96 protein-coding genes and 2 pseudogenes are annotated in these 111485 nt (G+C 67.1%); 39 read left to right on the top strand and 59 right to left on the bottom strand.

The genetic code is table 11. The features are described from left to right. The first annotated feature begins 363 nt into the window (after nucleotides 1–363). Entirely contained in the window at nucleotides 364–1434 is a 1071-nt protein-coding gene (locus tag NA10_RS13045) for a metallophosphoesterase (RefSeq protein WP_245677174.1), read from the top strand. A gap of 10 nt (nucleotides 1435–1444) precedes the next feature. Here the strand turns inward: NA10_RS13045 and NA10_RS13040 are convergent, their stop codons facing one another. The 4 genes from NA10_RS13040 to NA10_RS13025 all read right to left on the bottom strand — a co-directional run bounded on the left by NA10_RS13040 (nucleotide 1445) and on the right by NA10_RS13025 (nucleotide 5100). Then, nucleotides 1445–2452: a zinc-binding dehydrogenase gene (locus NA10_RS13040; RefSeq protein WP_067567755.1), complete on the bottom strand. Its 1008-nt coding sequence runs from the start codon at nucleotides 2450–2452 to the stop codon at nucleotides 1445–1447. 278 nt (nucleotides 2453–2730) lie between these two features. Beyond that, nucleotides 2731–3627, bottom strand: a complete 897-nt coding sequence (locus NA10_RS13035; RefSeq protein WP_067567753.1) for an alpha/beta fold hydrolase — start codon at nucleotides 3625–3627, stop codon at nucleotides 2731–2733. Between the two features lie 53 nt (nucleotides 3628–3680). Beyond that, on the bottom strand, nucleotides 3681–4253 hold the full coding sequence (locus tag NA10_RS13030; protein WP_067567798.1) for a TetR/AcrR family transcriptional regulator: 573 nt from the start codon (nucleotides 4251–4253) through the stop codon (nucleotides 3681–3683). Next, entirely contained in the window at nucleotides 4246–5100 is an 855-nt protein-coding gene (locus NA10_RS13025; protein WP_067567751.1) for an alpha/beta fold hydrolase, read from the bottom strand. Before NA10_RS13025 ends, NA10_RS13030 begins: the two co-directional genes overlap by 8 nt. Nucleotides 5101–5211: 111 nt before the next feature. Between NA10_RS13025 and NA10_RS13020 the strand changes: the two genes are divergently transcribed. After that, on the top strand, nucleotides 5212–5676 hold the full coding sequence (locus NA10_RS13020; RefSeq protein WP_218021509.1) for a MarR family winged helix-turn-helix transcriptional regulator: 465 nt from the start codon (nucleotides 5212–5214) through the stop codon (nucleotides 5674–5676). A 19-nt stretch (nucleotides 5677–5695) separates the two neighbouring features. Here NA10_RS13020 and NA10_RS13015 read toward each other — a convergent pair whose 3' ends face one another. Beyond that, entirely contained in the window at nucleotides 5696–6205 is a 510-nt protein-coding gene (locus NA10_RS13015; RefSeq protein WP_157556457.1) for a winged helix DNA-binding protein, read from the bottom strand. A gap of 103 nt (nucleotides 6206–6308) precedes the next feature. Here NA10_RS13015 and NA10_RS13010 point away from each other — a divergent pair, with 103 nt between their 5' ends. Beyond that, nucleotides 6309–6950, top strand: coding sequence for a DUF4097 family beta strand repeat-containing protein (locus NA10_RS13010; RefSeq protein ID WP_067567745.1), 642 nt, complete (start codon nucleotides 6309–6311; stop codon nucleotides 6948–6950). Between the two features lie 50 nt (nucleotides 6951–7000). Continuing rightward, nucleotides 7001–8086 (top strand): serine hydrolase domain-containing protein, encoded by a 1086-nt coding sequence (locus NA10_RS13005; RefSeq protein ID WP_067567796.1) that lies wholly within the window; start codon nucleotides 7001–7003, stop codon nucleotides 8084–8086. Here the strand turns inward: NA10_RS13005 and NA10_RS13000 are convergent. Continuing rightward, complete coding sequence (locus NA10_RS13000; RefSeq protein WP_245677173.1) at nucleotides 8070–11195, bottom strand: ATP-binding protein; 3126 nt, start codon at nucleotides 11193–11195, stop codon at nucleotides 8070–8072. The two genes, NA10_RS13005 and NA10_RS13000, sit on opposite strands and share 17 nt — an antisense overlap. 141 nt (nucleotides 11196–11336) lie before the next feature. On the opposite strand from NA10_RS13000, the gene NA10_RS35530 reads away from it, so the two are divergent. The 3 genes from NA10_RS35530 (at nucleotide 11337) to NA10_RS12990 (ending at nucleotide 14805) form a co-directional block, all read left to right on the top strand. After that, the gene (locus NA10_RS35530) at nucleotides 11337–11495 is read left to right on the top strand and encodes a hypothetical protein (protein WP_169812569.1); all 159 of its coding nucleotides are present in this window, start codon (nucleotides 11337–11339) and stop codon (nucleotides 11493–11495) included. Between the two features lie 124 nt (nucleotides 11496–11619). Further along, complete coding sequence (gene lon, locus NA10_RS12995) at nucleotides 11620–13965, top strand: endopeptidase La (RefSeq protein ID WP_245677177.1); 2346 nt, start codon at nucleotides 11620–11622, stop codon at nucleotides 13963–13965. Nucleotides 13966–14103: 138 nt separating this feature from the next. Then, entirely contained in the window at nucleotides 14104–14805 is a 702-nt protein-coding gene (locus NA10_RS12990) for an endonuclease/exonuclease/phosphatase family protein (protein WP_067567741.1), read from the top strand. Here the strand turns inward: NA10_RS12990 and NA10_RS12985 are convergent. Then, nucleotides 14802–15794, bottom strand: coding sequence for an acrylyl-CoA reductase family protein (locus NA10_RS12985; RefSeq protein WP_067567739.1), 993 nt, complete (start codon nucleotides 15792–15794; stop codon nucleotides 14802–14804). The two genes, NA10_RS12990 and NA10_RS12985, sit on opposite strands and share 4 nt — an antisense overlap. A gap of 142 nt (nucleotides 15795–15936) precedes the next feature. On the opposite strand from NA10_RS12985, the gene NA10_RS12980 reads away from it, so the two are divergent. Further along, the gene (locus NA10_RS12980) at nucleotides 15937–16755 is read left to right on the top strand and encodes an alpha/beta fold hydrolase (RefSeq protein WP_067567737.1); all 819 of its coding nucleotides are present in this window, start codon (nucleotides 15937–15939) and stop codon (nucleotides 16753–16755) included. A gap of 36 nt (nucleotides 16756–16791) precedes the next feature. On the opposite strand, the gene NA10_RS12975 is transcribed toward NA10_RS12980, so the two are convergent. The 5 genes from NA10_RS12975 to NA10_RS12955 form a co-directional block, all read right to left on the bottom strand. Beyond that, nucleotides 16792–17574, bottom strand: coding sequence for an enoyl-CoA hydratase/isomerase family protein (locus tag NA10_RS12975; RefSeq protein WP_067567735.1), 783 nt, complete (start codon nucleotides 17572–17574; stop codon nucleotides 16792–16794). Nucleotides 17575–17615: 41 nt separating this feature from the next. Continuing rightward, nucleotides 17616–18677 carry a DNA polymerase IV gene (locus tag NA10_RS12970; protein ID WP_067567733.1) on the bottom strand — a complete coding sequence of 354 codons (1062 nt, stop codon included), beginning with the start codon at nucleotides 18675–18677 and terminating at the stop codon, nucleotides 17616–17618. 31 nt (nucleotides 18678–18708) lie between these two features. Continuing rightward, on the bottom strand, nucleotides 18709–19197 hold the full coding sequence (locus tag NA10_RS12965; protein ID WP_157556455.1) for a hypothetical protein: 489 nt from the start codon (nucleotides 19195–19197) through the stop codon (nucleotides 18709–18711). Nucleotides 19198–19389: 192 nt separating this feature from the next. Continuing rightward, nucleotides 19390–20364: a methyltransferase gene (locus tag NA10_RS12960; protein ID WP_084514585.1), complete on the bottom strand. Its 975-nt coding sequence runs from the start codon at nucleotides 20362–20364 to the stop codon at nucleotides 19390–19392. A 73-nt stretch (nucleotides 20365–20437) separates the two neighbouring features. Continuing rightward, nucleotides 20438–22318 carry an ABC transporter ATP-binding protein gene (locus NA10_RS12955; RefSeq protein ID WP_067567729.1) on the bottom strand — a complete coding sequence of 627 codons (1881 nt, stop codon included), beginning with the start codon at nucleotides 22316–22318 and terminating at the stop codon, nucleotides 20438–20440. Nucleotides 22319–22548: 230 nt separating this feature from the next. Between NA10_RS12955 and NA10_RS12950 the strand changes: the two genes are divergently transcribed. Continuing rightward, entirely contained in the window at nucleotides 22549–25350 is a 2802-nt protein-coding gene (locus NA10_RS12950) for an FAD-binding and (Fe-S)-binding domain-containing protein (protein ID WP_067567789.1), read from the top strand. A gap of 233 nt (nucleotides 25351–25583) precedes the next feature. Next, nucleotides 25584–26516 (top strand): DNA-3-methyladenine glycosylase family protein, encoded by a 933-nt coding sequence (locus tag NA10_RS12945; RefSeq protein ID WP_067567787.1) that lies wholly within the window; start codon nucleotides 25584–25586, stop codon nucleotides 26514–26516. 1 nt (nucleotide 26517) lies between these two features. Here the strand turns inward: NA10_RS12945 and NA10_RS12940 are convergent, their stop codons facing one another. The 3 genes from NA10_RS12940 to NA10_RS12930 are packed head-to-tail and all read right to left on the bottom strand — an operon-like array spanning nucleotide 26518 to nucleotide 29484. After that, nucleotides 26518–27792 carry an extracellular solute-binding protein gene (locus NA10_RS12940; RefSeq protein ID WP_084514584.1) on the bottom strand — a complete coding sequence of 425 codons (1275 nt, stop codon included), beginning with the start codon at nucleotides 27790–27792 and terminating at the stop codon, nucleotides 26518–26520. Between the two features lie 2 nt (nucleotides 27793–27794). Then, nucleotides 27795–28628 carry a carbohydrate ABC transporter permease gene (locus NA10_RS12935; protein WP_067567726.1) on the bottom strand — a complete coding sequence of 278 codons (834 nt, stop codon included), beginning with the start codon at nucleotides 28626–28628 and terminating at the stop codon, nucleotides 27795–27797. Then, nucleotides 28618–29484: a carbohydrate ABC transporter permease gene (locus NA10_RS12930; protein WP_067567785.1), complete on the bottom strand. Its 867-nt coding sequence runs from the start codon at nucleotides 29482–29484 to the stop codon at nucleotides 28618–28620. Before NA10_RS12930 ends, NA10_RS12935 begins: the two co-directional genes overlap by 11 nt. Before the next feature lie 112 nt (nucleotides 29485–29596). On the opposite strand from NA10_RS12930, the gene NA10_RS12925 reads away from it, so the two are divergent. Genes NA10_RS12925 through NA10_RS12910 form a run of 4 tightly spaced genes read left to right on the top strand, consistent with a single transcriptional unit; the run spans nucleotide 29597 to nucleotide 34463 of the window. Then, complete coding sequence (locus NA10_RS12925) at nucleotides 29597–31471, top strand: SCO2524 family protein (protein WP_067567724.1); 1875 nt, start codon at nucleotides 29597–29599, stop codon at nucleotides 31469–31471. A 1-nt stretch (nucleotide 31472) separates the two neighbouring features. Next, entirely contained in the window at nucleotides 31473–32396 is a 924-nt protein-coding gene (locus tag NA10_RS12920) for an SCO2523 family variant P-loop protein (RefSeq protein WP_067567722.1), read from the top strand. Next, on the top strand, nucleotides 32393–33460 hold the full coding sequence (locus NA10_RS12915) for an SCO2522 family protein (RefSeq protein ID WP_067567720.1): 1068 nt from the start codon (nucleotides 32393–32395) through the stop codon (nucleotides 33458–33460). The genes NA10_RS12920 and NA10_RS12915 overlap by 4 nt, the downstream gene beginning before the upstream one ends. A gap of 1 nt (nucleotide 33461) precedes the next feature. After that, nucleotides 33462–34463: an SCO2521 family protein gene (locus NA10_RS12910; protein WP_245677172.1), complete on the top strand. Its 1002-nt coding sequence runs from the start codon at nucleotides 33462–33464 to the stop codon at nucleotides 34461–34463. 10 nt (nucleotides 34464–34473) lie between these two features. On the opposite strand, the gene NA10_RS12905 is transcribed toward NA10_RS12910, so the two are convergent. The 3 genes from NA10_RS12905 to NA10_RS12895 form a co-directional block, all read right to left on the bottom strand. Further along, nucleotides 34474–35334: a hypothetical protein gene (locus NA10_RS12905; protein WP_067567717.1), complete on the bottom strand. Its 861-nt coding sequence runs from the start codon at nucleotides 35332–35334 to the stop codon at nucleotides 34474–34476. 2 nt (nucleotides 35335–35336) lie between these two features. Further along, nucleotides 35337–35804 (bottom strand): GNAT family N-acetyltransferase, encoded by a 468-nt coding sequence (locus tag NA10_RS12900; protein WP_067567715.1) that lies wholly within the window; start codon nucleotides 35802–35804, stop codon nucleotides 35337–35339. A 287-nt stretch (nucleotides 35805–36091) separates the two neighbouring features. Next, nucleotides 36092–36295: a hypothetical protein gene (locus NA10_RS12895; protein WP_067567713.1), complete on the bottom strand. Its 204-nt coding sequence runs from the start codon at nucleotides 36293–36295 to the stop codon at nucleotides 36092–36094. A gap of 397 nt (nucleotides 36296–36692) precedes the next feature. Between NA10_RS12895 and NA10_RS12890 the strand changes: the two genes are divergently transcribed. The 3 genes from NA10_RS12890 to NA10_RS12880 all read left to right on the top strand — a co-directional run bounded on the left by NA10_RS12890 (nucleotide 36693) and on the right by NA10_RS12880 (nucleotide 38099). Beyond that, entirely contained in the window at nucleotides 36693–37577 is an 885-nt protein-coding gene (locus tag NA10_RS12890) for a helix-turn-helix domain-containing protein (protein WP_067567711.1), read from the top strand. Between the two features lie 2 nt (nucleotides 37578–37579). Further along, on the top strand, nucleotides 37580–37777 hold the full coding sequence (locus NA10_RS12885) for a DUF397 domain-containing protein (protein ID WP_067567709.1): 198 nt from the start codon (nucleotides 37580–37582) through the stop codon (nucleotides 37775–37777). A gap of 184 nt (nucleotides 37778–37961) precedes the next feature. Continuing rightward, the gene (locus NA10_RS12880; protein ID WP_245677171.1) at nucleotides 37962–38099 is read left to right on the top strand and encodes a hypothetical protein; all 138 of its coding nucleotides are present in this window, start codon (nucleotides 37962–37964) and stop codon (nucleotides 38097–38099) included. A 33-nt stretch (nucleotides 38100–38132) separates the two neighbouring features. On the opposite strand, the gene NA10_RS12875 is transcribed toward NA10_RS12880, so the two are convergent. From NA10_RS12875 to sdhC, 3 genes are read right to left on the bottom strand one after another with little or no spacing between them, the layout of a single operon-like run. Next, nucleotides 38133–38879 (bottom strand): succinate dehydrogenase/fumarate reductase iron-sulfur subunit, encoded by a 747-nt coding sequence (locus tag NA10_RS12875; RefSeq protein ID WP_067567704.1) that lies wholly within the window; start codon nucleotides 38877–38879, stop codon nucleotides 38133–38135. 2 nt (nucleotides 38880–38881) lie between these two features. Next, the gene (locus tag NA10_RS12870; protein ID WP_067567702.1) at nucleotides 38882–40810 is read right to left on the bottom strand and encodes a fumarate reductase/succinate dehydrogenase flavoprotein subunit; all 1929 of its coding nucleotides are present in this window, start codon (nucleotides 40808–40810) and stop codon (nucleotides 38882–38884) included. Between the two features lie 45 nt (nucleotides 40811–40855). Beyond that, the gene (gene sdhC, locus NA10_RS12865) at nucleotides 40856–41689 is read right to left on the bottom strand and encodes a succinate dehydrogenase subunit SdhC (protein WP_067567701.1); all 834 of its coding nucleotides are present in this window, start codon (nucleotides 41687–41689) and stop codon (nucleotides 40856–40858) included. 359 nt (nucleotides 41690–42048) lie between these two features. Here sdhC and NA10_RS12860 point away from each other — a divergent pair, with 359 nt between their 5' ends. Continuing rightward, complete coding sequence (locus NA10_RS12860) at nucleotides 42049–43449, top strand: thiolase family protein (RefSeq protein WP_084514582.1); 1401 nt, start codon at nucleotides 42049–42051, stop codon at nucleotides 43447–43449. Nucleotides 43450–44159: 710 nt separating this feature from the next. Then, nucleotides 44160–45173, top strand: coding sequence for an alpha/beta hydrolase (locus NA10_RS12855; protein ID WP_067567697.1), 1014 nt, complete (start codon nucleotides 44160–44162; stop codon nucleotides 45171–45173). On the opposite strand, the gene NA10_RS12850 is transcribed toward NA10_RS12855, so the two are convergent. The 5 genes from NA10_RS12850 to NA10_RS12830 form a co-directional block, all read right to left on the bottom strand. Further along, nucleotides 45162–46592 (bottom strand): wax ester/triacylglycerol synthase family O-acyltransferase, encoded by a 1431-nt coding sequence (locus NA10_RS12850; RefSeq protein WP_245677170.1) that lies wholly within the window; start codon nucleotides 46590–46592, stop codon nucleotides 45162–45164. The two genes, NA10_RS12855 and NA10_RS12850, sit on opposite strands and share 12 nt — an antisense overlap. A gap of 72 nt (nucleotides 46593–46664) precedes the next feature. Continuing rightward, nucleotides 46665–46952, bottom strand: coding sequence for an Rv0250c family protein (locus NA10_RS12845; protein WP_067567693.1), 288 nt, complete (start codon nucleotides 46950–46952; stop codon nucleotides 46665–46667). A 136-nt stretch (nucleotides 46953–47088) separates the two neighbouring features. Then, a complete protein-coding gene (locus NA10_RS12840) occupies nucleotides 47089–48081 on the bottom strand; it encodes an alpha/beta fold hydrolase (protein WP_084514581.1) in 993 nt (330 codons plus the stop codon). Between the two features lie 261 nt (nucleotides 48082–48342). Beyond that, the gene (locus NA10_RS12835; RefSeq protein ID WP_067567781.1) at nucleotides 48343–50298 is read right to left on the bottom strand and encodes an acyl-CoA dehydrogenase family protein; all 1956 of its coding nucleotides are present in this window, start codon (nucleotides 50296–50298) and stop codon (nucleotides 48343–48345) included. Nucleotides 50299–50449: 151 nt separating this feature from the next. After that, nucleotides 50450–51634, bottom strand: a complete 1185-nt coding sequence (locus tag NA10_RS12830; protein ID WP_067567691.1) for a DUF8462 domain-containing protein — start codon at nucleotides 51632–51634, stop codon at nucleotides 50450–50452. A 210-nt stretch (nucleotides 51635–51844) separates the two neighbouring features. Between NA10_RS12830 and NA10_RS12825 the strand changes: the two genes are divergently transcribed. The 3 genes from NA10_RS12825 to NA10_RS12815 all read left to right on the top strand — a co-directional run bounded on the left by NA10_RS12825 (nucleotide 51845) and on the right by NA10_RS12815 (nucleotide 53705). Continuing rightward, a complete protein-coding gene (locus NA10_RS12825; RefSeq protein WP_067567689.1) occupies nucleotides 51845–52096 on the top strand; it encodes a hypothetical protein in 252 nt (83 codons plus the stop codon). A gap of 610 nt (nucleotides 52097–52706) precedes the next feature. After that, nucleotides 52707–53291 (top strand): C40 family peptidase, encoded by a 585-nt coding sequence (locus NA10_RS12820; RefSeq protein WP_067567779.1) that lies wholly within the window; start codon nucleotides 52707–52709, stop codon nucleotides 53289–53291. 21 nt (nucleotides 53292–53312) lie between these two features. Continuing rightward, nucleotides 53313–53705: an RNA-binding S4 domain-containing protein gene (locus NA10_RS12815; RefSeq protein WP_067567687.1), complete on the top strand. Its 393-nt coding sequence runs from the start codon at nucleotides 53313–53315 to the stop codon at nucleotides 53703–53705. Here NA10_RS12815 and NA10_RS12810 read toward each other — a convergent pair. From NA10_RS12810 to NA10_RS12795, 5 genes are all read right to left on the bottom strand, one after another. Continuing rightward, nucleotides 53702–54823 (bottom strand): cation:proton antiporter, encoded by a 1122-nt coding sequence (locus tag NA10_RS12810; RefSeq protein WP_067567685.1) that lies wholly within the window; start codon nucleotides 54821–54823, stop codon nucleotides 53702–53704. The genes NA10_RS12815 and NA10_RS12810 overlap by 4 nt on opposite strands. Continuing rightward, on the bottom strand, nucleotides 54820–55209 hold the full coding sequence (locus NA10_RS12805) for a hypothetical protein (protein ID WP_067567683.1): 390 nt from the start codon (nucleotides 55207–55209) through the stop codon (nucleotides 54820–54822). Before NA10_RS12805 ends, NA10_RS12810 begins: the two co-directional genes overlap by 4 nt. A gap of 7 nt (nucleotides 55210–55216) precedes the next feature. After that, complete coding sequence (locus tag NA10_RS12800) at nucleotides 55217–58381, bottom strand: acyltransferase domain-containing protein (RefSeq protein WP_169812570.1); 3165 nt, start codon at nucleotides 58379–58381, stop codon at nucleotides 55217–55219. 228 nt (nucleotides 58382–58609) lie between these two features. Then, nucleotides 58610–58783 carry a type II toxin-antitoxin system VapB family antitoxin gene (locus NA10_RS36670; RefSeq protein ID WP_157556453.1) on the bottom strand — a complete coding sequence of 58 codons (174 nt, stop codon included), beginning with the start codon at nucleotides 58781–58783 and terminating at the stop codon, nucleotides 58610–58612. A 211-nt stretch (nucleotides 58784–58994) separates the two neighbouring features. Further along, on the bottom strand, nucleotides 58995–59978 hold the full coding sequence (locus NA10_RS12795) for an NAD(P)H-dependent flavin oxidoreductase (RefSeq protein ID WP_067567679.1): 984 nt from the start codon (nucleotides 59976–59978) through the stop codon (nucleotides 58995–58997). 283 nt (nucleotides 59979–60261) lie between these two features. Here NA10_RS12795 and fadD5 point away from each other — a divergent pair, with 283 nt between their 5' ends. Continuing rightward, nucleotides 60262–61821 carry a fatty-acid--CoA ligase FadD5 gene (fadD5, locus tag NA10_RS12790; RefSeq protein WP_067567677.1) on the top strand — a complete coding sequence of 520 codons (1560 nt, stop codon included), beginning with the start codon at nucleotides 60262–60264 and terminating at the stop codon, nucleotides 61819–61821. A 71-nt stretch (nucleotides 61822–61892) separates the two neighbouring features. On the opposite strand, the gene NA10_RS12785 is transcribed toward fadD5, so the two are convergent. Next, nucleotides 61893–64262, bottom strand: a complete 2370-nt coding sequence (locus NA10_RS12785; RefSeq protein ID WP_067567675.1) for a lysylphosphatidylglycerol synthase transmembrane domain-containing protein — start codon at nucleotides 64260–64262, stop codon at nucleotides 61893–61895. Between the two features lie 198 nt (nucleotides 64263–64460). Between NA10_RS12785 and NA10_RS12780 the strand changes: the two genes are divergently transcribed. Beyond that, nucleotides 64461–65087 carry a GDSL-type esterase/lipase family protein gene (locus NA10_RS12780; protein ID WP_067567673.1) on the top strand — a complete coding sequence of 209 codons (627 nt, stop codon included), beginning with the start codon at nucleotides 64461–64463 and terminating at the stop codon, nucleotides 65085–65087. Here NA10_RS12780 and NA10_RS12775 read toward each other — a convergent pair. Then, entirely contained in the window at nucleotides 65064–66524 is a 1461-nt protein-coding gene (locus NA10_RS12775; RefSeq protein WP_067567671.1) for a threonine/serine exporter family protein, read from the bottom strand. The genes NA10_RS12780 and NA10_RS12775 overlap by 24 nt on opposite strands. A gap of 201 nt (nucleotides 66525–66725) precedes the next feature. Here NA10_RS12775 and NA10_RS12770 point away from each other — a divergent pair, with 201 nt between their 5' ends. After that, nucleotides 66726–67646 (top strand): LysR family transcriptional regulator, encoded by a 921-nt coding sequence (locus tag NA10_RS12770; RefSeq protein ID WP_067567669.1) that lies wholly within the window; start codon nucleotides 66726–66728, stop codon nucleotides 67644–67646. 72 nt (nucleotides 67647–67718) lie between these two features. Beyond that, nucleotides 67719–68636 (top strand): LysR family transcriptional regulator, encoded by a 918-nt coding sequence (locus tag NA10_RS12765; protein WP_067567667.1) that lies wholly within the window; start codon nucleotides 67719–67721, stop codon nucleotides 68634–68636. On the opposite strand, the gene NA10_RS12760 is transcribed toward NA10_RS12765, so the two are convergent. From NA10_RS12760 to NA10_RS12750, 3 genes and pseudogenes are all read right to left on the bottom strand, one after another. Then, the gene (locus NA10_RS12760) at nucleotides 68617–70191 is read right to left on the bottom strand and encodes a phytoene desaturase family protein (protein WP_067567665.1); all 1575 of its coding nucleotides are present in this window, start codon (nucleotides 70189–70191) and stop codon (nucleotides 68617–68619) included. The two genes, NA10_RS12765 and NA10_RS12760, sit on opposite strands and share 20 nt — an antisense overlap. A gap of 131 nt (nucleotides 70192–70322) precedes the next feature. Further along, nucleotides 70323–71857: pseudogene (locus tag NA10_RS12755) on the bottom strand (FAD-binding protein). A 208-nt stretch (nucleotides 71858–72065) separates the two neighbouring features. Beyond that, a complete protein-coding gene (locus NA10_RS12750) occupies nucleotides 72066–73754 on the bottom strand; it encodes a cutinase family protein (protein ID WP_373862367.1) in 1689 nt (562 codons plus the stop codon). 367 nt (nucleotides 73755–74121) lie between these two features. On the opposite strand from NA10_RS12750, the gene NA10_RS12745 reads away from it, so the two are divergent. The 3 genes and pseudogenes from NA10_RS12745 to NA10_RS39495 all read left to right on the top strand — a co-directional run. After that, entirely contained in the window at nucleotides 74122–76020 is a 1899-nt protein-coding gene (locus NA10_RS12745) for a DUF6301 family protein (RefSeq protein ID WP_067567663.1), read from the top strand. Between the two features lie 25 nt (nucleotides 76021–76045). Next, nucleotides 76046–76684, top strand: a complete 639-nt coding sequence (locus tag NA10_RS12740) for a class I SAM-dependent DNA methyltransferase (RefSeq protein WP_067567661.1) — start codon at nucleotides 76046–76048, stop codon at nucleotides 76682–76684. 131 nt (nucleotides 76685–76815) lie between these two features. Continuing rightward, nucleotides 76816–76926, top strand: a pseudogene (locus NA10_RS39495) (zinc-binding dehydrogenase); the annotation flags it as partial. 14 nt (nucleotides 76927–76940) lie between these two features. On the opposite strand, the gene dnaB reads toward NA10_RS39495, so the two are convergent. From dnaB to rpsF, 5 genes are all read right to left on the bottom strand, one after another. Continuing rightward, nucleotides 76941–79469, bottom strand: coding sequence for a replicative DNA helicase (dnaB, locus tag NA10_RS12735; protein WP_067567659.1), 2529 nt, complete (start codon nucleotides 79467–79469; stop codon nucleotides 76941–76943). A 465-nt stretch (nucleotides 79470–79934) separates the two neighbouring features. Beyond that, entirely contained in the window at nucleotides 79935–80390 is a 456-nt protein-coding gene (gene rplI / locus NA10_RS12730; RefSeq protein WP_067567657.1) for a 50S ribosomal protein L9, read from the bottom strand. A 17-nt stretch (nucleotides 80391–80407) separates the two neighbouring features. Further along, nucleotides 80408–80659, bottom strand: a complete 252-nt coding sequence (rpsR, locus tag NA10_RS12725) for a 30S ribosomal protein S18 (RefSeq protein WP_067567655.1) — start codon at nucleotides 80657–80659, stop codon at nucleotides 80408–80410. Nucleotides 80660–80714: 55 nt separating this feature from the next. After that, complete coding sequence (locus tag NA10_RS12720; protein ID WP_067567653.1) at nucleotides 80715–81278, bottom strand: single-stranded DNA-binding protein; 564 nt, start codon at nucleotides 81276–81278, stop codon at nucleotides 80715–80717. Nucleotides 81279–81381: 103 nt separating this feature from the next. Further along, a complete protein-coding gene (gene rpsF / locus NA10_RS12715; protein WP_067567775.1) occupies nucleotides 81382–81672 on the bottom strand; it encodes a 30S ribosomal protein S6 in 291 nt (96 codons plus the stop codon). A gap of 254 nt (nucleotides 81673–81926) precedes the next feature. Here rpsF and NA10_RS12710 point away from each other — a divergent pair, with 254 nt between their 5' ends. After that, the gene (locus NA10_RS12710) at nucleotides 81927–83246 is read left to right on the top strand and encodes a glycosyltransferase family protein (protein WP_067567773.1); all 1320 of its coding nucleotides are present in this window, start codon (nucleotides 81927–81929) and stop codon (nucleotides 83244–83246) included. On the opposite strand, the gene NA10_RS12705 is transcribed toward NA10_RS12710, so the two are convergent. Next, the gene (locus NA10_RS12705; RefSeq protein WP_067567651.1) at nucleotides 83243–83800 is read right to left on the bottom strand and encodes a CGNR zinc finger domain-containing protein; all 558 of its coding nucleotides are present in this window, start codon (nucleotides 83798–83800) and stop codon (nucleotides 83243–83245) included. The two genes, NA10_RS12710 and NA10_RS12705, sit on opposite strands and share 4 nt — an antisense overlap. Nucleotides 83801–83886: 86 nt before the next feature. Between NA10_RS12705 and NA10_RS12700 the strand changes: the two genes are divergently transcribed. Beyond that, complete coding sequence (locus tag NA10_RS12700) at nucleotides 83887–84801, top strand: DMT family transporter (protein ID WP_245677168.1); 915 nt, start codon at nucleotides 83887–83889, stop codon at nucleotides 84799–84801. A gap of 17 nt (nucleotides 84802–84818) precedes the next feature. Further along, on the top strand, nucleotides 84819–85781 hold the full coding sequence (locus tag NA10_RS12695) for a DUF389 domain-containing protein (protein WP_067567648.1): 963 nt from the start codon (nucleotides 84819–84821) through the stop codon (nucleotides 85779–85781). A gap of 60 nt (nucleotides 85782–85841) precedes the next feature. Here NA10_RS12695 and NA10_RS12690 read toward each other — a convergent pair whose 3' ends face one another. Both NA10_RS12690 and NA10_RS12685 read right to left on the bottom strand, forming a co-directional pair. Beyond that, nucleotides 85842–86951, bottom strand: coding sequence for a DUF475 domain-containing protein (locus tag NA10_RS12690; protein ID WP_218021507.1), 1110 nt, complete (start codon nucleotides 86949–86951; stop codon nucleotides 85842–85844). Nucleotides 86952–87055: 104 nt separating this feature from the next. Then, complete coding sequence (locus NA10_RS12685; RefSeq protein WP_067567644.1) at nucleotides 87056–87631, bottom strand: TerD family protein; 576 nt, start codon at nucleotides 87629–87631, stop codon at nucleotides 87056–87058. Nucleotides 87632–87893: 262 nt separating this feature from the next. On the opposite strand from NA10_RS12685, the gene NA10_RS12680 reads away from it, so the two are divergent. From NA10_RS12680 to NA10_RS12665, 4 genes are all read left to right on the top strand, one after another. Further along, nucleotides 87894–89039 carry a hypothetical protein gene (locus NA10_RS12680; protein WP_245677167.1) on the top strand — a complete coding sequence of 382 codons (1146 nt, stop codon included), beginning with the start codon at nucleotides 87894–87896 and terminating at the stop codon, nucleotides 89037–89039. A gap of 94 nt (nucleotides 89040–89133) precedes the next feature. Further along, on the top strand, nucleotides 89134–90291 hold the full coding sequence (locus NA10_RS12675; RefSeq protein WP_067567768.1) for an HpcH/HpaI aldolase/citrate lyase family protein: 1158 nt from the start codon (nucleotides 89134–89136) through the stop codon (nucleotides 90289–90291). Continuing rightward, complete coding sequence (locus tag NA10_RS12670) at nucleotides 90288–92966, top strand: phosphoribosyltransferase (RefSeq protein WP_373862365.1); 2679 nt, start codon at nucleotides 90288–90290, stop codon at nucleotides 92964–92966. Before NA10_RS12675 ends, NA10_RS12670 begins: the two co-directional genes overlap by 4 nt. A 56-nt stretch (nucleotides 92967–93022) precedes the next feature. Beyond that, nucleotides 93023–93799: an HAD family hydrolase gene (locus tag NA10_RS12665; protein ID WP_067567764.1), complete on the top strand. Its 777-nt coding sequence runs from the start codon at nucleotides 93023–93025 to the stop codon at nucleotides 93797–93799. Between the two features lie 26 nt (nucleotides 93800–93825). Here the strand turns inward: NA10_RS12665 and NA10_RS12660 are convergent, their stop codons facing one another. Genes NA10_RS12660 through NA10_RS12640 form a run of 5 tightly spaced genes read right to left on the bottom strand, consistent with a single transcriptional unit; the run spans nucleotide 93826 to nucleotide 96506 of the window. Then, nucleotides 93826–94176, bottom strand: coding sequence for a YbaB/EbfC family nucleoid-associated protein (locus NA10_RS12660; RefSeq protein WP_084514575.1), 351 nt, complete (start codon nucleotides 94174–94176; stop codon nucleotides 93826–93828). 34 nt (nucleotides 94177–94210) lie between these two features. Further along, complete coding sequence (locus NA10_RS12655; RefSeq protein WP_067567637.1) at nucleotides 94211–94420, bottom strand: hypothetical protein; 210 nt, start codon at nucleotides 94418–94420, stop codon at nucleotides 94211–94213. A 7-nt stretch (nucleotides 94421–94427) separates the two neighbouring features. After that, on the bottom strand, nucleotides 94428–95891 hold the full coding sequence (locus NA10_RS12650) for an ADP-ribosyltransferase (protein ID WP_067567634.1): 1464 nt from the start codon (nucleotides 95889–95891) through the stop codon (nucleotides 94428–94430). Between the two features lie 4 nt (nucleotides 95892–95895). Then, nucleotides 95896–96195 (bottom strand): WXG100 family type VII secretion target, encoded by a 300-nt coding sequence (locus NA10_RS12645; RefSeq protein ID WP_067567630.1) that lies wholly within the window; start codon nucleotides 96193–96195, stop codon nucleotides 95896–95898. Continuing rightward, the gene (locus NA10_RS12640; RefSeq protein ID WP_067567627.1) at nucleotides 96192–96506 is read right to left on the bottom strand and encodes a WXG100 family type VII secretion target; all 315 of its coding nucleotides are present in this window, start codon (nucleotides 96504–96506) and stop codon (nucleotides 96192–96194) included. The genes NA10_RS12645 and NA10_RS12640 overlap by 4 nt, the downstream gene beginning before the upstream one ends. Nucleotides 96507–96829: 323 nt before the next feature. On the opposite strand from NA10_RS12640, the gene NA10_RS12635 reads away from it, so the two are divergent. Together NA10_RS12635 and NA10_RS12630 are read left to right on the top strand one after the other, a co-directional pair. Continuing rightward, nucleotides 96830–98674: a ThiF family adenylyltransferase gene (locus NA10_RS12635; RefSeq protein ID WP_067567624.1), complete on the top strand. Its 1845-nt coding sequence runs from the start codon at nucleotides 96830–96832 to the stop codon at nucleotides 98672–98674. Further along, nucleotides 98671–99702, top strand: coding sequence for a 3-oxoacyl-ACP synthase III family protein (locus NA10_RS12630; RefSeq protein WP_084514574.1), 1032 nt, complete (start codon nucleotides 98671–98673; stop codon nucleotides 99700–99702). The genes NA10_RS12635 and NA10_RS12630 overlap by 4 nt, the downstream gene beginning before the upstream one ends. A gap of 10 nt (nucleotides 99703–99712) precedes the next feature. Here NA10_RS12630 and NA10_RS12625 read toward each other — a convergent pair whose 3' ends face one another. The 8 genes from NA10_RS12625 to NA10_RS12590 all read right to left on the bottom strand — a co-directional run bounded on the left by NA10_RS12625 (nucleotide 99713) and on the right by NA10_RS12590 (nucleotide 105845). After that, nucleotides 99713–100465 (bottom strand): isocitrate lyase/PEP mutase family protein, encoded by a 753-nt coding sequence (locus tag NA10_RS12625; RefSeq protein ID WP_067567620.1) that lies wholly within the window; start codon nucleotides 100463–100465, stop codon nucleotides 99713–99715. 86 nt (nucleotides 100466–100551) lie between these two features. Next, on the bottom strand, nucleotides 100552–101271 hold the full coding sequence (gene dhaM, locus NA10_RS12620) for a dihydroxyacetone kinase phosphoryl donor subunit DhaM (protein ID WP_067567616.1): 720 nt from the start codon (nucleotides 101269–101271) through the stop codon (nucleotides 100552–100554). Then, nucleotides 101268–101882 carry a dihydroxyacetone kinase subunit DhaL gene (gene dhaL, locus NA10_RS12615; RefSeq protein ID WP_067567760.1) on the bottom strand — a complete coding sequence of 205 codons (615 nt, stop codon included), beginning with the start codon at nucleotides 101880–101882 and terminating at the stop codon, nucleotides 101268–101270. Before dhaL ends, dhaM begins: the two co-directional genes overlap by 4 nt. Continuing rightward, nucleotides 101882–102883, bottom strand: a complete 1002-nt coding sequence (gene dhaK, locus NA10_RS12610) for a dihydroxyacetone kinase subunit DhaK (RefSeq protein WP_067567613.1) — start codon at nucleotides 102881–102883, stop codon at nucleotides 101882–101884. The genes dhaL and dhaK overlap by 1 nt, the downstream gene beginning before the upstream one ends. 40 nt (nucleotides 102884–102923) lie before the next feature. Then, on the bottom strand, nucleotides 102924–103658 hold the full coding sequence (locus tag NA10_RS12605) for a hypothetical protein (RefSeq protein WP_067567610.1): 735 nt from the start codon (nucleotides 103656–103658) through the stop codon (nucleotides 102924–102926). Between the two features lie 80 nt (nucleotides 103659–103738). Then, a complete protein-coding gene (locus NA10_RS12600; protein ID WP_067567606.1) occupies nucleotides 103739–104500 on the bottom strand; it encodes an AIM24 family protein in 762 nt (253 codons plus the stop codon). A 7-nt stretch (nucleotides 104501–104507) separates the two neighbouring features. Beyond that, a complete protein-coding gene (locus NA10_RS12595) occupies nucleotides 104508–105212 on the bottom strand; it encodes an AIM24 family protein (RefSeq protein ID WP_067567602.1) in 705 nt (234 codons plus the stop codon). Between the two features lie 9 nt (nucleotides 105213–105221). Further along, on the bottom strand, nucleotides 105222–105845 hold the full coding sequence (locus NA10_RS12590; protein WP_067567598.1) for an AIM24 family protein: 624 nt from the start codon (nucleotides 105843–105845) through the stop codon (nucleotides 105222–105224). Nucleotides 105846–105957: 112 nt separating this feature from the next. On the opposite strand from NA10_RS12590, the gene NA10_RS12585 reads away from it, so the two are divergent. Beyond that, complete coding sequence (locus NA10_RS12585; RefSeq protein ID WP_067567595.1) at nucleotides 105958–107193, top strand: TerD family protein; 1236 nt, start codon at nucleotides 105958–105960, stop codon at nucleotides 107191–107193. 10 nt (nucleotides 107194–107203) lie between these two features. On the opposite strand, the gene NA10_RS12580 is transcribed toward NA10_RS12585, so the two are convergent. Together NA10_RS12580 and NA10_RS12575 are read right to left on the bottom strand one after the other, a co-directional pair. After that, on the bottom strand, nucleotides 107204–108778 hold the full coding sequence (locus NA10_RS12580) for a glycosyltransferase family 87 protein (RefSeq protein WP_067567758.1): 1575 nt from the start codon (nucleotides 108776–108778) through the stop codon (nucleotides 107204–107206). A gap of 93 nt (nucleotides 108779–108871) precedes the next feature. After that, the gene (locus NA10_RS12575; protein WP_245677175.1) at nucleotides 108872–111058 is read right to left on the bottom strand and encodes a transglycosylase domain-containing protein; all 2187 of its coding nucleotides are present in this window, start codon (nucleotides 111056–111058) and stop codon (nucleotides 108872–108874) included. Nucleotides 111059–111485: the final 427 nt, after the last annotated feature.

Raw genomic sequence — 111485 nt, 5'->3', positions numbered from 1 at the left:
ATGCGGATTCCGCGAAAGTACAGCGGCCAGAACAACATCAGTACGCCGGTCCAGTTGGTCAGCCAACCGGCGATGGCGCTGAAGATCGGGAAACTGATCAGATCGACGACGAGTTTGGGCTGGCCGGTCAGCTGCTCCCAGTCGATGAAAGCACCCGAGGCCAATGTCGTCATTGCCGCGTCCCCCTGTTGGCCGAGCCGATGGTGAGAAAATGGACACACAACACTCTCACCGGTGAAGGGTGCTGTCAAAAGGTCGATGGCCTCGGAGAACGTGTCATATTGAGCGTGGTTTCCGAAGACCGGGAATACTGGTCAGTCGACCAGAATAACGGGTGGGATGACAGCGCACAGGGAGCGATCGATGAATGTGGACCGCCGTGGCTTTCTGACCGGCGCGGCCTCCGCCGCCGCACTGGCCACCGCCGAGAGCCTGGCGAGCGCCGGAACCGCGCGAGCCCAGCCCGCGCCCGCCACCACCGTCGCGAAACTGCCTTTCCCCGAGGGGGATTCGCTGCGCATCCTGGTCACCGGCGACGCCGGGACCGGGGCTCGGCCGCAGTGGGCCGTCGCCGACGCCGCCCGTGCCCTGCACGCGCGAGAGCCGTTCTCCTGCGCCCTCGGTCTCGGCGACAATGTGTACGAACAGGGTCCGTGGGCCGATGACGACGCCCAGTTCAATGCCAAATTCGAAGACCCCAATCGCGGCCTCGACTTCCCCTGGATCATGGTGCAGGGCAATCACGACAACAGTTCGGTCCTGCCCGGAGACGGCGGCTGGCTGCTGCGCGGAGACCACGAGGTCGCCTTTCACGCGCGGTCCGAACGCTGGTGGATGCCGGCGCGCTACTACTCGGTGCCGATCGGCTCGCTGGTGGAATTCTTCGTGCTGGATCTGAATCCCATCGCGGCGTATCTGCCGCCGCTGTTCGAACCGTACTGGGCGGCCGACGGTCAATTCATGACCGAACAGGCGGCCTGGCTCGACGGCGCGCTCGCGGCGTCGACCGCGAAATGGAAGATCGTCTGTACGCATCATCCGTATCTCAGCAATGGCAGTCACGGAAACGCCGGTGCATACGAGGGTTTGAACATCGCCCCCATCAACGGCATTCATGTGAAGGAGTTCTTCGAGGCGCATGTGCTGGGCCGTGCCCAATTCCTGCTCTCCGGACATGATCATTGCCTGCAGGTGTTGGAACCGACCCCGGCGTGCAAGGGCACCCGGCAGCTCGTATCGGGTGCGGCGGCCAAGACGAACTCGGGCGCGCATGCCACCGATGCCCGCGGGATCACCCCGGCACTGTTCGAGAACTTCACCGATCTCGGCTTCATGGTGCTGGAGCTGACCGCGTCCTCGGCGGATCTGACCGTTCACACCGTCGATCCCTCGAACGGTCAGTCCACCAACGCTTTCCAGCGCCGTTTGGCCTAGGGCCGCAGCGCTAGGGCTTCAATACGATCCGAATCGGGTTGCCTTCCTTGGCATCGAGGGCGTGCACGGCCTTGGCGGCATCGGCCAGCGGCACCACCGCGCTGACCGAGCGGGAGAAGTCGACCCGCCGCAACCCCTGCAACTTCACCAATTGGGTGACATGGTCGGGCTCGGAGCCGTAATGCCCGCGCAGCTGCTGCTGGAAGAAGCTGAAAGCCGTTCCGCCGGTGATGGTTATGGGCCTGTTGGTCAGCCCGACCAGCACCAGGCGGCCCTTCGGAGCCAGGCAGACCGCGGCCTGTTCGCGCACCGCCGCAACGCCCGCGAAATCGAAGGCGGCCGCCAGACCTGTCCCGGTGGCCTGGAAGATCTTCTGCCGCAGATCCGGATCGGCCGGATCGAAGGCGAGGTCCGCGCCGAATTCCAGGGCGCGTTCGCGCGCGGCGGGCAGCGGATCCACCGCGATGATCGGGGCCGCGCCGACCAGGCGCAGCAATTGCACACCGTGTGCGCCGAGTCCGCCCACACCCCAGACACCCACGGCCTCACCGGCTTTCACCTCACCGGTGACGGTGACCGCGGCCCACGGCGTGGAGACCGCGTCCGGAATGAAACACGCCTGCTCGAACGGCAGCTCATCCGGAATAGGCACCAGGGTGTCGACGCGGGCGAGCGTGTACTCCGCCCAGCCGCCGTCGTAGTCCACCCCGCGTGTGAAGGTGGCCGCCCCGCGAAGTTCCCCGGCCTGTAACAACACCCGATCCCCGACCGCGGCGGCGGTGACCCCGGGGCCGAGCCGATGCACGGTTCCGGCGACCTCGTGCCCGAGCGTGACCACATCGCCCTTCAGGAACAGCGGTGTCAGCGTCCCGTCGATGAGATGCACATCCGACAGGCACACGCCCGCCGCCTCCACCTTCACCAGCACATGATCCGGTCCTGGCTCGGGCACCGGGACGTCGTCGAGTGCCAGCCTGCGATTCGGTCCCAGATGTAGTCGTGCGGCCAGCATATTCATCGACTCCTATGGCGTTGGTCCGGCATCGTCTCCGCCCGCCATGCTAGGTCGCCCCCGGCACCCCCATGCCCGATTTACCCGGCACCAGCGAACCCCTTCGCCGACCGGCAGCTTCGCCTCCCTCATTCGGGCGTATGCCCATGTCGTTCGGGCGTGCGCCGACTGGCGTTCGGGTGTGGGGCCTTTCGTCGTTCGGGCGTGTGCCGACTGGCGTTCGGGTGTGGGGCCTTTCGTCGTTCGGGCGTGCGCCGACTGGCGTTCGGGTGTGGGGCCTCTCGTCATTCGGGCGTGCGACGACTCGTCATCCCGGCGTGCTCTTCGGCCGGGATCTCGCCGGGGCGGTGACCCTCCGTCGCATCGGTCGTCGCCAGGAACTCGGTGATGATGGCGGTGACTTCCGGCGCGCGCTCCAGCATGGGCACGTGCCCGCACCGGTCGAGCCATTCGGCGCGGTCCGGCCGTAGCCGCGTGTTCAGCGTGCGACCGGCCGCGGCGGACAGTACGCGATTCTCGGTGCCCCAGATGGTGCAGACCGGCGGCAGCTGTTCGCGATCCGGCCACTCGTCCAGGGCGGCGAAGCTGGACAGGTCGCGGACCAGGCCGACCAGGGCGCGCGCCGGAAACCCCGCCGAAAGCGGCTGTACATAGGGACATTCGCGGTAGGCGCGACCACTGGCGAACCAGGATCGAATTGTCCCGCGCGCGAACCACTTCGGCGTATGCCAGTCGAACAGTGCGCGGGCCGCGGGATCCGGCAGACCGCGGGTGATGCGGGCGGGCACGCGCAGATCACCGCGCATGGCCGTGGATTCGGTGAGCGGGTTGATCGCCACCACCGCGCGAACGAGTTCGGGATACCGGCGCGCGAGGGTGAGGCTGATGGCCGAGCCGAGGCAATTACCGACCAGGGCGACCCCGGTCAAGTCCCGGTCGCGCAGGAATCGCCGCACCAATTCGGCGTATCGGTCCAGGGTGTAACCACTTTCGGGCTGATCGGCCGACCCGTAGCCCGGCAGGTCGAGCGCGTACACCCGGTATTTCCTTGCGAGCGCGGTGATCTGGGGAGTCCAGATCACATGGGAGGAGCCCGCGTTGTGCAGCATCACCACCGGCGGGCCGCCCTCACCCCGCCGCAGATAGCCGAGTCGGGTGCCGTCGTAGGCGAAGTTTTCCATGGCGCTCCAGGTGGCTTCATTGCCGGTGGTTCTTCCATGGTCCCCCGAATGCTTCAGGCGCGTGCTATTTCGGTGAGTCCGCGGTCGAGGAAGCGGATCATCCAGTCGAAGCTGGTCTCGGCGTCATCGCTCCATTGGAATCCGTCGGAGGCCTGCAGGGTGGCGAAGCCGTGCAAGGTGCAGCGCAGCGTGCGAATGGCGTGCACCATCTCCGATTCGGGGATGTGGTAGCCGCGCAGCACCGCCTGGATGGAGTCCATCACGCGCGAACCCGATTGCAGCAGTGGGTCTTCCGGACCGTAAAAGCCCGCTCCGACGGTGGCGGCGTAGCGGCCGGGATGGGTGATCACGTACTGCCGGAAGGCATTCGCGAAGGCGGCCAGGGCGGCGCTGCCCGAGCGTCCGTGCATGGCATCGCGTACGGCCAGGTCCAGTTCGGTCATGGCGAGGGTGGCGATACCGCGCTGCAGATCGGCGAGGCTGTCGATGTGTTTGTATAGCGAAGGCGTTCGCACGCCGAGCTTTTCGGCGAGTGCGCTCAGCGCCAGGTTCTGGTAGCCGACCTCGTCGGCGAGCTGTGCGCCCGCCGCGACGACCTCGGTTTTGCTGAGGCCGGCTCTAGGCATGCGCATGCTCCTTCAGGAACGGGAGGATGAGCTCGGCGGTTCGCTCCGGCGACTGCGCGTGCGGGTAGTGTCCCGCGCCCTCGACCAGGCCCAGGCTGCCCAGCCCGGCGGGCAGCGCGGCAATGACGGCCCTGCCCTCGGCCTCCGGATTCGGGAAGTCGGGATCGGCGGTGCCCATGATGATGAGCGCGGGCTGAGTCACCCTGGGCAACTGGGCCTGTGCGTCGGCGGGGGTCGACTTCCCGGTCTTCATGAATTCGGCCAGGCGGCCGGGTTCGCTCAGCTTGGCGATGTTGTCGGCCAGGTAGGCGTCGTAGTCGGCGGGCTTGGTGGGGTAGGCGATATTCAGGTACTTCTGCCACTGGCCCAGGCTCTTGAACAGCATGGTGCCCATCAGCGCGAACATGCCCCGGCGGTAGCGGGAGACGGTGAAAAGCGCACCGATGGAAGGGGTTTGGGTGAGGGTGAAGGGATTGAGCTCCACGATGGCCCGCACCAGTTCGGGCGATTGGGCCGCGGTGATGGTGGCCGCTCCGCCGGAGATGGAGTGCCCCACGATGATCGCCGGTCCGGCATTCAGCTTCGCGATCACGCCGAGCAGATCGTTGGCGACATCGGTGCGGCTGATGGCCTCCTTCCCGGTCTCGGAGGCCCAGTTCATGCTGGAGTCGCCGTGGCCGCGCAGATCGGTGCTGACCACCCGGTATCCGGCGGCCGCCAGCAGCGGGGCCAGGAAGCGGTAGGACTGGCGGCGGTCGCCGATCCCGTGCGAGAGCAGCACCAGCGGCCCTTCGCCGATCGAGTCGTAGGCGATCCGGCCACCGTCGAGGTCGATGTATTCGGTCATGTCGTGCACTCCCTCAATGAAAGCTAATCGCGATAGCCATAAAGCTAATAGCTTTAGCCAACGCCGTCAACCCCTCGATTTCGCAAGACAGTTGCCATGTAAACTATGCAGGTGACGGATACCGAGAGCGATGTCAACGCGAATGTCGGCTTCCTGGTCTGGCGGCTCTCCACCCGCTGGCGGGCAGTGCTGGATCGCGCGCTCGCCGCGCACGGGCTCACTCAGGCGCAGTATTCGGTGCTGGCCCCGCTCTACGGTCTGACCCGGGACGGCGCGCGCCCGAGCCAGCGCAAACTGGCCGATCTCACCGGACTCGATGCCGTCTACATCTCCAAGCTGGTGCGCGCACTCGAGAAGCAGGGCTTGGTGGTTCGCGCCGCCAGCACCGCCGATCCACGCGCGGTGGAACTCTCGCTCACCCCCTCCGGTATCGAAACCGCCCGGCGCGCAATAGCACTCGTGCGCGATACCCGCGACCGGCTCACCGCTCCCCTGGGCGGAAACGACAGCGAGCGCACCGCGGAGCTGGCAGCCGTGCTGCGCGTACTCCTCGACGCGCCCGATATCGCTGAATAGTTCTGTCGCTACGGCCTTTTCACAGGGTCTGACCGGTACGGAGCTTGTTCGCGCGGTCGATGATCGAGGTCAGCACCCGGTGCGCGATGGCCAATTCCTCCGGCGTGGATCCGCCGAAGATGGGCCGGGTCAGCGGCGTGGTCGTCTCCATCAGCACCTTCAACTCGGCGGATCCGGCGGCGGTCAGCGCCAGCGGGCCCGGTCCGTCGACCTCGGCCCCGGTGATGAATCCCTTGTCCGCCATCGTGGCGAGCAGGGCGGCGGCGCCCGCCGCGTCCACCCCGAGCTGGCGCTGTCCGGCCAGATAGCGATGGAAGTCGGCCGGTGCGGCGATCGGTCCGCGCACGGTGAGCGCCCGCAGGGCGGCGTATTCATTGGCGGTGGTGGTGAACCCCTGTGCGGTGAGGGTGGCCTCGAGCAGGGCGGTGGTCGCCCCTTCCGCCTCGGCGATATCGCGGCCGGTGAGTGTCGGTTCGGTGGACATGGCGAACTCCTGATCTGCGACGACGGTGCGTCCGACTACTTGCATTACATGGAAACTATATCTATGGAAACTATATTCCCGGCGGTATCAGCGGGCATGTCAGGTCGGCGTCAGCCCGGTATCAGCGGGGGCGGTGAAAGTACTCCTCATGAACAACGCATTCCAGACCCCCGCCCCCATCGCCATCAGCGTCGACGTGCTCAGCGCCGAGGTCACCGTCATCGCCTCGGACCGCGCCGACACCGTGGTCACAGTCGCGCCCGCCGACGCCGCCAAGAAGGGCGATGTGCGCGCCGCCGAGCGGACCACGGTCGACTTCGCCGCCGGGGTGCTGACCGTGCGGACGCCGAAGAACTGGCGCACCTACACCCCGTTCGGCGGTAACCCGTCCATTCGGGTGACCATCGAGGCCCCGGCCGCTTCCCAGCTGAAGGCCACCTCCGGGGTGGGCCGACTGCGCACCTTCGGCGCGCTGGGGCAGAGCGATCTGGAGATCGCGCTCGGCGACATCCTGGTCGACCTCGCCGCCGATTCGGTGACCGCCAAGACCGCCAAGGGCGATATCCGCATTGCCGACGCGGTGCGCGGGGTGCTGAACCTGGAGACCTCGGTCGGCGAGCTGGAGGTCGGCATCCACCCCGGCAGCGCCGCGCACCTGGAGACCAGCGCCCAGCGGGGCAGCGTGCGCAACCAGCTGGCTCCGGTCGCCCTCGGGTCGGGCGATGCCGACACGGTACAGGTCTTCATTCGAAACTCGCTCGGCGACATCATCATTCGGCAAGCCGCCTGATCCAGCCGACCCGATTGTCCGTCACACCCGATTGCAAGGAGCAGAACATCATGTCCACCACCCCCGCCGATCAGGACCGCCCGGAGCTACGCAAGATCATCCAGGAGGTCATCGATGCCGGTTTCACCGGTTTCACCCTCCGGGTGAACGACGAGCGCGGCGAATGGGTCGGCAGCGCCGGGCTGGCCGAACTGGGTGAGACCGCGCCGCCGCCGATCGACGGCCACATTCGAATCGGCAGCAATGCCAAGACCTTCACCGCCACGCTGCTGTTGCTGCTGGTGGCCGCGGGCAAGGTGACACTCGACGCCCCCGTCGTCGACCACCTGCCCGAATTCGAACTGGACCCGCGGATCACCGTGCGAATGCTGTTGCAGCACACCAGCGGAATCTTCAACTTCACCGGTGAGTACCTCGAGGACGGGACGGTCGTGCCCGGAATCGCCTGGAGCGGCAAGGAATGGGTGGAGAACCGATTCAAGACCTACCTGCCGCAGGAACTGGTCCGGCTGGCCCTGTCCAAGCCCCCGCGCTTCGAGCCGGGGACGGACTGGAGCTACTCCAACACCAACTTCGTATTGGTCCGGCTGTTGATCGAGAAGGTCGGCGGCAGTGCGTATCCCGAGCAGATGCGGCGGCTCATCCTGGACCCGCTCGGCCTGTCCGGCACCGTGGCCCCGACCACCCAGACCGAACTGCCCGCACCGCACGCCCACGCCTACTACCGGTACGACGACGGCGGGGTGGAGCGGACCGTCGATGTCACCGAACAGAATCCGTCCTGGATCTCCAGCGGTGGTGACATGATCTCGACCACCGGGGATCTGCACACCTTCATCTCCGCGCTGACCAGCGGCAAACTGCTGCCGCCGGAGCTGCTGGCCGAAATGGTCACCCCGGAGAAGAAGGTCGGCTACGGGCTGGGCGTCTTCGTCACCGAGACCGGTGCGGGCACCGTCATCAGCCACAACGGCGGTATCTCGGGCAATGGCGCGCTGATGTACGGCACGCTGGACGGCACCAAAACCCTCACCGCCGCACTGAATTACGTGGACGATGCCGCGATGTCCTTGGCGCCGGCGTTCCAGCAGGCCACCCAGCACCTGGTCCAGGAGGTCTTCAACGGGCCAGCGTAGCCGCTGCCAGTTCTCGCCAATCCGCTTGTGTCCCTTCCGTAGTCGCCTCAGTGAAGCCCGCTTCACCGAGGCGACTTTGTATTTCCCGCTCGATTCGGATCGCCTCCGGATGCGAGAGGTCGGGCAATCCGCGCACCACGGTGCTCGCCGCGAGCAGGCGCGCGGCCTGTTCGACCTGATTCGAGCGCAGCGCCAGATCCGCTGTCCCGACCAGGATCTGGGCGATGAGCGGCGCGTAACCCGCGGTGCTCGCGGCCTCGAAGGCCGCGGCGTGTTCGGTCCGGGCCGTATCGAGATCCGTCGCGAGATAGCCGAGCAGATCGTGCACGATGGCCTCGATCTGCGCCTGCTCCCCGTCACTGCCCGAAGCCTCGGCCGCGGCCTCGAGCTGGCGGTACGCCTGTTCGGAATCGCCGTCCCAGCGCGCCAGCGCCGCCTTGGCCAGCGCCAGTTCGGTCAGGGCGCTGGGCCAGGCCGCCTGCTCGGCATACCGCTGCGCCTCGGCCATGGCGCTCGCGCTCGCCGCCGAATCCTCCAGCAGCCAATACAATTGGGCCTGCCGCGCGCGCAGCCGGACCAGATCCTCGATCGCGCCGACCTCGGTGACCACCGCGATGGCCTCATCCAAATAGCCGACGGCACGGGCGAATTCGCCGCGCATGGCGATTCGGTCCGCCAGTTCGGTGAGGGCGAACGACACTCCCCAGCGTTCCCCGATCGCCCGGAACTCCGCCAGTGCCGTCTCCAGATGGCGGTCCGCTTCGGCGCCCGGCAGGCCGAGGGTGATGCGCATCTTGCCCTGCTGTAGCCGGGACAGCGCTCGCACCCAGGGATCGTCATCGGTGAGCAGCGGTTCGAACGCGGTCAGCAGGGCGTCCGGCCCCTCCAGCAGGCGTTCGAGTGCGCCGATGAAACGCAGCAGCGGGTAGCGGGCACCGCTGGTTCGGCTGAACTGGGCGGCCTTGTGAATCCAATCCCGGAGTGGCACAGCGTCATTGCGACCGGAGGACAGGAAGTGCACGACCATCGCGTAGACCATGGCGCGGGTCTGGTCGTCCACCTCGGCGACCGTATCGGCGGCCGCCAGCACGAACTCCGTGCCCTCGGCCTTATGTCCGCCGAGCCACCAGTACCAGCCCGCGGACGCGGCCAGCCGCATGGCCCCGGCCGCGTCATCGGCGGTGAGCGCGCCGCGCATGGCGGCGGCGATATTGTCGTGTTCGGCCTCGAGCAGGGCGAGCCACTTCAACTGGTCGGCGCGGCGCAGCTGCGGTTCGGCGGTATCGGCGAGTTCGGTGAAGTACGCCAGATGCGCGCGGCGGGCCGAATCCGCTTCGCCCGCTTCGTCGAGGCGTTCGCGGGCGTACTGCTCGATGGTGGTGAGCATGCGGTAGCGCGGCCCACCGTCACCGGCGGTGAGCAGCAGCGATTTCTCGGTGAGGGCGGTCAGCAGTTCGAGCACCTCCCACCGCTCGACCGTATCGCCCGCGCAAACCTGTTCGGCCGCTTCGAGACTCGCGCCGCCGGCGAAGACCGCGAGGCGGCGCAACACCGTTCGCTCGGCCTCGGTGAGCAATTCCCAACTCCAGTCGACCACCGCGCGCAGGGTGCGATGCTGCGGAATCGCGGTGCGGCTGCCACCGGTCAGCAGGCGGAAGCGATCGTCCAGGCGATCGGCGAGCTGTTCGAGGGACATGGTGCGCAGTCGGGCGGCGGCCAATTCGATCGCGAGCGGGATGCCGTCCAGCGCCCGGCAGACGCGCGCCATGGCCGGCAGCAGGCTCGCATCGGTGGCGAACTCCTTGCGCACCGCACCGGCCCGATCCCGCAGCAGCTGTACCGCCGGCGCGGATTGGATCCGCTCGGGGGCCGCGTCGGCCGCGGGGAGGGCGAGCGGGACGACCTGCCAGAGCGCCTCACCGGTGATGCCGAGCGGTTCCCGGCTGGTGGCCAGGATGCGTACCCGGCGGCATTCGCCGAGCAGCCGGTACGCGAAGGTCGCCGCGGCCCCGATGATGTGTTCGCAGTTGTCCAGGATCAGCAGGGTTTCGCGTTCGCGCAACGCCGCGATGAGCCGGTCCATGGGTTCGGCGTCCGCGGAGCCGCCGTGCAGCGCATCGCGCAGTCCCAGTGCGGCGAGCGCCGATTGGGCGATATCTCCGCCCGCGCCGATCGAGGCCAACTCCACCAGCCAGGCGCCCTCGGGCAGATCGTCCAGCAGGGTGCGCGCGGTCTCCACCGCGAGCCGGGTCTTACCGGAGCCGCCGGGGCCGGTCAGGGTGGTGAGCCGATGTTCGGCGATGAGTTCGCGCACCACCGCGATATCACCGTATTTGCCGACGTAGCTGGTCAATTCGGCGCGCAGGTTGGTCGTGCGGTCCTGCGCCCGCACGCCGAATTCGCCGCGCAGCAGCGCCACGTGCACGGCGGACAGCTCGGGTGCGGGGTCCGCGCCCAGTTCGTCGGCGAGGGCCTTGCGGGCGTGCTGGTACACGGTCAGTGCCTCATTGCTGCGGCCCGCGCCGCCGAGCGCCCGCATCAGGGCCGCGACGAGGCGCTCCCGCAGGGGATTGCGGTTGACCAGTTCGGTCAGTTCGGTGATCACCTCGGTGCCGTGGCCGAGCCGGATCTCGGCCTCGTAGCGATCCTCCAGGGCGGCCAGGCGCAGTCCGTCGAGCCGGGTGATCACGGCGTCGAAGCTCTCGCTGTCCTGAATCCCGATGTCCTGCATGGGCGTACCGCGCCACAGTTCGAGGGCTTCGCGCAGCAGGGCGGCCTGCTGCGCGTCATCACCGCCGCGGGCCCGGTCCAGGAGTTGTTCGAAGCGCACGGCATCGACCGCGCGCGGCTCCACCGCCAGCCGGTAACCGCCGGCCTGGGCCTCCAGCGATCCGTCCGGCAGCAGTCTGCGTAGTCGCGAGACCAGGGCCTGTAGTGAGTTCGCGGCATCGGCGGGAAGTTGTTCGCCCCAGATCCAGTCCACCAGTGTGGTTTTCGGGACCACCCGACCGGGTTCGAGCGCCAAGGCCACCAGCAGCGCCCGCAGCCGGGCGCCGGGTATCTCGATCGATCCGCCGTTCGCTACACGGATTTCGAGTGGTCCAAGCATCCCGATCTGCACCCGGCCCATTGTGCCGTGGGCCCGTGGGCGTGTCAGGTCGGTGTCAGCCGGGGCGGGGACAGCATGGGACCACCGCGAACATGTTGTCGCCGGGCACTTTCGCGCTGCTGGAGCATCCGCCGCTTCCCGATGCTCCAGCTCGCCGTCCCCGCCGATGAGGCGTCGCTGCGGACCGACATGAACATCTACGGCGTGCATGCCCTGCCCGTGACCTGGACCGATACCGCCGAGGAGGCCCGTTCGCCGGGGGCGAACAACAAGATTGGAATTAGTCGGGCGGGTCTGTAGTTGACTGGATAACGCTCAACCTGAGTTGAGTAGGAGACGCTCAATCTTGGAAGAGGTAGTCGACGTGACCAACCCACAGAACCTGCCCGTGCTGTTCCTGACCGATCCGATCGTGCTCCCCGGCATGATCGTGCCGATCGAGCTGGACGAGTCCGCGCAGGCCGCCATCGATGCCGCACGGGCCGGCAAGGTCAACCAGGTGTTGGTCGCGCCCCGACTGGACGAGGGCTACGCCAGCTACGGCGTGGTCGCCACCATCGAACAGGTCGGCCGCATGCGCGGCGGCGCACCGGCCGCGGTGCTCAAGGCCGAGGGCCGCGCCAAGATCGGACACGGGGTGACCGGTCCGGGCGCGGCGCTCTGGGTCGAGGCCGAACCGGTCGAGGTCCCCGAATCCGACGGCCGTACCAAAGAGCTCGCCGCCGAATACAAGAAGCTCGTGGTGGCCGTACTGCAGCGCCGGGAGGCGTGGCAGGTCATCGACGCCGTCAATCAGCTGAACGATCCCTCCGCCATCGCGGACGCCGCCGGTTGGGCTCCCTACCTGAGCCATGACCAGAAGCGCGAACTGCTCGAGACCCTGGACGCCGCGACCCGGCTGACCAAGTTGATCGAGTGGACCAAACAGCACATCGCCGAGACCGAGGTCAGCGAGAAGATCTCCGAGGAGGTCCGCGAGGGCGTCGAGAAGTCGCAGCGCGAATTCCTGCTGCGCCAGCAGCTCAACGCGATTCGCAAGGAGCTGGGCGAGGGTGAGCCCGACGGTGCGGACGACTACCGCACCCGCGTGGAGACCGCCGACCTGCCGGACAATATCCGCGAGGCCGCCCTGCGCGAGGTCGATCGCCTGGAGCGTGCCAGCGATCAGAGCCCCGAATCGGGCTGGATCCGGACCTGGCTCGATACCGTGCTGGAACTGCCGTTCAGCGTGAAAACCGCGGACAGCACCGATGTCTCGGCCGCCCGCGCGGTGCTGGACGCCGATCACCACGGACTGGACGAGGTCAAGGACCGCATGGTCGAGTACCTGGCGGTGCGGGCCCGCCGGGCCGCGCGCGGCCTGGAGGTCGTCGGCGGTCGTGGCTCGGGCGCGGTGCTGGTGCTGGTGGGTCCGCCCGGTGTGGGCAAGACCTCGCTGGGTGAGTCCGTCGCACGGGCCCTGGGCCGCAAGTTCGTTCGCGTCGCCCTGGGCGGCGTGCGCGACGAGGCCGAGATCCGCGGTCACCGGCGCACCTACGTCGGCGCTCTGCCGGGTCGTATCGTGCGCGCCATGAAGGAGGCGGGTTCGATGAATCCCGTTGTCCTGCTGGACGAGATCGACAAGGTCGGCTCCGACTTCCGCGGTGATCCGGCGGCGGCGCTGCTAGAGGTCCTGGACCCCGCGCAGAACCACACCTTCCGCGATCACTACCTGGATCTGGATCTGGACCTGTCCGATGTGCTGTTCATCGCGACCGCGAATGTCATGGACACCATCCCGGGCCCGCTGCTGGACCGGATGGAAGTGATCACCGTGGACGGCTACACCGAGGACGACAAGGTCGCCATCGCACGTGACTTCCTGATCCCGCGTCAGCTCGAGCGCAATGCACTCACCGCCGACGAGGTGCAGGTCAGCGATGAGGCGCTGCGCGAGATCGCCGCCAACTACACCCGCGAGGCCGGTGTCCGCCAGATGGAGCGCCTGATCGCCAAGGCGCTGCGCAAGGCGGCGACCAAACTCTCGGAGTCGGCGGACGCCGGCGATGCCGAAAGCATCGTCACCTCGGGTGAATTCGTGCCCGAGGGCGTCGAGGCGGCCGACAAGCTGGTGATCGGTCTCGGTGATCTCAAGGATTACCTGGGCCGTCCGCGCTTCACCCCCGACGGGGTGGAACGCACCGCGGTCCCCGGTGTGGCAACGGGTTTGGCGGTCACCGGCGCCGGCGGCGATGTCCTCTACATCGAGGCCAATGCCGCCGAGGGCGAGCGTTCGCTCACCCTGACCGGTCAACTGGGTGACGTCATGAAGGAGTCGGCGCAGATCGCCCTCACCTACGTGCGCTCGCACCTGGAGGAGATCGGTATCGAGCCGAAGGTGCTGGATCGCAATATCCACATCCACTTCCCGGCGGGCGCGGTCCCCAAGGACGGTCCGTCGGCGGGCGTCACCATGGTCACCGCGCTGGTGTCCCTGGCCCTGGGCCGTCAGGTCCGGGCGGATGTGGGCATGACCGGCGAGGTCACCCTCAATGGCCGAGTCCTGCCCATCGGCGGCGTGAAGCAGAAGCTGCTCGCCGCACAGCGCGCCGGTTTGAAGACCGTCTTCATCCCGGCCCGCAACGAGCCCGACCTGGACGAGGTCCCCGCCGAAGTCCTTGCCGCCCTGGATGTCCGCCCCGTCGCCGATGTGGCGGAGATCCTCGCCTACGCCATCGAACCGGTCATCGAACCGGCCCTCGGCGGCCGCCCCCTGAGCGCCACCGCCTAGCCCGCGAGCGCTCACCATGAGGAGCCCGTGCGTGTGTCCCCCACGCCCGGGCTCCTCCCCATTTTCACCCCGGACCGTGCGTGTTTCACATGAAACGAAAGCCGCACGGTCCGTTCGTATCTCGTAACCTGGGAATTCGTGATCGCTGTTGCCACCTGGAATGTCCTGCATCGTGTACACGCCGACAACTGGGACCGTGGATTCGGTACCCGCTGGCCCGATGAGGCGGTGCGGATCGCCGGGGTGACGGCGGTGGTGGCCGGGAGGGCGGAGCAGGTCATCGCGCTACAGGAGGTCAGTGGTGATCAGCTGGCGAGCCTGCGGGAGGCGCTGCCGGAGCGGGACTTTCATATCCTGCGGTATCCGCGGGTGCCGCGGCCGCGACGGGTCGAATCGGTGCTGAAGGACCGTGCCGAGTACCTGGTGTTGATCATCGACGGGGCCGGGCGGGACTTCGCGAGCGGTGACTTCACCACCGATCCCGGCAAGGGGTATCTGGCCGTGGAGGTGGCGGGGGTGCTCGTGATCGCCACCCATGTGACCGGTGACGATCGGCGGGGCGGCCAGTTCGCCCGGCTCGGCGAGCTGGCCTACGGACCCGCCGTGCTGCTCGGGGATTTCAACTCCGGGCGAGCGGAGGTCGGCGCGGCCCTGGGACCGCGGTACCGCGTCGCCGAATTGCCGGTGGATGCCATCGCCACCCGCCCGCGCGGTTCGAGCGCGGAGAAATCACAGTTCATCGACCACGTGGTGGTGCGCGGTCTCGCGGTGCGCGACGCCGAGGTGGTGGATGTGGCCGGGGTGTCCGACCACAACCTGGTGCGGGCGACGGTCGGTTAGAACTCCCCCGCCACGCCGAGAACGGTACGACCGGAGTGGGTGCCCTCCAGAATCGAGTGCAGCACGGCTTCCGCTTCGGTGATGGGGGCGTAGTTCTCCAGCAGCGAGAGATGCCGGGGTTTCAGGTCTTTCGCGAGGCGGGCCCACAGCTCGCGCCGGGCCGCGATGGGGAAATGCGCGGAGTCGATGCCGAACAGGGCGATACCGCGCAGGATGAACGGCATCACCGTGGTGGGCAGTTCCGGGCCACCGGTGAGACCGGAGATCGCCGCCGCACCACCGTATTTGATGGTGGACAGGATGTACGCCAGGGATGCGCCGCCGACACTGTCCACCGCCGCCGCCCACTGCGCCTTGCCGAGCGGGCGGACCTTCTCGCCCTCGGCGGGCAGGCGGCCGATGATCGAATTCGCGCCGAGGGTGGTGAGAAGTTCGGTCGCGCCGAGCTTTCCGGTGGAGGCGATCACCTCGAAGCCGAGGCCGGCCAGGATATCCACGGCCACCGTGCCGACGCCGCCGGTCGCGCCGGTGACCAGCACCGGACCGTCCGAGGCGGTCACCCCGTGGTCGAGCAGGGCCTGCACGCTCATGGCGGCGGTGAATCCGGCGGTGCCCAGGGCGGCCGCCTCGCGCGGGGTGAGGCCGTCCAGCTTCACCACCCAGTCGGCGGGCACCCGGGCGTATTCGGCGAAGCCGCCGTTGTGCGCGACGCCGATATCGTAGCCGTGCGCCACGACCAGGTCGCCGGGCGCGAAATCCGCGCTCTCCGAGGCGAATACCTCACCGGTGATATCGATGCCGGGAATGATCGGATAGTCGCGTACCACCCCGCCACCGGGGGTGATGGCGAGCCCGTCCTTGTAGTTGGCGCTCGTGAAGTGCACCTTGATCGTCACCTCGCCCGCGCCGAGGAGGTCCTCATCGACCCTCTCGTGCCGGAGTGCGATCCCGCTGTCCGTCTTGCGTGCCACCATCGCCTGGAACTCCATGCCCTGAGCATAGGACTCCGGTGCTGGTCAGGGCAGTCTTCCGAATGGAATCGATGACTTTACCTCGCGCGTAATCGCTTTCGTTCCCGCACTGCGGGAATCTTGTTCTCACCCTAGCGAAAGACCAAGGAGCGCCGCCGATATGCCCTACTTCCAGACCACCGACGGCACCACTCTCGCCTACGAGGACTACGGAACCGGCGCACCGCTGGTGTTCATCGCGGGCTGGTCGCTGCACGCGGATATGTGGGAGTACCAACTGCATTACTTCGTGGAGCGCGGCTACCGCTGCATTCTGCTGGACCGGCGCGGTCACGGTCGTTCGGACCGCCCGTCCACCGGATACGACGTGAACACCCGCGCCGACGATATCGCCGCCCTGATCGAACACCTGGATCTGAACGACTTCGCCATGGTGGCGCATTCGGCGGGCGGCGGGGAGGTCGTGCGCTATCTGTCTCGGCACGGTCAGGAACGGGTGAACCGGATCGCCCTGCTGGCCCCCGCGATTCCGTTCATGTGCCAGACCGAGGACAACCCCTTCGGCGCGCCGAGGGCGATGTTCGAAGCCTCGGCGGCGCAGCTGAAGTCCGAACGCCCGCAGTGGTTCGCCGAGCGCGCACAGGGCTACTTCGCGACGCATCTGCGCCGCGGCACGTCGCAGGCCGTGATCGATATGGAGATGCGCCGCTGCCTGTCGGCGTCGGCCTACGCGACGATCGCCGTACAGGCCGAGCTGTTCAATTCCGATCACCGCCCGGATGTGGCCGCGGTGACGGTGCCGTTGCTGCTGCTGCACGGGCTGGCCGATCAGTCGATCCCGATCGATATCGCCAGCCGCCAGGCGGTGAAGCTGGCGCCGCACGCGGTATTGAAGGAGTACTGGGATGCCGGGCACGGGCTGTACATCACCCATGCCGCAGAGGTGAACGCGGACATCCTGGAGTTCCTGAAGAGCTGACCGCCGCCCGCGTTCCTCGGCGAATCCTCCTGCCGCTCACCCGAATTCGGGTGCGCGCTTGCCGAGGAACGCGGCAATCCCCTCGGCCCCGTCGGTGGATTCGGCGGCATGGGTGATGAACGAGGCTTCGGTGGCCAACTGCTCCTCGAGGGTGTGCTGGGACGAAACCAGCAGCAGCTTCTTCACATTCGCGTTGGAGCCCTTGGGGCCCCGCGCGAACTGCTGGGCCAGCTGTTCGACGGTATCGGCGAGTTCGGCGTCCGGCACCACCCGGTGCAGCAGACCCCAGTCGAGGGCTTCGGCGGCCTTCAGCACCCGATTGGTGAGCATCAGATCCTGGGTGCGGCGCACACCGATCAGACGCGGCAGGTAGTAGGACGCGCCGCCGTCGGGGCTGAGTCCGACCTTGGTGTACGCCATGGTGAAGGTGGCGGATTCGCCCGCCACCACCAGGTCACCGGCGACCGCCAGGCTCATTCCCGCCCCGGCGGCGGTGCCGTTGACCGCGACAATGAGCAGCGCGTCCATGCGCGCCAGCGTCGACACCGCCTGGTGCAGCGTATCGGCCAGCTTGGCGATGAACGCGCCGGTGTCGGCGCTCTCGGCCATGGCGCGCAGATCACCGCCGGCGGAGAAGAATTTCCCGGCCCCGGTGAGTACGACCACCTTGATCGCCGGGTCCTCGGAGCAGTACGCGGCGGCCGTCGCCAGTTCCTCGGCCAGCGCCTGGTCGATGCCGTTGGCGGCGCCGGGCCGGTTCAGCGTGATGCGGGCGATAGGTCCGTCCGTGACGAAGCTGATGTTCTGGTAGTTGCTCATCGACCCAGCATGACAAACGCGGTGTGCCCGCTCGCGTGCGGTCAGGCTCCGAATTCCACGCGCACGCCGAGCAGGCGAATGGGGCGATCCAGTTCGAAGGCGTGCAGCACCCGCAGCGCGGTCTCGACGACCTCGTCCACATCGGTGGTGGGCCGGGGCAGTTTCCGCTGTTTGGTCCGGGTGAAGAAGGTCTTGGTGCGCACGGTGACCCCGACACGTCCCACGCTGCGCCCGTCCGCGAAGGTCTCCTCGGCGACCTGGGTGGCGAGTCTGGTTACGGCGGCGTCGAACTCCGCGATCTCGGTGAGGTCGGCCGGGAAGGTCTCCGAGCGGGAGTGCCCGACCGGTTCGCGCGGTTCGGCGATATCGGTATCGCCCGCACCGTGCCCGAGCACCCAGAGATACGGTCCGGTATTCGGCCCGAACTCCCGGGCCAGCAGGTCCCGATCCGCGGCGGCGAGATCGGCGACGGTCTCGATTCCCATGGCGCTCATGCGTTTCGCGATGCGCGCCCCGATCCCCCACAGCGCCGTGGTGGGCCGATGCGCCATGAGCTCGGCCCAATTGTCCGCGGTGAGCCGGAAGATTCCGGTCCCGGCATCCGGCCCGAGCTCCGAATCGCCGCTCTTGCCAACGGCTTTGGCGAATCCGGTGGCGAGTTTGGCGCGCAGCTTGTTGTCCCCGATGCCGACCGCGCAGGTCAGCCCCAAATCCTCGATGGCGGAGCGTATCTCGCGCGCCGTCCGCTCCGGATCCTCGGTGTCGACCGCGAGGAACGCCTCATCGAATCCGAGCACCTCCACCCGCCCCGGAAAGGTGCGCAGCAGCGTCATGATCTCCTCGGAGGCCGCGGCGTAGGTGGTCAGATCCTGGGCCAGGAAAACCCCGTCCGGACACAGTTTCCGTGCCGATTTCAGCGGCATGCCCGCCCGCACCCCGTGCGCCCGCGCGGGATAGGAGGCGCAGGAGACCACTTTGCGCGGCTCGGCCGGATCGCCATTGCCGCCCACGATGACCGGTAATCCGCGCAGTTCGGGATGCCGCCGGAATTCCACCGCGGCCTGGAATTGGTCGAGGTCGACGTGCAGCAGCCACCGCGTCACCCCTGTAGTTCTTACCCCATGCGCACCGTTTTCAGCGGGAACGGCGCAGCCAGGCCACCGGGGAGCGGAACGCGTATCGGGCTTTGAGCACCCCGGATTCGATACGGCCCTCGATGCGAATCAGCGGTGCGCCCGGAAAACGCGGCAGCGTGACGCGATTCGAGGCGTGCGCGCCGGCGCCGAATTCGACGGCGTCGAGATCCACCCGCCAACCGCGCGGCACGATCACCACAATGGTGCCCGAGCCCGCGTCGACCCGGATATCGATGGCGCGCCGGGAGCAGTAGGCCCGGGTGAAATCGATGACGACTTTGCCCGTGGTGCATTCGGCCACCAGTTTCTCCGGGACCGTCCACTGTTCGTCGGTGCGTCTGGATTCACTGGTGACGCGCAGCTCCAGCGGCGGCGCCGCGGGGCTGGGCGTTCGCTGCCGCGCGGCATGCTCGCGCGCGGCGGCGAAGCGCTGCAAATCGTCGAAACCAAAGGCGGGCACCCGCCGCTGTTCCGTGGTACGGCTCACCGAAACTCCTCCCCCGGCATGTGAAACAAGCGTCCGACTGCTGTGCCAGGGAATCCGAATTATGCCGTATAGCAGGGCATTCGAGACCGGTCGTACTCTAACGGAACGGTCACAGGAGGATGTCGCGCAGATACCATCGACCCTGCATTCTCAGTTGATCTTGCAAATGTCGTAGCACCGATTCGCTATGGATCAGCGGCGGCCGAGGTGAATGGTGGTGGCGCCCAACAGGAAAATATCCTCGCGCGCGCCGATATAGCTGTCGGCGGTGGGATCCAGCAGCTGGTCCAGGGCGGTGCGATCGTCGTCGGAGACATTGTCGCTCATACGATTTCGCAATCCGTCGAGCCAACTGGCGACGCTTTCGCGCACCTCGGGCGTCGCGGTGGGCTGATCGGTGAGGACGCTGAACGCGGAGACCTCGGCCAGGCCCGCGCGGCCGAGTGCGATATTCCAGCCGTACGGCATGGGCACGCTGCCGGTGATCTCGGCGCGCATCCGGCCGAAGAACTCATCGCGCACCGCGAGCAGCCGATCCTGTAGGCCGGGGGTGCCGACGCCGAGATCCCAAGGCAGACAACGCAGGGGCAATCCACCCTCGGCCAGCGCCAGCCAGCCGCCGGGGCGTACCAGCTTGGCGAGCCGATCGGTACCGGCCTGCTGATCGGGCAGGTGATGCACCATGCGCGAGGCCCACACCAGATCGGCCTGGGCGACGGCGTCGAGCACGCTGTCCGAGGCGGCATCCACCAGGACGGTCTCCACGCTCACCCGATCGTCACCGCCGAGCGCGGCGGCGGTGGTCGCGCGGGCCGCCTCCAGCAGTTCGGTCACCGCATCGGCGATGATCAGCCGACCGCCGCCGCGCGCGGCCAACTCGACCGCGAAGGCCGCGCTCTGCCCGCCGGCTCCGGCGCCGATATCCACCACCACCGGCCGCTCGCCGGTGCCGGTGAGCAGGCCGATCAGCCGCCGGGCGATCTGGGTCTGGGCGTCGGCGGCCAGGGCGTCCTCGCGGCGCAGATGGTCGATCTGGGTGGACCAGTCGATCCCGTCATGGGTGTGATCGTGGGAGTGGCCGTGTCCGTGCCCATTTCCCGGTGTGTGCTCACTCTGGTGTGCGGTGCTGCCGTGGGCGTGTGAGTGCCCGTGCGTATGTGCTCCCATTCCTACGAACCTATCGAGATTCTCCGTATTGCCAACTTTCTTTGCCGGTTCGGCAAAGAGTTCGGCGCGGATCTCAGGCCGCGGCGGGCTCACTGGCATCGGCGAACTGGGTGCGGTAGAGCTCGGTGTAGCGACCGCCCTGCGCCAGCAGTTCGGTATGGCTGCCGCGCTCGACAATGCGCCCGTGTTCGAGCACCAGAATCTGATCGGCATTGCGAATGGTGGAGAGCCGATGCGCGATGACCAGCGCGGTGCGTCCTTCCAGCGCCTCGGCCAGAGCCTCCTGGACCGCCGCCTCGGAGGTGGAATCCAGCGAGGCGGTGGCCTCGTCCAGGATCACCACGCGCGGCTGCTTGAGCAGCAGCCGGGCAATGGTGAGGCGCTGGCGTTCACCACCGGAGAGCCGGTAGCCGCGCTCACCGACCACGGTGTCCAGACCATCGGGTAGCGAGGCGATGAGCTCGCCCAGCCGGGCTCGCTCGAGGGCATTCCACAATTCGTCCTCGGCGGCCTCGGGCCGGGCGAGCAGGAGATTCCCGCGAATGGTGTCGTGGAACAGGTGCCCGTCCTGGGTGACCAGGCCGACGGTGTCCTGAATGGAGCGGCTGGACAATTCGCGCACATCGGCGCCGCCCAGCCGCACCGCTCCGGAGTCCACGTCGTACAGCCGCGAAACCAATTGCGCGATGGTGGATTTGCCCGCCCCGGAGGAGCCGACCAGCGCCACCATCTGTCCCGGTTCGGCGCGCAGGCTCACCTCGTGCAGTACCTCCTCCCCGCCGCGGGTGTCCAGGGTCGCCACATCCTCGAGGGAGGCGAGCGAGACCTTGTCGGCGGACGGGTAGCCGAAGCTGACACCGTCCAATTCGACGGCGATCGGCCCCTCCGGCACCGCGCGGGCATCGGGCGCGTCCTCGATGAGTGGCCGCAGATCCAGGATCTCGAAGACCCGTTCGAAGCTCACCAGGGCGGACATGATGTCGACGCGGGCGCTGGCCAGTGCGGTGAGCGGGGAGTAGAGCCGGGTCAGCAGCAGCGAAAGCGCCACCACCGCACCGGGTTCCAGCTTGCCCTGCAGGGCGAAGTACCCGCCGAGCCCGTACACCAGCGCCAGCGCGAGCGCCGAGACCAGGGTGAGCGCGGTGACGAAGACGGTCTGCAGCATGGCGGTGCGCACCCCGATATCGCGCACCCGCCCGGCCCGCACGCCGAACTCCGCGGACTCCTGATGCGGTCGCCCGAACAGTTTCACCAGCGTCGCGCCCGGTGCGGAGAAGCGCTCGGTCATCTGCGTGCTCATGGAGGCGTTCAGCCCGGCGGCCTCACGCTGGATCTTGGCCAGCTTCTCGCCCATCCGGCGCGCGGGCAGGACGAAGACCGGGAGCAGCACCAGCGCGAGCAGCGTGATCTGCCAGGACAGCCGCAGCATGACGGCGAGGGTGAGGGCCAGGGTCACCACATTGGTGACGACTCCGGACAGTGTCGAACTGAAGGCCCGCTGCGCCCCGATGACGTCATTGTTCAACCGGCTCACCAGTGCGCCGGTCCGGGTGCGCGTGAAGAAGGCGATCGGCATCTTCTGCACGTGGTCGAAGACCGCGGTGCGCAGATCGAAGATCAAACCCTCCCCGATGCGCGCGGACAGCAGCCGGATCACCAGCCCCAGCCCCGCGTCCAGAATGGCCACCACCGCGATGATCGCGGCCAGCACCAGCACCGTGCGCGGCGCGGACCCGCTGACAATGGCGTCCACCACCCGCCCCGCGAGCACCGGCGTGGCCACGGCCAGCAGCGCCGAGGCGATGCTGAACACCAGGAAGGCGACCAGCCGCCGATGATGGGCATGCGCGAAGGCCAGAATCCGCCGTGCCGTGGCCAGCCGCAGCGGACGCTGCTCCGTGGGCGCGTTCATCTGCCGATACAGCTGATTCCACGCCACCGATTCCATACTCATCAAGCACTCCTCACCGCTCGGAGTCCATCGAACCCGAGACCACCGACACTAAGACCTCAACAAAGGTTCAGCTCAACTCATCCCCACCCCGAGTTCGCCACCGGCGAACACGACCAATCCGCGATGCGCAGGCGATTACGCAGGGGCCCTCTCGGCGTTCACCAGCGCGATTACATCCACGTTCGCGCTGTGTCGGGGTGCTGGGCTCTTAGGCTGGCGGGGTGAGCGAGATGGTGGTGCGGGCGTTGCGCGGGCGGATCGACGGGGAGGTCGACGCGTCCGAACGGCGGCGGGCCGAGTACTCCTCCGATGCCTCCAATTATCGGGTGCCGCCGACCGCGGTGGTGTTCCCGCGCACCGACGGTGATGTGCGCGAGGTGCTCGCCTTCGCCCGGGCGGAGGGAATCGGGGTGACCGCCCGGGGCGCGGGTACCTCGGTGGCGGGCAATGCCATCGGGGCGGGCATCGTGCTGGATTTCAGCCGTCATATGAACGCGATCCTCGAGGTGGACGCGCAACAGCGTTGGGCGCGAGTGCAACCGGGGGTGGTGCTGGGGACTTTGCAGGGGACCGCCGCCGCGCACGGACTGCGATTCGGTCCCGACCCTTCGACCCAGAACCGCTGCACCCTCGGCGGGATGATCGGCAACAATGCCTGTGGCCCGCATGCGGTGGCCTGGGGGCGAACGTCGGACACCGTGCGTGAACTGCTGATTCTCGATGGTCATGGGCAGCAGCGGCGGCTGGGGAACGAGCTGTCGGAGGTGCCGGGGTTGAGCGAGTTCACCCGGGCGAATCTGGCTGTGCTGCGGACCGAATTGGGCCGATTCGAGCGACAGGCCTCGGGCTACGCGCTGGAACACCTACTGCCCGAACGGGGTTCGTCGGTGGCCAAGGCGTTCGTCGGTACCGAGGGCACCTGCGGCTTGCTGCTCGAGGCGACCGTCGAGCTGGTGCCGATACCGGCGGCCACCGTGCTGGTGGTGCTGGGATATCCCGATATGCCCACGGCCGCGGACGATGTCGCGGCCGTACTGGCGGTGCGCCCGGTCGCCGTCGAGGGTATGGATGCCCGCCTGGTCGACGTGGTGCGCAGGCATCGCGGCGGCGCGGTGCCCGCGCTACCGCGCGGCGGTGGCTGGCTGTTCGTGGAAATCGAGGGTGAGACGGTCGAGCAGGCGCGGGAGACCGCCGAACTACTGTGCCGGACCGCGCACCCCGTCGATTCGCGACTGGTGCTGGATACTCGGGAAGCCAAGGCGCTGTGGGCCATTCGTGCCGACGGCGCGGGCCTGTCGGGGCGCACGCCGGAGGGCGATCCGGCCTGGCCGGGCTGGGAGGACGCGGCGGTTCCGCCGGAGCGTCTCGGCGACTATCTGCGCGAATTCGAAGCGCTCATGCGCGAACATCGGGTCGACGGCCTGCTCTACGGCCATATCGGTGACGGCTGTATCCATGTCCGTCTGGATCTGCCCATAGCCGATGCACCCCAGCGCTTCCGGGCGTTCCTCGAGGATGCCGCCCGCCAGGTGGTGACCTTCGGCGGATCCCTCTCCGGTGAACACGGCGACGGCCGGGCCCGTTCGGAGCTGTTGCGCCACATGTACTCCCCCGCCGCGCTGAGCGCCTTCGCCGAATTCAAATCCCTGTTCGATCCGGAGGACATCCTGAATCCCGGTGTCCTGGTGCGCCCCAATGCCATTGACGCGGACCTGCGCCTGCTCGGTCTGCGGCCGACGCCGGCCGCGGGTGGTTTCGCCTTCCCCGATGACGGCGATCTCGGCACCGCGGTGCACCGCTGCGTCGGCGTGGGCAAATGCCGTGCCGACACCCGGGCCTCGGGTGGTTTCATGTGCCCCTCCTACCTGGCCACAGCGGATGAGAAGGACAGCACCCGCGCCCGCGCCCGCGTCCTGCAGGAGGTGGTCCGCGGCGCACTCGACTGGCGCTCCGACGCGGTCGCCGAATCCCTGGATCTGTGCCTGTCCTGCAAGGCATGTCACTCCGACTGCCCGGCCGGTGTGGATATGGCAACCTACAAATCCGAAACCCTGTACCGCCGTTACCGCGGCCGCCCCCGGCCCCTCGACCACTACGCCCTCGGTCGCCTCCCGCGCTGGCTGGCCGCCGCTACCCGGTTCCCCCGCACGGCGAACGCACTGGCGAGTCTCGCGCCGTTGCGTCGAATCGCGCTGCGTGCCACGGGAATCGACCCTCGCCGCCCGATCCCGGCGCTGGCGGCGACGAGTTTCCGCCGCACCTGGCGGGCCACCCGGACACGCGGTGCGGGTGTGGGCAGCGCCGCGAAACCGGGGGTACTGCTGTGGATCGACACTTTCACCGATGCTTTCGATCCGGAGATCGCTTGGTCCACAGTGGAATTGCTCGAATCGCTCGGGTATGACGTCACGGTGCCCGAGCGGCGGGTGTGCTGTGGATTGACCTGGATCAGCACGGGCCAGCTGGATGGGGCGCGAAAACGGCTGCGCGCCACGGTGAATGCGCTGGATGCGCACGTGCGCGCGGGTGGAGTGGTGGTGGGCCTGGAACCCTCGTGTTCGGCCGCGCTGCGCGAGGATCTCCCGCGCCTGCTGCCCGACGATCCGCGCGCTCGACCCGTCGCGGAGTCCGTGCGCACCCTCGCGGAGCTCCTGATGGCGCATCCGGACTGGACTCCCCCGGATCGCTCCGGCCGGACGGTGGTGGTCCAGCCGCACTGTCATGAGCATGCCGTATCGGGTTTCGCGGCGGATCGTCTAATTCTGAAGCGCACCGGCGCGACGGTCCACGAGATCGCGGGATGCTGTGGGCTCGCAGGGAACTTCGGGATGCAGCGCGGGCATTACGACGTGTCGGTGGCGGTGGCCGAGAATGGATTGCTGCCCGCGCTGCGCGATGCCCCCGAGGACGCGGTCCTGCTCGCCGACGGCTTCTCCTGTCGAACCCAGGCCGACCAGCTGGCGGGCCGGTCGGCCCTGCACCTCGTCCAATTCCTGGTCGAGCCCCGTACCCCCGGCGGCGGCCACTCCTAGCGTCTGTCACCTGGTCATCCGGCGTGGCTGTGGCCGGAATCCACACGGTCGGCGCGGGCACAACAATCGGCAGGGCCTGCCGGTGGGCTCGGCCAGGGCGTCCTGGAGTACCGGACCGCCGGGGGAGCGGCGAGTGGAGGGTGTCGGCCCCCGCGGTGGTGCGAGGGTGCCGCGGGTCACTGTCGGATGGGGGTTTGCTGCGGTACTCCCCCGGCGTCACGCAGAATGGCGCGGTGACTTCCTCCCCGACCACCGGCGCGCTCTCGCGCACGGTGCGGTCGGAGCGGCCGATCGATCTCGCCGCGACGGTGTCGCCGCTGCGGCACGGTGGCGGCGACCCCTGCCATCGGACCACGCCGGACGGCGCGCACTGGCACGCCTCGCGGATGCGGTCGGGCGTGGTGACCTTCCGGCTGCGGCAGGCCGACCGGTGTGCGGTCGAAGCGCAGGCGTGGGGGCCGGGCGCACCGGAGTTCCTGGAGCAGCTTCCGGCGATGCTGTGCCTGGACGAGGACCTGAGCGACTTCGCCCCGGAGCATCCGAAGGTGGTCGAGGCGCATCGACGCAATCCCGGACTCCGGATGTTGCGCACCGGGTTGGTATTCGAGGCGCTGGTGCCCTGTGTGCTGGAGCAGAAGGTGCACACCGGGACCGCGCACGATTCCTGGCGGAAGCTGGTGTGGCGGTACGGGACTCCCGCGCCCGGCCCCGCGCCGGAGGGTCTGCGGGTGATGCCGGACGCCGAGACGTGGCGGCATATTCCGTCGTGGGTGTATCACCGGGCGAATGTGGGACCGCAGCGGTCGAAAACCATTGTGCTGGCGTCCCGTATCGCGTCGAAGCTGGAGGAGGCTGCGACGTTGTCCCATGCCGAAGCGGCACGGCGGCTGTGTACCGTGCCCGGTATCGGGGTGTGGACGGCGGCGGAGATCGGGCAGCGGGCCTTCGGCGATCCGGATGCGTTGTCGGTGGGTGATTTTCATCTCGCCGCCACGGTCGGGTGGACCCTGCTCGGCCGCCCCATCGACGATGACGAAATGGTCGAATACCTGGAACCCCTTCGCCCGCACCGCTATCGGGCGGTGCGCCTGCTCGGTCTGGCGGGTTTCGCGCACAAGCCGAAGTTCGGACCGCGCACGCCGTACACCGATCACAGCCGTATTTGAGCTATCGCTGGTCCAGTGCCTGGTCACCGGCGTCCTGCGCGCGCTGCAACGCGACGGTCACCGGCACGCGGCCGAGGAACATCTCGGCCAGAATCGGATCCATCGCCTCGAGCGCCGCCGGAAACCCGGGTCCACCGCCGCCGGAGATCTGCCCGTCGCGCAGTACCTCGAAGAACGGCGACACCTCCACACCGTGCCGAGCCCAATAGTCCCGGTACACCCGCTGTTCCGAGACGACGGCGGGAATGGTCGCCCCCTCCATCCCGAGGTAGCGGTTGCCCGCGGCGCTGCCCAGCCAGGCCAGAACCCGTCGGGTCGCCTCCGGATGCGCGGAGGCCGCGTTGCCCGCCACCGCGACCGAATTATTCGCGCTGATCCGGCCTTTCGGACCCTGCGGAATGAGCGCGAGTCCCCATCGAAATCCGGCCTGCTGCGCGATGGACGCCACAGTGAAGCTTCCGGACTGGAACAGTGCCATCTTCCCTTGCAGGAAGGCGTTCTTCGCGAAATCGCCACTGTTGTTGGTATCCGACGCGGCGGGCGACAATCCGTCGGCGATCAACCGCACCAGATACTCGAAGGCCGTATCCCCCTGCGGATTCGCGAACGCGAAGCGCTCATCCCGCTGGAGTACGGCTCCCGCCGATCCCAGATAGGGCAGCTGGATGGACTGAAAATCCTTGGCCGCGTTGTACGGCCACGGTGCGACCGCGCGCAACCTGTTCAAGATCGGCCGGAAGGTGTCGGTGGCGGCGTCCGGACCCCAGCGCGCCCCCGACAATTCGCCGGGGTCGACTCCGGCGCGTTCGAGCAGGTCCCGGTTGTAGAAGATCGCACTGCCGCCGTCCACGAATTGCGGTACGGCCCACAGCGTTCCAGCGCGGGTGAACTGGGCGACCGCGAACGGATCCCATCCCGAAGCGGCCTCCGGCCCCAGCGCCCGCCCGATATCGACCAGTTTCCCGCTATCGGCGTAGTCCTCGTACAGGCTGATCCAGAACAGATCGTCGGCGATCCCGCCCGCCACGTCCAGCCGCAGCTTGCGCGCGTAGGAAGCCCACGGCGCCACGGTGATTCGCACTTCGATATCCGGATTGGCCTGCTCGAACTCGTCGAGCGAGGCCCGATACGCCGAGACGAAGCTCTGATCCCAGATCCGCAAGCGCACCACCGTGCGCCCGCTCCCCGCGCCGTCCCGCCCCAGCCATAACGCCGCACCGATGAGCAGCACGATGGCAAGCGCGATCCCGAGCACCACCCGGGTCGAATCCTTCACCCTCATTTGAGCCCCGTCCACGCGATGGACCGCAGCACCTGCCGCTGGAACACCACGAACAGCACCACCAGCGGCGCAATGGCGAGCGTGGTCGCGGCCATGACGAGCGGCCACTGCGAGTTGTACCGGGTCTGCATATTCGCGGTCGCCACGGTGAGCACCTGCCACTTGGTCCCACTGGCAGCCACCAATGGCCACATGAAGCTGTTCCATTGCGACACCACGGTGATGACGGTGAGCGTGGCCAGGATCGGGCGGCTCATCGGCACCACCACGTGCACCAGGATGTCGAGCGTATTCGCACCGTCCATCCGCGCCGCGTCGACGAGCTCACCCGGTATGGCCCGAAAGTACTGTCGCAGCAGGAATATGGCGTACGGCGAACCGAACAGAAACGGCAGCACCAGCGCCCAGAAGGTATTGAGCCAGCCGAGCTCGGCGAACATCAGATACAGCGGAATGAGGGTGACGGCGCCGGGCACCATCATGGTCCCCAGGTACAGCCAGAACAGCGCCTCGCGACCGGGAAAGCTGGTGCGCGCGAACGCGTATGCCGAGAGTATCGAGATCAGCAGTTGTCCACCGGTCAGGCACACCGTCATCAGCGCGGTGACCGCGACGGCCCGCCCGAGCCCCTGATCGAGCACGATCCGGAAATTGTCGAGCGTCACCGGATGCGGTGGTGTCAGCGCTGATTCGCTCGCGAACTGCCCGGCGGTCTTGACGGCCGTCGAGGCGCTCAGCAGCAGCGGCGCGACGGTGAGCAGCGCCCCGGCGATCAACACCAGGTACGCGCTGACGGAACGCAGTGCGCCCCGGCGTGTTTCAGTACTCATAGCTGGTCCGATCCCGGAAGTACCGATGCTGGGCGAAGGTGATCACGAACATCACCGCGAACACCACCACCGCCATGACCGCCGCCCGCCCGGGCCGCGCGGCGTCGAACGCCTCCGAATACAGCCGCATAGCAACCACATCCGTGTGATGGTCGGGTCCGCCGCGGGTGAGTGCGTACACCGCGTCGAAGGTCTGGAATACCGTCAGCACCCCGGTAGCCAGCACGAAGAACATGGTGGGCCGCAGCAGCGGCAGGATCAGCCAGCGCGTCCGCCGCCATCCGGTGGCTCCGTCCAGTGCTCCGGCATCGAGGATTTCCCCTGGAATGGCACGTATTCCGGCAACGAAGAATAAAGCCACATATCCGACATTCATCCAAATCAGCACCGCCGCAACGCAGGGCAGCGCCAGCACCGGCGAACTCAACCATTCGATACGCCGCCCCAGCAGCGCGCTCAATGCCCCGCCGGTGGGCGCGAATATCCACTGCCACACCACCCCGACCGCCACCGGCGCGCACATCCACGGCAGTGCGTAGACCACCCGCAGTAGCGTCCCGCCGCGGCCCCGTCCCGCCAGCAGTGCCGCCACCCCGAATCCCAGCGCGGTCTGTACCGGCACCACCATGACGGTCAAGGCCAGCGTCACCATCAGCGAATGCCCGAATCGCCGGTCCCCCAGGACCGCCCGCCAATTCGCAAGCCCCGTGAACTCCCTGGGCCCCAGCAGATTCCAGCTGTGCAGGCTCAACCACAGCACCACCGCGATCGGTAACAGCAGAAAACAGCCGACCCCGATCAGACTCGGCAACAGCAGCGCATAACTGGTGGCAATCCGCCGAACCGTCCGGTTCATGATCGCCGACGCTACCGCTTTTTCGGCCGACGTTTCACCCGGTGGCCCGGCCTGGCGCATGATAGTTTTTGCGACCGGCGAGGCGGCCACGATACGGCAGGGGACGGCGTCGATGAGAATTCAGCCACGACAGCAGATTCTCGGTGTGTGGCGGTCGCTGTTGACCGCCTGCTACCGCGACGGCGTCTGGGAGTGGGGCGGCCGGGATGGTTCGAACTCCATCAGCGATGCCGAACAGCTGCTGTGCCTGCTGTATCCGGCAACGGAGATCGACGGCTTCGGCCTGGACAAACCGGACGATATCGCCGATGACGTGCGCGCCGTGCTGTCCCCCATGGGCAATAGCGCGCGCATCGGCACCACCCTGGTGCGAGTGCTCGAGGACTACATCGATCGCTACACCACCGTGGTCGAGGAATCCGGCACGAAGAAGGATCTGCCGGTCTTCGACGCGGGCAGCTATCTGGCCGGGGTCGACGACGCCCCGCCGACCGCGGAGCAGAGCCGCCTCGATGTCGTGGACTCGTACTCCATGTCGCTGACGCTGTGCCTGGCCGCGCTCAAGTTCCTGCGCGGTTTCCAGGGCTTTCTGCTCACCCAAACCCGCAGGGAGGCGCGGGAACTCGCCGCCCGCATCGATGCCCTGGATATGCGCATCAATACCCGGCTGACCGCCGCCATGGTCGGGCTGGTGCGCAGTTTCGTGGTCAATACGGTGACCCCGGAGTCCAGCGAGGGCCAGGCAATGCTCTCCATGCTCAATCAGACCGGCGCTCCGGACCAGACGGTGGTCGACGCGGTCGCGCGCCGCCTGGAGCGGGTGCGCATCCGGCTGCGCAGTGACCTGACGCTGAGCCAGACCCCGGGCGTGGACCTGTACGACGAGGAACTGCTCTTCGAATGCGGCTGGAGTTGGAGTCTGGTGCGCGATGCCGCGCCCATCGATTTCGTGGACCTGCCGATCGCTGCCGAGCCCGGATACGCGGTCGCACGCCCCTACCTGCACTTCACGGTGGTCGCGCTGGACGGTATCAATGACCTCACCTCCGCGCGCACCCGCGAACTCGATCTACTCGACGGTGACCAGCGCCGCCTGGCCGAGGCGCTGCAATTGCGCTGGGATCTGGCGCAGCGCTACTGGTCGGCGGTGGCGCGCTTCGGATCCGGGCGCTGGCCGCTGGAGGACATTCCGTGGCGCACCTCCGACGGCGAGGAGTCGGATTACTTCAGTCTCACCGTCTCCGCCGTGCTTATGCAGGATCTGCTGAATCGGGAGGCCGATGACGACGATCTCACAAGGGCCGCACCAATTTTCGATGAACTCGCACGGCGCGGCCGAATAATCAGCCGCCTCACCGAGAACGATCCGGCGCGCGCCATGCACACCCCCGGCGTGCGGCTGCGGCTGATCGGCAGCGCCGATATCGACGACGGTCCCCTGCTGCTGTGGACCGTATCCGATTACGCCACCGTGCTTTTGAAGCGCATTCTGCAGGCGGCCCGGCTCTCGGCCACCATGGAGACCCGGGACACCCTGCTGGAGCTCGCGCAGGAGACCATGGAGCATCTGGACCGCCGTGCCTTCCGCGAGGGCCGGGTCACCGGTCTCTGGGATGATCCGGCCCGCATCTTCGGCGGACCCGAAATCCACGAGCCCTCCTGGTATCTCACCGAGCGCGTGGTCGAATGCCTGGTCGCGGCCGCCCGCATGTTCGCCGATCCGCCACTGCGTTCGCCCACCCTGGTGGTGCGCGCCATGGAGCTGCTGACCGAGGCCGAACATCTGCTGAACGGACAATTGCTGACCCTGGGCGGACAGGACACCTCCGCCAAGCGCACCGCGCTCGCCCTGGCGCAGCGCCGGGTGGAGCGGGCCCGCCGACTCATCGATGAACAGCCCGGCACCGCATTGAGTCTGGCCTCGCAGGCACTGCTGGAGCTGGATGAACTCGCCTATGCCCGGCACGACGCGACCAGGAGCCGGTGACGTGCTCGTATTCTCCGCATCCGACAAGGGCGGCACCGGCCGCTCGGTGACCAGCTGCAATATGGCGTATCAGCTGAGCATGGACGGATTGAAAGTCGCCTATCTGGATTTCGACTTCGGTTCGCCGACGGTCGGCGCCATCTTCGAGATCAGCCGGATCGATCGCGGTATCGCGGGCGATACCGGACTGCACTCGTATCTGCTGGGCGACAACGGCTCCGCCGCGCGCCTGAGTGTGCGCTCGGAGACCGATCGCCCGGAGCTGCGGCATTCCCGGCATCCGTCCGGTCGCCTGGTGTTGTTCCCGGGTGATGCCGGCGGCGCGGAGTTCGCCTCGGTGGACGCGGCCATGGTGCGGCGCTGCACCCAACTGCTGGCCACCTGCGAACAGGAATTCGATGTCACCCTGGTGGATCTGAGCGCGGGCCGCTCCATCGCGCTGACCCTGGTACTGCATGCCACCGCCATGCCCCAGTTGGATCGATCCACGGTGCGCTGGCTGGTCTTCCATCGCTGGACCCGTCAGCACCTGGTGGCCGCGAACGGGCTGGTGCACGGTCCGCACGGACTGCTCGAGACCGGTGTGGCCTGCGGGCACGCCCGCGAGCGGCTGGTGGATTCGGTGCGCTACGTGCGCACCGCCGTGCCGGAGTTGAACGAGGCCGTCGGGCTGCGCCCCGCCCAGGCCGCCTGGTTGCAGGAGCAGAACGACACCCTGAGCCGCGCCGCGGTCCGTTATCAATTGGGCACCACCCGGATGCTGGGTACCACGCCGGTGGAACCTATGCTGCAATGGCGTGAACAGGTGATCCTGGATGTCGATGTGGCCGACCGGATCGCCAATGAGAGAACCGTCTCCGCCTTCCGTGATCTCGCCGCCCGGCTCAGCAACCAGGCCGTCTGGGAAAGGCTCGAGGGCCAATGAGCTCCATCGACTACAGTGAAGCCGCCGAACGCAATCGCGTTGCCGGACAGCCGCTCTCGCATGTCTCCATCGAGGCCGGGCACTTCTACATGGATGATCTGGTCAATGGCATCGACCGGATCAAGGGGCAGTTCCGCCGGGTGGCGCCGCTGGTGGAGGCGCACCGGCAGGCCGCCCGGGCGGAGTTCGGGCCCGGCGCGCGGGTCAGCACCTGCTTCCTGATCGACGACTATTTCCGGCACGACACCAGTCCGGCGGAGATTCTGCGCAAGCTGCTGGACGCGGCCGACGAATGCGGTGTGCGCATCGACTATCTGGCGCGCGAGGCGGGCTGCGCCGAGGTGCCGGTCTTCATCGACGGCGAGTCGATCGGCGATCCGATTCGCCTGGCCGAGATGATGGCCGCGCGTATCGTGCCCGAGCCCGAGGATCAGCAGTCCACCGGCCGCCGACCGGCGACCGCGGAGTCCGGTTGGCTGTGCAATGGCCGCCGCTCCTCGGAATACGATGCGGCACAGGCCATGCGGGTGGCCCCGTATCGCCCGCCGGTCGAGTTCGCGGCCCGCAATCACTCGATATTCCTGGATGTGCAGCTGTGGAACCGCTGGACCGAATCGGTCGGCGGTGAACAGGTCGAGCGCACCCGCTGGTCCTGTCCGTTCCTCGCCTCGATCTGGCAGTTGTTGCGGCTGGGCATGATTCGGCACGAGGGTGCGGTGGTGGCCGCGCCGGTGCCGGAGGCCGAGGTGCGGCGACCGAACGAGGAGGCGGGGCCGGGCGGGGGAGCACCCGCGCGGGAGTGGCCCGCGGACTGGTGGAAGATGCCCGCGGTGGTGCAGTTGAATCCGGCCGCCACGCCGTTCGCCGCCTATCGCACGCTCTCGGTGCTGCCGCACAGCTATCTCGGCATCGAGCATGCGGTGCGGGTGATCCTGGATCATCTGCAACTCGATTCCGAGGTCTACGACAAACTCGCCGAACGTGGTGCGGCGGAACGAATTCCGGTATCGGTTCCGGCCCGGGTGACGCACCGGGTCAATCACGTCTTCATCGGGGACGCCTGATGTGCGCGCCGGGTACGCCATGAGCGATCCGCTGGTGCTGCTGGGCGAGGTGCGGACCGGTCTGCTGCCCGCCTCGGTCGCCTTGCCGCCGCAGGAAGCGGCCGAACTGCTCGCGCTGCTGCCGGGGCAGCGCGTTTTGATGCGCGAACGCCCACTCGCCCTCGCGATTTCGCCGAGCGCGGCGGTCGGGGTGGACTGTCAGCTGGCGACCGTCTCGCGCTCGGACAGCCGCGCGGTCGGGACCGTCGCCTCGCATGCCACGCTCGTCGGCGGCCGGGTCGCGCAGAGTTCGTCGAGTGTGCGGGTGGTGCGAGCCGCCGAGTCGAATCGGCGGCCGTGGTCGCACTACCTCACCCGGGTCGGCACGGTGGAGCTGATTCACCGGCTCGGCGACGATACCGCCGCCGCGGTCGATCTCACCGAGGGCTTCCTGGAGGGTTCCGGTGCCACGACCCTGGATCTGGGCTCCATCAGCGAACGCCTGCTCAATCAGGTGCGTACCGATGCGCGGCTGGATCGGCGACCGCGCCTGCGCACCACCGCGACTCGGCTGCGCTGGGCCGCGCGGGTGGCGCCACCGCTGGAGGGCGCGGTGCGCGGCCGCACCCTGTTCGCCTTCCGGCTCGAGGACGAATCGACCCGGTCGGTCCGGATCATGGTGCCGACCGTCCGGGACCTGGCCGGGGTGCAACGCTTCTGCGAGGATGTGGCCGTACACGACTGGCTGCTCACCACCCTGGACGCGGCGCTGGGCGATGCCGGTCGCTTCGGTCCGCATCAGGACGCGGTGGAACTGCTCACCCCATTGCTGGAACAGCTTGTGCACCTGTGGATGCCGGGCGCGCACACCCCGGCGCGGCTGCGTGAACTGTGGACGCGGCTGGAGGCCGATCCGGGTTTCACCAGACAGTGGACCGCGCAGATCGGGCAGCTGCGCGATCGGCTGGCGGTGGCCACCCTGGAGGCGCTGCGCGCGGCCAAGATCAGCACCGCCGAATGGTGATCGGCTCCGATCAGAGCCGGAACCAGCGCCGCACCAGCAGTGCGAAGAACACCGACGTGCTGACCGTGCCCAGATAGCATTCCAGCACCAGCAGTGCCCGGCCCCCGGCGCGCATACCGTCCGAATCCCCCGGCCCGAGCGGATTCAGATAGTTCACCAGCACCTTGTAGATGGTCACCGTCAACGGGTCGTCCGATACCAGCGAGATCGCGGCAATGAACACCACCAGTTGCAGGGCGATCCATCCGAGCATGCGGAACGGCCGATATCCGTAGCCGCACACCAGATCCGGGAAGAGCCCGCCGATGCGCCGCCACATCACCGGCTGCGCCAGCCGGCGCGCCCGCGCCAGCGCCAGCCCGCATCGGTCCTCGGCATCGGTGTCCTCGTCCTGATGGAACAGGCTGCCCGCGCGCCGAAAGGCGTGTGCGGCGTGCGCGGGCAGACCGGCGGGCAGCAGCCGCTCTCCGATCCGCTCGTAGTTCTCGCCCAGTTGCCGCTTCTGGGTGCGGCTCAGTCGCAGTGGTCCGCGGTACTCCACCTCGGCCGCGAGCAGAGCGGTGAGCAATGCGGCGACGGGAACGGATGCCACTGTGCCATCGGGTGATTGGTGCAGCGCCGCGGCGTAGAGGTGCCCGAAGACCAGGCTGTCGCCGACCCGGCGGATACCGGGCGGATCGTAGGTCGCGACCACCGCTTCCACATGCCGGGTGAAGAGGTCCAGCAGCGGTTGTTCGGTGACGCGGCGGCGCAGTGAATGCGGCTGCTCGAGAAAGGCGTCCAGATCCTCGGCATAGGCGGCGGCATGTCGCTCGATGCGCGTGCTCATGGCGGCGACGAACGGTGACGAGGGCGAGCTCTTTTCGAGCATGATCAATGGTAAAGCTTGTGCACCAGGACATCTCGGGGCTCATCCGGCCCGAAATACTCCATCTCGTGTTCGGCCCAGACGAATCCGACCTCTTTGTAGAGGTGATAGGCGGTCTGATTGCCCGGGCGCACCGTGACGAAGACCTGATCGATGCGCTGCGCACGGCATTGTTCGAGCGCGGTCTCGAGCAGACTGCGCCCGTAACCGCGGCCCCGGCAGTACCCCGCGACCGCGAATCCCAGGAACCACGCGGTGCCGTCTCGGCCGAGCGCGGTGAGCACATAGCCGCAGACGCGGCCTTCGTGCTCGGCGATCAACCAGTGCGGTCCGTGCAGTTCGAACAGTTGGCGCAGAATGAAATACGGATATGCCAGGTGTGCGAATTCGGCCGCTTCCAGGGCCACGATGGCATCGAGGTCTGCCAGGCGGGCCGCCCGGAAGACCGATGCCTGCTGTCCGAAGGCCGACAAACGCCCTCCCCCTTCACCGCAGCAGTGCGATGAATTCCAGGGTAGGCGCACGGGGTGGAGTTTGGGATGCGGTTCGGCCCGCTCGCCGTCTGCCGGACGGGCGGGCCGAACCGCGCTGACGCAACGCGGCGGGGGTCCGCCGTCGCACCCGGAGGTAGGAAGGTGCGACGGCTATCGAAAGGCGGTGCGGCAGCTGACTTTGCGCCGTGGTTTGAACGCGCGGCGGAAGTCGAGCATCCACCACAGTGCGCGATACACCGCGCGTTCGTACCGGTCGGCGCCGTTGGTCATGGCAGGGCGCGCTCGTCGAGCACGCACCGTCCCTCCTCCACCAGCGTCGCGCGGGCGCGGCGCCGGACCTTGCAGGTCTGCACGGTGCAATCGAGGTGCAATTGCATTGCGGCATGGGCCTGTTCGATGCTCATGACGCCCGGATCCCTGCGACACACCAGCAATCCGGCAATGGGCATATTGAGGGTGGTCAGTTGCATGATCCAACCTCCGGAAGAGATCGGTGGTAGGGGGTGACGACTTCGGCCATGACTCCTCGTTTCGCATGGAATTCCTGAAGTGCCCGGAGCATTCAGGAAACGAAAGGGGACTGGCAACACCGCCCCGGGCACATATCCAGCACACCACGAGCAGACGCCCCGCGGGCGTTTTTCGAAGATGAGAACGCAAAATTGCGCGAATTCCCAGCAGTGAATCCACCTGGGGGAGGAGGATTCCCCATAGTGGACGAAGCCCCCAGCCGATGAATGTGTGTCCGGGCGGGAGCCGGTGTACCGCAAGACTGTCGCACGGCATTATCGGGTCACCGAGCGTGCCGGTGCCCCGCATTGTCGTGCCCTCGCCCGCTCGTGCCCGCGACCGAGAACGGAGCGCGCTGTGTCAGAGAGCCCTGCGTCATCGACCCTGCCCCGCCGCCAGCTCGGCCGCTATCTGCGGGACTGGCGCATACAGGCGGGATTGACCATTGCCGAGGCGGCCAAACTCATGGAGTGGGGCGCGAGCACGCTCCAGCGGCTGGAGAAGGGCAATGCCGACCGTATTCGCACCATCGACATCCACGAGCTGTGCCGCATCTACGGTATCCCGGCCGAAATCGCCGATGGGCTCAAGGGTTTGGCGCAGCAGGCCGCGGTCAAGAGTTGGTGGCACTCCTACGGCGATCTCATTCCGGAGAACTTCGACGTCTACGTCGGGCTCGAGGCATCCGCGCAGCAGTTGTCCTGCTACCAATCGGAATTGGTGCCCGGACTGCTGCAGACCGCCGACTACGCAAGGGCCCTGAACACCCTCGGGTATCCGGAAGACACGGCGGCGGAGGTGAATCGGCGGGTTCAGCTGCGGCTGCAGCGGCAGGCGCTGATCACCCGCCGCATGCATCCGGCGACGGTCGCCATGGTGTTGCACGAATCGGTATTGCGCCGTTCGGTGGGAGGTGCAAAGGTGATGGCGGCGCAGGTGCGGCACCTGGCGGAGTTGAGCACCAGACCCAATGTCGCACTGCGCATTCTGCCCTTTGAAGCCGGTGTCCCGCTGGGACTTTCGACCGGTCCATTCGTGATTCTCGAGTTCGGGACCGATGGCAAGGGGCAACCGGTGGAACCCCCGGTGGTCTATGTGGAGGGGTTCACCGGCGATCTGTATCTCGAAAGACAGGGCGATGTTCGGCGCTATCGCCGGGCGCAGGAATGCCTGGAACGCTGCGCGCTGGAGGTCCAGGACAGCAGAAACCTGCTGCGGCAGGTGGCGAAGGAGTACTCGTGAGGATGGCGGAGCCGGGCGGGTTGGCCGGGGCGCGGTGGTTCAAGAGCAGTCGCAGCGGCGCGGGCAAGGAGTGCGTCGAGGTGGCGTTCCTGGCCGACGGGCGAGTGGGGGTGCGGGACAGCAAGAATCCGGCGGGGCCCGCCCTGGTGTTCGGGGCGCGGGAATGGGATTCGTTCCGGGAATTGATCGTGCGCGATTGATTTGTCACCGCGGCGGTCGGTGAACCTACTGTTCGTCGGCCGCTCCGGCGGAAGATCACGAAACAGCGGCCGTTCGGCATCGAAAACATGTTTCCCAGGCTTAAGCATGGGTAACCGATAATGCGTGGACCGAGGGCTGAAGAATTCACGACCCCGGTACCGCAAATTGGGTCCCGATGACTGGATGGAACGGTTGATCGTAGGGATGCTCTTCGCGGTATCGGCGATGGGCATATACGTACTCACCGGGGCATTGATATCGGCGGTGGCCGTGGGACTGCTGGTCGGCGGCGTGGCGCTGGCGGTCGTCGCCATGCTGTAGGGGCGGCACCCAACCGCCGCCCCCCGCGCCCGCTTACCGCCGGAAGAGCTTGTTACCCAACCAGACCAGCGGGTCGTACTTCTGATCCGCCACCCGCTCCTTGAGCGGGATCAGTGCATTGTCGGTGATCTTGATGTGCTCGGGGCAGACCTCGGTGCAGCATTTGGTGATATTGCAGAAACCGAGCCCCGCCTCATCCTGGGCGAGCTCCCGTCGATCCGCGACATCGAGCGGATGCATTTCGAGTTCCGCGATACGCATGAGATAGCGCGGCCCCGCGAAGGACTCCTTGTTCTCCTCATGATCACGGACAACGTGACAGGTGTTCTGACACAGAAAGCATTCGATGCACTTGCGGAATTCCTGTGAGCGCTCCACATCCTGCTGCTGCATGCGGTACTCACCCGGCTTCAGATCCACCGGCGGGGTGAAGGACGGAATTTCGCGCGCCTTCTGATAATTGAAGGACACATCGGTGACCAGGTCGCGGATCACCGGGAAGGTGCGCAGCGGCGTCACCGTGATGACGTCCTCGGGTCCGAAGGTGTTCATTCGGGTCATGCACAGCAGTCGCGGCCGCCCGTTCACCTCCGCCGAACACGATCCGCACTTGCCCGCCTTGCAGTTCCAGCGCACCGCGAGATCGGGGGTCTGGGTCTGCTGCAACCGGTGGATGACATCGAGCACCACCTCGCCCTCGTTCACCTCGACGGTGAAGTCGGCCAGTTCGCCGCCGTCGATATCGCCGCGCCAGACCTTGAACTTCGCGTCGTAACCCATGGCTATTCCGCCTCTCCGGCGCCGTCCCGCACGGCGGCGAGGTCGGCAGTGCTGTAATACTTTTCGAGTTCGCTGAGGTCGAACAACCGCAGCAGATCGGTGCGCATGGGCACCTGATCCTCCGGTGTGACCAGGACCGAGGGCACCGTGAAACCGATCTCGTCCGCATCGATCCGGCAGACCAGCAGCTTGTTCCGCCACGCCGGATCCATGCCGGGATGGTCGTCGCGGGTGTGCCCGCCGCGAGATTCGGTGCGCAGCAGGGCCGCCTGTGCGACGCATTCGCTGATGAGCAGCATATTCCGCAGATCCAGCGCCAGATGCCAGCCCGGATTGAACTGCCGATGCCCCTCGACGGTGACGCCGTCGTAGCGGTCCCGCAGTTCGGACAATTTCTCGATGGCCTGCTCGAGCTCACCCTCCTTGCGGATGATGCCGACCAGATCGTTCATGGTCTGCTGCAGGTCCAGATGCAGGCTGTACGGGTTCTCGCCCGGCCCGTCGGCGGGCGGATCGAACGGCGCCACAGCGGCTTTCGCGGCGGCGGCGATATCGTTGTCGGAGATCTTGGGCCGTCCGGGCAGCTGCTCCACATAGGTGGCCGCGCCCAAGCCGGCGCGCCGGCCGAACACCAGCAGATCCGAGAGCGAGTTGCCGCCGAGTCGATTGGAGCCGTGCATACCGCCGGAACACTCACCGGCGGCGAACAATCCGGGCACGGTGGCCGCACCGGTATCGGGATCGACCTCGATCCCGCCCATGACGTAGTGGCAGGTCGGCCCGACCTCCATGGGCTCCTTGGTGATATCCACATCCGCCAGTTCCAGGAACTGGTGATGCATGGACGGCAGCCGCTTCTTGATCTCCGCGGCGGGCAGCCGGGACGAAATATCCAGGTACACACCGCCGTGTTCGGTGCCGCGCCCCGACTTCACCTCTTCGTTGATGGCGCGGGCGACCTCATCGCGGGGGAGTAGATCGGGGGTGCGGCGCGCGGAGTCGTTGTCCTTCAACCACTGATCGGCCTCTTCCTCGGATTCGGCGTACTGCCCCTTGAAGACCCCGGGGATGTAGTCGAACATGAAGCGTTTGCCGTCGGAGTTCTTCAGGACGCCGCCGTCACCGCGCACGCCCTCGGTGACGAGAATGCCCTTCACACTGGGCGGCCAGACCATGCCGGTCGGATGGAATTGCAGGAACTCCATATTGATCAGCGTCGCGCCCGCGCGCAGCGCCAGCGCGTGCCCATCGCCGGTGTACTCCCAGGAATTGGAGGTCACCTTGTAGGACTTGCCGATTCCGCCGGTGGCCAGCACCACGGCCGGGGCCTCGAACAGCACGAACCGCCCCGACTCCCGCCAGTAGCCGAACGCGCCGGAGATCTTGTCGCCGTCCTTGAGCAGTTCGGTGATGGTCAGCTCGGCGAACACCTTGATGCGCGCCTCGTAGTCACCGGTGGCCGCGAAATCCTCCTGCTGCAGCGAGACGATCTTCTGCTGCATGGTGCGGATGAGTTCGAGGCCGGTGCGGTCACCGACGTGCGCCAGCCGCGGATAGGTGTGACCGCCGAAGTTGCGCTGGCTGATCCGGCCGTCCTTGGTCCGATCGAACAGCGCCCCATAGGTTTCCAGTTCCCACACCCGGTCGGGGGCCTCCTGCGCGTGCAGTTCGGCCATCCGCCAGTTGTTGAGGAATTTGCCACCCCGCATGGTGTCCTTGAAATGGGTCTGCCAATTGTCCTTCTCGTTGGCATTTCCCATGGCGGCCGCGCAGCCGCCCTCGGCCATGACGGTGTGCGCCTTGCCGAACAGCGACTTGCACACCACCGCCACCGACAGGCCGTGTTCGCGGGCTTCGATGACCGCGCGCAGTCCGGCGCCGCCCGCACCGATCACCACGACGTCGTACTTGTGCCGTTCGACTTCAGGCATGGAACCGAATACTCCTGACAGACTTGGGAATTGGGATCAGCGTGATCAGCCGATGAGGCGCGGATCGCTGATGGTGCCGCTCGCGACCAACATGACGTAGAAGTCGGTGAGGATGAGCGTGCCGAGGGTGGTCCAGGCCAGCAGCATGTGCCGGGTGTTCAGCGCGGAGACCTTGGTCCAGAACCAGTAGCGCACCGGATGCGCGGAGAAGTGCTTGAGCCGCCCGCCCGCGATATGCCGGCAGGAGTGGCAGGACAGCGTGTACGCCCACAGCAGCAGCGCGTTGCCGGTGATGATGATGGTGCCCAGGCCGATACCGAAGCCACCGTCCTTGCCGTGGAACGAGATTGCCGCGTCATAGGTGTTGATCACCGCGATGATGGCGGCCACGAAGAAGAAGTAGCGGTGCGCGTTCTGGATGATCAGCGGCAGTTTGGTCTCGCCGGTGTACTTCTGATGCGGCTCGGCGACCGCGCAGGCCGGCGGGGAGAACCACACCGCGCGGTAATAGGCCTTGCGGTAGTAGTAGCAGGTGAGCCGGAACAGCAACAGGAACGGCAACACCAGAAAGCCCAGTGGGATCCACATGGGCAGGTGGCCGATCGGCGTGCCGAGGTGACTGGAGCCCTCGACGCACGACGCGCTCAGGCACGGTGAGTAGAACGGCGTCAGATAGTGGTAGTCGTTCACCCAATAAGCCGCGCGCGCAAAGGATCTCACGGTGGCGTAGATGACGAAGGTACCCAGGCCCAGCACGGTGACCAGCGGTGGAACCCACCAGCTGTCGGTCCGTAGGGTGCGCGCGGAGATGGCCGCGCGACCCTTGCTGAATACCCCGGTCGTGCTCGATTCAGTACCCTTGACTGGTGCGGCGCTCACTGCTGGATGCCTCGCTGCTCTACCCCGTGGAACGTCATCGTTACCTCCGGCATCGAATGTGATGGTGAGCACCCTACGACAGGGCAGCTATCACCCGCGCTCGGTACCGCGAATTCGTGATCGCGTGATTTGCGCCACAATCACGACTTTTCCCCGCCGGTCGTTTGATTGGTGAACAAATGGCTATCTCGCCAAGAACGTTCGATCGCAGCGTGATTCGGACATTCCCGAACAAGTGGTGCGCGGCCCTCCATCTTCCGTTCGCGCGGCGTCACACAGCAGCAACAACACTGTGGTGACGTTGCCCTGAGCCAGACCCCGATTGGGGAGCCGGTGAAGAGCGTGAAGGGAGCCGGTTGATGAGGAGAGCCGCGATCGTGATGCCGATGCGCACACCCGTCGGCCTGCCGGGCGGAGCCCTGGCGGCAGTTGCGCCGCAACGATTGATCTCCACGGTGCTGAGCGCGGTGGTGGGCCGGTCGGGTATCGACCCGTACCGCATCGAACAACTCGTCAGCGCCGTCCCGGATCAGCGGGCCGTACGGGCTGCCATCCCCATTTCCGGACTGCCGCCCACCCTCGGCGAATTCCCCATCGGCGCGGGACCCGGCGGGGGACTGCGCGCCCTGATCACCGCAGCCATGATGGTACAGACCGGCTCCGCGGATGTGGTGCTCGCGCTCGGCGCCGAATTCGCTTCTGCACCACCACAGTCCGGCCACTCGCGGGATGCGGTGCAGCCGACTCCGGCCCGGGGGAGGGGTCCGCTCGGCGCGGGTCCGCTACCCGCCGGTCCGCGCGGGTCCGCCCCGGCGGGCGGTCCCAACGGCGCACAGCGGGTGCTCCGGCCGAACAGCGATCTGATGGGCGTCGACACCGGCGAGCAGCTCGCGGTCTGGGCCGCGGCCGAATCGCTGCGCGCGCCGGCGGAATCCAAGTACGCCGAGCTGCTCGCCCAGCACTACGGCATTTCCCGGATGGAGGCAGACCACTACGCCGCCGCCAGTCACCGTCGGGCGGCGCGGGCGCGGCGGCAGGGCATCTTCGGCGCCGAGACCGCGCCGGTGGTGGTGAACGCGGTGCCCGAGGACGCGAATTCCGGTGTGGTGCAACTGGTCGACCGCGATGAGGGCCTGCGCGATGACGTCTCGCCGCGCGCCTTCGCGGTGCTGGAACCATTCCTGCCCGGCGGGGTGACCACCGTCGGCAACAGCAGTACCCGGACCCTGGCGGCCGCGGGTTGTCTGGTGGTGGCCGAGGACCGGCTGGTCGATCTGGGTCTGGAGCCGATGGGCTACCTGGTGGGCTGGGCCTCGGGCGCCGGTGAGGTGGAGGGCGCCATTCCCGCCACCGGTGTCGCGGTCGGTAAATCCCTGGCGCGCAGCGGTTTCGGGCTGGACGAGGTGGATCTGCTGGAGATCGACGAATCCAGTGCGGTGGAGGTGCTCGCGCTGACCCGGCTCTGGGAGCGCGAGGGCTGGGAGTTCGACGCCGCCGAGCGGCTCAATGTGCACGGCGCCGCCATCGCCCTGGGCGATCCCGGCGGTGCGGCGGGTCTGCGCATGGTCACCACGCTGCTGCACGAATTGTCCCGTCGCGAAGGCGGTTACGGTGTGGCGGCCATTCCCACCGGTCCGTCCGAGGCGCTCGCCGCGGTCTTCGAATCGGCCTATATCGAACAGGTCGCCCCGACCCCGCGCGGCGCGCGCTTCCACGGCGCACGTCCGCCCCGGCGTTTCGGCCGCCACCGGGCCGGATAGATATAAGACACGCCGTTCGACACGCCGCTGTTTGCTGCTGAACGGAAAGGATCCACGGGCCGCGATAGCACCACGGGTGCGGTAGCGGAAGCCACTGTTTTCGGGGTGTGGTTCATCCCTGTCCTGCTCAGCCAAAGCCGTTGGAATTGCTGAAGCTTTGCTCATTGATAGTGAGCCTGTCGAAGAAATTTGGGCGATATGCCTTGATCATAAAGTGGTCGCTTGCTATGTTGCCTGCGTCACGTTCATTGGTGAATGTGGCCGTTTCTCTTTGCGGGCGGGCGCCGTTCGCACGGGGCAACGATTAACGCGCACAAGGAGATTCACCATGGGTTCGTTGAGTGATCTGCTCGGCTCCATTATTCCGGCTCTCGGTTCCGCGGTCGCGGGCGACGGCCTGTTGGACACCTTCCTCGGCTCGCTGGCCAAGTTCCGCGGCCACTGACAAGCGATATTCGGCAATTCCCGTATTTCGAGCACTACAAGCACGCAAGGAGCAAGACCATGGGATCTCTCTGGGATGTCCTCGGTAAGGGCAGCGGCAGCCTCGGCAGTGTCGGCACCACCATCGTCAACGCACTGATCACGCTCAGTGGCGGCACCCCCGCCGCAGGCAAGTGAAGCGGTAGCAGCACAGTTCGACAGTCGAATACGGGGGCGTGCCGCAGCGGTGCGCCCCCTTGGTGATGTGTAGGGACACAGGCGATTTGATGAGAGCGTTCCGGCTGACCCTGCTGGTGGCCGCGGCCCTGCTGAGCACCCTGAGCCCGGCGGTGACCGCCCCGGCCCAGGCCACCGGGGCCCAGTTGATATCGCAGGCCCCCGGTGCGGGGCGGTTGATCCAGATCAGCGTGTACTCCCCGGCCATGGATCGCGAGATCCCGCTGCAGGTGCTGCGCCCGCGGGACACCTCGGCCCCGGCCCCCACGCTGTATCTGCTCAATGGCGCGGGCGGCGGCGAGGATGCCGCGAGCTGGGTCGCGCAAACCGATCTGGACGACTTCTTCGCGGACAAGCACGTGAATATCGTCGTCCCGATGGAGGGCGCCTTCAGCTACTACACCGACTGGCAGCAGGACGATCCCGGCCTCGGCAAATTCCTCGGCAACAACGGCCGGAACAAATGGGCCACCTTTTTGACCCGGGAACTGCCGCCGGTCATCGATCGCGCCTTCGGCACCGATGGCGTGAACGCGCTCGCGGGCATCTCCATGGCGGGCACCTCCGTGCTCGACCTGGCCATCCAGGCGCCCGAGCTGTACAGCGGCGTCGCCGCCTACAGCGGGTGTGCCATGACGAGTGATCCACTGGGACAGACGTTCATCTCCTTCGTCATCAGCCTCGGCACCGGGCGCGCGCAGAATATGTGGGGACCCCTGGACGGTCCCGGCTGGCGCGAACACGATGTGCTGCTGCACGCCGATCGACTGCCGAATATTCCGATGTACATCTCCAGCGGCACCGGACTGCCCGGTCAGCACGACACCCTCGGTGATCCGACCGTGCGGCAGAACGCCAAGACCCTGGCGAATCAGATGCTGCTCGGCGGCGGTATCGAGGCCGCCACGCACTACTGCACCACCCGGCTCGAGGAGCGCACCCGCGCGCTGGGGCGCACCGACATCACCTACAACCTCGACGAGTCGGGCACCCACTCCTGGGGTTACTGGCAGGACGAACTGCACCGGTCCTGGCCGGTGCTGGGTGGCGCGCTAGGGCTGTGAAAGACCCCGTGCCCGTTGTGATTCCAGGCGGGCCCGCTGGGCTTCCAGGGCCCGCCGCAGCCGCTCGAAAGCGCCCAGCAGCAGTTCGGTGTAGTGCCCGGTATCGGGCAGCATGGTGGTGTCGGCGCTGAAGCTGATGATCAGTTCATCACCCTGCGAGCTGATCAGATGCCGCAGCCCGTCCCCATCCATGATGGGCAGCGCGCCGAACGCGCTGAGCATGGGCGCGCCCAGGAATGCCAGCCGCTCGGCCACCGGCGGCACATTGCTCACGGTGGTATTCGACAGCGGCACCACCGACACCGCGTCGAATTGTCTACGCGCGCGGCCCCATCCGGCCAAGCGCAGCAACCAGGCGGGGGAGGTCTGCACCCGCTCGGCCTGGCGCAGCACTGCCGGATCGGCCCCGCGCCGCTTCTCCCGCCGCGCCGAATCGCGAATTGCGAGCAGCCGCTCCACCGGATCGGCGATATCGGTGTGCAGATCGATGGACATCTGGGTGAGCTGATTCGCCGAATTCCACTGCGCGAGACCGCGCATGGAGCGCGGCACCATGGCCGCGAGCGAACCCTCCGGGGTTTCGCCGTGCTCCTCGAGATAGGTGGCCAGAGCATCGGAGACGATGGTCAGCACCAGATCATTGACCGTAATCCGTTCCACCGAAGCGGCTTTGGCCTTCAGGACATCCGCCATCGGCAGCCGCAGCAGATCGAAGCCGAAGATCGGATCGACGCGCCGATTGAAGCGGGTGGCGGGTCGCAGGGCCGGCGGTTCGGACAGTGCCGGTACCGCGGTGGCCCGGGTGCGCCGCAGACCGATCGCGAAACGTGCTATCCGATAGGGGAATACGACCGCGGCCTTCGCCAATGCCCGGCGCGCGGACCACTCCCGAGCAGCGGCCGGAGCGTGCGGTGCGGGCAGCTCACTCCCGTCGAAAAGCCGCAGTTCCAGTTCGCGGGTCGCCATACCGTCGCCCGCGCTGTGATGGAAGCCGAGCAGTACCAGTGTCACCGCGCCGGGCGCGCCCGGATATCCGAGCACCTGATCGAAGAGGTGAATCCGCCACGGCGGGCGGCGCAGATCCATTCGGGTGGCGGCGATCTCGGCGATCCGCAATCGGACCGCGGCCCAGTCCCGCTGTGGCTCCAGCCGGATATGCCGCTCGATGTCGAACTCCGGATCGGGCACCCAGTACGGCAGATCCAGATCCCAGGGCACCCGGGCCAATCGCCGTTGGAAGAGCCGGAAGTGACCGAGACGCGCTCGTGCCCACGGGATTACCGTCGCGGCATCGGGCGTGACGGCTCCGGGCGCGGTCGCGTCGAAGGCGTACACCGCGACGATATTGCACGGATGACGCTCGAACTCGTCGTAGACGAATACCGCGTCACGCGCCGTCAATTGCTCTGCGGGGCTCACACACACTCCTGCCCAGGGACCTCGATGTCCCGGGCGGGAGCTTAGCTGCCCCGAATCGGTTGCGGAGCGGTTCTACTTGGTGCGGGGGCGGGAGTGGAATCCCAGGCCCTCATCCTGTGCGCCCATCCAGGCCGCCTCGTCATGCTTGGCGTCGGGGACGTAGATGGGTTCCTGCTTCTGCCGCGGCGTCTCCGGCGGCGGGGCCTGCTCGAACTCCTCGGCATCGATGACGAGCCGCTCCAAATCGTTCTCCAACCGGCGTACCGAACCGGTCTCCCCGTAGTGGGAACGCAATGCGCTGACGCACTGCCGGAGCTGGCCGACCGTGTAGCGGAGTTCCGCAATCTCGCTGCGTGTCATCGAAAGCCTCCTCGAGCCGTGTGACAGACCACACAATATGATCTACAACACAGTACGTGAAGATACTCCGTTCGTCTCGTCGCGGAGCAATATTCGCAGGTCGGGGACGTGTCCCCGATTCGCCCGGGAGCCGGAATCACCCCGCGATGGCGAATGCCGGACCGCACTCCGGACCCGGTCCGCAGGACCGCTCACCCTGACTCGCCGCGCCCACCAGGGCCCGATCCACCAGCGCCGCAATGGCTCCCGCGACCTCCTGCGCGCGTTCCATGATCACGCTGTGCCCGGCGCCGTCCAGCCGCACCAGCTCCACATCGTCGAGCTGGGAGGCGAGCACCACCGAATGCGCGAACGGGATCACGATGTCCGCCGAACCCGCCAGCACCAGCGCCGGAATGGCGCCCAGCCGATGCAGGGTGGCGGTCTCGTCGAAGCGCATGAGCGATTCCAGGAAGCTGGCCATGGTCAACAGGGAGGTCTCGTTGAGCATGGCCGTGGCCACCGCCAGCACCCGCGGGCTCACCTTGCGGGTGCCCAGGGTGGCCTCACGCATGATCGGCTCGAAGATATGCCGGGTGAAGTGCTTGGAGGCCTGCATGGCGCGTGGGGCCCGCCGCACCGCCACCCGCAGCGAATGCACGGCGGGCCCGTTCAACAGCCGCCCCAAACCGACCCGGGTGACGCTGTTGGCGGCTCCCGCCAGCAGGCCGACCCCGATGATCCGGGCGCCGATGGTCTCGGGGAACAGGCGGACGTAGGCCAGGATCGTCATGGCCCCCATCGAATGACCCACCAGCACAATCGGACCCGTGGGCGCGACCGCGCGCAGTACCGCGTCCAGATCCAGCGCCAGCTGATCGATGGTGTACGTGGCCGGATCGGCCGCACCCGAATTGCCGTGTCCGCGATGGTCGTAGAACACCAGGTGCGCCTGCTCGCCCCACAGCGGTTGCAGATAGCCGCGCAGCAACTCCCAGGATTCGGTGCGCAGACAGTGGCCGTGGATGAAGACGACGGTCAGGGGTGCGTCGGCGGGGCCGAATTCCCGGATGGCGATGGGCACGTCATCTGCCGCGGTGACGGTGAGGTGGTGTCCGTCGTGGTCTGCTGCGCGTGAGCGAGTGGACATGACGTGCTCCTGGAGAGTTCGCCTTTTGCCCGGTTGTCGATGGATATTGCCGCGCTGTTAGCAGTTCACACCCGGTGTTATGGACAAGTTGTCCAACTGACGCCGGCGATCTATCCGGGACACTCGGCATATCTACTGAAATCTAGACACCACACTAGAAAGCTGTAGATAGGTGTCGCGATGCCTCTCGTGAGCCCCACATAGAAATCTGCCCCTCTCTAGTGAAGAAGCTAGAGAGGGGCAGATTTACCTCACGAGGGGTCAGGTGGTCGCCGTCGCCTTGGTCGAGGGCAGGAACGGCCGCAGTAGGTTCTGCTCCGTCGACGCTCCGAACTGCCATTCGGAGATCCACGGCCCGGTGCCCTCGCTGGGATCCAGCGCACCGCCCTCCAGGAACCGGTAGCGCCCATCCAGGATGCCGCGGGTCAGTTCGGTATCGGCGTCATCGGTGTTGTCCCACAGGGATTCGAACAACTTCTGCACCCGGATGCGAGCCTGCCGGCAGAACACTTCGGCCAACTCCTCGGCGGCCACGCCGTCGGGATCGCCCGCCACGCGCAGGGATTGGGCCTTCACACAGGCCGCGGACATGGCGAACAGCTCCGCGCCGATATCCACGATGCGGCCCAGGAAACCCTGCTTGTACTCCAATTTCGCCTGCCAGCGCGCCATTCCGTACATCAGTGCCCGCGCCTGCTTGCGCGACATCCGCTCCACGTACCGCATATGCCGTGCCAGCGGGCCGAATTCGCCGAAGGTCGCCGGAACCGTGCCGGTGCCCACCGCCAGCTGCGGGAACCACTTGGCGTAGAAGCCGCTCGCGCCGACCGCGGCCTTGGCCTTGGCCTTGAGTTCGGCATTGCGATCGACCAGCGCGCCCGCCGCCGCCATATGCGCATCGGCCATCTCGCGGGCGATCAGCAGGCGCATGATCTCGCTGGAGCCCTCGAAGATGCGATTGATGCGCAGATCTCGCACCAATTGTTCGGCGCCGACGGCGCGTTCGCCGCGCGCCGCCAGCGAGGCGGCGGTCTCATAACCGCGCCCACCGCGAATCTGCACCAGTTCGTCCGCGATGGTGCAGGCCATCTCCGAGGCCCACAGTTTGGCCAGCGCGGCCTCGATCCGAATGTCATTGCGGTTCTCGTCGCACATGGTCGCCGAGAGATCCAGCACCGCCTCCAGCGCGAAAGTCGTTGCGGCGATGAAGGACAGCTTGGCGCCCACCGCCGCGTGCTCACCGACCGGACGGCCCCACTGCACGCGGGTGGCGCTCCACTCGCGGCCGATCTTGAGCGACCATTTAGCCGCCGCCGTGCACATGGCCGGAATCGCCAGTCGGCCCGCGTTCAAGGTGGTGAGCGCGATCTTGAGACCGTCACCCTCGCGGCCCACCAGATTGCGCTTGGGGACGCGCACATTGTGCATCCGGGTGACGCCGTTCTCGATACCGCGCAGGCCCATGAATGAATTACGGCGCTCCACCGTGATCCCCGGACTGTCCGCCTCCACGATGAAGGCCGAGATGCCGCCGCGGTGCCCCTCGCTCTTGGGCACCCGCGCCATCACCACCAGGAGTTCGGCGACCACGCCATTGGTGGTCCAGAGCTTCACGCCATTGATGTCGTACGCCTCGCCGTCCTCGGTGGGTGTGGCGGTGGAGGCCATGCGCGCGGGATCGGAGCCCACATCGGGTTCGGTGAGCAGGAAGGCGCTCACCGCGCCTTTGGCGCAGCGCGGCAGGAACTCTCGCTTCTGCTCCTCGGTGCCCGCCAGTTTGAGCGGCTCCGGCACGCCGATGGATTGATGGGCCGAGAGCAGTACGCCCAGACTCGCGTGCGCGGAGCCGACCAGCATGAGCGCGCGGTTGTAACCGACCTGGGTGAGGCCGACGCCGCCGTACGACTCCGGAATCTTGAGTCCGAAGCAGCCGAGTTCGGCGAGCCCGCGCACGTATTCGTCCGGAATGCGGCCCTGCGCCTCGATGCGCTGGCCGTCGATGGTCTCGCAGAAGGCCGCCAGGCGGGTGAGGTAGAGATCCATCTTGGTCTGATCCTCCGGGCCCGGCTTGGGGAACGGATGGATCAGGTCGAGGCGGAAGCGGCCGAGGAACATCTCCTTCGCGAAAGAGGGTTTGGCCCAGTCGGTTTCGCGGGATTCTTCGACGAGTGCCCGGGCCTGCTCTTCGGTGGCGTCGACTTTCGCTGTGGTCGCCATAGCGTCCTCCTCGGAGGTGATCGGAATCACATTCGAGTGTAGGAGCCTTTGTTACCCACCGGTAGTCGTCAGTTAAGATCAAAAACCCATGTCAGACAATGATCTTGAACTACAGCTACTCGCCAGCAGGCGGAAATCAAGGGGGAGAGCGCTACTGAACCCCGCGCAGATATCGACCGAAATGCGGCACCGTGAAACCGATCGTGCCGCGCTCGGCGGAGTAGATCAGGCCCTTCTTGATGAGGCCGTCGCGGGCGGGGGAGAGAGACGCGGGCTTGCGATCGAGTTCGCGTGCCACCGCCGCCGTGGAGACCGGTCCATCGTCTCCCGCGAGATCGGCCATGGCGCGCATGTATTCGCGTTCGGCCGGGGTTGCCCGCTCATATCGTGAGCCGAAGAACCCCACCGCCAACTCCTCCTCGGCATGGGGTGCGGCCACCGCCACATCGTCCTCGCCGATCGGGCTCTGCGCGGCGGCGTCCCAGGTCGCCTTGCCGTACGCCTGCACGAAATACGGGTAGCCGTCCGCCTTTTCGTAGAGGGCGTCCAGCGCCGCCTCGGTGTACTTCACATCCTCGCGCCCGGCGGGAGCCATCAGCGCCTGGTCGGCGGATTCGCGATCGAGACGATCGATGCGGTGATACGAGAACAGTCGCTCGGAGTACGACTTCGACGCCGAGAGCACCGCGGGCAGATGCGGCAGACCCGCGCCGACGACAATCAAAGGCGCTGCGTCCTGGCTCAATTCGTGGCAGGCCCCGCAGATGGCGGAGATGTCCTGCGGGCCCAGATCCTGCATCTCGTCGATGAACAGCGCGATGCCCACACCGATGTCGCGGGCGAGTTGCGCTGCCTCCAAAAGCAATTCGACCAGATCGATCTCGATATCCCCGGAGTCGGCCCGGCCGGTCACCGCGGGCACATCGATACCCGGGTTCCAGCGTTCGCGCATCCCCTTGTCCGCGGTGGAACGCAGGGCGAAGGCCTTGAGGATTCCCAGGAAATCATCGACCTGCTCCGGGTTGCGATGTGAGACCGCGATCGAGCGCACCGCCATGTGCAGCGCCGAGGAGAGCGGCCGGCGCAACTCCTGATCCGGGCGTGCCTCGAGTTTGCCGGTGCCCCAGCCGCGGTTGCGCGCGGCCGAGCGAAGCTGATTGAGCAGCACCGTTTTTCCGACCCCGCGCAAACCGGTGAGCATCACGCTGCGTTCGGGGCGGGCGCGGGCGATGCGCTCGAGCACGATGTCGAAGGCGTCCAACTGCCGATCGCGGCCCGCGAGTTCGGGTGGGCGCTGTCCGGCACCGGGGGCGTACGGGTTTCTGACCGGGTCCACGCGACGACCGTAGCGCCAAAGTTCGGGATTATCCGGGCATCTAGAGAAGCCCCTAGACAGAGCAATGGGCAGATGCGCACGGGCTTGTCGGCGACCGACACGACCACCTGTCCGTTTCGCCGGGAGTGGGTGTTCGCTTCGTACCCCTTGTCGCGCTTGCGCCCTCGCTACCCTTATGGCTGGTTCGCAGCTGTCCAGGCAGGAGGGTTCATGTCGGAGGAAGCCCCGTCGACCGTCGCCGAGGTGGTCGAGTCCTGGAACGTACCGGCCGAGGCGGTGGTGGCGGCCCGTATTCGCAACAACATCCTGGTGGCCATCGAACGCGGTTACGACGACCCGCAATTGGTCGCCGATCTCGCCGTCGGCCCCCTCGTCATGGCCCTGGGCCAACTCGAGGTCGACCTCGCCGACGCCCGCCGCCGCATAGCCGACCTCGAACGCGCACTCGAAGCGCGCGGTTGAAGCAAGCCTATTCCTCGCGTCGTGGCTCGCTCCCAAGTGTGGGGCCGAAGTCAAGCCCATTCCTCGCGTCGTGGCTCGCTCCCAAGTGTGGGACCGAAGTCAAGCCCATTCCTCGCGTCGTGGCTCGCTCCCAAGCGCGGGACCGAAGTCAAGCCCATTCCTCGCGTCGTGGCTCGCTCCCAAGCGCGGGACCGAAGCCACGCCCATCCCTCGCTTCGTGCCCCGCGCTCCCAAGCGCGGGGCACGAGTTGTTCGCCGAGTGCGAGTTAGCTAAATGGTAACGGGCATTTCGATCGGGTATATCTTCCCGTGATACGGCGCGCCGAACGCGAATTCGTGTATCTGCCGGGGGATTTGCGACTCGTCGCGCAACGCGCCGCGTGTGGGGTGGACAACGCGCGCTGGCAGTCGTAATCTCTTCGTGACTTAGCGGAGTCTGTCGCTTCATCGGAGAGGCGGCCCGCGGCGTTACCGGCTAGTCGGCGACGAACCACAGAAACGTTCGTCAGCGAATCGGGATGTAAGCAAGATCGGAGAGTGCGGCTCGGTGGGTAAGCACAGCATGCAGCGGGAATCTCGGGTACCGAATTCCGTGAAGGGCGCCATCGTCATGGGCGCTATGGCAGCAACGACAACCGGCGCGTTCCCGGCGATTACCGCCCAGGCCGCCAGCGTCGACATTCCGGGTATCGGAAAGTTCGACGTGCCAGACGATTTCGCACCCCAGGTGCAGCAGTTCAACCAGGCCGTCAAGGACTTCCAGACCAACGGCATCCCGCAGGTCGGCGTAAATCCCTCCCCCGGCCCCAATGGTTTCCAGCTTCCGGAGCTGTTCCCGCAGAAGCAGAACGGCCCCGCGCAGATCGCTCTGCAGGCCGCGCAGACCAAGGTCGGCGCGCAGTACTCCTGGGGCGCCACCGGCCCGTTCAGCTTCGACTGCTCCGGTCTGGTGCAGTGGGCCTACAAGCAGGCCGGAGTCGAACTGCCGCGCACCAGCTTCGAGCAGTCGCACGTCGGCGCGCCCGTCGCCTTCGAGGATCTGCAGCCCGGCGATATCGTCGTCACCAATGGCGGCGGACATGTCGGCATGTACGCCGGTGACGGCAAACTGCTGAACGCGGTCCAGTCCGGCACCCCCGTCTCCTACACCAACCTGCGCCCCGACATGGTTGTCACCGCGCGCCGCATCGCATAAGCCGCACGTATCGTGTAGCTCGTGACGTCAGCTCTTCCGAGCGAACCGGCCCAGGCCCGAGTTGATTCTTGGATCTGGGCCGTTCGTTTGTTCAAGACCAGATCCGCGGCGGCCACCGCCTGCCGCGCCGGCCACGTGCGCGTGAACGGTGTCGCGGTGAAGGCCGCGCATACGCTCAAACACGGTGACGAGATCCGGGTCCGGGTGGCCGGTACCGAGCGCATAGTCATCGTCCAGCGGCTGCTCACCAAACGGGTGGGCGCCGCGGTCGCCGTACAGTGCATGATCGACAAGAGCCCGCCGCCGCCCGATCCGGCCGTTGTGGCCACCCTGCCGCGCCGCGATCGCGGCACCGGCCGCCCCACCAAACGCGAACGCCGCGAAACGGATCGACTGCTCGGCCGCGAGAACTAGCGGGCCGCCGCCCGATTCGCGGCCAGCGCCGTCGCCAGCACCGTGACCAGCGCGCCGAGCATGAGCGCGGCCGGTTCCCCCGGTTCCAGCACATGCGATTCGGTGCCGACCGTGACCGCCGCGACCGGCACCCCGATCTGCGCCGACGCCATCACCCCCAACGCCATCGGCTGACCGGTGCTCCGCATGGCCAGATGCGCCAGTACCGCCGCCGCGCCCAGTGCCAGGCCCAGCAGGATGAGCCACGGATGGTCACCGAACTCGCGCAGATTCAGCCGCGCGCCCAACCAGACGAAGAACAGCGGCGTCAGGAATCCGTCACCGATGGCGAAGAGCTGCTTGGCAACCCGGCGCGGCTCCCCGATCGCCGACACCACCAGCCCGAGTGCGAATCCGGCCAGCATGATCGACACATGCGTCTTGGTGGCCAGCGCGCACAGCGCGAACAACAGCACCAGGCTCACCCGCAGCTCCAATGCGAACCCGCGCTGTTCGGACACCTTGTGGAAGCGATGCCGCAGACCCGAATCGCCCAGATACCTCAGTCCGAAGTAGAGCAGCACCGCGACCGCCGACACCGCCAGCGCCCCCAGCGCCGCGCGTCCCGCATTCCCGGGATCGATCACCAGCGGCAGTGCCACCACGCACGCCGCATCGGCCACGGCGACCTGAGCGGTCAACTCCAGCACGGCTTTTCCGGTCAACCTCTGCGAGTCGATGATCGGCAGCACCAGCGCCGCCGACGAGGAGGCGATCAACACCGCGTACAGCAGCCCGTGCCCGGTATCGAATATCGCGGCCACCCCCGCCCCGGCGATCACCGCGAGCACACCGACCAGCGCCGCGCGCAGCGCGCCACGCCCCAGCGCTGACCGAATGGTCGAATCCCGCATGGGCACATGGGTTCCCGCCACGAACATGACCACCGCGAATCCGATATCGGCCAGGAAGGTGAAAGTCGGATCCGCGGGGTGCAACACCCCGAATCCGGTGCTACCGAACAGGATTCCCGCCAGCAGCTCGCCCAGGATGACCGGAATCCGCCACTGGGGCCGCCACGCCAGCATCGGCCCCACCAGGCCCAGCAGCACGATCAGGGACAGCAGTTCGAAACTCACGGCAGCGACGCGATTTTCACCGGGATCCGAATGTTCTCGTCCGAGTAGTAGATCGCGCACACCCGGTGGTAGCCGTCCGCGATCTGCGCGGGCACACCGCGGCGGAAGTCGCCGCGCACCAGCAGGATCGGCGAGAGCGCCTTACCCGCCAGGATCTTCTCCAGATCGCGGCGCACATACGGGTTGTGCACGGGCAGAATCTCCAATTGCGAGGCGCGCAGAATGTCCTTGGCCTTACGGTGTGTGACCTTCGCGGCGCGCAGCTCCTCGATGACGGCGCTAACCAGTGCCGGATCGCCCAGCATGTCCAGGAAGTCGGACGCGGCCGGATAGTCGTGTTCGTCCGGTTCGTCCTTCCATTTCACTTGGATACTCGACTCAGCCATGCGGTCATCATTCCCGCGTGACCGGCGCGCCCCCTCCCGACACGCGGGACAGCGGCTGCCAGCCGACGCCCGAGAAGCCGATGGTGAAATCGGTGGGATCGGCGGCGGTCAGCTCGACCAGATGCCCGGCCGCCGTGCGATCCAACTCGTGGCCCGCGTGCACCACACCGCGGATCGGGGCCCCGCATTCGCGGATATCCTCCAGTGCCGCAGCCAGATCCGCATGATCGGCGACATCGCAGCGCACCACCACGATCCACTCCTCCATGCCCGCCAGGGGTTCGGGCAGGGCCCGCGGCACCCGGGTCAGCACGACGACATCGCGTGCGCCCGAGTCCAGCAGCCAGCGCACCACCAGCGCTCCCGAATCCCCGAGCCCGCCCGCCACCACGTAGGTGCCCTCCGCCCGAATCCGCACCTCGGGCATGGCCACCCCGACCCCGCGCGCCGTGACCCGCCGCCCCCAGCGCCGCTCCGGCGGGGCGCTGGTGACCGGGCCCAGCGCGGACCAATCCACCTGCCGCCCCTCCAGATACAGGCGACCGAGCGCCCGCAGCAGACTCGCCGCCTCATCCACTCGCGAGCCGGCCGCGTAGGCGGACTCCCGGAACGCCACCCGCTCGCGCACCACGGGGGTCAGCACACCGTGCGGACCGACCTCGAGCACGGTCGAAATCCCCGCTGCCGCGGCATGTTCCAGTGCCGCACCGAGTTCGACCGGTCCCGCCGCATTCGCGCCCCAGTAGGCGGCGTCCATGCTCGGCTGCACCGCCCTCGAACCGGAGCCATTCACGTCCGGACCACCGGCCGTCCGCGCGGGTTCGGTCGAATATGCCGGTCCCGCAGCATCTTCGCCCGACCCGGACCATGTTCCCGCGGCGTAGGCGGCCGACCCGGATCCGGTAGCGATGGCACTCGCGCCCGTGGCGGCCGCCCCGGAACCGAACCCGGCCGTGGTGGCGGCGGCCGATCCGGACCGGGTGGCGGTGGTGCTGGTGCCGGTGGTGCCCGCCCCGGATCCGGTGGCGGTGGTGTTGGTGCCGGTGGTGCCCGCCCCGGATCCGGTGGCGGAGGTGTTGGTGACGGCAGAGCCGGACCCGGACCCGGTTGTGGCGGCGGCCGACCCGGATCGGGTGGCGGTGGTGCTGGTGCCGGTGGTGCCCGCCCGGGATCCGGTGGCGGAGGTGTTGGTGATGGTAGAACCGGACCCGGGCGCGGCGGTGGTGGCGGATCCGGACGGGATGGCGGTGGTGCTGGTGCCGGTGGTGCCTGCCCCGGATCCGGATCCGGTGGCGGTGGTGCTGGTGACGGTAGACGCGGACCCGGGCGCGGTGGTGGTGGCGTAGGTGGAGGCGGTCGGCCCGGAGGCGGTGGCGCGTGGAGCGCCGGTCGCGGCGATGCCGGTGTCGGGCGCTCCGATCACCAGGCCCGGTCGGGTGGTCGAGAAGATCGGCAGTTCCGCGGGGAGTACGCGGACCTCACCCAGCTCCGTCACCAATTGCGGCGCGATGGCTTGTGCGCGTGGGGCATGCGGTACGGCGATCATGCCCGCCGCCGCGGCATCGGGGGTGATGCGCCGGGCGAAGATCGCCCGGCGGTGCGCCCGGCGCACCAGGGCGTCGATATAGCGCGCATCGCCGGAGACCGTGATCGAGTTCGGGCCGTCGATCGCCGCCACCCCGACCGCGGCGCGCATGGGTTCGATCAGTCGCCGAACCTCGGCGGGGGTGGCCTCCAGGACCGCCGCGGCACCCTCGGCACCCGTTTTGGCGAGCAATCGGCCGCGTGCCACCACGATTCGAGCTCCGTCGGCCAGGGTGATCGCACCGCCGACCACCGCTGCGGCGACCTCCCCGACACCGTGTCCGGCAACGGCATTCGCGCGCACCCCCCACCAGGCCAGCAGTTCGGCCAGGGCCAGCTGGAAGGCGAAGAGCGCGGGCTGGGCGAACTCCTCGCCGGACGCGCCCGTGGCGAATCCGTTGCGCGGGGTCCACACTCGCGGTCCGCCCGCCTCCACCACCGCATCGGTCGCCTCGGCCACGGCCGCCGCGAATACCGGATACCGGGCCGCGAGCGCGCGCCCCATGCGCGCGTGCCCGCCACCACCGGAGAACAGCAGCAGCAGCCCGCCGGGGGCCACCGGCTCGGAAATACCGATGGTTTCACCGATCTCGGGTGTCCGAGCCGATGCCGACAGCGCGGAACCCACGATGCGCCACTTCGCGCCGCATGAGTTGCATTCCGCCGCAGTGTCGTTGGCCGGGGCGGCGGGGGACTCGAGCCGCCGGGCGGCCGGTGTGCGGGCGGGCGTGGCAGCTGTCATGGCGGTGAGGTGATCGGCCAGCGCGCGGAATTGGGTTGCGGCGGTGGCGATATCACCGGCGAGAATCGCCGCGCGGGTGCGGTCCGGCAGCAGGCGGGCGGTGGCGGCGGCGAAATCGCGCAGGGTGGGGTAGGAGCCGACAGAGGCTGCGTACTGTCGCGAGAGGGCGTGCAGGGCATCCAGATCGCGTGCCGAGACCGGTATCAGCAGCGGCGGTTCCGCATCGCGGAGGTCCGGGTGCCGATGTGCGGCGGTGGTTTTCGCCCCCCTATCGGGCGTCTGCAGGACGATTCGGGCATCCGGGTCACCGGAGTGCGGGTAGCCCAGTCCGGTGGCCGTGAAGTCCGCGTAGCGGCGACTGCCGGTGCGGTGAGCGTCCCGGGTGCGTTGCAGGACCACGACGGTGGCCTGACCCGCGTCGGGAATCGCTATGCCCGAAATGCACTGGGGGAGTGCATTGTCCGGAAGCAGGGCGAGATCGGCCCCGCCCGCGATGACGAACGGCACCGACTCGTCGGCCAGCAGCCGGACCGCGGTATCCACCGCCGCCAGCGGTGCTCCTCGATCACTGGCGACCAGCAGGCTGGGCCCGCGCAGCTCCAGGGTGCGCGCGAGCTGATGCGCGATATTCAGCGAACCGCCGGGCCCGAATGTCGTTGCGGTGCCGAGCACCACGCCCGCGCGCGAGCCGGGACACAGATGCCCCAGACCGGAGTCGTCGAGGGCTTCGACGGCGAGTTCGAGGGTGACACGCTGACGCGGATCGAGTGCGGCGGCCTCGTACTCGGGCAGCGCGAACCAGTCGTTGTCGAAAGCGGTGCCCGTGACTCGACGGCCGACACCCACGATCGACACCCCCGGAAACGGGGCCGGGTCGTTCGATGCCGTCGTACTCTGCCGCACAGGAAATCCCTCCCGTGTCCGGCGACATGTGCGCCGAGGTACCTCCGGGCGATTGTGCCAAGATTTCGCCTCGCCCAGAATAGCTTTCGCGCAGGTGGGTCGGGGTGCGCGACATCGAAACACGAGTGCGCCCCGATGCCGGGAGGGCATCGGGGTACTCGCCGCGCCCGCCTAGGAGGCGGTCGCCGCCCGAGTGTGGATCGGATGCTCCAGATCGGCCGCCGTGGCATGCATGCTGAAGAATCGCAACGCTAGATTCACCGCGTCCTGTTCGGTGTGAACGCCCGAAATTGTCATCGTCCGCCGCAGCGCGTCATCGTCGAGATAGATACGAGTGATTGCCATTTCGGCACCTCCGCCACGTCGGACTGTCGTTAAAGCATGACGTATCGCGGGGCGCTCGACACCCGAAATGACCAGAGCCCTTGGCAAGAATTGCCAAGGGCTCTTAGCTAAAAGTGCCAAATGGTTTCGTGAGGTGGGGGTGACTCCGGGGGTACGTCCAGAATTGTGGTCGCACGGAACCACCGGCACGCGTGCGTGCCGGTGACGGCTCTCAGCTGGGCGCTGAAATCGCGGAGAGGCGGGAGAGCCCCTTGATGATCTCCTCGGCCTCGGAAACCATGCGGGACACCAGGTCCGCGCAGGTGGGGATGTCATCGATCAGGCCCTGGACCTGGCCCGCGGACCAGATGCCCGCATCCAGATCGCCCTCTTCGAATACCCGCCGGCCGCGCGCGCCGGCGACCAGATCACGCACATCCTCGAATTTGCCGCCGGCCTTCTCGATTTCGACGACCTTGCGGCTGATCTCGTTATCCGCCACACGCGCGGTGTTGTGCATGGTGCGGAAGATGAGCTGCGTCGCGCGCTCGGTATTGGCGACGATCTGCTCCTTCACGCTCTGGTGGATGGCCGACTCCCGCGTGCACATGAAGCGGGTGCCCATATTGACGCCGTCCGCGCCCAGCGCCAGCGCTGCGACCAGACCGCGCGCATCGGCGATTCCGCCCGAGGCGATGACCGGAATGTCCAGCGCCTTGGTGGCGGCCGGGATCAGGATCAGGCCGGGGACATCGTCCTCACCCGGATGGCCCGCGCATTCGAAACCGTCGATGGAGACGCCGTCGACGCCGATCTTCTGCGCCTTGAGCGCATGCCGGACGCTGGTGCACTTGTGCAGCACCTTGATTCCGGCGGCCTTGTAGTGCGGCAGGAACGGTTCGGGGTTGGAGCCCGCGGTCTCCACGATCTTCACGCCCGAGTCGATGATCGCCTGCATGTACTCCTGGTACGGCGGCGGGTTGATCGACGGCAGGATCGTCACATTCACACCGAACGGCTTATCGGTGAGCGTGCGCGCCTTCTCGATCTCCTTCAGCAGATCCTCGGGGGTGGGCTGGGTGAGCGCGGTGATGATGCCGAGGCCACCCGCCTCGGACACGGCGGCGGCGAGTTCGGCCCGGCCGACCCACATCATGCCGCCCTGCACGATCGGGTGCTCTACCCCGAAGGTCTCGGTGAACCTGGTACGCAGCATCGGCGCAGTCCTCTCATAGCCTCTCACAACTGGCTTTGATACTCGCATGGTTGCATATGGTCCTTCAACCCCGATGTGAGTCGGAGTTTGCACCTTTGGTGGCGGTTGGGCAGCTCACCTGGGGATGACCTCATGGCGATGCCTGGGTCATCAAGAGCAGTTTATGCACTCTGAGCTGCTGATTGAATCAATGATAAACATCGGCTGGAACCTTCTCTGTAACCCTTGTCACGCCAAGAAGTTAGTTGCTATTCTCACGAGCGACCAGACGGAAGGACACAGCATGACCACAGGTCTCCGGCCGCTCGACGAGCCGACCCGGTCCAGGCGCAATCACTGGGTCAACCAGGTCGCCACGCATGCGGCCATGCGACCCGACAGCGTCGCCTTCCGGTTCAAGGGCGTGGACACCACGTGGAGTCAGCTGCACGAGCGTTCGGAGAAATTCGCCGACGCGCTCGCCCGTCGCGGGGTCGGGTTCGGCGACCGCGTGCTCATCCTCGCCCTGAACTACACCGAGTACATCGAGGCCGTCATGGGCATCAACGCACTCGGGGCCATCGTGGCGCCGGTGAACTTCCGGCTCACGCCGCCGGAGGTCTCCTATATCGTGGGCGACTCCGGCGCGAAGGCCATCGTCACCGATTCGCTGCTGCAACCGCTGGCGGCGGGCGTCGCCGGACAGGCGGCCGGTCTCGACACCATCGTGGTGATCAACGGCCGATCCGGGGACGGTGTGCTCGGCTACGAGGAGGTGCTCGCCGAGGCGGGCGAACCCCATGCGCCGCTGGACATTCCGGAGGAAACCCCGGCGCTGATCATGTACACCTCGGGCACCACGGGCAGCCCCAAGGGCGCGGTGCTCTCGCACGCGAATCTGAACGCGCAGGCGCTCACCTGTATTCGCGCCATGGAGATCACCCCCGAATCCATCGGATTCTGCACCTCACCGCTGTTCCACATCGCCGGATTGGGCAGTCTGACACCGTATTTCATGCTCGGCGGCAAGACCGTGCTGCATCCGCTGGGCGCGTTCGACGCCACCGAATTCCTCGACGCCATCGAGGCCGAGCAGGCCACCGCCGCATTCTGCGTACCCGTGCAGTGGCAGCTCATCTGCGAGGAGCCGACCGTCAAACAGCGCAAACTGGCGCTGAAGGCCCTCTGCTGGGGTGCGGCCCCCGCCTCCGACACGGTCCTGCGGGCCATGGCCGACTGCTTCCCCGACGCTTTCAATGTCGCGGTCTTCGGCCAGACCGAAATGTCGCCCATCACCTGCGTTCTCGAAGGCCGCGACGCCCTCACCAAGCTCGGTTCGGTCGGCAAGCCCATCCCGACCATTCAGGCCCGCATCGTCGACGACGAGATGAACGATGTCGAACCCGGCACCGTCGGCGAGATCGTCTACCGCGGCCCCACCCTCATGCAGGGCTACTGGAACAAGCCCGAGGCCACCGCCGAAGCCTTCCACGGCGGCTGGTTCCACTCCGGCGATCTGGTCCGCGCCGACGCCGACGGCTTCATCTACGTCGTGGACCGCAAGAAGGACATGATCATCTCCGGCGGCGAGAACATCTACTGCGCCGAAGTGGAGAACGTCCTGTTCGCCCACCCGAAGATCCACGAGGCGGCGGTAATCGGCCGCGCGCACGAGAAATGGGGCGAGGTCCCGGTAGCGGTCGTCGCACTCGTCGAGGGCGTCGACACCCTGACCCTCGAAGAACTGGAACCCTTCCTCAACGAATCCCTGGCCCGCTACAAACACCCCAAAGAGCTGGTCATCGTCAGCGAACTCCCCCGCAACGCCAGCGGCAAGGTCCTCAAGGTAGAACTCCGAAAGTAAGCACGATGTGCATGTGGTGACGCAGGACCCTTCTCGACCAATCCCTGCCCCAATGCATGAATGTCGTTGTGTCAGATCATGTCGTTGGAGGTTAGCCAGCGCATGATGGCCCAGCCGCAGAAGACGGGGAGCCAGCAGGTCAGGACTCGGTAGAGCAGGACCGCGGGGACGGCTATGGTCGCCGCTACTCCGAAGGCCGCGAGACCGCCGATGAGGGCGGCTTCGACGGCGCCTACGCCGCCGGGGGTGGGGGCGGCCGAGGCGAGGGTGCCGCCGATCATGGTGACGATGGTGACCGTCACGAAAGTCGTACTGCCGCCGAAGGCTTCGATGCTCGCCCAGAGGGCCAGGGCCATGCCCAGGGTGGTGGTGGCGCAGCCGCCGACGATCATGGCCAGGCGTCCCGGGCGGCGCGCCAGGTCTTTGAGCTGTGCCAGGACATCGGCCAATTGGGGGCGTACCTCGTGGACCAGCCAGCGGCGGATCTTGGGGACGAACATGGTCACACCGAGCAGGCCGAGCAGGGTGCCGGCTACGAGGTAGAGGATGGTCGCGCTCGGGACGAAATGCGACAGGTTCGTCGAAACGCCCGCTGCCACACTGAAGAACACCAGCAGCACCAGGTGGGTGACCACCTGGATGGTCTGCTGTAGGGCCACCGCCGCGGTGGCGCGCACCGCGCCCAGACCGCTCTTCTGCAGGAAGCGGACGCTCAGGGCCAGACCGCCCACACCCGCGGGCGTGGTGGTCGCGGCGAAGGTGTTGGCGACCTGCATGAACAGCAGGTTGCGGAAGTTGACCTCCTCGGAGGCGCAGGCCCACAACGCCATTGCCGCACCCAGATAGGTGAGCGCGGAGACGGCCAGGCCCAGCGCAGCCCACCACCAATTCGCCTGCTGCAGTTCGGAGAAGAAGCCGGGCGCGGCACTGATGTACGGGTACGCCACGTACACCAGGCCGATCAACAGCACCAGCTGGATGATCTGATTGCGGGAGAATCGGGTGATGCGCGCGGCCTCGATCTTGTCCTGATCGGTCTGCACCGCCACCTCGTCACGGGTGGCCTTCATGACCTCCCCGACATTGGGCACCGCCTTGCGGACCTGTTGCGGGATGGCGGTTTTGGTGAGCCGCCGCGAGGCGCTCAGCACCCGCTGCGGACCCATCAACTCCAAGGCGGTGCGCACGGCGGTCTCGGGCCCGAACAGCGCCGCCGAGGTGAGCAGCAGCTGCGCCACATCGGATTGGAATCGCACGTCATAGGTGCCGAACTCGGACATCATGAAACCGCTGAAACGCACGTCGCCGTCCACGATCCGAATATCCTCGGCGCGCAGATCGCCGTGCGTGATCTGCCCCTCGTGCAGTGTGCCCAGCGCCTGCCACACCTTGACCAGCATCTGCTCACCGTGTTCGGCCGCGAGCGGCACCCCGCGAGGTTCGGTGTGCGCGTACATCATCCAGCCGCGATCCAGTGCGGCGACGGTCAGCGGACGATTACTGCCCAGCCCGAGATCCCCGATGGCGATACCCATGAGCGCGCGATGCTCCACCGCGCGGCGCATGGAGCCGAAGAGCGTCGGATACTCACCGGGCCGAATCGTCAACCAGCGCCGCAATTGTCGCAGCGCACTGCGGCTGCGCTGGTTCTGCCCGTACATCTCCACGATCAGGGGATCGGCCTCGGTCTTGGCCGAGAGCACCAGCGGCCCGCGCCCGGCCGGGCGCACCACCTGGAAGGCCGTCACCTGGAAACCGCGCCGCGCCAGCACCCGAACGGCCGCGTCGAGCGGAACCTCGAGCGTGGGCGTGCCGACCACCAGCACGATGACCGCACCCACCAGCCAGCCCACCGCCAGCCCGAGCAGTGCGCGCGCGGGCACCACCAGCGAGACCACCAGGTGGATGGGCACGAATGCCAGCAGCAGCGTCCACCACCAGCGCCGCCAGCGCGCGGGCAGCCACGGGCTCGCCACCGTCAGCGTGGCCGCCAGCATGGCGATCCAGCGCGGATCGTCCAGGAACTGCGACAGGAAGGTATTGACCTGCTCCGGCTCGGACAGATGCCAGCGCGGCGCGCTGAATCCGGTGCCGGTGATGGAGAACAGCAGCAGAGCGATCAGGCCGGCGGACAGGAAGCCGCCCAGCAGCTTCCACTGTCCGCCCCAGATCAGGCGCACCAGAATCGCGAACGGCAGCGCCAGAATCGCGATCCCGTAGAGGATGTAGACCAGATTGGACTGCTCGGGCGTGAGGAATCCGACGATTTCGGAGACCGAGCGCTCCAGGTTCTCCCACTGCGGCCGGGTGATGAGCGAGCCGGTGATGACGACGGCCGTGAAGACCGCGGACAGCACGACGCGCAGTATGTCGCTGGTCCGGCGGGTCCTGGGCTGCAGCAGGCTGCCGGAGACAGGAACTTCCCGTCCGTCGACTCGCATGTCCTGTGGGCGCTTTCGGATCGTGGGAACGACTGCGGTCCCATGGTCGGCTCGGGGCGGGCCGTGCCGCCGGCGGGCACGCCGACTTTCCAACCCGCCGGTTACCGTAACCCGTCGCCTCCCCCGATCGGGACGTCCCCGCCCGCCACGCCGTCATGTCGTGTCTGTTTTTCCTGCGTGCCGTGAAACCATCTGCCCGTGGTGCCTGATCTTCGTGTGTGCTTTCTGGGTGAGTCGTTGGTCGCCGGGATCGGTGATCGCCAGTGTCTGGGCTGGGCCGGTCGGCTCGCGGTCCGCGCCATCGCAGCCGGACAACCGCTGAGCTACTACAACCTGGGCGTTCGCCGCGAGAACAGCACCGAACTGCGCGCCCGCTGGGAGGCCGAGTGCACGCCGCGGCTACCCGCGGGGGCCGACTGCCGGGTGGTGATCTCCACCGGCGTCAATGACACCCAGTTCGAGAACGGCCGCGCCCGCGTCGATCCCGCGGTGTCGATCGAGAACCTCACCGCCATCCTGCGCGGCGTGCGGGAAAAGGGCTGGCCCGCACTGGTGGTCGCGCCACCGCCGAATGTGGACGAGGATCACAATCGACGGCTGCTGGCTCTGGATGCCGGTTTCGCCGAACTCTGCGACGCCCTCGAAATGCCGTATCTGCGTGCGCACCAACCCCTGCGAGAGAATCCGATCTGGATGCGCGAGGTCGCCGCCACCGACGGCTACCACCCCGACGCGCCCGGCTATGACGAATTCGCCGCGCTGCTCGCACCGCACTGGCTGCGGTGGCTGGCCGATCCGGACTCAGGGCCTGCGGCGGTCCGCTGAATGCCGCCCGGTATCCGGACCCAGGAACTGCTCCACCATGGGCGTGATCTGCGGTGGCCGCTTGGTCGCCAGACCCGAGCCGACCAGTACGCCCAGCGCGATGGCCAGCACCGTCAGCGTGGTCGTCACCAGCACGTGCAGACCATTGGCATCGGACTCGGCCACCAGCTGCGATACCCCCGCGAAGCCGATACCGCCGGGCACCAGCATCCAGAAGGCGGGCAGGAAGGTCACCTGGGTGGGCGGGGCATTTCGATTGCGCTGCACCAGATATGCCGCGGGCACCGCCACCATGCCGCCCAGGAACGAACCCAGCAGACCGCCGCCGATCTGCACACCCAACCGCTGCGCCGCGAATGCCGCGTACAGCACCACCAGCAGCCAGAGCAGCGATTTCGGCGGCGCGCTGGCCCGCCAGGAATGCCCGAGTCCGATCAGCAGCACACCGAGAACCGGCGCCCACCAACCCAATTGATGCAGGTGCTCGGGGGTGCCGACGCGCTGCGAGCCGAGCAGCTGCAATCCGATCAGGACGCCGAAGGCCAGCAGGAACAGTTTGTTCAGGCCGTAGATGGTGCGACTCGCACCCGCCACCATCGATCCGGTCGCCAATTCGATGGACCCGTTGGTGAGCGTCGCGCCCGGCAGCAGCGTGGAGACGCCCGGCACCAGCAACTGCTGCGGATTGCCGCCGCCCAGCGCGTGCGGAAATCCGAAGGCCAGCAACGTGACCGTGCCACCGGCGAGCACCGGCAGACCCAGTGAGATCAACGGCATCCGGTCCGCGAGCAGGATCAGCAACTGCACCACCAGGCCGATCACGATATATCCGGGTAGCGCGTCCGCGGTCGGATTGAGCATGAGCCCCAGGCCCGTGGTGAGCACCACATTGCCCAGCAGCATGAGCCATACCGCGGTCGGCGGCGGCGAATCGAGGATCACGGCCAGCGCCAGCGTGGCCTTGGCCGGCGCGGGCACCGTGTGTTTGATCTCGTCGATGAGTTTGTAGAGCGCGGCGATCTGATCCAGTCGCAGCGTGTCCACATTCGCCTCCAGCAGATCCACGGCGCTACCGCGGGAATCGTGCACGCGCACGAAGATGCCGGTGGGCAGCACGAAGAAGTGCACTTCGTCGGCGTCGTAGCGGCGGGCCAGATCATCGAGAATGCGCTGCACCTGATTGGTGGTCTCACCGGAGGCGATGAGCGCCACGCCCATATGCCGCAGCAGATCCAGCAGATCCGCCGAGACCGGCGGCTCCTGCGGTTCGGGCGCGTCCTCGGGCAGATCGAGCGGCACCGCGCTGACCCGGCGTAGCCAGCGATCCATGGAGCCGGCGGCGCGGCGGGTGGCGCCGTAGAGCCGCCCGCTCATGGGGCGCGGGGCCGGGACCATGCGGTGCTGGGGCTGATGTGGTTCGGGTTCGGTGGGATTCACCTGCCTCCTTCCGCCCGGAATCGAGACAGCTATCGTTTAGCTAATTCACCCTAGCTCGCCCGCTTCCACTAATCCGGTTCGCCTCACGGCCGTCATCTGCGAGCATGGGCACTGTGCCGGAACCGCGAATAGCATCCCCGGCCGTCCCGGCCGCTGACGCCGGGATGTGCCTACGGGTTGCGCCGTCCATAACCTGATTGCATGGATATCGACACGCGACTGCTGCGTTACTTCCTGGCGGTCGCGGAGACCGAGTCCCTGCCGCTGGCGGCGCAGCGGCTGCATGTCGCCCAACCGGCCCTGGCCACCCAGATCAAACAGCTGGAACAGCAACTCGGCGTCGAGCTCTTCATCCGCTCACGGGCGGGCTGGACCCTCACCGCGGCGGGAAAGGTGCTGGCCGAACGGGTTCCGGGCCTGCTCGGCGCCTGGGACCACATTCTGCGCGATACCAAGAGCGATGCCAGCCGCGCCGCCCGCCTACTGCGCCTGGGCTGCGTCAACAGCGCCGCCGACGGGCATATCCCGGAGATCATTCGCGTCTTCCACCGGCTGCATCCGGACTGGCAGGTCGATATCCACCAGGGCGGCTGGACCGACCCCACCGCCGGACTCGACGAGGGCGATGTCGATGTCGCACTGCTGCGACTACCCTTCCCCGGCCAGGACGGGTACTACGTGCGCGAACTCTTCACCGAACCGCGGTGGATCGCGCTGCCGGACGATCATCCGCTCGCCGAACGCGAGGACATCGCCTTCCGGGAACTCTGGGATGAGCCCTATGTCGCCTCACCCGCCGAAACCGGCTGGTGGCGCGACTACTGGATGGGCCTGGACTCCCGGCCCGCCGACACCGCCATCATCGGGGCCATCGCCCGCAATACCGAGGAGTGGCTGCGCGCCATCGCCAATGGCTATGGCGTGAGCTTCACCCCGGCCTCCACCGCCGCCGCGAATCCCTATCCGGGCGTGGTGTTCCGCCCCGTGCACGGCATCGGACAGACCCGGGTGGCGCTGGTGTGGCCGGACGCCTCCGAGGCGGATCCCATTGTGCGGTACTTCATTCGGTGCTGCACCGACATCATGGGACAGCAGGCCGGGGACGGCCGCCGCACCTCCTAGCGGCGCGGCCCCGGCACGGCGTTCGGCGGCACCGGATTCCGGCCCCGGAATCGGCATTCCTAACCTGGTCGAATGGACATCGACACCCGGCTGCTGCGCTACTTCGTCGCCGTCGCCGAGGAGGGGCATGTCACCCGGGCCGCGCAACGGCTCTACGTGTCCCAGCCCGCGCTGACCAAACAGATCAAACAACTCGAAAACCAGCTCGGCGTGGAGCTTTTCACCCGCTCGCGCACCGGCATGACACTCACCGAACCCGGTCGCGTCTTCGCCGAGCACGCCCCGGAACTGCTGGCCGGGTGGGATCGCATGCTGCGCGCTACCAAGAGCGGTGCGAGCAGGGCCGGAAAGGTGCTGCGGGTGGGGTTCATCGCCAGCGCCGCAAACGAATTCACGCCCGAGATCGTGACGGCCTTCCGGCGCGCGCATCCGGGGTGGCGCATCGATATGCGGCAGACCGGCTGGACCGATCCCAGCGCCGGACTCGCCGACGGGGAGGTCGACGCGGCGCTGGTGCGATTGCCGTTCCCGGGGTATCACGGCTATCGGATCCAGGAACTCTTCGCCGAACCGCGCTGGCTCGCACTGCCCGCCGATCATCCGCTCGCGGCCGCGGCGGAGATCGACTTCCGATCGGTGTGGGATGAGCCGTTCGTCGCCTCACCACCGGAGAACGGCTGGTGGCGGGACTTCTGGATCGGCACGGACGCCCGGCCCGCCGGTACCGCGGTGATCGGCGCGATCGCCCGCAATACCGATGAATGGCTGACGGCCATCGCGAACGGGTTCGGACTCAGCTTCACCCCGGCCTCGTCGGCGCGCTACTACCCGCGACCCGGTATCGCCTATCGACCGGTGCGCGGCATCGGGCCCAGCCGCGTCGCGGTGGCCTGGCCCTCCTCCGCCGAAACACCGCCGGTGGTGGGCGATTTCATTCGCTGCTGTGTCGAGGTGTGCGCGGAGAGTTCGCTCACGTCAACAACGCCATAGCGGCATTGTGGCCGCCGATGCCGCTGACCCCGCCGCCTCGGATCGCACCCGCGCCGCACAGCAGGATATTGCGGTGCGCGGTGGCCACCCCCCAGCGGGCGGCGGATGAGTCGTCGGAATCCGTTGGCAGATAGGGGAATTCGAGATCGCGGTGGAAGATGTGGCCGCCGGGCAGGCCGATATCGCGCTCCAGATCCACCGGCGATTTGGCCTCCAGGCAGGGATTGCCCTCGGCGTCCAGTGCCAGGCAGTCGCGAATGGATTCGGCCAGCACCGAATCCAGTTGGGCGAGAGTGGCTTCGACCAGTCTGGCCTTCGCGCCCTCCGGGTCGGCCTCGAAAAGTCGTGCGGGGGTGTGCAATCCGAAGAGGGTTAGGGTGTGCGCGCCCTGTGCGCGCAACTCCGGTGACAGGATCGAGGGGTCGGTCAGGGTGTGGCAGTAGATCTCCGCGGGCGGGGCGGCGGGGAGCTGTCCGGCGGCGGCCTCCCGGTACGCCAGGGCGAGTTGGGAACTCGACTCGGCGATATGGAAGGTGCCCGCGAAGGCATCGACCGGATCGACCGAGGTGTCGCGCAGCTTCGGCAGGCGGCGCAGCAGCATATTGATCTTGAGCTGCGCGCCCTCGGGGCGCTCGGCGGTCTCGCTCAGCAGCCGGGCGAGTTCGTGGGGCGCGGCATTGACCAGCACGTTCCGCGCGATGACGGTGCCGGTGCGCGCTTCGGTGGTGAAGTCGACTTCGGCGGTACCGCCATCGGTTTCGAGATGGGTGACGGCACAGCCGGTGACGATCTCCGCCCCGGCCGCCCGCGCCGCCGTGGCCAGCGCGTCGGTCAGCGCGCCCATCCCGCCGACCGGGACATCCCAGTCACCGGTGCCGCCGCCGATCACGTGGTAGAGGAAACAGCGGTTCTGCCGTAGCGACGGGTCGTGCGCATGGGTGAAGGTGCCGATCAGGGCGTCGGTGAGGACCACCCCGCGCACGGTGTCATCCTCGAACTCCCGCTCCACCCATTCACCCAGGGGGCGTTCGAATATCGATGCCCAGAGATCGGAATCGGCTACCGTGGAACGCATTTCGGCACGCGTGGGCAGCGGTCGGGTGAGGGTCGGGAACACCCGCCGGGCGAGTTCGGCGGTGCGACCGTAGAAGTCCTGCCAGGATCGGAAGTCCTTGTCCGAGCCCGTGACTCGCTGAAAGCTGGCTCGGGTCCGCGCCCGCGACCCATTGTCCACCAGCAGTCCGCCCGCACCCACCGGGGTGTAGGAGGAGATGCGGCGTTTACGAGTCTCGAAGCGCAGCCCCAACTCTCGTACGATCTGCTCCGGCAGCAGGCTCACCAGATACGAATACCTGGACAGCCGCGCGTCCACCCCCGGGAACACCCGGGACGAGACGGCCGCGCCACCGGTATGGTCCTGCCGCTCCAGCACCAGCACCGACCGCCCGGCCCGCGCCAGATACGCCGCCGCGACCAGCCCATTGTGGCCGCCACCGACCACCACCACGTCGTATCGCGCCCGCAGGGGCACACCCGGGGCCGTCTCGTCGCTCATGAACCGACTCTAGGCCAGCGGGACGCGCCACCCTCGTCATCCCGGCATGCTTTCGGCCGGGATCCACACCCCACGGCTGCTGCCTCCACGGTGTGGATCCCGGCCGAATACGCGCCGGGATGACGAGAGGGTCAGCGGCTCGCCATGTCCAATGCGGCCAGGTGGCTGAACAGCACCGACGTGCCGATCGGGTTGCCGCCGCCGGGATAGGTGGTGCCACTGGGCGCGGCCATGGTGTTGCCCGCCGCGTAGAGACCGGGGATGGGTGTGCCCGCCGCGGTGAGCACTCGTCCCACCGTGTCTGTGCGCAGCCCGCCCTTGGTGCCGAGGTCCGAGATGCCGAAGGCGGCGGCGTGGAACGGACCTTGCGCGATCGGGGCCAGCGGCGATTCACCATTGGAGAAGGCGCGGTCATACGCCTCGTCACCGCGGCCGAAGTCCTCGTCCACGCCCTCGGCGGCCTGCTTGTTGAACCGCGCCACCGTGGCGGCGAGCGCCTCGCCCGGTACGCCGATCTTCGCGGCCAGCTCCTCCAGGGTGTCGGCGGTGTGCCAGAGTCCGGCCTCGACGTACTTCTCGGTCTCGACCATCGGCACATTGCTGGCCTTGATCGGCGGCACCCCGCCCTCGGCGTCGTCGTAGATCATCCAGAACGGCAGGCTCACCGAACCGCCCTCCATCCGCTCGATGATCTCCCGGCCCAGCCGGTCGTACGGCGCGGACTCGTTCACGAACCGCTCACCGGCCTGATTCACGAAAATGCCGCCGGTGAACCACAGTGCGAACGCCGCCCGGCCATCCGGATGGATCAAACCCGGCGACCACCACGCCTGATCCATCAGATCGGTATCCGCGCCGACGGCCATACCGGCCTCGTGCGCCTTACCCAGATTTCCCACGGCCCCATGGTGTCTCGTGCGACCCCAGGAACGCCGAAACGCTGCCGCAGTGCGTCATTGCCCTCGAAACCGCCCGCCGCCAACAGGACTCCGCGGCGAGTGCGAATCGCGGTGCGTTCACCCTCGTGTTCGACGATCGCACCGACCACCGCGCCGTCCTCGACGACCAGCTCGACCAGCGCGGTATTCAAGCGCAGGGAAGCACGGGGGTACTTGGCCATTGCCAGCAGGAAGCGGCCGACCAGCGCGCGCCCGCCGATCAGATAATCCGGCCGCGGATCGCCATGGCGATCGGTGGCGAGCGGTCCGCGCACGGATGCGCTCAGCTCGCCGAGCTTCGCGGCGGCCAGCGGCTTGGGAATGATGTGCCGCTTCCCGTCCAGCCGCGCCTTGGGCGCCTTACCGTAGTAGTCCGGCCACGGGAACATCTGGAACGAGATGCTCGGATCGCTCTCCAGATACTCGATCACCTTCGCTCCGCCGCGGACATACGCTTCCTGGAGTTCGGCCGGGGTGCGATCGCCGACCACGGCCCGGTAGTAGGTGAGCGCGTCCTCGAGCGTGTCGTCCACCCCCTCGCGCCGGAGCACGGGATTGCACGGGAACCACATTCCGCCGCCACCCGAATACGAGGTGGTGCCGCCGAACTTCTCGGTGGCCTCCACCAGCAATACCGTCAGCCCTTCGCGCGCCGCCGTATACGCCCCGGCCAGGCCGCCGCCCGACCCGGCGACCAGCACATCGACCTCATTGTCCCAGTACGTCACCACACACTCCCTGCTATCGCCTCTGCTCGACGGTAGGACCGGATCGGGCGCGGGCGCACCGGAATGTCCCGATAGCCAGGAATCGGCGAATCGGCTGTCGATTTCGTCAGTCGGGGTGATACCCGCGGTATGAAGCCGGGTGCGCATACGACTGCGGGGCAGGTGATGGATTCACCTGCCCCGCATCGTGTTCGGTCGAGCTGGTCGGTCAGTGGCCGCCGGTGGTGGTTGTCGTCACCGGCGGGGTGGTGGTCGTCGTGGTGGTCGGGGCCGTCGTGGTCGGCACCGTGGTGGTGGGCACCGTCGTGGCCGGGGCCACGGCGGCGGCCGGATCGGTGGTCACCGGGGCGACGGTGGTCGGGACCGTGGTGGTCGGGGCCGTCGTCGTGGGAGCCGTGGTGGTTGTGCCCGAGGTGGTGGGTGCGGTGGTGGTGGTGCCCGAGGTCTTCGACGTCGTGGTGGTCGAGGACGGGGTGGCGGTGGTGCTGCCGGTGGCGAGGCCGGTTTCGGGCTTGGCGGCCTTGTAAGCGGCGGCGAGGTCGGCCGGTTCGGGCTTGGCGTTGGTGGTCACCGGTTCACCCTTCTGCGCCTGCTGGGCGAGGTGGGTGAGCCAGGCGGCGGCGTATTCGGCTGAGGTCAGCGGCTTTCCGTTGGACTGGTCGGCGTCTTTCCAGTAGTCGAAGTGGTGGCCGGTGTGGTCGGGGCCGAGGGTCTGCTGGTACGGGTCGCTGAGGATGACGGGGATCGTATTGGTGTTGGTGACGATCAGACCGACGATCTCGTTGAAGACCTTCTGCGGCAGGTAGGCCAGGGGCGACATGTCGTTGGTGGCGACGCTGTCGGCGGCGGCCACGGGGGCCGCGGAGGCCTGGCCGGGCTTGTAGCCGGGGGCGGAGACCTTCAGCAGCACCTGGAGGAAGGTTTCATTGCTCTTCATCCAGTTCGGGTTGGACCCGATGTACTGGAAGGCGTTCAGGGCGATGTTACCGAGTTTGACGGCCACGTCCTGACCCGTTGCGGGCGTGAGCCCTTCGTTCTGCAGGGCGTCGATATTGATCTGCCGGCCGACGTTGATGGCCAGCTGCAGCAGCGAAATGTTCTGCGGCGCGGAGCAGGTGAGGTCGCCGTCGGAGCAGAAGGAGGCGATCTTGCCGTTCAGCTTGCCGAAGTCGCCGCCGGTATCGGGCAGTGCGCCCTGGCCGCCCGCGGTCTTGCCACCGAAGTTGGTGCCGAAGTTGTCCGGGTGGTTGGGGTCCTGCGCGCCGATGAAGGTGCCGTCGCCGGCCTTGCGGCCCGGGTCGGCGAGGATGACGACGCCGAGCACCTTGTCCGGGTCGATATCGGTCTGCGAGTTGCCGATCGCCATGGCGACGCGGCGGACCACGTCCGAGCCCTCGCTGTAGCCGACGATGGAGTACTTGGTGTTCGGGCACACCGAGGAGATCTCCCGCATGACCCGCTCGGTATTGGCGACACCGGCGGTGACGGCGGCCTCCTCCGAGTTCAGGTTGGCCGGGTACGCGATGTAGATGGCCGCGTTCGAGTCCGAGCCGACCGCGTTGCTGCCCGCGTTCACGACCGGATCGAGCCATTCGCTCTTGTGATCACCCGAGAGCGCGGCGGGCAGTTCATTGCCGTTGGCGTCGACCAGCATGGCCGTGGTGCCGGAGACGGGTGTGTCATTGCGCCCGGCGACCGAGATGGTCACCATGTCGTGGCAGTCGGTGACCGATGAGGTGAGTTGTGTTTCCGTGGTGCGCGACGAGGAGGTGATACCCCAGGAGGCCGCGACGGCTACGACAAGTCCCAGCGTGGCGAGTGCCGCCACGGGTATCGCGGTGCGGCGATTCTTATTGAGGTAAGACCAGATGCGCGCAAAGAAGCTACGAAGAGCCAATGTCCCGGTTCCCATTCCCATTCCGATGGATGGACAGGCCCCCCGACGGGCCGTGATTCTCCAGGGACGTCGGTATCGGCGCGGGAATCGTTACTGCGGCTACTGGTTAGTTCGCCCGGAGCATCCGTCCGGCAGCGTCTACGGCGGGTGTCGAGGAGTCCGAGCGCGGCTTCGGCGGCGCGCTCCAGGGCCGGATCCACGGACCGGGAGCCCGCCTCGCACTCCCCGCGTATTTCGTGAGTTCGGGGTGACTCCCCGGGCACTCCGAAACTCTCGTCGCTCGCCACCGCTGTACGCGAATGGGACGATTGAATTTCTCAGTCCGGAGCCGAAGTCGCGGGGTGGCGGAACAGCTACTGTCGCGGGCGTGGGTTTCGAGGTTCGGGTGGACGGTGCCGGTGCGGTGGAAATCGTGCGGGCCGCGGTGCGATTCGGCTGGAGCTGGGACGCGACCGATGTGCGCAGCTTCGCGCGCCGAGTGGGATGGGCGACCCCGGAGCCGGTGGGCACCATGCGCCGCGGCGCGGTCTTCTCCCGGACCGGATTGGATATCTGGTGGGATTCGGCCATGTTCTGGGGCAGCGGCCGACGATTGCGGTACGTGCGGATCGCGGTCTCGGACTGCGCCGCCGCCGGGAATTCCGCACTGCTCGCCGAGGCCCTGGACCGGGTGCGCGCCGCGTTCATCGAGGTGTGGGGTGAACCGGAATCCGGTGCCGGACCCGATGACGGTCCCGCCTGGATCTTCCCGAATCTGTTGGCGGGCTTGGCGATCGGACCCAATACCGTCGATCTGATGCTGGTGAATCCCCTGGATCAGCGCTTCTGGATGGATAAGCGACATGAGGCGGCGCGCCGCCGGGCCGCACTCGGCGGCTGGGGCCGGTTCACCGAGGATCTCGCGGATTATCTGGAGACCCTGCCCACCGATGCCCGGCTGGTGATCACCGCGCCCGGTGGCAGATACGTCCAATTCGCGGTGGAGCCGGGCGAATTCACCGGTGAGCTGAGTCGCAGCGAATTCATCGATCCCACATGGCGATACGGTGACGAGGTCGGGGAACTGCTGATCGCACAGGGCTGGACGCCCACCGAGGATGCGAATTGGCGGTGCCGGCTGCCGCGCACCGCGGGCCGCACCGCCGTCAGTCATTTCGCCGCCCGCGCCGTCGAGGCGTTGCGCACCCTGGAGGTCAAGGCGGTCACCGATCTGGTGGCCGATGCCTGGGTGGAGGGCGGGCAGGATCTGGAGGTGGCGGCGCTGGGCATTCCCCCGCACGCCACCGCCCGCACCCAGCGCGCCGAATTCCTGCGCAGCAACGCGCCCTACGGCTTCGATATCGGCCCGCTGCGCGTGGATATTCCGAGCGGAATCGATATCGCGCGTGCCGCAAGGGAATTCGACTGGAGCTGGACCCGCGCCGATATCGCCGCCTTCGCCGAGCGGATCGGCTGGCAGCTGGAAGGCGAGCCCGGTCCGTCCGATCGCGTGGTGCGGGTGAAAACCGCACTGCGCGTGGATCATTCGCAGGCCCGATATTGCTACGACGGTGACCGGCTGGAGTCGGTCTGCATCACCCTGTCCGACAGCATCGAATCCCATCTGTACGAGCAGGGTCCGCCCGTCGAGGTCCGTGAACAGCTGACCGCCGCGGTGACCCGCGCGGTGGACGCCCTGCGGGCGGAGTTCGGCACACCCGTGCACGGTACGATCCGGCAGGCATTCGGCCCGGTGTGGTCGTCCCGCGATGTGGCCATAGGTGTTGTGCCGGACGACAATACGGTTGAACTGCACCTGGTGAACCCCGCCGAACGCGGGCGGCAGCTGATCATCGAACAGCAGCAGACCGCACGCCGCGCGGCCGAACGCGAATGGCGGCAGTTCTTCGACGATTTCGCGGTGGTGGTGGCGGAGCTGCCCGAGAACACCGAGGCCACCGTCGATGCCGGTGATCGCGGCACCGCGCATTTCCAGCGCGATGCCGACGGCCTGCGGGTGCGGTTGGACGCCGAAGCCGGTCTCGGCCTGCACCCGCGCGTCACCGGGCTCATGCGCGCCAATGGCTGGCAGCGCCCGGAGGCTGCGCGCCCGGTCTGGCGGCACGGTCTGTATCGCCCCGCGCTGTACCGCGATTTCCGGCATTTCGTGGAGTTCGCGCTGTGGCCGCTGTGCACTCGAATGGGCCCGTACACGGTGCTGCGGGTGCGCACGGGCGAGGAATATCACGATCTGCGCACCCCGTCGATGGGGGCTACCGGCTTCTGACGGGCTCGGACCTAGAGTCACTGTCATGACCGAGATCGACGATGTACGGGTGACCCGAGAGAGCTATGACGAATTAGCGGAACTGTACGACACCACCTTTCGGCAGCCGATCCAGGAGAACCCCTTCGACCGGGCGATGCTGGAGGTGTTCGCGGCGGCGGTGGGCGCCACCGAGAGCGGACCGGTCGCCGATCTCGGCTGCGGTCCGGGCCGGGCGACGCGCTACCTGGATGAGCTGGGACTGAACGTTTTCGGCCTCGACCTATCCGCGGAGATGATCGGCCGCGCGCGCGCCGCCCTGCCGCATCTGCGATTCGAGATCGGCTCCATGGAGAAGCTGGAGCTGGCGGACGCGTCGCTGGCCGGAATCGTGGCCTGGTACTCCATTATTCATACGCCGCCGCATCGAATTCCCGCGCTGCTGAGCGAATTCGCGCGCGTGCTCCGCCCGGGCGGGCACGCTCTCATCGCCTTCCAAGCCTCCGATGAGTCCCGCGGCATTCAGGAGCATGATCACAAGGTGGCCCCCTCCTACCGCTGGGCCCCCGATACCCTGGCAGCCACCCTGGAGGAGCTCGGCTTCACCGTCACCGCGCGGCTGTCCCGCACCGCCCTGCCCGATGAGCGCACCCCGCAGGGTTGCCTGCTCGCCGTCAGGAACTGAGCAGCTCCGGTTCACGGGCCGCACGCTCGTCGAATACGCTCGGGCCGAATTGATTTCGTCTACATGCCGCAGCGTCCACTGCCCCATGGCGTTGGCCGGCTGCCGGAGATCGGCCCCGAGCGGTCGAGCGCGGTGCGCTGCGCGCCGAGGTATCGCACGTGCTCCCGTTCACCGAGGCCGCGCAGGCCCATCGGCCGAGCGAATCCGGCCGGGTGCGCGGCAAAATCGTGGTGGTTCCCTGACACCCCGGAGACGATCAGCCTCGTGCCATGTCGACAAACCTGCTGAGGTGCAGTTGGTGCGCCACGGTAATGGTTGCTGTCGGGCCATTTCGATGTTTACCGACAATGAGGTCGGCCTCGCCGCCCCGGGGGTCGTCCCGTTCGAAGGCATCGGGGCGATGCAGCAGGATGACCATGTCCGCATCCTGCTCGAGCGAACCAGATTCGCGCAAATCGGACACCATGGGTCGCTTATCGGTTCGCTGCTCCGGACCACGGTTCAGCTGACTGATGGCGATGACGGGAACTTCCAACTCCTTGGCCATCAGTTTGAGGCTTCGGGAGAAGTCCGAGACTTCCTGCTGGCGGGATTCGACCTTCTTACCGGAGCTCATCAGCTGGAGGTAGTCCACGACGATGAGGCGTAGGTCGTGACGCTGTTTGAGACGGCGGGCCTTGGCGCGGATTTCCATCATCGTGAGGTTCGGCGAATCATCCACGAACAGAGGGGCTTCGCTGATCTCGCTCATACGGCGAGCAAGGCGGGTCCAATCGTCATCGCTCATCCGGCCGGAGCGCATATCGCCGAGTTTGATTTTCGCTTCGGCCGATAGGAGGCGCATGACGATTTCGGTGCGGCTCATTTCCAAGGAGAAAATGACACTCGCCATGCCGTGCTTGATTGAGCAACTCCGCATGAAATCCATACCGAGCGTGGAGTTGTGGGTGGGGACCATGGCGCGGCCCGCCAGGTAGAGATGATCGATATTGTCGACCTCCACGCAGCGGACGGGGACGCTCGCGATGGGCCGTACATCCACGATGAAGCGAGAGTTCGAGGTATCGGTCGCACCGCGACGCTTCTTGTGTAGCAGTTCTTTTCGGCTCAGACCGAAAACCTCGTCCTCGGTCGCGAAGGTCAGGGTATAAGCGGTCGATGATTCCTCGGTCCGGCCGCGAACGCGTTTCGTCGACAACTGGCAACGGTAGCCGAGGCTGACGATCAGCTCCTCGACATCGCGAGCAAGACGTTCGCTGGTCACGGCGAACTGCACCGAACCGCCCTTGGTTACGGTGCCGTCGGTATCGAGCAGGCCCGCCAGCAGGGCTCGCCGCTGAGTCTCGGAGGCGCGTAGATATTCCACCGGAATGTGTTTGTCGCCGAGTACGCCGAGGGTGTGGAGCCGAGCCTGCACCGAACCGACGGTGTGGCGGCAGGTTTGGCACATGCGGAGCCCGATCGAAGGGCCACCGCAGACGCCGCAGTGACGCGGTGCCATCGCAGTTTCGGCCGGCAATCGCAGGTGATAACGCAGCGCGACCGACTTCGACTGCACGGTAACGATTCCCTCGTCCTCGATACGGCTGAGGATTTCGGGATCGGCCGTGGTGAGCTGTGCCGCGGCGGAGGTTCCGTCACCGAGCCAGGCACCCAATGTGTACGGGGGGACCAGCAAATCGCGCTGCGGCAGCTGAAGCGCGGCGGCATTGACCACGCTGTGGTTGAGACGCCGGTCGGCGGTATCGCAGCGCAGGGTTGCCGCGATCTCAGCGGTCGTCCTGACTCCGGCGAAGGTTCTTTGATTGCGAATTCGGTTGTAACCGGTCGCCGCGGCCTGCGCCGATCGCCGCGATGCGCGCGTTTCCGTGAGCCACTGGTGCTGCCCATCCGCGACGAGAACTGTGCCATCGGAGAACTCGACCTCGTAGCACGGGCGGTCGGTCATGACCTCGGTGGCCGCCACCACCCTGGTCGGCCGGCCGTCGGCGTCCAGGAGTAGATCGCCGACGGCGACCTCGCCCATGGTGGTCCACCCGGTGGGCGTGGGCAGCGGGGTGTCCAGTGCGAGAGCCTTACCCACACCGGGTCGCGCCGCGACGATGATCATCTGGCCGGCGTGCAGGCCGTTGGTCAGTTCGTCCAATTCGGTGAAACCTGTTGGGACGCCCAGGGAAATGCCGCCGCGGCTGGCGATGGAGTCGATTTCGTCCATGGTGGGCTGGAGCAGGTCTTCCAGGGGGAGGAAGTCTTCGCTGCTGCGGCGTTCGGTGACGTCGTAGAGTTCGGCTTGGGCGCGGTCGACCACTTCGGCCACGTCTTGGCCGTCGGCGCCGGCATAGCCGTATTGGACGATGCGGGTGCCGGCTTCGACCAGGCGGCGCAGGACGGATTTCTCCGCGACGATTTCGGCGTAGTAGCCGGCATTGGCGGCGGTGGGGACCGTTTGGGTCAGGGTGACCAGGTACGGGGGGCCGCCGATGCGCTTGAGTTCGCCTTTGCGGTCCAGGGCGGCGGAGACGGTGACGGGGTCGGCGGGTTCACCGCGGCCGTAGAGGTCCAGGATCGCGTCGTAGACGGCCTGGTGGGCGGGGCGGTAGAAGTCGCCGGGGCGAATGACCTCGATAACGTCGGCGATGGCGTCCTTGGACAGGAGCATGCCGCCCAGCACCGATTGTTCGGCGGCCATATCGTGCGGAGGCTGGCGGCCGAAATCCTCACCGGGGGCTTCACGGTATTGGGAGGATCCGTTGTCGTCGTGGCCGCGATCGTCGATGACTGCCATCTCGACCCGTCCTCTCTCCTACGGCCCGGAAGCGGAATCCCTCACCGTTCTACGCCTGCACACCGACAGATTCGGTCTGCCACGCTGTGAACCTAGGCGACCGGACAGGCACCGACAAACCGAGCTGTGAATACACCTGTGGATAAAGTGGGTGTTGTTCACCAACCGTTGTGCACCCCCTGTGGATAACGTGGGGACAACAGTGGGCTGGGATGATTAACGCCCAGGTAGCGGCCTAGTTCTCACTGTTGGCAACTGTGGAACGAATTGCTCCGGCGTGTCGCCGTCCGTCCACCTTCGGGCGTGTTCGGTGAACACTATTTCACCAGCTTGTGATCTGCTACACAAAGAGAGCGGTTGGTTTGCTCAACCATCCACAACCTGGCAAACAGCCCATAGCGAAATGAAATCGGAGACCGCCCACGCACCCGAGAGTGCGAAGGCGGCCTCCGCTTTCGCGCCGAATTATTCGGCGGCGTTGACCTGCAGGTCGAACTTGGCAGCCACATCGGGGTGCAGGTGCACCACGACGCTGTGCTTGCCGGTGCTCTTGATGTGAGCCTTCGGCAGCTCGATGCTGCGCTTGTCGACAACCGGACCACCGGCGGCCTTGATCGCCGAGGCGATATCGGCGGCGGTGACCGAACCGAAGAGCTTGCCGGTGCCCGCGGTCTTGACGGACAGCGCCACGCCGGTCAGGCCCTCGAGAGCCTGCTTCAGCTCATTGGCGTGATCCAGATCGCGCACCTTGCGCGCGTCCTGGGCACGACGGATGCCGGCAACCTGCTTCTCGGCACCGCGGGTGGCGACGATCGCCAGGCCGCGGGGCAGCAGGAAGTTACGGCCGTAACCGTCCTTGACCTCCACGGTGTCGCCGGGCGCACCGAGGTGATCCACATCAGCAGTCAGAATCAACTTCATTGCTGTGTCTTCCCTTCTCAGCGAGCCGTGGACACGTAAGGCAGCAGTGCGACCTCACGGGAGTTCTTGACGGCAACGGCTACATCGCGCTGATGCTGCACGCAGTTGCCGGTCACCCGGCGCGCGCGGATCTTGCCGCGATCGGACACGTACTTGCGCAGCAGCGCGGTGTCCTTGTAGTCGATATTGACGGTGCCGGTCTTGGCTTCCTTGCAGAAAGCACAAGCCTTCTTCTTCAGCACCTTCTCGCGTGCCGGTGCTTTGGCCATGAGTTTTACTCCGTAATCCTGGGGGAGCTCTCAGGCTCCCTGCGAAAGCCGTTGCCTAGAACGGCGGTTCATCGTCCATCTGCTGCCCGCCCCCGAAGGAGCCGGCCGCGGGCGCACTGCCCCACGGGTCGTCGCCGGCACTCTGGCCGCCGCGACCTCCGCCACTGCCACTGCCACCGCCGGAGAAACCGCCGCCTTGGCCGCCACCCTGAGGAGCACCGCCGCCCGAGAAGCCTCCGCCGCCACCGCCACGGGTGGTTTTGTTGATCTTCGCGGTCGCGTACTTCAGGGAGGGACCGACCTCTTCGACCTCGAGCTCGACGACCGTGCGCTTCTCACCCTCGCGGGTTTCGTAGGAGCGCTGCTTCAGTCGACCACTCACGATCACCCGAGATCCACGGGTCAGGCTCTCGGCGACATTCTCCGCAGCTTCTCGCCAGATGTTGCAGCGCAGGAAAAGCGCTTCGCCGTCTTTCCATTCATTGGTATTACGGTCGAACACACGGGGAGTCGACGCGACCGTGAAGTTCGCGACGGCCGCTCCCGCGGGCGTGAATCGAAGCTCGGGGTCAGCCGTCAAGTTTCCGATGACGGTGATGACCGTGTCGCCTGCTGCCATGGTTCCTCCTGCTATCCGGTGCAGTCCGCAGTGCACTCGCCTGTTGCGCTCAGCCTAGAGACACAGACCGACGCATTGTGAGCGCACATGCGGGGGGCAGGACCTACTTCTTGCCGAGGCGCAGCACCTTGGTGCGCAGCACCGACTCGTTGAGGCCCAACTGGCGATCGAGTTCGCTGACGGTCGCCGGCTCGGCGGTCAGCTTGACGACGGCGTAGATGCCTTCGGCGTTCTTGGCGATCTCGTAAGCGAGACGACGCTTGCCCCAGATGTCGACGTTGTCGACCTTGCCGCCTTCTGAACCAACCACGCCGAGCATGGTGTTCAGGTTCGGGCCAACGGTGCGCTCGTCCAGACTCGGATCGAGGATAACCATCACTTCATAATGACGCACGGACCTCATCACCTCCTATGGGCTTATACGGCCACGGACGATCCGTGGCAGGAGGGTTCGTTGCGTCAGCAACCCGCCAAGGCTACATGAACCGGTTGTGAGCTGCGAAATCGGCTCGGTCCCCGGGTTTGACGGGCCGGGACCGGGGCGCTGGCCCTAGGGTGGGGGCCATGCCGAACCGACCCGTCGCCAGTGAGCCGGTCGCCGACCGCCGCCCGGGCTCGGTGTGGTCGTCGTTCGGCTTCGTCTCCGTAATGGTGTGCGCGGTCACACTATTGGTCGCCTACTTCAATAAGGCGCGCTGCGCGGGCGCGCCCTTCGACGAAAACGGCCGCAGCACCATCTTCGATTCGGTGAAGGATTCGGCGGTCTGCTATTCCGATATCCAGTTCCTGTGGCTGGGCCGCGATATCAACGAGCATGTCTTCCCGTATCTGAGCGGTGGGATCACCCCGGACGGCGCGCTCACCGGCGGCGCGGTCGAATATCCGGTGCTGAGTGGGCTTTTCATGTGGCTGGGCGCGATCGGCGCGCACGATGACGCGGCGTTTCTGCTGCATTCGGCGCTGCTGCTGGCCCCGTTCGCGCTGCTGACCGCTTATATGTTGGGCCGCATGGGCGGTCGCGCCGCGCTGCTGTGGGCGGCCGGACCGCCGTTGATCCTGTACGCCTTCCACAACTGGGAGCTGCCCGTGGTGTGCGCGGCGGTCGGCGCGGTGTACATCGTGACCAGCATGACCCGATACTCGTTGCGCGCCCGTGCGATTGCCGCCGCGATGCTGCTGGGCATCGGCTTCTGCCTGAAGCTGTATCCCGGAATCTTCGTGCTGCCCTTGCTTTTATACGTACTGGTCGGCGAACCGGAGCAGGGTGTGGACGCGCGGTCGCCGCGTCCGTTCGATGTGCGGGGCGCGCTCGCGGTGGCCGCGACGGCGATCGGCACGGTGGTGCTGGTCAATCTGCCGTTCGCGCTGGCCGGTTATGAGGGCTGGCGGGCGTCGATCACCTTCCAGCAGTTGCGGCAGGCCGATATCACCACCAATTCGATCTGGTACTGGGGTCTGCGCCCGATGTTCGGCAAGACCGCCGCCGATGAGTCCGCCTTCCAGGATGTGGTAGCGGTGGCCTCGCCGGTGCTGATCCTGGCGGCCTTCGCGCTGGCGGCGTGGCTGGGCTGGCGGCGTTTCGCGGTCACCGGTGTGTATCCGTGGATCGGTGTCAGCGGGGCCATGCTGTGCGGATTCCTGCTGTTCCACAAGGTGCATTCACCGCAGTACACGCTGTGGCTGATCCCGTTCCTGGTGCTGCTGCGGGTGCGCTGGTCGCTGATCGTGGTGTATCTGCTGGCCGATGCCGCCATCGGGATCGGGGTGTTCCGGTACTTCTACGCGCTGGGTTCCGGGCATTCCGCGGAGCTCGAGGAGAATGTGGTGCAGTTCGGCGTCTGGGGCCGGGCGGCGCTGTTGCTGGTCCTGTTCTTCCTGTTCATTCGGGCCAAGCCGCGCGCGCGGGAGGGCACGGCGGACGAGTTCGATCGGGACCGCGCACCGATTTTGGCGTATTCGGCGCTCTAATGCGTTGCCGCTGAATCGTTTTCGGTATTGCGGGCGCGAAATGCCGCGCTCTTGGCCCGATTTCCGCAGATTGTCATATCGCACCAGCGGCGTGAGCCCGCGCGCGAGGTGTCCACGTAGAGCCGGGTGCAGTCCGCGCGCCCGCACTCGCGGACCCGATCGCGATCCCCGCCGCCGGCCAGTTCGACGGCCGAGCGGGCGATGGCGGCGAGCACCGATTCGCTGGTGCCGCTGCGCCGTACGCCGCCCTCGGCGGTGAGTTCGACCACGGGCAGCGGGCCGCGGGCGATCTCGTTGACCAGTCGCCGATCGGCGTCGGCGACGGGCTCGCCGGCGATGACCGCCAGCGTCATGCGCCAGGTGGCTTCGCGTAATCGCGTGGCGCGCGCCAATTCGGCGGCGTCGGCCGGGGGCGCGGTGTCCAGCAGATCCGCCTGTACCGCCCAGATGCCGAGGTCGGCGGGGGTTTCGAGGGTGTCCTCGAACCGGGATCGCCGGGCCTTCACGGTGCCGATGAAGTCCAAAGCCAGATTGCCGCTGACGAAGGTGAACATATTTTCACCATAACCCCCTTGACAGGTTACGTCGACGGCGCGCAGGGTAACAACCGGCTCGAGCGGTTACTCGATGGGAGATGGCGATGCGGAACCGACTCATGGACGGGATCGCACAACCCGTCTTCGTGCTGATGTGGAGCAGCGCGTTCATCGTCGGAATCATCGGCGTCGGCGCGGCCCCGCCCATGGTGGTGCTGTTGGGCCGCTACGTCGTCGCCGGACCCCTGCTGGTGCTGTACGGCCTTGCGGTACACGCGGTCTGGCCGCGCGGCAGACAACTGCGGCACGTCATGATCGCCGGGCTGCTCATGCAGATCGTGCAGTTCGGCGCCTTCTACACCGCCATGGGCGAACACGTCTCCGCCGCGGTCATCTCCCTGGTGCAGGGCTTGAATCCCGTTGTCATCGCGCTGTTCTCGGGTTTGCTCGGTGAACACATCAGCAAGCGGCAGTGGCTCGGATTCGGTATCGGCGGCCTCGGTGTGGCCTTCGCGGTCAGCGATCAATCCCATTTCTCCTGGCCGGGCCTGCTGCTCTGCCTGATCGGCCTGCTCGGCCTGAGCCTGGGCACCGTCTACCAGAAGAGGTTCACCCCCACCGTGGACTCGCGCGCGGCGACCGCCGTGCACCAGCTGGTCAGTGCCCCGTTCGCCGGTCTCCTCGTACTGTTGAGCGGCAATTTCCACATCAGCGATCCGGGCCGGTTCGGCCTCTCGCTGACCTGGATGGTGCTGGTCAACTCCATGGGCGCGTTCCTGCTGCTGAACGCCATGCTGCGGCGCTGGGACGCCACCCGGGTCGGCAAGCTCTTCTTCGCCACCCCCGTCACCACCGCCGTGCTGGCCTGGCTGTTCATCGCACAACCGTTGCACCCCATGACCATTGCCGGACTCGCCGTCGGAATCGTGGGCATGGTGCCGGCCTCGCGCAAGGCTCCCGCGGCGGCCCCCGCGCTCGCCGCGCCGAAGCCGCTGGCGCCCGAACCCGCCGGGGTCTGACCGGGCAGACTGTGCCCATGTTGAACCTGCGGATCATGGCTCCCGCCGCGATGACCGATGCGGTGCTCGGCGCCCTGGAATGCGATGAGGCCGTCACCGGTCTCGCCGTTTTCCGGGGTGCGGCGGTGCGCCCGGCCGGTGATGTGGTCACCGCCCAGGTGGCCCGCGAGGCCGCCAATGACGTGATCGACCGGCTGCGCGCGCTGAAGGTGCATCGCGAGGGCAGCATCGAGATCGAGGAGGTGCGGAACTGGTTGTCGCGCAGCGGTTTCGAGGCCGAGGTCCGCACCCCGGGCAGTAGCGCCGATGCGGTGGTGTGGGCGGAGGTGACCCAGCGCTCCTATGAGGAGACCGAGCTCAACTGGACCTATCTGAGCTTCATGACGCTGGCGACGATCATCGCGAGTATCGCCATCGTGCTGGATTCGCAGATTCTGGTGATCGGCGCGATGGTGCTCGGCCCGGAATTCGGTGCGATCGCCGCACTCGGCGTGGCCCTGGTGCGGCGGCGATTCGTGCTGCTGCAATTGGCGATTCGCACCCTGGTGGCGGGTTTCGTGGTGGCCATCGGCATCACCATCGTGCTGGCGCTGATGGCGCGCGGGCTGGGGTGGATCACCCTGGACAATGTGATCGGCCCGCGCCCGAGCACGCACTTCATCTACACCCCCGACAAGTGGTCGTTCATCGTGGCGGTGGTGGCAGCCGCGGCGGGCGTGCTCTCCATCACCTCGGCGAAATCGGTTGGCCTGGCCGGAGTTTTCATCTCGGTGACCACGGTGCCCGCCGCCGGGAATATCGCGCTCGGGGTGGCCTTCGGCAATGGGTCGACCATCTGGGGGAGCGTGGCGCAGTTGCTGGTGAATGTCGCGGGCATGGCCCTGGCGGGCTGGGTGACGCTGGCGATACAGCAGCGACTGTGGACGCGAATGTCGGTGCGGCGGGCCAGGTTCATGGTGCGCCCACGTCGCATGCTCTGAACGCGACCGCGCCCGGCACGCGAAATCGCATGCCGGGCGCGGGAAACGGGGCTGTGGAACTCAGCCGACCGGTGTCGGCTCCTCGCTGGTCAGACTTTTGGACTCGTCGTCATCCGCCCGTCGATTGCGAATGATGCTGGTGATGAAGGCCGCGCCGATGAACGCGACGCCGACCAGACCGGTGACCACCTCGTTGACGTGCACGCCGATCGAGACGAGCAGGATGATCGCCAGCGCACCGATGGCCCAGTGCGCGCCGTGCTCCAGGTACACGTACTCCGAGAGCGTGCCCTTGCGCACCAGGTACACGGTGATGGAGCGGACGAACATGGCGCCGATCAGACCCAGGCCCAGGGCGATCAGGATCGGGTCCGAGGTGATGGCGAACGCGCCGATGACGCCGTCGAAGGAGAACGAGGCGTCGAGCACTTCCAGGTACAGGAACAGGAAGAACGCCGCCTTGCCGACCGCCTTGACCGCACCGCCGGGACCGGTCTCGGCCCCCTCTTCGAGCTCTTCGGTGTGGAACATGGAGCCGAGCCCGTCGACCAGTATGTAGGTCACCACACCCAGTACGCCCGAAAGCAGCACGGTGCCACGGTCATCGGCGTCCGCGATGACCTCGGCGGCGATGACGATGGCGAGCAGGGTGAGCACGACCGAGAGCATGTCCAGCTTGCCGAGTTTGGCCAGCGGGCGCTCGATCCAGCCGAGCCAGGTGATCTCATGCTCTTCGAGGATGAAGTTCAGGAACAGCAGCAGCAGGAACGCGCCACCGAAGGCGGCGATCTGCGGATGCGCGTCGGTGAGCAGCTTCTCGTAGGAGGCGCTGCCGTCGGGGAAGGTGAGCGCGCCGTCCTCGGGCGGGTTCATCGCCAGATCGAACGCGCGCTTGGGGTCCAGGCCCGCGGTGACCCAGACGATGGCGAGTGGGAAGACCAGTCGCATGCCGAAGACGGCGATGACCACGCCGACGGTAAGGAAGATCTTCTGCCAGAACTCGCTCATCCGTTGCAGGACACTGGCATTGATGACGGCATTGTCGAACGACAGCGACACCTCGAGGACGCCCAGGATGGCGCACAGTGCCAGCGCTGTCGGACCGCCGTACACGAATGCCGCTATCAGGGCGAGCACCGAGACGATGATGGAGAGGCCGAAAATACGCACCGCTAGGGGGCCTTTCGTAGTGCCGAGATCGAAGTCAGGATCGGAAATGCTCGCACGAGGAGGGCCCCTGTACCCGAGCCCCCCTGGCGCGTCGAACTATTCGATTAAACGTTGACGCCGTAGTCGCGGGCGATACCGGACAGACCCGACGCGTAGCCCTGGCCGATGGCCCGGAACTTCCACTCGGCGCCATTGCGGTACAGCTCGCCGAAGACCATGGCGGTCTCGGTGGAGGCGTCCTCGGTGAGGTCGTAGCGGGCCAGCTCGGCGCCGTTGGCGCGGTCGACGACGCGGATGTAGGCATTGCGGACCTGGCCGAAGCTCTGGCCGCGCTGATCCGCCTCGTAGATCGAGACCGGGAAGAAGATGGACTCGATGCTGGGCGGGGTGGCCGCGAGATCGATATTGATGATCTCGTCGTCGCCTTCGCCTTCACCGGTGAGGTTGTCGCCGGTGTGCACGATGGAGCCTTCGGGCGAGGTCAGGTTGTTGAAGAAGACGAAGTGCTTGTCCGAGACAACCTTCTTGTCGGCACCGGTGGCGATCGCGCTCGCGTCCAGGTCGAAGTCGGTCCCGGTGGTGGTCCGCACGTCCCAGCCGAGGCCGACCGACACGGCGGTGAGGTTCGGGGCCTGCTTCGTCAGCGAAACATTGCCGCCCTTGGACAAACTGACACCCATGCGGGAATCCCTTCCGTTGGAAAGCGTTCAAACGTTCTTGTAGCGCGGCATGTCCGAATTGCCGGGTCCGCACGTACGACCCTAGTAGTTTTCCGCGAGCTTGTGCATGAACAAACCGAGGACATCCCCCGGCACCAGCCTGTCACGCGACATGTCACCCGGTTCATCGCGACAGTCGCCCGCGATGTGAACGGGCACCTAACATCGGGGCGTGGCAGGCCGTAGACGCGGATGGTTCCGGTCCCCCCGGGACACAGAATGGGTGCAGCAGGCCCGGACGGCGCTGACCGCCGCCTTCCTGGACATGGACACCCGGCAGAGCATTGCCGAGAATGCCGTCGCGGCTTCCGCGCAGGTGTTTCCCGAGCGCGGTATGGCCGCGCAGTGGGATCGGGTGCGAGCGCGCTGCTATGACGCCGCGGGCTCCTATCTGGCCCTGAACGAGCGCCTGGACCAGGCCGAACGGGAGGGCGGATCGATTCCGCAGGCCGAGATCGACGGGCAGATCCGCAAACTCGCCGAAGCCGCGCGCGGGGTGGACGACTTCTATCGCGGCAATCAGGCGCATCTCGAGCACGCGGTCGCGGTGTACGGTTCGGTGCCGCAGTTGGTGGCGCAGGTGCGCTCGGCGGCCCAGCGGGCCCGGCAGGCCGCGGACGACTCACCGTTCTCCGGGTATGGGTCGGTGCTGCTGTCCAAGGCCGCGGTCGATGAGGGTCTCATCACACTGGAGTCGGCCGCGAGCGCCGGTGTGGGCGCGACTCGTGCGGCCGCGACGGAGTTGGAGAATCGCACCCGCGCACTGTCAAGGGCACTGGAAGACGCACCGGGCAAACAGCATTCGGCGACCACCGCACTGGCATCGGCGGGTACCCGGCTGGCGGCCGCCCAGCATCGCACCGAGCGACTCGCCCCCGCGCTGTCTTCCCTGCTCCGAGAGTTCAACGCTGCGAGTTCGGCGGATTTGGCGAACAATGAGCGGCAAGCCCACCGAGCGATCGACGCCGCAGCCGCGGACCTGTCCCGGGCGCGGGCCGCACTGCAGAACAACGACCCGGAGCAAACGCTTGAATTGACCACATCCGCCCGCGGGCACCTCGCCTCCGCGGAGGAGCAGGCCGACGCCGTCACCGACCGTCTGGCACTGTTGCGCGAGGTCCGCGAGAAGCCACAGGAGAAGGCCAAGACCGTCCGGTTCAAACTGCGGGACGCGCAGATGCTGGCGGTGAACAACGGTCTCGTCCCGCAGTGGGGTTCGGTACTGGATGCCCAGTCCGAACGCCTGGATCGCGTGGTCGCCGGGCTCACCGGCCCGCATCCGGACTATTGGGCGTATATCTCCGAACTGGATGCCGTCTCGGCGTTCATAGCGGGTGTTGTCGAACGCATGCGAAGTACCGATAGATAAACCGACCGAACAGTAGGAGGCACGGGGGTCGATGACCGCGATTATCAGCACCTATCCGGAAGTCGCCCCCGTATCCCTGCACAAGCGCTTCCCCATGCGCCACTTCCCGCAGGTACCCGGGCCGGAACTGCGACTGCTCTTCCACCGCCTGCCCGAACCCTTCGGCGACTCCACCGACCGCGATCTGCTGTCGATGGCCCTGGGCGCGACGCTGTACGTCCCGGCCACCCGCGACGACCTCACCGCCACCATTGGGCGGCGGGCCGCGCGCGGGGTCTGCTCCATGGTCATCGACCTCGAGGACGCGGTCCCCGACCACGACCTGGAGTACGGGAAGAAGCAGGCCGCGCGGACCCTGGACGAACTCGGCAGCGGCGTCGCGGCGTATCCGCTGCTGTTCGTACGGGTGCGCGATGCCGAGACCGTGGGCGAGATCGTGGCCACCCTCGGGCCGGGTGCGCGAGCGCTCACCGGATTCGTCTTCCCCAAATTCGACAGCACCTCCGGCGCGAGATACCTCGATGCCCTCGACGCGGCGTCGAAGACGCTGGGCCGCAAGGTCTTCGGCATGCCGGTGCTGGAATCTCCGGCGCTGGTGCACCGGCAGACCCGCGATCTGGAGCTGCACCGCATCCAGGACATGCTCACCGCCCGCCGCGACAGCGTGCTCGCGGTGCGCATCGGCGCCACGGATATGTGCTCCACCTTCGGAATTCGGCGTGATCGCGATCTGACCATCTACGACGTGCGGGTGGTCGCCGATGTGATCGCCGATATCGTGAACTATCTGGGGCGCACGGACGGAACGGGATTCACCATCACCGGACCGGTGTGGGAGTACTTCGCCGATCACGAGCGCATGTTCCGGCCGCAACTGCGCACCTCACCCTTTTCCGAGGCCGATGCGGTGCCGTTCCGGCAGTACCTGGTCAGCCGGGATCTGGACGGACTGCTGCGCGAGATAACCCTGGACCGCGCCAATGGCATTCAGGGCAAGACGGTCATCCACCCCTCGCATGTGGCGGTGGTGCACGCGCTGTCGGTGGTCACCCACGAGGAGTACTCCGACGCGCTGGACATCCTGCGCGAGGACTCCGGCGGTGTGGCGGCCTCGGAGTATCGCAACAAAATGAACGAGATGAAGCCGCATCGCAGCTGGGCGCGCCAAACCATCCTGCGGGCAAGAGTTTTCGGAGTCACAAATAAGGGCGTCTCCTTCGTGGATCTATTGAAAGTGCTGGTGGCATCGTGACTTCGGGTTCTGAGGGCACAGTGACCGTGCAGCCCTGGGCGACCCGCGAACTCGGTTTCGGACTCCGGCACGGTGACAGCCACGTCTCGGACGCCGGGAGTCGGGACTGGGATATCCCGGCCCTGATCGAACCGGGGCTGCGGCGCAATCCCCGGCGCGCGCACCTGCTGGTCTCCACCGTGCTGGGCAAACACCTCCCCACCGATCCGCACCGCGTCATCGACGCGGGCGATCGACTGGGCGATCTGGTGCTGACCCTCCTCGGCGAGCACGCGGCCAACGCGGGACCCGCCCCGACGGGCGACAGCGCCGCGGTCAGCGACGGGCAGACCAGCGCGAGTCCGCGTGCCTCCCACGCGGTCGTGCTCGGATTCGCCGAGACCGCAACGGGACTCGGCCATATCGTGGCGGCGCGGATCGGTGCTCAGTGCTACCTGCACTCCACCCGCCGCGATGTGCCGACGGCGCACACCCTCACCGCTTTCGAGGAGGGGCATTCGCATGCGACTTCCCACCTCCTGCAACCGATGCCCGCCGACATCTTCCGCAACGAGCTGCCCATGGTGTTGGTGGATGACGAAATCTCCACCGGCGCAACCGCACTCGATGCGATCCGGGCGCTGCACGCCTCCACTCCGCGCCCGCACTACATCCTGGCCTCCCTGGTCGACATGCGCACCGAGAGCGACAAGGCGGCCTTCGCAGCGGCCGCCGTCGAGCTCGGCGCCACCATCGACACGGTCTGCCTCGCCTCCGGCGAAACCCTCCTCCCCGAGAGCCTGATCGATTCCGTTGCCGCCCTGCCGGATCCGATCCTGAACCCGGTGGCCGCGAACCGAGGCCGGAACGCGCGCATCGAATTGCCGTGGCCGGATGCCGTACCCGAGGGTGGACGTCACGGGGTGCTGCATGCCGACATCGCGATGTTCGAGGCCGCGCTGTCCGCCGCGGCCGCGACACTACGAGCGGGTATCGCCGCACTCCCGTGGAGCGGCATCGATTCCGCGGTGTCGTCGGCCCCCGCCGCGGATACCGCGGACAGCGCCGCGGTTGGTCGCGCCGAGTTGAAATCAGTTGCTTCGGAACGCGGCACGGGGGATGAAGGGTTACTGCCGCGTCCGGTGATCGTGCTGGCGCACGAGGAGCTCATGTACCTACCGCTGCGGCTGGCGGCGGTACTGGCCGACGCGGGTGTGCCCACGCGGTACCAGACGACGACTCGTTCACCGGCGTATGTGCTGGATGAGCCCGGATATCCGCTGCGCCGCGGATTCCGTTTCACCGCACCGGAACTCGGTGAGGACGCGCCGCGGTTCGTCTACAACGCGGCGTGGCCGGAACCCGCGGCTGTCGAACCGATTCTGGTGGTCGTGATCGACGAACCCGCTGATACCGAACGACTTACGGCCGCGGGCGGCCTGATCGATGTGCTGACCGCCTCCGGTGCGGACGTGGTGCTGGCCGTGGTGCCCGGGGCCGACCCGCAATCATTGCGGGCCGTACGGCGTGAGCGCTTCCCGGCGGAAGGGCAGCTCCGCCGCGAGGCGGGGGCGGATCGGATATTGCCCGAACCGTTGCGCGGACCCGAGTTCGGGTCCTATGCGGCGGACGAAGTGGCTTGGCTGCTGAAGGATCTCTCCGGTGCGGATCTGGAAGCCGATGTGGCGGAACGGGAACGGCGGATCCAGGCGGGGATCGCGCATTACGCGGAGTCGCTGCCGGTCGAGTACCAGCCCGATGCGGCGTACCGGGAGCTTTTCGACCGGGTGCTGTCCGAGAGTGCCGAGCGGTTGGCGCTGGCGGTGGCCACCGTGGCCGAACTGGTCGTGGCCGAGCGCGGTGACGATGTGGTGCTGGTGTCGCTGGCGCGGGCCGGAACTCCGGTCGGGGTGCTGATGCGGCGGTGGCTGGCCACCCGCGGCCTGGATGTTCCGCACTACGCGGTGTCGATCGTGCGGGATCGCGGTATCGATGCGGTAGCACTGGATTACCTTGCCCGGCATCATGATCCGGCGAATATCGTCTTCGTGGACGGCTGGACCGGCAAGGGCGCGATCACCCGCGAACTGGCCGAGGCGCTCGACGCCTACGCCGCGGCGGGCGGGGCGCGGTTCAATCCCGATCTGGCGGTGCTCGCCGATCCGGGCGCCTGCGTCAGCACCTACGGCACCCGCGATGATTTCCTGATCGCCTCGGCCTGTCTGAATTCCACCGTCTCCGGGCTGGTTTCGCGCACGGTGCTGAACGACACCCTGATCGGCCCCGGCGATTACCACGGTGCGAAGTTCTATGCCGAACTCGCCGCCGACGATGTCTCGGGCCGGCTGCTCGACGCGGTGACGGCCGCCTTCGACACCGTGCGCCCCCGGGTCGCCGCGCACCTCGAATCGGTGCGGAACTCCGACCGCACCCCCACCTGGGCCGGATGGGCCTCGGTGGAACAGGTCCGCGCGGCGTACGGCGTGGCCAGCGTGAATTTCGTGAAACCCGGTGTGGGCGAGACGACCCGGGTGCTGCTGCGCCGCGTCCCGTGGCGGGTGCTGGTCCGTGAGGCCGACGCCCCCGAGCACGCGCATATCCGCATGCTCGCCGCCGCCCGGGACGTGCCCGTCGAGGTGGTGCCCGACCTCGCCTACGCCTGTATGGGACTGATCAAGGACGTGGCCGAGTCGTGAGCCGGAAACCGTTGTCGCGCAGGGAAACACTGATCGCGACCGATCTCGATCGCACCATGATCTACTCCCGCAACGCCTTCGGCGCGGACCCGAATCCGCCCGCGGTCTGCGTGGAGCATTACCAGGGCGCACCGCTGTCGTATATGACGATCGCCGCCGTCGAGAGCCTGCGCACCCTGGCGCGGACGGCGGCCGTCATTCCCACCACCACGCGAACCATCAAGCAGTTCAAGCGAATCGGCCTCCCGGGCGCACCGTGGCGCTACGCCGTCACCACCAATGGCGGCAATATTCTGCACAACGGCATCCCGGACACCCGCTGGCGCAGCACCCTCGACGCGCGGGTGCGCACGAGCAGCGCCACCCTCTCCGCGGTGAACGCCGAACTGCTGACCCGCATAGAGGACTCGTGGGCGAAGAAATTCCGAGTCGCCGACCACCTCTTCTGCTACCTGGTGGTCGACCTCGACCACCTCCCCGCCGACTTCCTGGCCGAATGGGACGCCTGGTGCCGCCCCCGCGGCTGGTCCGCCTCCCAACAGGGCCGCAAAATCTACACCATGCCCGATGCGGTGTGCAAGAGCCGCGCCGTAGCCGAAGTCCGCCGTCGCCTGGAACTTTCGGGCGATCTGGACGATTCCGCCCGATTGTTCGCGGCAGGCGACGGTGCTCTCGATGCCGAAATGCTGCGCGCCGCCCACAGCGCCATCCGCCCTCGCCACGGTGAGCTCGAGCAACTCGGCTGGACCCACCCGAACCTGACCGTCACCGCGGCCTCCGGCATTCGAGCCGGCGAGGAAATCCTCGACTGGTTCACCGACGCGATCAACTGACCTTCGAGACCGCAAACCTCACGAAGCTACATCGAATGAGTGATGCGCACCGGAGCGGGCTCTTCCCACACTTCCGATTTGGGTTCAGCTTTCGGTATCGCCCGCTCAGGCGAATCCACCAGCTCCGCGAATACCCTCGTGACCTCAGCCTCGGCTCGCTGCCTGGCAGTCTCATGGCACTGCGATATGGCTTTAGCCAATCGCGCGGGCTCGACAGACATCGCCGACTGCGAGATCCGGAGATCGGTGATAGTTCCATTCATATCGACTTCAACGACCACCGCCCCACCGGACGTCTGGGCCTGACCTCGAACCTGCGAAATCACATTCTGAATATAAGCGCGGCGAGCAGCCGCGCGGTCTGGATCAGTGATCATTGGTAGCCTTTGGTCGCACGGAGAACACGTGCCATCAACGATGGTCAGGATCGAATTCTGTCCCACTGGTGTCGTCGTAGAATTTGTGACCAAGCTCCACGCGCTCTTCGGGTCGCACAGCGTCCCGCTTCTTCCTGGCTTCGCCCAAAAGATGAAGCGCCGCAGCTATCTCCTCATCGTTCGGTGGCTGTACGGCGGCCTCTTCCGGTGTCGAGAAGGTCTTTCCCGCGAACTTCTCACTCATAGTTACGCTACCTTTCGAGCATTTTAATGATCGTCTTACCTGTCACAGAATCTGTAAACCTATCCAGAATGAAGAAGTTACTGCCAGGGGGAAAGAGTACTTCGTCCTCACCTTGGGCCAATGAGTACGGATCTATATTCTTTCCAGTTTTCGATACAATCTCAAATTCGACATCTCCAGGAAATGTGCCGTCTGCTCTAGATGTTGTGCTGGTGAAGGCATCCTCGGTAACTACTTCGCCTTTTTGATATGTTGAGAGTACGTCTGCGGGTAAATTGGTGCCCCGGTATACAACTCCGTTGTAGTCCGGTAACTTCGCAAGCGCATCCTCAATGGCTTTTATTCGGGCCTGTTGGGCCGCATCTGCCGTCCCATTCCTGAGCACTTCATTCAGTTTCTGAAAACCCATCCCAGTGTAGTCCTCCAGCGCACGCAAGTCCGCATCCGTGAGAGCTGCTTTAGTGGTAACTCCCCCGGCACCGGCTACCTCCTCCTCGATGGTCTTGGCTTCGAGGGCAGCGACATCGTCGAGTTCCTTGCCTGTGTTGGCGAGCACGCGTTCTGCTTTGGCTGCGACAGTGAGGGCGTCATCTATTTTTGCCGCGGTCACGGCTTCGGTGACCGCTGTGGCACAGGCGTCAATGTCTTTGGCGAACTTCGCTGCGGTGACGGCGCTGAGAACCAACCCGGCTCCGGCGGTGACCAGGGCTGCGAGGATATCGATCGCCAGGTAGATGATGATCGCCTTCTCGAGTTCCTTGAAGGCGGTCTCGATGGCTTTGCGCAGCTCGAGGAGGGGCCTGTTGAGGTTCTCGCAGGCGGTGCCGAGTTGATCGGCGGACTTGTAGACGTTGTGCCCGGATCGTTTGAGTTTGGCCAATTGGTCCAGTAGGTCGCCGATTTCGGGTGAGTCGATCTTGGCCAGGGTGTTGTTGACGCCGCTGATGCGGTAGGCGGCCTGGGCGATGGATTCGGTAGCGGCGAAGTCGTGCCAGGCGCCGGCGGCCTTGCTGAGTTTGTCGGTGTCGCCATCCGGGATGTGGACGTGGATCTTCTCCATTACCTGGGCGATACCGCACAACAGTCCGTCGCCGGGGCCTCCGGCGGAGGACGGACCGACCCAGCACAATTCCACTGGGACCTCTGCTGAGGCCGGTTTGGTGGGACCGGCGCCCTTGGCGGGGTTGGTGTCCGCGTTGTAGTTGGCGAGTGCGTGGTTGTAGCCCGCCAGGCTCACCAGACCGGCGAAATACTTCAGTGTCTGTGCGAGCTTGCGGCCATTGTCGATGGTGTCGGAAGCACGAGTGTCGTAGCTGGTGGCCCACTGCTTGGCCGCGTCACTGGACCCGGACATCGATCCGGTGCCGTAGAGCGCGTTCACGAGTTTGGTGGTGGCGGCATCGATATCGACACCGAGATCGGTGAGGGTTTTGGCACCGTCGTAGAACGTCTGCGGGTTCACGCTGACCACGAGGTCACCTGCCGCCGAACATTTGGGTATTCGCCCCGATCGCCGCGGTGTACTGGCCGTGTGCGTTGCGGGCCACGGTGCTCATGTCCGTCACCCCCCGTGCGAATTCCTGCGCGCCGGTGAGCCATTGGCGATGTGCGTCCTCATACGCGGCGGCTCCCGCGCTGTCCCAGCCGCCCGCGCGCAGCTTGGCGACCTCACGATCGAGAGCGGTGAACTGATCGCCCAGAAATTTCGCGAGGTTCGACATCCGTGCCACGATGGCGTCCAGTTCGGTCAGATTCACCGAGTACTCGTCGCTCACGGCAGATCCAAGCTCGTGAACCGGTCGGCGGACAGCAGGTCCTGGCCGGTATAGGTTTCGGCGGCCACACCCAGCTTGCCGGCCATTGTGGTCAGGGCATCGATGATCGTCCGCCCGCCTTCGGCGCATTCGTTCCAGCCGGTGCCGAAGGACGTGGCCGCGGTGCCGGTCCAGGTGAGCGAATCAACCTCTCGCCCTGTCGATTCCAGTGACGAACGTAAGGTTTCCGCTACGTCCAGCGCGAACTTGCCCAGCGCTCGCACATCCTCGGGGACGACGAACAGGCCCCCCGAGCCCCCCTCATCAGTCATAGCCGGAAAGCTATCACCATTGCCCGGCCGACGCGCCTCGGTCCCCGCTACCACCGAACCCCGCGGTGCTCGCACACGGCGACCCGTCCGCGCGGGGTAATCAGACCACGCAGTTCGGCGCGCGCCGATGCCCCGTGTCCAATCCGGGGTACTGAAATCGCGTCCTGCTAATCTTCAGCAAACGTGTTTCGGTGCATGCCGATTCAGCTTTCAGCTTCAACTTCCGGCACTGATCGCGTACCACACGGTCTCAAATTCTTTCACTCGGAAGGGAATTCTGCGTGGCATTCTCCGGTGGACCTCGGACGACCCGGGACGGTTCCGTGGACGACACCAATGTTCCTGCGCAATGGCATATTTCGGCTTTTCACGTGCCGCGGTACGGCACCGGTCACGAGGGTCTGGTGGGACGGGTGCGCGAGATGCGCGCCCGCATCCTCTACGACCACGGCCGCCGGCCCGACTTCCGCGCCGAGGACGGCTCCCATCGCGATGACCAGGACTTGGATTACGGCGCATGGCATTTCATCGCCAGACGGGATCCGGACGGTGAACCGCTCGGCTATATCAGACTCGCCACACCCGGTACCGAAGAGCTGTTCCAGTCGCGCGTTTTCCTCGGCGAGACCGAGTACCGCAGGGTGCTCGAGGCCGAGGGGGTTGCGCCCGAGGCGGTCTTCGAACACAGCCGATTGGTGATCGAGCAACGATCCCGCAAATTAGGTTTGGGGGTCTGTTTGAATGCCGTCGCCATCGGCGCTGCGCACCATCTGGGGGCCGAGATCATGATCGGCACCTCCGGCACCGGGGACGGGCAGGACCGATTCCACGGCCGCTTCGGCTTCCAACCGGTACCGGGCACCCGCCGGTACGTCGAGCGCTATGCCGAGGACGTCGTCATCCTGGTGCACCGGACCGACAGGGGCGCAGGGGAATACACCGACCTCGTCGCCGAATGGCGCGCGAAGTTCCCCGCGCTGGCCGCCGCCGGCGGTGGCGAGTGGGTGGTCGAACAGCGGGAGCGGCATCCCGAACCGGTGGCGCTGCGCACGGCGCGCACCCGCGCGCCGGACTGCTGGCGTCCGGTGCTCTTCGAACCCCGCAACGACGTCGACCGCGCGGCCTTCAGCGCCATGCTGGAATCCGACGACGTCACCGCCGTGCACGACACCATCGACAGCCAGCTGATCGAGCTGATCCGCAGTCGCGAACCGCATCGCCGCTTCACCGAGGCGGAACTGGCGGAGCGGGTGCGCGAACAGTTGGCCGGGGCCGAGCCCTGGTCGTACGGTGCGTGGGCCTGGTATCCGTGGTCGGGGCGACTGGTGCACGTGCTGCCGCGCGAGGAGTTCCGCCTGGTGCGCACCGATCGCAATCGGGAGAAGATCCAGCGCCCGCAACAGCGCCGACTGCTCGGGCGGCGGATCGGGGTGATCGGGCTGTCGGTGGGCAGTAGCGCCGCGATCACCCTGGCCCTGGAGGGTGTGGGCGGCGCGTTCCGGCTCGCCGACTTCGACGAGCTGAGCCTGTCGAATATGAATCGGCTGCGCGCGGGCGTCCACGATCTCGGCGTCGGCAAGGCGGTGCTCTGCGCCCGCCAGCTCTATGAGATCGACCCGTACCTGGAGGTGGAGATCCTGCCGCAGGGCCTCACCGACGCCACCATGGAGGAGTTCTTCCACGGCGCCGAGACCCCGATCGACCTGCTGGTGGAGGAGTGCGACACCCCGTACATCAAGCTCGCCGCCCGCGAATACGCACGCGCGGTGGGCATTCCGGTGGTGATGGACTGCAATGACCGCGGCATGCTCGATATCGAGCGCTTCGATCTGGAGCCGGATCGACCGCTGCTGCACGGCCGACTGGGCGACACCCGCGCCGCCGAGCTGGCGGGGCTGAGCGCCGCGGAGCGCGCCGAGCTGATTCTGGCCATGGTCGACGCGGACCGCATCAGTCCGCAACTGGCCGCCGCATTCCCGGAAATCGGTCGCACGCTGAGCAGTTGGCCGCAGCTCGCCTCCGATGTGGCGCTCGGCGGTGCGCTGGTCACCGAGGCCGCACGGCGCATCCTGCTGGGCGAAGCCTGCGAATCGGGCCGTTTCTACGTGGACCTGGCCGAGCTGATCACCCCCGAGCGCAATACCGCGGCCTTCGCGGCGACGCTGTGAACGGGCTGGAGGAGGCGGCCGGGAACTGCGCCGTCGATGTCCGCCTGGCCATTCCGATCACGGTGGCGGGCAGTGGAATTCATCTGCCGGCGACCGTCGTCACCAACCGGCAGCTGACCGAGACGCTCGACACCACCGACGAATGGATCGTGCGCCGCACCGGCATTCGGGAACGCCGCCGGCTGGCCCCGGATCAGGCGGTCTCGGATATGTGCGTGGCCGCGGGCCGACCGGCGCTGCTCGACGCCGGAATCGCGGCCGCCGATCTGGATGCCGTCATCGTGGCCTCCTACACCGGCGATCAACCGTTGCCGTCGACCGCGCTGATCGTCAAGGAGCAGCTCGGCGCGGAGCGCGCGCTACCGCTGGATGTCACCCAGGCCGCGTGCGCCAACGGGCTGCAGGCGATTCTGCTCGCGGCGCATCTGCTGGAGGTGTCGGCGCGCGCGGTGCTGGTGATCGCCGCGGACTGCGCGTCCCGGGTCACCGATCCACTGGAGCGGACCACCGGGGTGTTCTTCGGTGATGCCGCCGGAGCCGTGGTGCTCAAGCGCGGCGCGGCGGCCGGGGCGGGTCTGCTCTCCTGGGACTTCGGCTCGAAACTCTCCTATGACGTGCAGATTCCGGCGGGTGGTTCCCGATCGCCGACCAGCGCGGACACCGTGGCGAACCGCGCGCACTACCTGAAGATGGACGGCCGTGCCGTCTGGGAGACCGCGACACGCGCTCTCCCGCACAGTATTCGGACCGCCGTGGACCGCGCCGGATTGACCGTGGCCGAGATCGACCACTTCTTCCTGCACCAGGCGAATCTGAATATTCTCCAGGCGGCCATGGCCGAACTCGGTGTGCCGATGGACCGCGCGCCGGTCACCCTGGACCGGCTCGGCAATACCGGCTCCGCCGGGGTTTTCACCGCACTGCATCAGGCCCGCACCGAACACCGGGTCGGTGCGGGCGACACCTATCTGCTTTCCGCCATCGGTGCCGGATTCCAGTGGGGCACACTGTGTTTCCGACACTCCTGACGGAATCGACTCAGCGCCAAGGGCCGAACAGCCCATTGGCATACGCGGTGAGCGCATTCTGCAGGAAGGGTCCGAAACTCACTCGGGCGACGCCCAATTCGGCGAAATAGGCGCGCCCGCCCTGATCGGGAATGCCGATCGAGTTGATCGGCAAGGGCAGTTCACCGGTGAGGCGGCGCAGCACCTCGGGCTCATGCCGCCCCACCGGATACAGCACATCGGCCCCGGCCGCCGCGGCGAGATTCAGCCGCTCCAGCGCACTGTCGAGCCGTTCGGCCGGGGTCCCGGTATCGGGCCGCAGGAATACGTCGGTACGCGCGTTGATCACGAAGTGCACACCGGTGGCGTCCGCGGCCCGCCGCAGTTCACCCACCAGATCGGCGTGTTCGCGCGGTTCCCGCAGTCGCCCGCCCGCACTGTGCACGGTGTCCTCGATATTGAGCCCGACCGCCCCGGCCTCGAGCAGTCCCTCGATGAGGGTGGCGGGCTTCTGCGCGTATCCGGATTCGATATCCACCGACACCGGAATGTCCACCGCCGCGGTGATCTCCCGAATCCGCGCGGTGACCTCGGGGAAGGTCATCCCCTCCTGGTCTTTCCTGCCGAGCGAATTGGCCAGCGGATGGCTCCCGACGGTAATGGCCGCGAACCCGGCGTCCTGCACCAGTTTCGCCGACCAGGCATCCCACACCGTAGGCAGAATCACCGGATTGCCCGGCTGATGCAGTGCGAGAAATGTAGTGGCTTGCTCCGTGAGCGTCATACCCCGATCCTGCCCCTCCCCGCCGACCGGCGAAAGGCGGGCTGCGTCACCGCGTGTCGAGCCGCCGGGGCACCGCGAATCGCGTGTCAGGAACCGGAGATCGCTTCGCGGACGCGATCGATCGCCGTATGCGCGTCGGGACCGAGGGCGGACACCTCGAGTCGATGACCGGGCAGCACCCCGAGGGTCAGGACTCGGGTGAGGCTGTCGGCCGGAACCGGTCCGGTGCCCGCGGTGGCATTGCGGAGTTCGATATCGGCATCCAGATCCCGCAGTGCCGCAACGAGTTCGGCGGCCGGACGAGCGTGCAGGCCGTGCGGATCGGTCACCTCGAATACGGCGACCGTACGCGGTGCGGTCGCCGGGGTCGCCGGGTCCGGCGGGGCAGCGATATCCGGATCGCCGGGACCGCCCAGTTGCGCGCGCTTGGCGTCCAAGGCGTTCTCGGCTTCGCGCGCGACCGTTTCCAGGTCCGCCCCGCCGCCCGCCGAGGCCAGTGCGGCGATCAGCCCCTCCACGAACGGCGCGGTGCACAGGCGCACGCGCACAGGCGAATCCAGCAGTTCGACGGCGGTCTCGGCGGAGAGCACGGCACTGCCGAGATCCATCAGGACCAGGACGCCGTCGCCGCTGTCGGCGGCGGTGATGGCCTCGGCCACGGCGACCGCATCGGTTCCCAGGGCGTTTTCGTATGCGCCCGCGGCCATTTCGATCCGCACCGGCTGCGTGGGGAGCAGTTCGGTCGCCAGGGCGACGGCGGCGCGGGCGAGGGGGCGGCTGTGCGACACCACCACCAGGCCGATCATCGCAGCGCCCGTCGCGCGGCGCGGACCAGCAGCACGGCACTGGTCGCGCCCGGATCCCGGTGGCCCGCACTGCGTTCGCCGAGATAGGAAGCCCGTCCCTTGCGGGCGATGAGGGGTGTCGTGGCGTCGCGACCGGTTTCGGCGGCGGCCACGGCCGCATCGAGAGCATCCGGGCCGGACGTGCCCGCCGCCACCTGTTCGTCGAGGGCGTCGGCGGCGGGGGCCAGGGCGTCGACCATGGTCTTGTCCCCGGGTTCGGCCTTGCCGCGTGCGATGACGCCTTCGAGACCGGCGCGGAACGCACGTGCGAAATCCGCTGTGCCCGAACCACTGTCGATCGCCGTGCCGAAACGCAGGAAGAAGGTTCCGTACAGCGGTCCGCTCGCACCGCCGATGCCGCGGATGAGCGCCATGGCGGTCTGCTTGTACATCTCGGCCGGTGTGGCGGGTGTCGAATCATCCAGCGCCGCAACGGCCGCGGCCAGGCCGCGCCGCATATTGGTGCCGTGGTCGGCATCGCCGACGGCCGCGTCCAGCGCGGTCAATTCCTCGGCGTGCGCATCGACCAGTGCCGCGAACTCGCGGATCCAGATCGCCGCGTCCACCCGCATCAGATGCCCCACCGCAATGCGGGTGTGCGGACCGGCGCGTCCCAGAGCGTGATCAGCTCCTGGTCCAGCCGGGTGAGCGTCACCGAACAGCCCGCCATATCGAGCGAGGTGATGTACGAACCCACCAGTGAGCGTTCGATATGCACCCCGTGCCCGCGCAGCAGCCGCGCCACCTCGCCGAACATCAGGTACAGCTCGATCAGCGGGGTGCCGCCCATCCCGTTGACGAAGCAGAGCACCCGATCACCCCGGGCGAACGGCAGATCCGCCAGAATCGGTTCGACCAGCAGGGCGGCGATATCGCGGGCGGGGGCCAGCGGTACCCGGCGGCGGCCGGGTTCGCCGTGGATGCCGATGCCGATCTCCATTTCGTCCGCACCCAGTTCGAAGGTCGGATGTCCGACGGCGGGGACCGTGCCGGAGGTCAAAGCCATTCCCATACTGCGCGATTCGGTATTCACCCGGGTGGCGATGCGCGCGACCTCGACGAGTGGCCGCCCGGCCGCGGCCGCGGCGCCCGCCATCTTCTCCAGGATTACGGTGGCCCCGACCCCGCGCCGCCCGGCGGTATAGAGGCTGTCCTGGACCGCGACATCGTCGTTCACCACCACCGAGATGACCTCGGTCCCGGTCTCCGCGGCGGCGAGTTCGGCGGCCATATCGAAATTCATCACATCGCCGGTGTAATTCTTCACGATGTGCAGCACGCCCGTCCCGGCGTCGACGGCGGTGGTGGCGGCCAGAATCTGATCGGGGACCGGCGAGGTGAATATCTCCCCGGCACACGCGGCGTCGAGCATGCCGTGACCGACGAATCCGGCGTGCAGGGGTTCATGTCCGGAGCCGCCGCCCGAGACCAGGCCCACCTTGCCGGGAACGGGTGCGTCGGCGCGCAGGACGACCCGCTGTTCGGCATTCACGCGCAACTCCGGGTGGGCGACCGCCATGCCCGCGAGCGCGGCATCGACCACCTCGGCGGGATCATTGATCAGTTTCTTCACCGAATTGTCTCCTCGCCGGACGGGTTCGGGTCCGCGACGCTCAGGTCGCCACGTCGTCCTCCAGTGTGCGCGCCAATGCGATATCGGTGACCAACTGCACCATCAGGTCCCGTAATTCGCAGTCCGGCAGGTGGTGGGCGGCGAATTCGAATGGCTCGGACACGTCCAGGCCGCCCTGGGTGGCCTCCAGGATCACCCACGGAATACCGACCTCGGCGACGCCGAGCCGGTCGCGGACCAGATCGGTGGTGTCCTCGACCAATCCGGTGCGGGCGGCGACGGCGGCGGTCATCTGCTCGTCGAGTTCGGCACGGCGCGCCTCCAGCGCGCCCAGATCCGCGCCGATCTCCTGCGAGACGGTGGTGCGCACCGAGCCGTCGTCGAAGACCTGGAAGCCCTCGTTCACCGCCGTTGTGCCGAGCGCGATCTCGGCCTCGGCGAGATCGGGCAGCGTGCGCAGACAGTCCAGCACCGCGTCCAGGGCCACCACCAGGCGATCGCGAATATCGCGCCGGTGCACCAACTCCTGTTCGGCCTGTTCGCGTTCGGTGAGCACCTGCTCCACCGCGCGCCCGATCTGGAAGGCCATGGCGGTGGATTCCGGGGCCCAACCGCCCTGCGGGACATATTCGCCCTCGCCGGGAGTAATGGTGTCCAGGAAGCCGTTCACGGCGTCCAGGAGATCCTCCAATTGCGCCCGGGACACGGCGGGATGCCGGAAGGCGCGCAAATACTGTTCGTGCGCTTCCGCGGGTTCTACCTCACCGTCGCTCACCCGACCGATCCTGCCACGGGTGCGCGGGCGTGCGTAGTAATGGCAGCAAACCTTTGGCGTGCCCTGTTCGGTGTGGGCACTCAGTGGGTCTGCTGCGCGCCCAGCTGCTGCATCACAACGGCCTGGATGCGCTGGAGTCCGCTCGGGGTCATTCCACTCTGCAACTGTCCCTCGATGGTGCGCACCAGGTGCGAATCGTCCAGGATCTTCTCACTGGACTGGATGAGCACGGTCCCGCTGCCGGTGAAGTCGAATTGCCGCTCCTCACCGGAGTTCACACCGAATCTCGCGGCGCCGGCGGCCAGGAAACTCGATACCCAGCGCTGATCGTAATGATGGCTGGGGGAGGGGCAGTCGGCCCAGCCCACCAGCGCCTCGGGGTCCACCCGCAGCGGCGGTTCGGCGAACATGACGGGTCCGTTGGACGATGCCAGAAACCGTCCGGTGCCGATGAGCGTCAGAAATCCGGGCACGATCGACTGATTCAGCGACAGACCCGGTTCGAATGCCAGCAAATTCGCGGCACGGATGGTGAGATTGCCCTCGTCGAGGTCATAGGAGTTGATGTCGTAACCACGATCGCCGATGATCAATTTTCCGTGGCCCTCGGCAACCACATAGTCGCCGGTGAATAATGGAGCTGAAAACTGTTGCGACACCATGTGTAGCAGTCCGCCCTGCAGACCGTGTGTCAATGCCCGGAACTCCATTTGCCCGTAGTACGCGATCATCGCACCCCGGCGCATGAACCACGGTTGGCGCAGATCAATGCTGTAGGCATAATCGTTGCCCGGAAGATTATCGCTTTCAACAAGATTCATCGGATTGAGGAGGGTGCTCATGGCAGTCTCACAGCTTCTGTTCGGAGGCTTGCACGTACACGACGCCCTGGCCGGCGCAGTGCAGTTGCATGGCCTCACCCGACCCGCGCCCGACCGCGTCCCGCCAGCTCAGCGCGGATTTCAATTCCGTCTGCACATTCCCGTAGGCCGCTACGAAAGCCTGCGGGTCGACCACGACGGGGTACTGCCCGCCGACCGGTAGCTCGAAGAAGCCGCCGTGACCGAGCAGTACGGCACTGCCCTGCCCGGACAACTGCGTCGTGAACATGCCCGCGCCGGTGAGCATTCCGCTCGCCGCGCCCCGCAGCGCGCCCATCAAACCGCCACCGCGCCCGCCCTGGCCGCCACCCGAACTCAGCACCGAGACAATCGAACTCTGTAGTCCGGCGGTATTGGCCAGCAGTCGCGACGCCTCCACCCGCAGCACCGCACCCGGCTGCAACCGCACCACGTGCGTCTCCAAACCCGCGAAACCGTAATGCACTTCGCCATTGCCCCGGGCCAGCATGGTGCGCTCGTGCTCACCGGCCATCATGCGCCCGGCCATGCCGACGAGCCCGCCCATTCCGCCCATCTGACCCGCGCCCGGCACCTGATGCGGGGCGAAGGACACCTCGCCGGTGTAGAAGAGCATCGCCCCGGTGCGCGCCACCACGCCACCGGCGCGTGCCACATCCACCTTCACGACTTTCGCGTTGACCTGTTCGAACATTCGCCGTCCCTACCGTTCGGCGGGCTGGATCAACACCACACCCTGCCCGTCCCAGCGCAGCGAGAACGCCTCCCCGCCACCCTGACCCATCACATCGCGCCACGACACATCGGTCACGAAGGACTGTTGCAGATTGCCGCGCGCCGCCACGAAGGCATCCGGATCCACCACCAGCGGATACTGCGGCGACACCTCCAGATGGATCAGCGGCCCGCCCGCCGAGAGCAGGGCCACCTGACCCTGACCGGACACCGTGGTGGTGAACAGCCCCGCACCGGTGGTCGCGCCGCGCAGGCCCGCGAAAGCCACATTGGTACGCAGGTTTCCGGCGAAGGCCAGCAGCTGCTGCGACTCAACCTGCAGGGTGTCGTTGTTCAGATCGACCACGGTCACGTTCTGGCCGTTGACCGCGAAGAACACCCGGCCCTGGCCCGCGCACTCCATCAGGGAGAGCGATTCGCCGGTGGCGCGGCGCTTCAAACCCGCGATCACACCGTCGCCCCCGCCGAAACCGGCGCTCTTGAACTGCACATTGCCCTCGTAGGCGACCATCGAGCCCGCGATCGCCCGGATGCTGGTCCCGGACAGATGAGCCTCGATCACCTTCTTGGACTTCTCGAAAAGCTGTGCCATCGATTCCCCGTACTAGAACTGTGGCGCAACCCTAACCGACCGGGTCTGCCGCTGCGGCCGTCCATTTCTCGTAGAGTGGCAGCGGAAAGCACCGACAAGCGAAGGGTCGACCTTGTCCGCAGCATTGGTGAAGGGCCAGAACGGCTCGCTGACCGTGAACGATGTGGTGATCGGCGTGCAGATCGCCGCGCCCGCGGATCTGTCCGCACTTCTGGTCACCGAGACCGGCAAGGTCCGTTCGGACGCCGACTTCGTCTTCTTCAATCAGCCCAGCGGGCCCGGGGTGAATCTGCAGCCCGGGCCGTCCGGACAGCCCGCCGCGCTGGTGATCTCACTGAGCGCGGTGCCCGCCGGGATCCATCAGATTCGCGCGGTCATCACCCTGGACGAGGCGGGCGATAACTTCGGGCGACTGCCCGCGCCGGTCGCCACGGTCTCCGATCTCGGCGGAAATCCGTTGTACGAGTACCGGATCGAGGGCCTGGACACCGAATCCATCGTCATCGCGCTGGAGGTGTACCGGCGTCAGGGCGGGTGGAAGGTGCGCGCGGTCGGACAGGGCTACGCGGGTGGGTTCGCGGCCCTGGTCACAGATCACGGCGTCCAGGTGAATCAGGCGCGGTCCCAGCCGGTCGAACAGGCCGCATCCGCCGGGGCGTATCCACCGCCGACCGGATCGGCGTATCCGCCTGCCGCACCGGGCTATCGGCCGCAGACTCCCGCACCGGTCTCTGATCCGAGTTCGGATCGCGATCTGCCCAAGAACCATTCGGTCAGCCTGACCAAGGGCCAGCGCATCAATCTGCGCAAGGAGGGCGGCGTGGCGCTGTCCTACATGAAGATGGGGCTGGGCTGGGATCCGGTCAAGCGCGGCGGCATGTTCGGAAACCGCGCCCCCGATATCGATCTGGACGCCTCGGTGGTGATGTTCGCCGACACCCACCCGATCGATGTCGTCTACTACGGCAGCCTGGCGGCCAAGGACGGTTCCATCCGCCACCAGGGCGACAATCTCACCGGTGAGGGCGAGGGCGACGACGAGGTGATCGTGGTCGATCTGACTCGCATCTCCCACCACGTCACCACGCTGGTGTTCATCGTGACCTCATACAAGGGGCACACCTTCGAACAGGTGGCGAACGCGTTCTGCCGCCTGGTCGACGGCACCAACAATGCCGAATTGGCGCGGTTCACCCTGGCGGGCGGGATGCCGTTCACCGGTATGGCCATGGCCAAGGTGTATCGCACGGGCAATAACCAGGATTGGAAGCTGGAGGCGCTGGGCGAGGGCTTCCAGGCCAAACATCCGGGTGAGGCCGTACCCCAGCTGGGACGCTTCCTGCACTGATGATCCCGCGTCAACCGCCCGCCGCGGCGCGGGGCCGCAGCAGCGGCGGCAGCCACGGGTGCCGCGGGTCGGGGGCGCGATCGAGCAGGCCGCCGCCGGGATCGTCCACGCCGTCCCGGCGCACCGGATCGTCGTCGGGGCGGTAGATCTGCCGGATCACCAAGGCGCACAGGATGATCACCGTGATATCGCGGATCGCGACGGTCCCGGTGAACCACTGCTCCGGAATACCCTTCTTGTCGGTGCCGAGGTAGTAGTACATCCGCGGCACCCACACCAGCGCGTCGATCGTCATCCACGCCAACAGGATTCGCCGCTGCGGCAGCGCGAGCACCGCCAGCGGGACCAGCCACAGCGAATACTGCGGGCTCCACACCTTATTGGTGAGCAGGAACGCCGCCACCACCAGGAAGGCCAACTGCGCCAAGCGCGGTCGCCGTGCCGCGGTGAGCCCGATCCAGCCGATGCCGGTGCAGGCGGCCACGAACAGCAGCAGCGAGACCAGGTTCAGCAGGGTCGGGGTCTGCGCGGGTGTCAGCACGCCGTCGAAGCCCTGCCAGCCGGTGAACGAGGTGAAGACGTTGTACACCGAATCCGGGTCGGCATGGCGTTCGGTATTGAGCCGGAAGAACTCTCGCCAGCCCCGGCTGTAGAGCACCGCGATCGGCGCGTTCACCGCCAGCCAGGTGACGGCCGCGGCCGCGACGGTGGCCCCGGCTGCGCTCAGCGGACGCACTCCGCCCCAGCGGGATTCGTCCTCGTCGAGGCGTTCGGCGCGCAGGCACAGCACCACGAGCGGGCCCAGCAGCAGCAGCGGATACAGTTTCGCCGCCCCGCCCAGGCCGAGCAGAATGCCCGCCAGCACCGGTCGCTTACGCGCCCACGCCAACAGTCCACCGGCCGCGAAAGCCGTTGCGAGCGTGTCGAAATTGGTGAACGCGTGCACCAGCACCAGCGGCGACAGCGCCATCAGCGCCGCATCCCATACCCGCCGACCCGCCAATTGCGCTGCGGCCCAGATGGTTACCAGCCACGCCAGCGCCAATCCGACGGCAACCACATTGAAGTAGATGACCACCTCGAGTGCACCGGGCAGCGGAGATTGCTTCCACGCCTTGGCGATTCCCATTGCGCCGTACTGATAGAGCCCGGACAGCACCGGATACTCCATATACCGCGTCTCGGGCTTGCCGTCACCGCCGAAGTCGGTCCACTGCTTCTTGTACGGGAACGCGCCCTCGTTCAGATGTTCCGCGCCGTACAGCGGCACCGTATCGGAGTAGCACATGGCCACGTACTGGCGGCTGTTGTTCCAATCCAACCCGATCCCGCCCGCGCCGTCGGGAGCCTGCTGAATACAGGCCGCCTTGCCGAACCAGCTCAGCGCCAGGAAGAGCACCGCGAACGCCATGAGCACCCGCATGGGCGTCCAGAACCGGACCCGCCCGATGAGCGCGTGATCACCGACCGGGCCGCCGATCAGATCGCACAGCTGCGCGGTGAGCGTATCGGTGCGACTGGGCTTGTCACGGTCGTCGACCGACCGCAGATCGGCGGCCAGTGGTGCGGGGGAGACATACCGCACCGGGGCGGACGGGCCGGGTTCCGGTGCGCCACCGGCCGACTCGCCGAGGGCGGTCGACCGGTGTGTCACTTCCTGCTCGATCACGCCTCGAGGCTACCGATTGCGTGGAGTCCCGTTGCCGTTGCCGTTCCCGTTGCCGTTGCCGTTGCCGTTCCCATTACCGCCCCCACCGCTATTGGGTGTGGTCGTGAGCGGTGAACCATCCGAGGGCGCCACCGGTTGTCCGGACATCGGACCCGCGCCCGGATCCGTCGACGGCTGCGGTTGCGCCCGCTGCTGGTTCTGCGGGTTCGGCGCGATACCTGGCACCGGAATCGTGATGCCGGGCAGGATCTCGACCTGGCTCTGGGTGATCACCGGCGGCAGAATCGGCGCGTCGGTGGTCGAAGGCGCGGTGTACGGCGCGGACCAGGACGGCACACCCGCCTGGCCACCGATGGTGCCCGGCTTGGGGAACTTGCTGTTCGGCACACCCTTGAGCGCACCGTCCATGGTGCCCTTCCAGATATCGGCGGGCAGGCCGGAGCCGTAGATCATGCCGCCGTTGGCATTTCGCAGCTTCACACCCTGTTCGGTGCCCATCCAGACCGCGGTGGAGAGCTCCGGGGTGAAACCGACCATCCAGGAGTCACGGTTCTCACCGGTGTCGCCGAGCTGGTTGGTACCGGTCTTGGTGGCCGATTCCCGGCCGCCGGCCAGATTGTGATTACGCGACCACGCCGCGATCGGCTTCATGGCATCGGTGACATTGTCCGCCACCGCGGCCGAAACTCGCTGCTCGCCAGCGGTTTCGCCGCGATCGAGCAGTACGGTGCCCTCCGAGGTGACCACCTTCTGCACGAAATGCGGTGCGCGGTACATGCCCGAGGCGGCCAGGGTGGCGTACGCGGAGGCCATATCGAGCGGCCGCACCTGGTACTGACCCAGCACCACACCGTTGTTGGGGCCGCTGCCGTCGGGTTCGGTCAGCGATTTGCCGACGCCCGGGATGTTCTCCGGAATGCCGAGCTTATGCGCCATATCGGCGATCTTCTGCGGGCCGTTGCCCGGCATATCCAGCATCATCCGGTAGAAGCTGGTGTTCAACGAGCGCTTGAGCGCCTCGGCGATGGTGCACATACCGCACTGCTCGCCCTCGACATTGGTGATCTTGATGCCGTTCACCGTCACCGGCGAGGAGTCGTACAGCGTAGAGAGCGGTTTGCCCAGTTCCAGGTTCTCGGCCAGACCGAAGACCTTGAACGAAGAGCCCGGCGGCAGACCGGCATTGGCGAAGTCATAACCCTGACCATCGGTGCCGCCGTAGTAGGCGCGCACCGCACCGGTCTTGGGATCCACCGACACCACCGCGGTGCGCAGGATGTCCGGCTCTCCGTCCATGGTCTTGTTCACCGAATCGACCGCGGCCTGCTGGGCCTTCTGATCGATGGTGGTGGTGATCTGCAGACCCTCGGTGTTCAGCTCGTGTTCGCTGATGCCCGCGGCCTCGAGCTCCTTGAGCACCTGGGTCTTGATCAGGCCCTCCGGACCGCTGTCCATGGTCTTGTCACCGGCGGCCTGCGCGGCCGGAATCACCTGCGGGTACTGCATTCCCGCGCGCTGCGCCGCGGGCAGGTTGCCGCCGGAGACCATACCGTCGAGCACATAGTTCCAGCGCGTCTGCGCGCCCTTGGGGTTCTTCTCCGGATCCAGGTTGGACGGCTGCTGAATCGTCGCCGCCAGCATCGCGCCCTCGGCGGGATCGAGTTCGGAGACCTTCTTGCCGAAGTACGCCTTCGACGCCGCGTCGATGCCGTACGCGCCGCGGCCGAAGTAAATGGTGTTCAGGTACGCGGTGAGAATGTCGTCCTTGGACCACTGCCGCGCCATCTTGGCCGAGATCACCAGCTCGTGCAGTTTACGGCTGAGCGAGCGCTCGTCACCGACCATGGCGTTCTTCACATACTGCTGGGTGATCGTGGAACCACCACCGGCACTGGCCTTTCCCATCACATTGTCGCGCGCGGCGCGCACGAAGCCCGAGATGGAGAAGCCCGGATTGGTGTAGAAGTCGCGATCCTCGGCCGCGATCACCGCATTGCGCACGTGCGGCGGGATCTGGTCGATGGTCACATCGGACCGGTTGCCTTCCGGCGGAACCACTTTGGACAGCACCGAGGTGCCGTCCGCCATGAACATGGTGGCCACCTGGTTGGTCTTGATGTCACCGGCCTTGGGCACGTCCACGGTCGAGTACGCGACCAGGAACATGGTGCTGGGCGCGACGATGAACAGCGCCATGATCACGTAGCAGACCCGGCGGACGATCTTCCAGGTGGATTTCCTCTTCGGTCGGCGCGCACCGCCACCGCCGCCACCGGGGCCCTCGCCACCGGGACGCCGCGGCGGCGGACCGCCCGGAGCGCCACCCTGGGGACGGCGATTCACGACGGCGTTCCCGCCGGTCGGCGGGCGCGAGCGCTCGTCACCGCGAGTCCGGTCGGCGGTCCCCGCACCCGCGCGAGCCTGCACCCGCGGAGCGCGATCGGAAACCCGCTCGGCGCGATCGGAGGTCGCAGCCCGCTGCAGATGCGGGGGAACGGCTTGGCGGCCACCGGTATTCATCTTCTGGGTGGCATCGGGCGCGGGCAGCTTGCGGGTCGCGTCCGGAGCGGGGCGGCCACCCTGCGGCGGCGGACCCGGACGGCGCGGCGGCTGACCCGCGGGC

The sequence above is a fragment of the Nocardia acidivorans NBRC 108247 genome (genome assembly GCF_001625085.1).
Classification (GTDB): domain Bacteria; phylum Actinomycetota; class Actinomycetes; order Mycobacteriales; family Mycobacteriaceae; genus Nocardia; species Nocardia acidivorans.
This window is presented reverse-complemented; position numbering and strand designations above follow the sequence as displayed.

Coding starts and splice junctions, on each gene's coding strand:
- NA10_RS12835 (WP_067567781.1), bottom strand. CDS start 50,298: ATGGCGACCACAGCGAAAGTCGACGCCACCGAAGAGCAGGCCCGGGCA.
- NA10_RS13045 (WP_245677174.1), top strand. CDS start 364: ATGAATGTGGACCGCCGTGGCTTTCTGACCGGCGCGGCCTCCGCCGCC.
- NA10_RS13000 (WP_245677173.1), bottom strand. CDS start 11,195: ATGCTTGGACCACTCGAAATCCGTGTAGCGAACGGCGGATCGATCGAG.
- NA10_RS13025 (WP_067567751.1), bottom strand. CDS start 5,100: ATGACCGAATACATCGACCTCGACGGTGGCCGGATCGCCTACGACTCG.
- NA10_RS12705 (WP_067567651.1), bottom strand. CDS start 83,800: ATGTTCACCTTCGTCAGCGGCAATCTGGCTTTGGACTTCATCGGCACC.
- NA10_RS13035 (WP_067567753.1), bottom strand. CDS start 3,627: ATGGAAAACTTCGCCTACGACGGCACCCGACTCGGCTATCTGCGGCGG.
- NA10_RS12845 (WP_067567693.1), bottom strand. CDS start 46,952: ATGACACGCAGCGAGATTGCGGAACTCCGCTACACGGTCGGCCAGCTC.
- NA10_RS12575 (WP_245677175.1), bottom strand. CDS start 111,058: ATGGCGCTGTTCATCGTCGCGCCCAGCACCATGTTCCTGGTCGCGTAC.
- NA10_RS12765 (WP_067567667.1), top strand. CDS start 67,719: ATGGACATCGACACCCGGCTGCTGCGCTACTTCGTCGCCGTCGCCGAG.
- NA10_RS12710 (WP_067567773.1), top strand. CDS start 81,927: ATGGTGTGCGCGGTCACACTATTGGTCGCCTACTTCAATAAGGCGCGC.
- NA10_RS12720 (WP_067567653.1), bottom strand. CDS start 81,278: ATGGCAGCAGGCGACACGGTCATCACCGTCATCGGAAACTTGACGGCT.
- dnaB (WP_067567659.1), bottom strand. CDS start 79,469: ATGGCAGTCATCGACGATCGCGGCCACGACGACAACGGATCCTCCCAA.
- NA10_RS35530 (WP_169812569.1), top strand. CDS start 11,337: ATGCTCCAGCTCGCCGTCCCCGCCGATGAGGCGTCGCTGCGGACCGAC.
- NA10_RS12785 (WP_067567675.1), bottom strand. CDS start 64,262: ATGCGAGTCGACGGACGGGAAGTTCCTGTCTCCGGCAGCCTGCTGCAG.
- dhaM (WP_067567616.1), bottom strand. CDS start 101,271: ATGATCGGCCTGGTGGTGGTGTCGCACAGCCGCCCCCTCGCCCGCGCC.
- lon (WP_245677177.1), top strand. CDS start 11,620: ATGATCGTGCCGATCGAGCTGGACGAGTCCGCGCAGGCCGCCATCGAT.
- NA10_RS12700 (WP_245677168.1), top strand. CDS start 83,887: ATGCGGAACCGACTCATGGACGGGATCGCACAACCCGTCTTCGTGCTG.
- NA10_RS12685 (WP_067567644.1), bottom strand. CDS start 87,631: ATGGGTGTCAGTTTGTCCAAGGGCGGCAATGTTTCGCTGACGAAGCAG.
- NA10_RS12740 (WP_067567661.1), top strand. CDS start 76,046: ATGACCGAGATCGACGATGTACGGGTGACCCGAGAGAGCTATGACGAA.
- NA10_RS12880 (WP_245677171.1), top strand. CDS start 37,962: ATGGAACGGTTGATCGTAGGGATGCTCTTCGCGGTATCGGCGATGGGC.
- NA10_RS12655 (WP_067567637.1), bottom strand. CDS start 94,420: ATGAGTGAGAAGTTCGCGGGAAAGACCTTCTCGACACCGGAAGAGGCC.
- NA10_RS13010 (WP_067567745.1), top strand. CDS start 6,309: ATGAACAACGCATTCCAGACCCCCGCCCCCATCGCCATCAGCGTCGAC.
- NA10_RS12925 (WP_067567724.1), top strand. CDS start 29,597: ATGAGAATTCAGCCACGACAGCAGATTCTCGGTGTGTGGCGGTCGCTG.
- NA10_RS12625 (WP_067567620.1), bottom strand. CDS start 100,465: ATGACGCTCACGGAGCAAGCCACTACATTTCTCGCACTGCATCAGCCG.
- NA10_RS12975 (WP_067567735.1), bottom strand. CDS start 17,574: ATGAGCAACTACCAGAACATCAGCTTCGTCACGGACGGACCTATCGCC.
- NA10_RS12960 (WP_084514585.1), bottom strand. CDS start 20,364: ATGGGAGCACATACGCACGGGCACTCACACGCCCACGGCAGCACCGCA.
- NA10_RS12955 (WP_067567729.1), bottom strand. CDS start 22,318: ATGAGTATGGAATCGGTGGCGTGGAATCAGCTGTATCGGCAGATGAAC.
- NA10_RS12935 (WP_067567726.1), bottom strand. CDS start 28,628: ATGAGTACTGAAACACGCCGGGGCGCACTGCGTTCCGTCAGCGCGTAC.
- NA10_RS12885 (WP_067567709.1), top strand. CDS start 37,580: ATGGCGGAGCCGGGCGGGTTGGCCGGGGCGCGGTGGTTCAAGAGCAGT.
- NA10_RS12660 (WP_084514575.1), bottom strand. CDS start 94,176: ATGATCACTGATCCAGACCGCGCGGCTGCTCGCCGCGCTTATATTCAG.
- NA10_RS12930 (WP_067567785.1), bottom strand. CDS start 29,484: ATGAACCGGACGGTTCGGCGGATTGCCACCAGTTATGCGCTGCTGTTG.
- NA10_RS12870 (WP_067567702.1), bottom strand. CDS start 40,810: ATGCCTGAAGTCGAACGGCACAAGTACGACGTCGTGGTGATCGGTGCG.
- NA10_RS12905 (WP_067567717.1), bottom strand. CDS start 35,334: ATGCTCGAAAAGAGCTCGCCCTCGTCACCGTTCGTCGCCGCCATGAGC.
- NA10_RS12805 (WP_067567683.1), bottom strand. CDS start 55,209: ATGGCTGAGTCGAGTATCCAAGTGAAATGGAAGGACGAACCGGACGAA.
- NA10_RS12760 (WP_067567665.1), bottom strand. CDS start 70,191: ATGAGCGACGAGACGGCCCCGGGTGTGCCCCTGCGGGCGCGATACGAC.
- fadD5 (WP_067567677.1), top strand. CDS start 60,262: ATGACCACAGGTCTCCGGCCGCTCGACGAGCCGACCCGGTCCAGGCGC.
- NA10_RS12665 (WP_067567764.1), top strand. CDS start 93,023: ATGATCTACTCCCGCAACGCCTTCGGCGCGGACCCGAATCCGCCCGCG.
- NA10_RS12915 (WP_067567720.1), top strand. CDS start 32,393: ATGAGCTCCATCGACTACAGTGAAGCCGCCGAACGCAATCGCGTTGCC.
- NA10_RS12695 (WP_067567648.1), top strand. CDS start 84,819: ATGTTGAACCTGCGGATCATGGCTCCCGCCGCGATGACCGATGCGGTG.
- NA10_RS36670 (WP_157556453.1), bottom strand. CDS start 58,783: ATGGCAATCACTCGTATCTATCTCGACGATGACGCGCTGCGGCGGACG.
- NA10_RS12985 (WP_067567739.1), bottom strand. CDS start 15,794: ATGGAGTTCCAGGCGATGGTGGCACGCAAGACGGACAGCGGGATCGCA.
- NA10_RS13015 (WP_157556457.1), bottom strand. CDS start 6,205: ATGCAAGTAGTCGGACGCACCGTCGTCGCAGATCAGGAGTTCGCCATG.
- NA10_RS12980 (WP_067567737.1), top strand. CDS start 15,937: ATGCCCTACTTCCAGACCACCGACGGCACCACTCTCGCCTACGAGGAC.
- NA10_RS13040 (WP_067567755.1), bottom strand. CDS start 2,452: ATGAATATGCTGGCCGCACGACTACATCTGGGACCGAATCGCAGGCTG.
- NA10_RS12675 (WP_067567768.1), top strand. CDS start 89,134: ATGCGCCACTTCCCGCAGGTACCCGGGCCGGAACTGCGACTGCTCTTC.
- NA10_RS12950 (WP_067567789.1), top strand. CDS start 22,549: ATGGTGGTGCGGGCGTTGCGCGGGCGGATCGACGGGGAGGTCGACGCG.
- NA10_RS13005 (WP_067567796.1), top strand. CDS start 7,001: ATGTCCACCACCCCCGCCGATCAGGACCGCCCGGAGCTACGCAAGATC.
- rplI (WP_067567657.1), bottom strand. CDS start 80,390: ATGAAGTTGATTCTGACTGCTGATGTGGATCACCTCGGTGCGCCCGGC.
- NA10_RS12770 (WP_067567669.1), top strand. CDS start 66,726: ATGGATATCGACACGCGACTGCTGCGTTACTTCCTGGCGGTCGCGGAG.
- NA10_RS12795 (WP_067567679.1), bottom strand. CDS start 59,978: ATGCTGCGTACCAGGTTCACCGAGACCTTCGGGGTAGAGCACCCGATC.
- NA10_RS12895 (WP_067567713.1), bottom strand. CDS start 36,295: ATGCAACTGACCACCCTCAATATGCCCATTGCCGGATTGCTGGTGTGT.
- NA10_RS12820 (WP_067567779.1), top strand. CDS start 52,707: ATGGGCGCTATGGCAGCAACGACAACCGGCGCGTTCCCGGCGATTACC.
- NA10_RS12640 (WP_067567627.1), bottom strand. CDS start 96,506: ATGACTGATGAGGGGGGCTCGGGGGGCCTGTTCGTCGTCCCCGAGGAT.
- NA10_RS12855 (WP_067567697.1), top strand. CDS start 44,160: ATGAGAGCGTTCCGGCTGACCCTGCTGGTGGCCGCGGCCCTGCTGAGC.
- NA10_RS12825 (WP_067567689.1), top strand. CDS start 51,845: ATGTCGGAGGAAGCCCCGTCGACCGTCGCCGAGGTGGTCGAGTCCTGG.
- NA10_RS12600 (WP_067567606.1), bottom strand. CDS start 104,500: ATGAGCACCCTCCTCAATCCGATGAATCTTGTTGAAAGCGATAATCTT.
- NA10_RS13030 (WP_067567798.1), bottom strand. CDS start 4,253: ATGCCTAGAGCCGGCCTCAGCAAAACCGAGGTCGTCGCGGCGGGCGCA.
- rpsR (WP_067567655.1), bottom strand. CDS start 80,659: ATGGCCAAAGCACCGGCACGCGAGAAGGTGCTGAAGAAGAAGGCTTGT.
- NA10_RS12590 (WP_067567598.1), bottom strand. CDS start 105,845: ATGGCACAGCTTTTCGAGAAGTCCAAGAAGGTGATCGAGGCTCATCTG.
- dhaL (WP_067567760.1), bottom strand. CDS start 101,882: ATGCGGGTGGACGCGGCGATCTGGATCCGCGAGTTCGCGGCACTGGTC.
- NA10_RS12595 (WP_067567602.1), bottom strand. CDS start 105,212: ATGTTCGAACAGGTCAACGCGAAAGTCGTGAAGGTGGATGTGGCACGC.
- NA10_RS12860 (WP_084514582.1), top strand. CDS start 42,049: ATGAGGAGAGCCGCGATCGTGATGCCGATGCGCACACCCGTCGGCCTG.
- NA10_RS12875 (WP_067567704.1), bottom strand. CDS start 38,879: ATGGGTTACGACGCGAAGTTCAAGGTCTGGCGCGGCGATATCGACGGC.
- NA10_RS12840 (WP_084514581.1), bottom strand. CDS start 48,081: ATGTCCACTCGCTCACGCGCAGCAGACCACGACGGACACCACCTCACC.